The sequence below is a fragment of the Plantibacter cousiniae (nom. nud.) genome (genome assembly GCF_977070315.1).
In genome coordinates this window covers 569482-684245 of record NZ_CDRVEU010000003.1, presented here as the reverse complement: position 1 = coordinate 684245, position 114764 = coordinate 569482, and the positions used below count along the sequence as shown (strand labels likewise).

100 protein-coding genes and 1 other RNA gene (1 of these 101 running past the window's edge) are annotated in these 114764 nt (G+C 58.9%); 49 read left to right on the top strand and 52 right to left on the bottom strand.

Going from position 1 to position 114764, the window contains the following annotated elements; genetic code table 11:
- The 5 genes from ACW55A_RS09885 to ACW55A_RS09865 all read right to left on the bottom strand — a co-directional run.
- Positions 1-386, bottom strand: partial view of a hypothetical protein gene (locus ACW55A_RS09885; protein ID WP_003368723.1) — the start only. The gene continues 604 nt to the left of window position 1, outside the view; 386 of the gene's 990 nt are visible here — the first part of the coding sequence; it begins with the start codon at positions 384-386; its stop codon lies off the left edge, out of view.
- Positions 387-390: 4 nt separating this feature from the next.
- On the bottom strand, positions 391-1281 hold the full coding sequence (ypfJ, locus tag ACW55A_RS09880; RefSeq protein WP_003368722.1) for a KPN_02809 family neutral zinc metallopeptidase: 891 nt from the start codon (positions 1279-1281) through the stop codon (positions 391-393).
- A 172-nt stretch (positions 1282-1453) separates the two neighbouring features.
- Positions 1454-2740: an MFS transporter gene (locus ACW55A_RS09875; RefSeq protein ID WP_032609214.1), complete on the bottom strand. Its 1287-nt coding sequence runs from the start codon at positions 2738-2740 to the stop codon at positions 1454-1456.
- A gap of 342 nt (positions 2741-3082) precedes the next feature.
- A complete protein-coding gene (gene trmA / locus ACW55A_RS09870) occupies positions 3083-4168 on the bottom strand; it encodes a tRNA (uridine(54)-C5)-methyltransferase TrmA (RefSeq protein ID WP_455809079.1) in 1086 nt (361 codons plus the stop codon).
- Positions 4165-5460 carry an NCS2 family permease gene (locus tag ACW55A_RS09865; protein WP_003396212.1) on the bottom strand — a complete coding sequence of 432 codons (1296 nt, stop codon included), beginning with the start codon at positions 5458-5460 and terminating at the stop codon, positions 4165-4167. Before ACW55A_RS09865 ends, trmA begins: the two co-directional genes overlap by 4 nt.
- Positions 5461-5725: 265 nt before the next feature.
- Here ACW55A_RS09865 and ACW55A_RS09860 point away from each other — a divergent pair, with 265 nt between their 5' ends.
- From ACW55A_RS09860 to ACW55A_RS09835, 6 genes are all read left to right on the top strand, one after another.
- Entirely contained in the window at positions 5726-6256 is a 531-nt protein-coding gene (locus ACW55A_RS09860; protein WP_003368718.1) for a (2Fe-2S)-binding protein, read from the top strand.
- Entirely contained in the window at positions 6253-7242 is a 990-nt protein-coding gene (locus ACW55A_RS09855) for an FAD binding domain-containing protein (RefSeq protein WP_054081984.1), read from the top strand. The genes ACW55A_RS09860 and ACW55A_RS09855 overlap by 4 nt, the downstream gene beginning before the upstream one ends.
- Entirely contained in the window at positions 7239-9440 is a 2202-nt protein-coding gene (locus ACW55A_RS09850; RefSeq protein WP_054081985.1) for a xanthine dehydrogenase family protein molybdopterin-binding subunit, read from the top strand. Before ACW55A_RS09855 ends, ACW55A_RS09850 begins: the two co-directional genes overlap by 4 nt.
- Positions 9441-9862: 422 nt before the next feature.
- Positions 9863-11302, top strand: coding sequence for a cytochrome ubiquinol oxidase subunit I (locus tag ACW55A_RS09845; RefSeq protein ID WP_003431639.1), 1440 nt, complete (start codon positions 9863-9865; stop codon positions 11300-11302).
- Positions 11303-11305: 3 nt separating this feature from the next.
- Complete coding sequence (cydB, locus tag ACW55A_RS09840; protein WP_003368713.1) at positions 11306-12313, top strand: cytochrome d ubiquinol oxidase subunit II; 1008 nt, start codon at positions 11306-11308, stop codon at positions 12311-12313.
- 21 nt (positions 12314-12334) lie between these two features.
- Positions 12335-12502 carry a DUF2474 domain-containing protein gene (locus ACW55A_RS09835; protein ID WP_003368712.1) on the top strand — a complete coding sequence of 56 codons (168 nt, stop codon included), beginning with the start codon at positions 12335-12337 and terminating at the stop codon, positions 12500-12502.
- Positions 12503-12595: 93 nt separating this feature from the next.
- On the opposite strand, the gene ACW55A_RS09830 is transcribed toward ACW55A_RS09835, so the two are convergent.
- Both ACW55A_RS09830 and ACW55A_RS09825 read right to left on the bottom strand, forming a co-directional pair.
- On the bottom strand, positions 12596-13720 hold the full coding sequence (locus ACW55A_RS09830) for a methyltransferase (protein ID WP_003431638.1): 1125 nt from the start codon (positions 13718-13720) through the stop codon (positions 12596-12598).
- 130 nt (positions 13721-13850) lie between these two features.
- The gene (locus tag ACW55A_RS09825; protein ID WP_003340758.1) at positions 13851-14084 is read right to left on the bottom strand and encodes a helix-turn-helix domain-containing protein; all 234 of its coding nucleotides are present in this window, start codon (positions 14082-14084) and stop codon (positions 13851-13853) included.
- Positions 14085-14420: 336 nt separating this feature from the next.
- On the opposite strand from ACW55A_RS09825, the gene ACW55A_RS09820 reads away from it, so the two are divergent.
- Positions 14421-15197 carry a ferredoxin--NADP reductase gene (locus tag ACW55A_RS09820; RefSeq protein ID WP_003368708.1) on the top strand — a complete coding sequence of 259 codons (777 nt, stop codon included), beginning with the start codon at positions 14421-14423 and terminating at the stop codon, positions 15195-15197.
- 244 nt (positions 15198-15441) lie between these two features.
- Here ACW55A_RS09820 and mscL read toward each other — a convergent pair whose 3' ends face one another.
- Entirely contained in the window at positions 15442-15888 is a 447-nt protein-coding gene (mscL, locus tag ACW55A_RS09815; RefSeq protein ID WP_003368707.1) for a large-conductance mechanosensitive channel protein MscL, read from the bottom strand.
- A 196-nt stretch (positions 15889-16084) separates the two neighbouring features.
- Between mscL and radA the strand changes: the two genes are divergently transcribed.
- Entirely contained in the window at positions 16085-17452 is a 1368-nt protein-coding gene (radA, locus tag ACW55A_RS09810) for a DNA repair protein RadA (RefSeq protein ID WP_002555235.1), read from the top strand.
- 14 nt (positions 17453-17466) lie between these two features.
- On the opposite strand, the gene ACW55A_RS09805 is transcribed toward radA, so the two are convergent.
- Positions 17467-17913 carry a PilZ domain-containing protein gene (locus tag ACW55A_RS09805; protein ID WP_498810858.1) on the bottom strand — a complete coding sequence of 149 codons (447 nt, stop codon included), beginning with the start codon at positions 17911-17913 and terminating at the stop codon, positions 17467-17469.
- Positions 17914-18126: 213 nt separating this feature from the next.
- Between ACW55A_RS09805 and ACW55A_RS09800 the strand changes: the two genes are divergently transcribed.
- The 3 genes from ACW55A_RS09800 (at position 18127) to yjiA (ending at position 21500) form a co-directional block, all read left to right on the top strand.
- Complete coding sequence (locus tag ACW55A_RS09800) at positions 18127-20202, top strand: carbon starvation CstA family protein (RefSeq protein WP_248696177.1); 2076 nt, start codon at positions 18127-18129, stop codon at positions 20200-20202.
- Between the two features lie 27 nt (positions 20203-20229).
- Positions 20230-20427, top strand: coding sequence for a YbdD/YjiX family protein (locus ACW55A_RS09795; protein WP_003313802.1), 198 nt, complete (start codon positions 20230-20232; stop codon positions 20425-20427).
- Positions 20428-20522: 95 nt separating this feature from the next.
- Entirely contained in the window at positions 20523-21500 is a 978-nt protein-coding gene (yjiA, locus tag ACW55A_RS09790) for a GTPase (RefSeq protein ID WP_455809084.1), read from the top strand.
- A gap of 106 nt (positions 21501-21606) precedes the next feature.
- On the opposite strand, the gene glyA is transcribed toward yjiA, so the two are convergent.
- The gene (gene glyA, locus ACW55A_RS09785) at positions 21607-22860 is read right to left on the bottom strand and encodes a serine hydroxymethyltransferase (protein WP_003340745.1); all 1254 of its coding nucleotides are present in this window, start codon (positions 22858-22860) and stop codon (positions 21607-21609) included.
- A 342-nt stretch (positions 22861-23202) separates the two neighbouring features.
- Between glyA and ACW55A_RS09780 the strand changes: the two genes are divergently transcribed.
- Positions 23203-25941: a HopW family type III effector protein gene (locus tag ACW55A_RS09780; RefSeq protein ID WP_455809087.1), complete on the top strand. Its 2739-nt coding sequence runs from the start codon at positions 23203-23205 to the stop codon at positions 25939-25941.
- A gap of 84 nt (positions 25942-26025) precedes the next feature.
- On the opposite strand, the gene ACW55A_RS09775 is transcribed toward ACW55A_RS09780, so the two are convergent.
- The 4 genes from ACW55A_RS09775 to ACW55A_RS09760 all read right to left on the bottom strand — a co-directional run bounded on the left by ACW55A_RS09775 (position 26026) and on the right by ACW55A_RS09760 (position 33443).
- Positions 26026-27477 carry an amidase gene (locus ACW55A_RS09775; protein WP_455809089.1) on the bottom strand — a complete coding sequence of 484 codons (1452 nt, stop codon included), beginning with the start codon at positions 27475-27477 and terminating at the stop codon, positions 26026-26028.
- Positions 27478-27524: 47 nt separating this feature from the next.
- Positions 27525-28460: a SphA family protein gene (locus tag ACW55A_RS09770; protein WP_498810859.1), complete on the bottom strand. Its 936-nt coding sequence runs from the start codon at positions 28458-28460 to the stop codon at positions 27525-27527.
- Between the two features lie 96 nt (positions 28461-28556).
- Complete coding sequence (locus tag ACW55A_RS09765; protein WP_498810860.1) at positions 28557-29549, bottom strand: helix-turn-helix transcriptional regulator; 993 nt, start codon at positions 29547-29549, stop codon at positions 28557-28559.
- Between the two features lie 138 nt (positions 29550-29687).
- Positions 29688-33443 (bottom strand): sensor domain-containing protein, encoded by a 3756-nt coding sequence (locus ACW55A_RS09760; protein ID WP_499140267.1) that lies wholly within the window; start codon positions 33441-33443, stop codon positions 29688-29690.
- A gap of 464 nt (positions 33444-33907) precedes the next feature.
- On the opposite strand from ACW55A_RS09760, the gene ettA reads away from it, so the two are divergent.
- Complete coding sequence (ettA, locus tag ACW55A_RS09755; protein ID WP_003368689.1) at positions 33908-35572, top strand: energy-dependent translational throttle protein EttA; 1665 nt, start codon at positions 33908-33910, stop codon at positions 35570-35572.
- A gap of 60 nt (positions 35573-35632) precedes the next feature.
- Here the strand turns inward: ettA and ACW55A_RS09750 are convergent, their stop codons facing one another.
- The 4 genes from ACW55A_RS09750 to ACW55A_RS09735 form a co-directional block, all read right to left on the bottom strand.
- The gene (locus ACW55A_RS09750) at positions 35633-36130 is read right to left on the bottom strand and encodes a GreA/GreB family elongation factor (protein ID WP_003368688.1); all 498 of its coding nucleotides are present in this window, start codon (positions 36128-36130) and stop codon (positions 35633-35635) included.
- Positions 36131-36203: 73 nt separating this feature from the next.
- Positions 36204-36557 (bottom strand): lipoprotein, encoded by a 354-nt coding sequence (locus ACW55A_RS09745; RefSeq protein ID WP_003368687.1) that lies wholly within the window; start codon positions 36555-36557, stop codon positions 36204-36206.
- A gap of 133 nt (positions 36558-36690) precedes the next feature.
- Positions 36691-38544 (bottom strand): Lnb N-terminal periplasmic domain-containing protein, encoded by a 1854-nt coding sequence (locus tag ACW55A_RS09740; protein WP_058398044.1) that lies wholly within the window; start codon positions 38542-38544, stop codon positions 36691-36693.
- Between the two features lie 62 nt (positions 38545-38606).
- A complete protein-coding gene (locus ACW55A_RS09735) occupies positions 38607-39095 on the bottom strand; it encodes a DUF3015 domain-containing protein (RefSeq protein WP_002555221.1) in 489 nt (162 codons plus the stop codon).
- A gap of 276 nt (positions 39096-39371) precedes the next feature.
- Between ACW55A_RS09735 and ACW55A_RS09730 the strand changes: the two genes are divergently transcribed.
- The 5 genes from ACW55A_RS09730 (at position 39372) to bamJ (ending at position 44191) form a co-directional block, all read left to right on the top strand.
- Positions 39372-41807 carry a Lon protease family protein gene (locus tag ACW55A_RS09730; protein ID WP_003368685.1) on the top strand — a complete coding sequence of 812 codons (2436 nt, stop codon included), beginning with the start codon at positions 39372-39374 and terminating at the stop codon, positions 41805-41807.
- A gap of 167 nt (positions 41808-41974) precedes the next feature.
- On the top strand, positions 41975-42304 hold the full coding sequence (locus ACW55A_RS09725) for a PA4575 family protein (RefSeq protein ID WP_032609169.1): 330 nt from the start codon (positions 41975-41977) through the stop codon (positions 42302-42304).
- Between the two features lie 211 nt (positions 42305-42515).
- Positions 42516-43004 (top strand): TIGR00645 family protein, encoded by a 489-nt coding sequence (locus ACW55A_RS09720; protein WP_455809096.1) that lies wholly within the window; start codon positions 42516-42518, stop codon positions 43002-43004.
- Between the two features lie 108 nt (positions 43005-43112).
- Positions 43113-43421, top strand: coding sequence for a DUF6482 family protein (locus ACW55A_RS09715; RefSeq protein ID WP_003368683.1), 309 nt, complete (start codon positions 43113-43115; stop codon positions 43419-43421).
- 152 nt (positions 43422-43573) lie between these two features.
- Complete coding sequence (gene bamJ, locus ACW55A_RS09710) at positions 43574-44191, top strand: BamJ family beta-barrel-assembly machinery protein (RefSeq protein WP_003340445.1); 618 nt, start codon at positions 43574-43576, stop codon at positions 44189-44191.
- A 79-nt stretch (positions 44192-44270) separates the two neighbouring features.
- Here bamJ and ACW55A_RS09705 read toward each other — a convergent pair whose 3' ends face one another.
- Entirely contained in the window at positions 44271-44513 is a 243-nt protein-coding gene (locus ACW55A_RS09705; protein ID WP_003368682.1) for a PA4570 family protein, read from the bottom strand.
- A gap of 218 nt (positions 44514-44731) precedes the next feature.
- A complete protein-coding gene (locus ACW55A_RS09700) occupies positions 44732-46315 on the bottom strand; it encodes a peptide chain release factor 3 (protein WP_003368681.1) in 1584 nt (527 codons plus the stop codon).
- A 344-nt stretch (positions 46316-46659) separates the two neighbouring features.
- Between ACW55A_RS09700 and ACW55A_RS09695 the strand changes: the two genes are divergently transcribed.
- The 4 genes from ACW55A_RS09695 to ACW55A_RS09680 are packed head-to-tail and all read left to right on the top strand — an operon-like array spanning position 46660 to position 50102.
- Complete coding sequence (locus ACW55A_RS09695; RefSeq protein ID WP_003368680.1) at positions 46660-47373, top strand: ABC transporter permease; 714 nt, start codon at positions 46660-46662, stop codon at positions 47371-47373.
- A 14-nt stretch (positions 47374-47387) separates the two neighbouring features.
- Complete coding sequence (locus tag ACW55A_RS09690; protein WP_003431617.1) at positions 47388-48281, top strand: glycine betaine ABC transporter substrate-binding protein; 894 nt, start codon at positions 47388-47390, stop codon at positions 48279-48281.
- 13 nt (positions 48282-48294) lie between these two features.
- Entirely contained in the window at positions 48295-48948 is a 654-nt protein-coding gene (locus ACW55A_RS09685; protein ID WP_005745339.1) for an ABC transporter permease, read from the top strand.
- Complete coding sequence (locus ACW55A_RS09680) at positions 48945-50102, top strand: osmoprotectant ABC transporter ATP-binding protein OsmV (protein ID WP_003368676.1); 1158 nt, start codon at positions 48945-48947, stop codon at positions 50100-50102. Before ACW55A_RS09685 ends, ACW55A_RS09680 begins: the two co-directional genes overlap by 4 nt.
- Positions 50103-50142: 40 nt before the next feature.
- On the opposite strand, the gene ACW55A_RS09675 is transcribed toward ACW55A_RS09680, so the two are convergent.
- Positions 50143-52617, bottom strand: coding sequence for a M60 family metallopeptidase (locus tag ACW55A_RS09675; protein ID WP_498810862.1), 2475 nt, complete (start codon positions 52615-52617; stop codon positions 50143-50145).
- Between the two features lie 468 nt (positions 52618-53085).
- On the opposite strand from ACW55A_RS09675, the gene ACW55A_RS09670 reads away from it, so the two are divergent.
- The 3 genes from ACW55A_RS09670 (at position 53086) to ACW55A_RS09660 (ending at position 57180) form a co-directional block, all read left to right on the top strand.
- Positions 53086-54249, top strand: coding sequence for a type III PLP-dependent enzyme (locus ACW55A_RS09670; RefSeq protein WP_003368674.1), 1164 nt, complete (start codon positions 53086-53088; stop codon positions 54247-54249).
- Between the two features lie 108 nt (positions 54250-54357).
- Positions 54358-54621 carry a binary cytotoxin component gene (locus ACW55A_RS09665; RefSeq protein WP_455809101.1) on the top strand — a complete coding sequence of 88 codons (264 nt, stop codon included), beginning with the start codon at positions 54358-54360 and terminating at the stop codon, positions 54619-54621.
- Positions 54622-54654: 33 nt separating this feature from the next.
- Entirely contained in the window at positions 54655-57180 is a 2526-nt protein-coding gene (locus ACW55A_RS09660) for a PepSY domain-containing protein (protein ID WP_498810863.1), read from the top strand.
- A 299-nt stretch (positions 57181-57479) separates the two neighbouring features.
- On the opposite strand, the gene ACW55A_RS09655 is transcribed toward ACW55A_RS09660, so the two are convergent.
- From ACW55A_RS09655 to ACW55A_RS09610, 10 genes are all read right to left on the bottom strand, one after another.
- Positions 57480-58454, bottom strand: coding sequence for a peptide ABC transporter ATP-binding protein (locus ACW55A_RS09655; protein ID WP_003313770.1), 975 nt, complete (start codon positions 58452-58454; stop codon positions 57480-57482).
- On the bottom strand, positions 58454-59422 hold the full coding sequence (locus ACW55A_RS09650) for an ABC transporter ATP-binding protein (protein WP_003431613.1): 969 nt from the start codon (positions 59420-59422) through the stop codon (positions 58454-58456). The genes ACW55A_RS09655 and ACW55A_RS09650 overlap by 1 nt, the downstream gene beginning before the upstream one ends.
- A gap of 10 nt (positions 59423-59432) precedes the next feature.
- The gene (locus ACW55A_RS09645; RefSeq protein ID WP_003431612.1) at positions 59433-60344 is read right to left on the bottom strand and encodes an ABC transporter permease subunit; all 912 of its coding nucleotides are present in this window, start codon (positions 60342-60344) and stop codon (positions 59433-59435) included.
- A 10-nt stretch (positions 60345-60354) separates the two neighbouring features.
- Positions 60355-61365: an ABC transporter permease subunit gene (locus ACW55A_RS09640; protein WP_003313766.1), complete on the bottom strand. Its 1011-nt coding sequence runs from the start codon at positions 61363-61365 to the stop codon at positions 60355-60357.
- A 74-nt stretch (positions 61366-61439) separates the two neighbouring features.
- Positions 61440-63035 carry an ABC transporter substrate-binding protein gene (locus ACW55A_RS09635; RefSeq protein ID WP_003431611.1) on the bottom strand — a complete coding sequence of 532 codons (1596 nt, stop codon included), beginning with the start codon at positions 63033-63035 and terminating at the stop codon, positions 61440-61442.
- An 82-nt stretch (positions 63036-63117) separates the two neighbouring features.
- Positions 63118-64497 (bottom strand): OprD family porin, encoded by a 1380-nt coding sequence (locus ACW55A_RS09630; protein ID WP_003368668.1) that lies wholly within the window; start codon positions 64495-64497, stop codon positions 63118-63120.
- A gap of 156 nt (positions 64498-64653) precedes the next feature.
- Entirely contained in the window at positions 64654-66246 is a 1593-nt protein-coding gene (locus ACW55A_RS09625) for an ABC transporter substrate-binding protein (RefSeq protein ID WP_455809102.1), read from the bottom strand.
- Between the two features lie 320 nt (positions 66247-66566).
- A complete protein-coding gene (locus ACW55A_RS09620; RefSeq protein ID WP_044309441.1) occupies positions 66567-68195 on the bottom strand; it encodes an ABC transporter substrate-binding protein in 1629 nt (542 codons plus the stop codon).
- Between the two features lie 257 nt (positions 68196-68452).
- Positions 68453-70060 carry an ABC transporter substrate-binding protein gene (locus tag ACW55A_RS09615; protein WP_455809104.1) on the bottom strand — a complete coding sequence of 536 codons (1608 nt, stop codon included), beginning with the start codon at positions 70058-70060 and terminating at the stop codon, positions 68453-68455.
- Between the two features lie 137 nt (positions 70061-70197).
- Positions 70198-70911, bottom strand: a complete 714-nt coding sequence (locus ACW55A_RS09610; protein ID WP_455809106.1) for an SIMPL domain-containing protein — start codon at positions 70909-70911, stop codon at positions 70198-70200.
- A gap of 192 nt (positions 70912-71103) precedes the next feature.
- Here ACW55A_RS09610 and ACW55A_RS09605 point away from each other — a divergent pair, with 192 nt between their 5' ends.
- From ACW55A_RS09605 to ACW55A_RS09565, 9 genes are all read left to right on the top strand, one after another.
- Positions 71104-72363 (top strand): ATP-binding protein, encoded by a 1260-nt coding sequence (locus ACW55A_RS09605; RefSeq protein ID WP_003431607.1) that lies wholly within the window; start codon positions 71104-71106, stop codon positions 72361-72363.
- Positions 72360-72923 (top strand): response regulator transcription factor, encoded by a 564-nt coding sequence (locus ACW55A_RS09600; RefSeq protein WP_003395104.1) that lies wholly within the window; start codon positions 72360-72362, stop codon positions 72921-72923. Before ACW55A_RS09605 ends, ACW55A_RS09600 begins: the two co-directional genes overlap by 4 nt.
- An 88-nt stretch (positions 72924-73011) precedes the next feature.
- A complete protein-coding gene (locus ACW55A_RS09595; RefSeq protein ID WP_498810864.1) occupies positions 73012-74730 on the top strand; it encodes an ABC transporter ATP-binding protein/permease in 1719 nt (572 codons plus the stop codon).
- Positions 74731-74844: 114 nt separating this feature from the next.
- Positions 74845-75594: a FadR/GntR family transcriptional regulator gene (locus tag ACW55A_RS09590; protein ID WP_003313750.1), complete on the top strand. Its 750-nt coding sequence runs from the start codon at positions 74845-74847 to the stop codon at positions 75592-75594.
- 280 nt (positions 75595-75874) lie between these two features.
- Positions 75875-76786: a 5-dehydro-4-deoxyglucarate dehydratase gene (gene kdgD, locus ACW55A_RS09585; protein ID WP_044309446.1), complete on the top strand. Its 912-nt coding sequence runs from the start codon at positions 75875-75877 to the stop codon at positions 76784-76786.
- Between the two features lie 165 nt (positions 76787-76951).
- Positions 76952-78337 (top strand): MFS transporter, encoded by a 1386-nt coding sequence (locus ACW55A_RS09580; protein WP_003431603.1) that lies wholly within the window; start codon positions 76952-76954, stop codon positions 78335-78337.
- 10 nt (positions 78338-78347) lie between these two features.
- A complete protein-coding gene (gene garD / locus ACW55A_RS09575; RefSeq protein WP_003368648.1) occupies positions 78348-79901 on the top strand; it encodes a galactarate dehydratase in 1554 nt (517 codons plus the stop codon).
- A gap of 244 nt (positions 79902-80145) precedes the next feature.
- On the top strand, positions 80146-80385 hold the full coding sequence (locus ACW55A_RS09570) for a PLDc N-terminal domain-containing protein (RefSeq protein ID WP_003368647.1): 240 nt from the start codon (positions 80146-80148) through the stop codon (positions 80383-80385).
- A gap of 190 nt (positions 80386-80575) precedes the next feature.
- A complete protein-coding gene (locus ACW55A_RS09565) occupies positions 80576-80770 on the top strand; it encodes a hypothetical protein (RefSeq protein WP_455809109.1) in 195 nt (64 codons plus the stop codon).
- A gap of 264 nt (positions 80771-81034) precedes the next feature.
- Here ACW55A_RS09565 and ACW55A_RS09560 read toward each other — a convergent pair whose 3' ends face one another.
- The 3 genes from ACW55A_RS09560 to ACW55A_RS09550 all read right to left on the bottom strand — a co-directional run bounded on the left by ACW55A_RS09560 (position 81035) and on the right by ACW55A_RS09550 (position 84156).
- A complete protein-coding gene (locus ACW55A_RS09560) occupies positions 81035-81235 on the bottom strand; it encodes a hypothetical protein (RefSeq protein WP_003313743.1) in 201 nt (66 codons plus the stop codon).
- 219 nt (positions 81236-81454) lie between these two features.
- Complete coding sequence (locus tag ACW55A_RS09555; RefSeq protein ID WP_003368645.1) at positions 81455-82240, bottom strand: sulfite exporter TauE/SafE family protein; 786 nt, start codon at positions 82238-82240, stop codon at positions 81455-81457.
- A gap of 92 nt (positions 82241-82332) precedes the next feature.
- Positions 82333-84156, bottom strand: a complete 1824-nt coding sequence (locus ACW55A_RS09550; protein ID WP_455809111.1) for a sensor domain-containing phosphodiesterase — start codon at positions 84154-84156, stop codon at positions 82333-82335.
- Between the two features lie 362 nt (positions 84157-84518).
- Between ACW55A_RS09550 and ACW55A_RS09545 the strand changes: the two genes are divergently transcribed.
- The gene (locus ACW55A_RS09545; RefSeq protein ID WP_455809112.1) at positions 84519-84974 is read left to right on the top strand and encodes a GNAT family N-acetyltransferase; all 456 of its coding nucleotides are present in this window, start codon (positions 84519-84521) and stop codon (positions 84972-84974) included.
- A 13-nt stretch (positions 84975-84987) separates the two neighbouring features.
- Here the strand turns inward: ACW55A_RS09545 and ACW55A_RS09540 are convergent, their stop codons facing one another.
- The 4 genes from ACW55A_RS09540 to ACW55A_RS09525 form a co-directional block, all read right to left on the bottom strand.
- Positions 84988-85488 carry a GAF domain-containing protein gene (locus tag ACW55A_RS09540; protein WP_003431595.1) on the bottom strand — a complete coding sequence of 167 codons (501 nt, stop codon included), beginning with the start codon at positions 85486-85488 and terminating at the stop codon, positions 84988-84990.
- Between the two features lie 414 nt (positions 85489-85902).
- On the bottom strand, positions 85903-87528 hold the full coding sequence (locus ACW55A_RS09535; RefSeq protein WP_498810865.1) for a methyl-accepting chemotaxis protein: 1626 nt from the start codon (positions 87526-87528) through the stop codon (positions 85903-85905).
- Positions 87529-87795: 267 nt separating this feature from the next.
- Positions 87796-88719 carry a proline iminopeptidase-family hydrolase gene (locus ACW55A_RS09530; RefSeq protein WP_226439082.1) on the bottom strand — a complete coding sequence of 308 codons (924 nt, stop codon included), beginning with the start codon at positions 88717-88719 and terminating at the stop codon, positions 87796-87798.
- Positions 88720-88814: 95 nt separating this feature from the next.
- The gene (locus ACW55A_RS09525) at positions 88815-89579 is read right to left on the bottom strand and encodes a LuxR family transcriptional regulator (protein WP_003368638.1); all 765 of its coding nucleotides are present in this window, start codon (positions 89577-89579) and stop codon (positions 88815-88817) included.
- Between the two features lie 183 nt (positions 89580-89762).
- On the opposite strand from ACW55A_RS09525, the gene ACW55A_RS09520 reads away from it, so the two are divergent.
- The 8 genes from ACW55A_RS09520 to ACW55A_RS09485 all read left to right on the top strand — a co-directional run bounded on the left by ACW55A_RS09520 (position 89763) and on the right by ACW55A_RS09485 (position 98019).
- Positions 89763-89918, top strand: a complete 156-nt coding sequence (locus ACW55A_RS09520; protein WP_003368637.1) for a hypothetical protein — start codon at positions 89763-89765, stop codon at positions 89916-89918.
- Positions 89918-90865, top strand: coding sequence for an ABC transporter permease (locus tag ACW55A_RS09515; protein ID WP_455809113.1), 948 nt, complete (start codon positions 89918-89920; stop codon positions 90863-90865). The genes ACW55A_RS09520 and ACW55A_RS09515 overlap by 1 nt, the downstream gene beginning before the upstream one ends.
- Positions 90862-91725, top strand: a complete 864-nt coding sequence (locus tag ACW55A_RS09510) for an ABC transporter permease (RefSeq protein WP_044309452.1) — start codon at positions 90862-90864, stop codon at positions 91723-91725. The genes ACW55A_RS09515 and ACW55A_RS09510 overlap by 4 nt, the downstream gene beginning before the upstream one ends.
- On the top strand, positions 91722-92726 hold the full coding sequence (locus ACW55A_RS09505; protein ID WP_072366382.1) for an ABC transporter ATP-binding protein: 1005 nt from the start codon (positions 91722-91724) through the stop codon (positions 92724-92726). The genes ACW55A_RS09510 and ACW55A_RS09505 overlap by 4 nt, the downstream gene beginning before the upstream one ends.
- The gene (locus tag ACW55A_RS09500; RefSeq protein ID WP_455809114.1) at positions 92723-93703 is read left to right on the top strand and encodes an ABC transporter ATP-binding protein; all 981 of its coding nucleotides are present in this window, start codon (positions 92723-92725) and stop codon (positions 93701-93703) included. The genes ACW55A_RS09505 and ACW55A_RS09500 overlap by 4 nt, the downstream gene beginning before the upstream one ends.
- Before the next feature lie 50 nt (positions 93704-93753).
- On the top strand, positions 93754-95268 hold the full coding sequence (locus ACW55A_RS09495; protein WP_455809115.1) for an ABC transporter substrate-binding protein: 1515 nt from the start codon (positions 93754-93756) through the stop codon (positions 95266-95268).
- 163 nt (positions 95269-95431) lie between these two features.
- Positions 95432-96610, top strand: coding sequence for a Na+/H+ antiporter NhaA (gene nhaA, locus ACW55A_RS09490; protein WP_498810866.1), 1179 nt, complete (start codon positions 95432-95434; stop codon positions 96608-96610).
- A 101-nt stretch (positions 96611-96711) separates the two neighbouring features.
- Positions 96712-98019, top strand: coding sequence for a methyl-accepting chemotaxis protein (locus ACW55A_RS09485; RefSeq protein WP_003431576.1), 1308 nt, complete (start codon positions 96712-96714; stop codon positions 98017-98019).
- An 81-nt stretch (positions 98020-98100) separates the two neighbouring features.
- Here ACW55A_RS09485 and katG read toward each other — a convergent pair whose 3' ends face one another.
- Positions 98101-100371 (bottom strand): catalase/peroxidase HPI, encoded by a 2271-nt coding sequence (katG, locus tag ACW55A_RS09480; RefSeq protein WP_455809117.1) that lies wholly within the window; start codon positions 100369-100371, stop codon positions 98101-98103.
- 392 nt (positions 100372-100763) lie between these two features.
- Here katG and ACW55A_RS09475 point away from each other — a divergent pair, with 392 nt between their 5' ends.
- A complete protein-coding gene (locus ACW55A_RS09475) occupies positions 100764-101195 on the top strand; it encodes a GNAT family N-acetyltransferase (RefSeq protein ID WP_003431571.1) in 432 nt (143 codons plus the stop codon).
- A gap of 15 nt (positions 101196-101210) precedes the next feature.
- On the opposite strand, the gene ACW55A_RS09470 is transcribed toward ACW55A_RS09475, so the two are convergent.
- The 4 genes from ACW55A_RS09470 to ACW55A_RS09455 all read right to left on the bottom strand — a co-directional run bounded on the left by ACW55A_RS09470 (position 101211) and on the right by ACW55A_RS09455 (position 104948).
- Complete coding sequence (locus ACW55A_RS09470) at positions 101211-102296, bottom strand: GGDEF domain-containing protein (protein WP_455809118.1); 1086 nt, start codon at positions 102294-102296, stop codon at positions 101211-101213.
- A gap of 181 nt (positions 102297-102477) precedes the next feature.
- Positions 102478-102942: a GNAT family N-acetyltransferase gene (locus ACW55A_RS09465; RefSeq protein WP_181016980.1), complete on the bottom strand. Its 465-nt coding sequence runs from the start codon at positions 102940-102942 to the stop codon at positions 102478-102480.
- 519 nt (positions 102943-103461) lie between these two features.
- On the bottom strand, positions 103462-104151 hold the full coding sequence (locus ACW55A_RS09460; RefSeq protein WP_498810867.1) for a hypothetical protein: 690 nt from the start codon (positions 104149-104151) through the stop codon (positions 103462-103464).
- A gap of 68 nt (positions 104152-104219) precedes the next feature.
- Complete coding sequence (locus tag ACW55A_RS09455) at positions 104220-104948, bottom strand: restriction endonuclease subunit S domain-containing protein (protein WP_499140266.1); 729 nt, start codon at positions 104946-104948, stop codon at positions 104220-104222.
- Here ACW55A_RS09455 and ACW55A_RS09450 point away from each other — a divergent pair.
- On the top strand, positions 104929-105531 hold the full coding sequence (locus tag ACW55A_RS09450; RefSeq protein WP_498810868.1) for a hypothetical protein: 603 nt from the start codon (positions 104929-104931) through the stop codon (positions 105529-105531). The two genes, ACW55A_RS09455 and ACW55A_RS09450, sit on opposite strands and share 20 nt — an antisense overlap.
- An 81-nt stretch (positions 105532-105612) precedes the next feature.
- Here ACW55A_RS09450 and ACW55A_RS09445 read toward each other — a convergent pair whose 3' ends face one another.
- The 7 genes from ACW55A_RS09445 to smpB form a co-directional block, all read right to left on the bottom strand.
- Positions 105613-106038, bottom strand: coding sequence for a DUF1493 family protein (locus ACW55A_RS09445; protein ID WP_498810869.1), 426 nt, complete (start codon positions 106036-106038; stop codon positions 105613-105615).
- Between the two features lie 2 nt (positions 106039-106040).
- Entirely contained in the window at positions 106041-106472 is a 432-nt protein-coding gene (locus ACW55A_RS09440) for an STM2901 family protein (RefSeq protein WP_080053172.1), read from the bottom strand.
- Between the two features lie 11 nt (positions 106473-106483).
- Positions 106484-106987, bottom strand: a complete 504-nt coding sequence (locus tag ACW55A_RS09435; protein ID WP_498810870.1) for an Hcp family type VI secretion system effector — start codon at positions 106985-106987, stop codon at positions 106484-106486.
- Between the two features lie 178 nt (positions 106988-107165).
- Positions 107166-107738: a hypothetical protein gene (locus ACW55A_RS09430; protein WP_147476530.1), complete on the bottom strand. Its 573-nt coding sequence runs from the start codon at positions 107736-107738 to the stop codon at positions 107166-107168.
- A gap of 314 nt (positions 107739-108052) precedes the next feature.
- Positions 108053-108444, bottom strand: a transfer-messenger RNA (tmRNA) gene (gene ssrA / locus ACW55A_RS09425).
- A 110-nt stretch (positions 108445-108554) separates the two neighbouring features.
- Positions 108555-108839, bottom strand: a complete 285-nt coding sequence (locus ACW55A_RS09420; RefSeq protein ID WP_003364180.1) for a PA2433 domain-containing protein — start codon at positions 108837-108839, stop codon at positions 108555-108557.
- A gap of 310 nt (positions 108840-109149) precedes the next feature.
- Positions 109150-109632, bottom strand: coding sequence for an SsrA-binding protein SmpB (gene smpB, locus ACW55A_RS09415; RefSeq protein WP_003313649.1), 483 nt, complete (start codon positions 109630-109632; stop codon positions 109150-109152).
- 80 nt (positions 109633-109712) lie between these two features.
- On the opposite strand from smpB, the gene ACW55A_RS09410 reads away from it, so the two are divergent.
- The 3 genes from ACW55A_RS09410 to ACW55A_RS09400 are packed head-to-tail and all read left to right on the top strand — an operon-like array spanning position 109713 to position 111898.
- Positions 109713-111149 carry a sodium-dependent transporter gene (locus tag ACW55A_RS09410; protein ID WP_498810871.1) on the top strand — a complete coding sequence of 479 codons (1437 nt, stop codon included), beginning with the start codon at positions 109713-109715 and terminating at the stop codon, positions 111147-111149.
- 7 nt (positions 111150-111156) lie between these two features.
- On the top strand, positions 111157-111591 hold the full coding sequence (locus tag ACW55A_RS09405; RefSeq protein ID WP_003431552.1) for a type II toxin-antitoxin system RatA family toxin: 435 nt from the start codon (positions 111157-111159) through the stop codon (positions 111589-111591).
- Entirely contained in the window at positions 111584-111898 is a 315-nt protein-coding gene (locus ACW55A_RS09400) for an RnfH family protein (protein ID WP_498810872.1), read from the top strand. The genes ACW55A_RS09405 and ACW55A_RS09400 overlap by 8 nt, the downstream gene beginning before the upstream one ends.
- A gap of 75 nt (positions 111899-111973) precedes the next feature.
- On the opposite strand, the gene ACW55A_RS09395 is transcribed toward ACW55A_RS09400, so the two are convergent.
- Complete coding sequence (locus ACW55A_RS09395; RefSeq protein ID WP_003431549.1) at positions 111974-112495, bottom strand: outer membrane protein assembly factor BamE; 522 nt, start codon at positions 112493-112495, stop codon at positions 111974-111976.
- Between the two features lie 98 nt (positions 112496-112593).
- Between ACW55A_RS09395 and fur the strand changes: the two genes are divergently transcribed.
- Positions 112594-113001 (top strand): ferric iron uptake transcriptional regulator, encoded by a 408-nt coding sequence (fur, locus tag ACW55A_RS09390; protein WP_003313643.1) that lies wholly within the window; start codon positions 112594-112596, stop codon positions 112999-113001.
- Between the two features lie 44 nt (positions 113002-113045).
- Here fur and recN read toward each other — a convergent pair whose 3' ends face one another.
- Positions 113046-114719 (bottom strand): DNA repair protein RecN, encoded by a 1674-nt coding sequence (gene recN, locus ACW55A_RS09385; protein ID WP_003431547.1) that lies wholly within the window; start codon positions 114717-114719, stop codon positions 113046-113048.
- Between the last annotated feature and the right edge of the window lie 45 nt (positions 114720-114764).

Genomic DNA, 114764 nt, shown 5'->3' with positions numbered 1-114764 from the left:
GGATCGGTGGAGGTTGCACCTTCCATCCAGCTGTTCTGGCGCCAGCGCAGGATAGAGTCCGGCAGGTGGTGCGCGACGATATCCTTTTCATCCAGAAATTGCGGGGCGATCAGCAGGGTCTTGCTGCGCTCTCTGGACTGGTTGGCCGCACGTTCGATGCTGCGCAGGTAGGTTTGCGCATTGCGCAGGCGACCGTGCAGGACGATCACCACGCGCTCGATCTTCGGTTTGGGGTGTACCCACTCCTGGCTCAACCCCAGAGTCGCCTCAGCGCCATTGATGGCGAGGCGATCCGGGCTGATGGAATTGACCGCTTGATCCTCGGCATGCGCCCCGAGGCTCACGAAGGCAGTGCTCAACAACAGGACCAGAAGCGGTTTAATCATGTGCTCAGAGACTCTTGGCGGCGAACGTATCGCATTGATTGATTTGACCTTGGGCAAAGCCTGCCTTGAACCAGCGTACACGCTGTGCAGACGTGCCGTGAGTGAAGGAGTCCGGAGCGACTCGACCACTGCTTTGCTGTTGCAAGCGATCATCGCCGATAGCGTTGGCCGCGTTCAATGCTTCTTCAATATCACCCGGCTCGAGCCAGTTCAAACGATTTTGTGCGTTGTACGCCCAAACACCGGCAAAGCAGTCCGCCTGCAGCTCCTGGCGGACCAGTAAACCGTTGGCACCTTCCATTTTCTGCCCGGCCTGGCGAGCCTTGTCGACCTTGGCGGAAATGCCCAGCAGCGTCTGCACATGGTGCCCGACTTCGTGAGCGATCACGTAAGCCTGAGCGAAGTCGCCAGCGGCGGAAAAGCGCTGGGCCATTTCACGGAAGAAGTCCATGTCCAGATAGACCTGCTGGTCAGCCGGGCAATAGAACGGACCGGTTGCCGAGGTCGCGCGACCGCAGGCCGAGTTCACCTGGCCGCTGAACAGCACCAGCGTAGGGTCCTTGTATTCGCGACCATTCTGGGCGAACACGGCACGCCAGGTGTCCTCGGTATCGCCAAGGATGCTGCGCACGAATTCGGCCTGCTGGTCGTTGGCCGGCGGCGCTTCACGCGTCTGCGCGCTGGGTGGAGCGCTTTGCTCGGTTACTTGCCCGGTCAGTTGCCCGAGAATCTGCATCGGGTCCTGACCGGTGAGCAGGCCGATGGCGACGATGATGACGATGCCGCCCAGACCCAGGCCCTTGCCGCCGATGCGCATGCCACCGCCGCCACCACTGCTGCCGCCATCGCGCGCATCGACTACGTTGTCGCTGCGTCGGCCTTTTTTCCAGAGCATGTCGGATCCCTCTTCTTTTCGTGCAATGAGTGTCGCTGCTGATACGCGAATACGCCAGTCCGGCGTGTTCCGGCCATCGTCGTGTGCAGAATGCGAGGGTATAGAGGTGGGCCGGGGCTGATTGGTTCGCGCAAGCTGTGCCGTGGCTGTGTTTTGCTGAAATCCGCCGCTGTCAGGCCTGTTTGACGGTCTGCGCGTTGAGCACGTCCGGCGGCGAGGCGTCGGCAAAACGGTCGACCTGGCGCAACGATTTGAAGCCCGTCATCCAGGCACCGACCACGCCCAGCGTGCAGACGCCACCCATGATTGCGGCAGGGATGGCGCCGACCAGCGAGGCACTGGTGCCTGCGCGGAACTCGCCCAGCTCGTTGGAGGAGCCAATAAACAGCATGTTCACGGCATTGACCCGGCCGCGCATGTTGTCCGGCGTCGAGAACTGCACCAGCGCCGAACGAATGAACACGCTGACCATGTCCGCCGCGCCCGCGATCAGCAGGGCCAGGCATGACAGCCAGAACAGTGTCGACAGTGCAAACACCAGATTCGCTACGCCGAACAGGCCGACGGCGAGAAACATGGTCATGCCGACGTTGCGCTGCAGCGGGCGCATGCTCAGGTAAATGCCCACGCCCAGTTCTCCCAGGCTCATCGACGCCCGCAGCATGCCCAGCCCTTGCGGTCCGAGGTGCAGCACTTCATGGGCGTAGATCGGCAGCAGCGCCACCACGCCGCCGAGCAGCACGGCGAACAGGTCCAGCGAAATGGTGCCAAGGATGATTGGCCGCGAGCGAATGAAGGCAATACCTGCGGTGAACCGGCCCCAGGCGCTGGAGCCCAGTTCCACCGGTTTACCGGCAAAGGGCGTTGCCACGGGGGACAGAAACAGGATGCCGGCAATGAAGGCTGCGACGCAGACCGAATACGTCAGCTCTGCGCCGCCCAGCCAGTACAGATAGCCACCGATCAGCGGGCCACCGACGGTCGAGCAGCGCATGATCACGCTGTTGGTGGCGATGGCCGAGGGCAGCTGGTCGCGCGGGACAATCTGCGGCAACAGGCTTTGCAGCGCCGGACCGGTAAAGGCGCGGGCGCAGCCATACAGCATCAGCGCGCCGTAGATCAGCCGCAGGTCTTGTAGCTTCAGCGCCGAGAACACCAGCAGAATGACGCCACAAATCGCCTGCACCCCCCAGCTGAGCATCAGAATGATCTTGCGGTTGTAGCGGTCGATCAGATCCCCGGCAGGCATCAACAGCAGCAACATGGGAATGAACTGAGCAAGGCCCACATACGCCAGCGCCATCGGCTCGCGGGTCATGTCATACACCTGCCAGGCAACGACCACCGCCTGAATCTGCATGGCAAACACCGCCATCAGACGCGAGAGGATAAAACTGACGAAACCGGGCTGGCTGGACAACTTGACCGGGGCAGAAGGCGCGGAAGACTCGGAGCTCAAGAAAAAGGATCCCATCGAAGCAGCTGATTCAGGTTTTTGGTTTATACCCCAGCGTATCGATAGGAAGCTAATAAATATTCTGACAGTTTCGCCGTGACGGGTATGAAAGAATCTGCGCCGCGCCGCATGTACAGGATAGGACGCGGAGCGTCCGGAACGGCATGCGACGCAGAGCGCCGCACGATAGTCGAGATTATCGTTCCTCACGCTCCAGCGTGGGAATGCCGTGGGTGACGCTCTGCGTCACAGATCTATGTCGCGCCGCCTGTTCAGGATAGGACGCGGAGCGTCCAGAAAGGCATGCGACGCAGAGCGTCGCACGATAGTGGCGTCCCGGGAGCTTCAACGGCGAACCAGCAGCACGCCCGATTCCATGTGGTGGGTGTACGGAAACTGATCGAACAGCGCGCAGCGCTCGACCCGGTGGGTGTCGTGCAGTTGGGCGATGTTGGCGGCCAGGGTTTCCGGGTTGCAGGAAATGTACAGAATGCGTTCGAAGCGCCGGGTCAGTTCGCAGGTGTCCGGGTCCATGCCGGCGCGGGGCGGGTCGACGAACACGCTGCCGAAATCGTAACTCTTCAAGTCCACGCCGTGCAGACGACGGAACGGGCGCACTTCATTCAGGGCTTCGGTCAGTTCTTCAGCTGACAGGCGCACCAGCGTGACGTTGTTGACGCCGTTGTCATCGAGGTTGCTCAGCGCCGCGTTGACCGAGGTCTTGCTGATTTCGGTCGCCAGCACCTTGCGCACGCGGGTGGCCAGCGGCAGGGTGAAGTTGCCATTGCCGCAATACAGCTCCAGCAGGTCGTCCTGCCGCTCGCCCAGCGCGTCGAAGGCCCAGTTGAGCATCTTGCCGTTCACCGTGCCGTTGGGCTGAGTGAAAGCGCCTTCCGGTTGCCGGTAGCTGAACGTACGGCCAGCCACGTCGAGCTTCTCGGTCACGTAATCATGACCGATGACCAGCTTCTGACCCTTGGAGCGGCCAATCAGGCTGACGTCCAGTTCGGCAGCCAATTGCTCGGCTGCGGCCTGCCATTCGGCGTCCAGCGGGCGGTGATAACACAGGGTAATCATCGCGTCGCCTGCCAGTGTGGTCAGAAAGTCCACCTGAAACAGCTTGTGGTTCAACGTCGGGCTGGCTTCCCAGCGTTCGCGCAGCACCGGCATCAGCGCGTTGATGCGCTCGCTGGCGATCGGCAGGCCTTCGAGCAGGATCGGTGTCCTGTTGTCGCCCGGCGCGAACATCGCGTAGTAACGCTTCTGGTCTTCGCGCCACAGGCGGAACTCGGCGCGCAGCCGATAGTGTTCGCGTGGCGAGTCGAACACCTGCGGCTCGGGTGCATCGAACGGCGCCAGTAACTCGCGCAGGCGGACGGTTTTTTCTTCGAGCTGACGGTCGTAGCTCGCAGGGTCGAAGGGAACACTCATGCGTTGAACCAGCCCAGCTTGATCACGAACAGGATCGACAGGATCACCAGCGCGGAATTCAGCTCGCGCCAGCGTCCCGACAGCAGTTTGATCGCGGTCCAGGAAATGAAGCCAAAGGCGATGCCGTTGGCAATGGAGTAGGTGAATGGCATGGCCAGGGCAGTGATGACTACTGGCGCTGCGACTGTGATGTCATCCCAGTCGATTTCCGCCATGCCGGACGCCATCAACACGGCGACGAACAGCAGCGCGGGTGCGGTCGCGAAGGCCGGCACGCTGCCGGCCAGCGGGGCGAAGAACAGCGCCAGCAGGAACAGCACGGCGACCACTACGGCGGTCAGACCTGTGCGGCCACCCGCACTCACGCCTGCAGCCGACTCGATGTAGCTGGTGGTGGTCGAGGTGCCCAGCAGGGAGCCGGCCATTGCGGCAGTACTGTCGGCGATCAGCGCACGGCCCATCTTCGGCATGTGCCCGTCCTTGCCCATCAGCCCGGCGCGTTTGGCCACGCCGATGAGGGTGCCGGAGTTGTCGAAGATATCGACGAACAGGAAGGCGAAGATGATGCTGACCAGACCGACGTCCAGCGCACCCATGATGTCCAGTTGCATGAACGTGGGTGCCAGCGAAGGCGGCATCGACACCACACCGCCAAACGGCGAGAAGCCCAGGGCGATGGACACCAGGGTGACCGCGAGGATGCCGATCAGCACGGCTCCGCGCACTTTGAGGTAATCCAGGGCCACGATCAAAAAGAAGCCCAGCGTCGCCAGTACCGGGGCTGGCTGTTTGAGATCGCCCATGCCGACCATGGTCGCCGGGTTGCTGACCACGATACCGGCGTTATGCAGGGCGATCAGCGCCAGAAACAGGCCGATACCGGCTGCAATCGCCGAGCGCAGGGGCAGGGGAATGCTGTTGATGATCCATTCACGGATCCGGAAGATCGACAGGATGAAGAACATCACCGCTGAAATGAACACCGCGCCCAGCGCCACCTGCCAGCTGTGACCCATGTGCAGGACCACGGTGTAGGTAAAGAAGGCGTTCAAACCCATGCCCGGTGCCAGGGCGATCGGGTAGTTGGCGATCAGGCCCATGACCGTCGAGCCGATGGCCGCTGCCAGGCAGGTGGCGACGAACACGGCGCCCTTGTCCATGCCGGTTTCGCCGAGGATGCTCGGGTTGACGAACAGGATGTAAGCCATCGCCAGGAAAGTCGTGACGCCCGCAAGAATCTCGGTCCGCACGTTGGTGTTGTGTGCCTTGAGTTGAAACAGCCTTTCCAGCATGTCTGGCTCTCCGTGACGCGGCGCGCGTCGTGAATGATCGACTCCAGCAGCAAAGCACAGACTGCAGGGCAGCCCTTTTGATTTTTGCGGCTCGGAAAAAGCCGCGCATCATACCAGCAGCTTGGCGGGATGGCTGCCTGTGGATGACGGCCTTTCGATGACAAGTACGCTCATCAAGAAAGCCTGAACGTTGCAAACCTCGCGAAGTCCCACCCCTTAAGACGCATAAAAAGTGCGCTAAGCGACCGCCTACCGTGAGGTTTCCATGAGTGCAACGACCCCGAACCCCCAGGACTTCGCCACCCACGCGATTTCTCTGACCCTGAACGGACAGCTCCGCCAACTGGATGTGCTGCCCTGGACCACCTTGCTTGACCTGCTGCGCGATCAGCTCGATCTGGTCGGCACCAAGAAAGGCTGCGACCACGGCCAGTGCGGTGCATGTACCGTACTGCGCGACGGCACGCGCATCAATGCCTGCCTGACGCTGGCGATCATGTGTGACGGCGCCGAGCTGACCACCATTGAAGGCCTAGCCGATGGCGACCAGTTGCACCCCATGCAGCAGGCGTTCATCAAGAATGATGCGTTCCAGTGCGGCTACTGCACGCCCGGGCAGATCTGCTCGGCTGTCGGGCTGGCCAATGAAGGTCGCGCCAGCACGCGTGCTGAGATTCAGGAGCTGATGAGCGGTAACCTGTGCCGCTGCGGTGCCTACAGCAATATTCTCGCCGCCGTCGAAGAGGCGTTGCCACAGTTCCACAATGCGGCGCCGAAGCCGGAGGTGAACGCATGAATCCGTTTACCTACAGCAAGCCGACCGACATCACCGCAGCGGTCAACCTGAGCGGCCCGGCCACGCGCTTCATTGCGGGCGGCACCAACCTGCTCGACCTGATGAAAGAAAACGTCGCCACGCCCGAGCACCTGATCGACATCACCGGCCTGCCTTTAAGGGATGTCACTGAAACCGCCTCGGGCGGTCTGATGATCGGTGCGTTGGTCAGCAACGCCGACCTGGCCTATCACCCGTTGATCGAAGCGCGTTACCCGCTGCTGAGCAAAGCGGTGCTGGCCGGTGCGTCGCCGCAGTTGCGCAACATGGCCAGCACTGGCGGCAACCTGCTGCAACGCACCCGCTGCTATTACTTCTATGACACCGGCGTGCCGTGCAACAAGCGCGAACCGGGCAGCGGCTGCCCGGCGCGCACCGGCGTGAATCGCATTCACGCGATTCTCGGTGCCAGCGAAGATTGCGTCGCGACTCACCCTTCCGACATGTGCGTGGCCCTGGCTGCGCTGGAAGCGGTGGTGCATGTCCAGGGACGTGCCGGTCGTCGCACCATCGAGTTCGCGGATTTCCACCGCCTGCCGGGTGATGCGCCGCAGCGTGACAATCAGTTGGCCGACGATGAGTTGATCATTGCCGTCGAGCTGCCTGCAAACGGCTTTGTCAGCCACAACGCTTATCTGAAAATCCGCGACCGTGCGTCCTACGCGTTTGCCCTGATATCGGTGGCTGCCGCCATCGATCTGGACGGCGAGGTGATTCGCGACGTGCGTCTGGCATTGGGCGGTGTCGCGCACAAGCCATGGCGCGACAAGGCGGTCGAAGCGCTGCTGATCGGCAAGCCGGTCACCCGCGAGAACTTCGCCGCTGCCGCAGACGCCATGCTGGAAGATGCCCAGCCTCTGGAGCACAACGGTTTCAAAGTGAGACTGGCCCGCCGCGCGATCATTCGTGCCTTGAGCGATGCCGCAACAGGAGGGAGCGCCCAATGAACCAGCCATTTTCGCCAATGGGCAAGCCTGTGGACCGCGTCGACGGCCGATTGAAAGTGACCGGTGGCGCACGTTACGCCGGTGAATACCCTGAAGAAGGGTTGCTGTACGGCAGCGTGGTCTCCAGCACCATCGCCAACGGGCGCGTCGCCAGCATCGATACGAGCGAGGCAATGAAGGTGCCGGGTGTGGTCGCGGTCATCGACCACACCAATCGTCCTTCGCTGGCCAGCTACGACGAAAACTATGAGGACGCCGATTCGGCTGACGGGTCGCCGTTTCGTCCTTTCTACAACGACAACGTGATGTACAGCGGCCAACCGCTCGCGCTGGTCGTTGCCGATACGCTGGAGCTGGCGCGGCATGCGGGCTCGTTGGTGCGTATCGAATACGAGCAGCAGGAGCACCAGACCGATCTGCAGGCCATGCTCGACACCGCTTATGACGCGCCTGCCGAATTGCCGCCGCCGCGTGGCAACTTTGAGGGTGAACTGGCCAGCTCTGCGCTGAGTGTGGACGTGACATACAGCACGCCCAGCGAATACCACAACCCAATGGAGCCGCACGCGTCGACCGTCCTGTATCAGGCCGACGGCAGCTTGCAGATTCACGACAAGACGCAGGGTACGCAAAACTGTCAGGACTACCTGCACAAGGTCTTTGGCCTGGAAAAGGACAAGATCCGTGTGCTGGCCGCCTTTGTCGGTGGTGCCTTCGGCTCCGGCCTGCGCCCGCAATATCAGTTGCCGCTGGCGGTGATGGCTGCATTGCACCTCAAGCGCTCCGTGCGCCTGACGCTGACCCGGCAGCAGATGTTCACCTTCGGTTATCGCCCGCGCACCATTCAGCGTCTGCGTCTGGGGGCGGCTGCCAACGGCCGTTTGCTGGCGGTCGGTCATGAGGCCATCGGGCAGACTTCGCGCTTCGAAGATTTCAGCGAACACGTGGTGGAATGGAGCGGCATGCTCTATCACTGCGACAACGTGAAGTTGACCTATAAGCTGGTGCCGCTGGATGTGTTCACGCCGCTCGACATGCGTGCGCCAGGTGCTGCCCTGGGCATGATCGGCCTGGAATGCGCCATGGACGAGCTGGCTTACGCCTTGGCCATCGACCCGGTGCGCCTGCGTCTGACCAACTACGCCGAGCGCAACGGTAACGAAGACAAGCCGTATTCGAGCAAGGAATTGCGCGAATGCTACGCCCAGGGTGCCGAACGCTTTGGCTGGTCCAGCCGTAACCCTGAGCCACGCAGCATGCGCCAGGGCCGTCAACTGGTCGGCTGGGGCATGGCCGGCGGTGTCTGGGAGGCCATGCAGATGAAGGCCAGCGCCAAGGCGCGTCTGCAAGGTGACGGCAAGCTGGTGGTCAGTAGTGCTACCACCGACATCGGCACCGGCACTTATACCGTCATGACGCAGATCGCTGCAGAATCGTCGGGTATCGAAGTGGATAACGTCAGCTTCCTGCTGGGTGATTCTTCATTGCCGACTGCGCCGTTGCAGGGTGGCTCGTTCACGGTTTCTTCAGTCGGTACTGCGGTGCAACAGGCCTGTCAGGCTTTGCAGCGACAGGTACTGGAAGTTGCCAAGGGGCAGCATCCACAATTCGCTTCCGTGACGCCGGATCAGGTTCGCTTCGAAGCGGGCAAGCTGCACATAGGCGATCAGGCGCTATCGATGGCTGAACTGGCAGCGTCTCAGGCCCATGGTGTCATCGAGGTGCAAGTCGACGCCGAGCCGGACAAGAAGCGTGAGGCCTACGCGGCAGCGACGCACTCAGCGGTGTTCGTTGAGGTGCTGGTTGACGAGGATCTGGGCACTATCAAGGTCAATCGTGTGGTCAGTGCCGTGGCAGCGGGCAGGGTCGTGAACCCGAAAATGGCGCGCAGTCAGATTCTGGGTGGCGTTGTCTGGGGCATGGGCATGGCGCTTCAGGAAGAGGCGATGCTTGACCACAACCTGGGCCGTCCGATGAACCACAGCCTGGCCGAGTACCACATCCCGGTGAATGCTGACATCGGCGACATCGACGTGCTGTTTGTCGAAGAACACGACGATATCGTCAACGCGCTGGGCTCCAAGGGCGTCGGTGAAATCGGCATCGTGGGCGTCCCGGCAGCGATCGCCAACGCGATCTATCACGCCACCGGCAAGCGGATCCGCGAGTTTCCGATCACGCTGGATAAGCTGTTGTAACAGCGACCGCAAATCCAACGGCCTATCATGCCAATGCTCTGCATTGGCATGCAGTGCGTGACGCTTTACATCCTCCTGCGCAGGCAGTGCGGCGCAGGTGTGACGCGGAGCGTCACGAACGGCATTCCCACGCGGAGCGTGAGGAACGATAGGTGCCCGGAAGGACTCTGCATCTGCAAGCGCTGTGTAGGTGAGACAACCCGCCACGCGACAATAGACCACACGACTTTAATGGCTGAACAGGACTACTCTTTGATGGTCGATTGATCTGCATCATTGCGTTCAGGCAATGATCGGTGCATCGACCAGCGTTTTCGCCATTGGAAACGCCAGAATAAAGAAACATAAGCACTCATTACCGTGGGGGCAATCGCTGTTGGCTTGCGGCCGGCAGCAGGTTTCATCTGAGAGAGGAACATCCTATGTTCGGTTTAGAGGCTATAGATCTCGCCCGGATCCAGTTCGCATTCACGATTTCGTTTCACATCCTGTTTCCTGCCATCACTATTGGTCTGGCAAGTTACCTGGCTGTGCTCGAAGGCCTGTGGCTGAAGACCCGCGATGACGTCTACCGTGACCTGTACCACTTCTGGTCGAAGATTTTTGCTGTCAACTTCGGCATGGGCGTGGTTTCCGGGCTCGTCATGGCCTACCAGTTCGGCACCAACTGGAGCCGCTTCTCCGACTTCGCAGGTGCTGTGACCGGCCCGTTGCTGACCTACGAGGTGCTGACCGCGTTCTTCCTTGAGGCGGGCTTCCTCGGCGTCATGCTGTTCGGCTGGAATCGTGTCGGCCGCAACCTGCACTTCTTCTCCACGGTAATGGTCGCCATCGGCACGCTGATCTCCACCTTCTGGATTCTGTCGTCCAACAGCTGGATGCAGACGCCGCAAGGGTTCGAGATCATTGACGGTCGGGTCATTCCCACTGACTGGTTCGCCGTGGTCTTCAACCCGTCGTTCCCTTATCGCCTGACGCACATGGCGATTGCCGCATTCGTGGCGACGGCGTTCTTCGTCGGTTCGTCGGCTGCCTGGCACCTGTTGCGGGGCCGTGACACACCTGCGGTACGCAAGATGCTCTCGATGGCCATGTGGATGGCCCTGCTGGTGGCGCCTGTCCAGGCTGTCGTCGGTGACTTCCACGGTCTGAATACGCTCAAGCATCAGCCCGCGAAGATCGCGGCCATCGAAGGTCACTGGGAGAACGTCGGTGACGAACCGACCCCGCTGATCCTGTTCGGCATTCCCGACATGAAGGAAGAACGAACCAAGTTCGCGGTGGAAATTCCGTACCTGGGCAGCCTGATCCTGACTCACAGTCTCGACAAGCAGGTGCCGGCGCTCAAGGAGTTCAAGCCTGAGGATCGCCCTAACTCGACAATCGTGTTCTGGTCGTTCCGGGTCATGGTCGCCCTCGGCATGCTGATGATCTTCACCGGCCTGTGGAGCCTGTGGCTGCGCAAGCGCGGCACGCTGTATAACTCGCGTCCGTTCCTGTACCTGGCGTTGTGGATGGGGCCGTCTGGCCTGATCGCGATTCTCGCAGGCTGGTTCACCACCGAAATCGGTCGTCAGCCGTGGGTCGTGTACGGCCTGATGCGTACCGCGGATGCGTCGTCCGGGCACAGCGTGGCGCAGATGAGCATCACCCTGGTGTTGTTCGTGGTCGTCTACTTCGTGCTCTTCGGTACAGGTCTTGGCTACATGATGCGTCTGGTTCGCAAAGGGCCGAAAGCCTACGTCGAACATGTGCCTCACGGTGGTCCCGGCCAGCAACGCACACCGGCCCGTCCGCTCTCCGCCGCTGTTGAAGGCGAAGAAGATGGCGGCAATCTTGACCCGCTCGGCAAGGGGATTTAAGCCATGGGTATCGATCTTCCGCTGATCTGGGCCGTCATCATCGTCTTCGGCATCATGATGTACGTGGTGATGGACGGCTTCGATCTGGGTATCGGGATTCTCTTCCCGTTCATGAAGGACAGCTCCGACCGCGACGTGATGATGAACACCGTCGCGCCGGTCTGGGACGGCAACGAAACCTGGCTGGTGCTGGGCGGTGCGGCATTGTTCGGTGCTTTCCCGCTGGCCTACTCGGTGGTCCTGTCTGCGCTGTACCTGCCGCTGATGTTCATGCTCATGGGCCTGATCTTCCGTGGCGTGGCATTCGAGTTCCGCTTCAAGGCGACCGAGCTGAAGCGCCACTGGTGGGACAAGGCGTTCATTGGCGGCTCGCTGGCTGCGACCTTCTTCCAAGGCGTGGCACTGGGCGCCTACATTGAAGGCATTCCGGTGGTCGATCGCCAGTTTGCCGGAGGCTCGCTGGACTGGCTCTCGCCGTTCCCGATGTTCTGCGGGCTGGCCTTGATCGTTGCCTATGCGCTGCTGGGCTGCACCTGGCTGATCATGAAAACCGAAGGCTCGCTGCAGAAGGCGATGCATGATCTGGCACGTCCGCTGGCCCTTGCAGTGCTCGCGGTCATGGCCGTGGTCAGCCTGTGGACGCCGCTGGCTCATGCTGATATCGCGCATCGCTGGTTCAGCACGCCCAACCTGTTCTGGTTCATGCCGGTACCGATTCTGGTGCTGGTGACCATGTACGGTCTGTTCAAGGCGGTGGCCCGCAATGCTCACTACACGCCGTTTCTGCTGACCCTGTTGCTGATTTTTCTGGGCTACAGCGGTCTGGGGATCAGCCTGTGGCCGAACATCATTCCGCCTTCGGTATCGATCTGGGCAGCCGCCGCACCGCCGCAGAGCCAGGGCTTCATGCTGGTGGGCACACTGTTCATCATTCCGTTCATCCTGGGCTACACCTTCTGGAGCTACTACGTGTTCCGCGGCAAGGTGACGGCTGCAGACGGTTATCACTAGTCCGAACCGAGGAGAATGACGATGTCTGGTAAGCATTCCATGCACGATCCTGATCCGGCGCTGAGCAAGCCGCTCTGGCAACGATTGGCCTGGCTGGTTGGAATCTGGGCGGGCAGCGTATTTGCGCTGTTCATCGTGGCCAGCCTGATGCGCATGTTCATGAGCGCAGCGGGCCTGACGACACACTGATACTGAATTCCCGTTCGTGTCCTCCGGACACGTTTTGCGACCCTCTTGCCACTCGCGTGGCAAGGGGGTCTTTTTTTGTGCCGTGGGCCTGGGTTACTTGCGGGCTTTCAGAATCACGAATTTCGGCGTGGCGGCGACTTGCTCGACGCCGCGGAACAGGCGCGATAGCTTGGTGTGATAACCCAGGTGGCGATTGCCGACGATATACAGCGCCCCGCCGGTCACCAGTGCGGCCCGGGCCTGAAGAAACATCCGCCAGGCAAGAAAGTCGCCAACCACTTGCTGCTGGTGGAAGGGCGGGTTGCACAGCACCACATCCAGCGAGTCAGGCTCCTGCATCTCCAGACCGTCGCCTGCGCGAAGCTGTACGTCGCGATCCCCCAGCGTCGCTTGCCAGTTCTCGGCTGCCGATTGCACGGCCATGAACGACTCGTCGACCAGCGTGTAGTGCGCCTGCGGGTTGTCCAGCGCGCTGGCAATGGCCAGCACGCCGTTACCGCAACCCAGGTCTGCGACCCGTGCCGTGCCAAGATTTTTCGGCAGATGCGGCAGGAAGGCGCGGGTGCCGATGTCCAGCCCGTCGCGGCAGAACACATTGGCATGGTTGAGCAGTTCGATGGCCGGATCATCCAGCCGGTAGCGCGTCGGGTAGGGCGAGGTGCGCACTTCCATGGGCTGTGGCGTGGCGAACAGCAATCTGGCTTTTTTTACTGCCAGCGAGGCCTGTACCGGTCCGACATATTCCTCCAGCAAGTCGCCCGCCGAGCGCGGCAAATGCTTGACCATTGCCGCAGCGATGACCCGAGCGCCGGGGGCCAGTTGACCTTGCAGGCGTATCAGTTGCTCTTCGAGCAGCGCCAGGGTCTTGGGCACCCGGATCAGCACCCAGTCGAATGGACCCTGCAACGCTTCGCTGGCCGGTATGTGCGGTACTGCGTCGTAGCTCATGCCGTTGCGTGCCAGATTTTTTTCCAGCCCCTGCGCCGCCAGAAACGAGTCGGTGCTGCTGATCACCGTAGCATGTGGCGCGAGACTTGCCGCCAACGCGCCGAAACTGTCATTGAGCACCAGAACCCGGCTTTGCAGGCTCAGCCCTGCTTCTGCAACATGATTGAGCAGGTATTCGTCAGCGGCATCGAAGGCCTGCAGGGGCTCATCCTGTTGCTCGGGTTGGCGAATGAGATCAAGTTCAGCGAAGGGACTGATGAGCAGGGGCATTGGCGGGAGAACTCTGTGCAATCGAAGGTATGTCAGTGAGCCCGATGACAGGTGGGCTCGCTGAGACAGACGATTTTACGTATTTTTTCGTTCCGATACCTGTCTGATTGCGCGGTGATTGCCCGTTTTGTCAGAACATCCCGCTGAGCGCGGCTTGTACGGCGGCAGCCGTCTTGTTGCAAACGCCCATTTTTTGAATGGCGCTGGCAATGTGGAAGTGAATGGTGCGCTCCTTCAGGCAGAGGATCATTGCTATGTCGCCAGCTGTTTTGCCTTCAGCGGACCATTTGAGGACTTCGATTTCTCTCTGAGTCAGGTTTTTTGCTGGCGAGGGCTGTGAGAAATTTATGTCCATCGTGTTCATGTAGCCTCCTTGCAGTACGTGTACAGACCTTGCTGGGTGTTTATCCAGTTTAGGGACAAATACATGACAGTCCGTGGTGGCGCGGATCAGCCGGACGGATGGGCTGATGGCACTTGGCAGCGTGTTCTGGGGCTGTCGGCTGAAACCCCCGCGCGAGAAGGGTCGGGGTAATCGGCTCTGTGGATGTTCGACCCTGCAAGGGCTGATCCAAGAACCAAATACTCTAAGCTGCAGAGCCCGTTGCCGGGTAATCCATCACAAACAGCCGGTGTTTATCGAGCCTGCTTTGCGGGACACTGGGCGCTGCTTTCCATATTCAGGAGTTCAAAGCGCACCATGACCGTCAGTGACGACAAATTCACCCGACAGACACTGCAGCGTGTCACGCCGCTGACCGCGAACCTGTTCACCCTGCGTACCACGCGTGATCCCGGTTTTCGCTTTCGTGCCGGACAGTTTGCGCGTCTCGGGGTGACCAAGGCCGACGGCACGGTGGTATGGCGTGCCTATTCGATGGTTTCTTCTCCGCACGATGAGTTTCTGGAGTTTTTTTCCATCGTGGTGCCGGATGGCGAATTCACCAGCGAGTTGAGCCGCTTGCGTGAGGGCGACAGTCTGTTGGTGGAAAAGCAGGCGTTTGGTTATCTGACTCTGGATCGTTTCATTGACGGTCGCGATCTCTGGCTGTTATCCACAGGCACTGGGGTCGCACCGTTTCTGTCGATCCTTCAGGATTTCGAGGTCTGGGAGAAGTTCGAGCGGGTGATTCTGGTGTACAGCGTGCGTGAGTCGCGCGAGCTGGCCTATCAGCAATTGATTGCCGAATTGATGCAGCGTGAGTACCTGGCTGAATACGCGGACAAGTTTCTGTTTTTGCCTACGGTGACCCGCGAGCAGCATCCGGGTGCATTGAATGGGCGTATCACGCAGTTGATCGAAAACGGAGAGCTGGAGCGCGCTGCCGGTATTGCCCTCACGCCGGAGCATTCGCGGGTGATGTTGTGTGGCAATCCGCAGATGATCGATGACACTCGGGCGATTCTCAAGCAGCGCGAGATGCGCTTGAGCCTGTCACGCAAGCCGGGGCAAGTGGCGGTGGAAACGTATTGGTGATGGCTGGCAGCTGGCTATGGCTATCGTGCCGAGCATTGGCACGATAGTCACATAACTATCGTTCCTCACGCTCCGCGTGGGAATGCAGTTCATGACGCTCCGCGTCACACAGCGGCTTTTCTTTGTCAGGCGGATCAGCGCCAGGACGCAGCCGTCACTTACGTCGCAATTTGCGTCATTAGTGACATCGCGGTTGAAAGGCGCTGCGTGGGGGCGATGGCCTGCAGGTGCAGGCCTTACTCAATCAAGGCGTACGCGCAGGATCCACGGTAATGGGCGCTGCCGGTTTGCTCTGCTCCTTGAGCAGGTCGCGGATTTCGCTCAGCAGGATTTCCTGCTTGGTGGGCGTTGGCGGCAGGGTAGGCGCTTTGGCTTCTTCGCGTTTCAGGCGGTTGATGGCCTTGACGCCCATGAAGATCGCGAACGCGACGATGATGAAGTCGATAACGGTCTGGATGAACTTGCCGTAAGCCAGCAGTACCGCAGGTGCGGTCCCTTGCGCGGGGCGCAGGGTGACCGCCAGGTCACTGAAGTCGACGCCGCCAATCAACAGGCCCAGCGGCGGCATGATGACATCGCCGACGAACGAAGAAACGATCTTGCCGAATGCCGCGCCGATGATAATACCGACGGCCATATCAACTACGTTGCCTTTGACCGCGAATGCCTTGAATTCCTTAAGCACGCTCATGGGGTAATTCCTTGTAGCAGATAAATTTGATCCGGATGAGTGTAGCCCAGACGTACTGCTGCCGCCCGTGCCACTTTCAATCGACCGGAGTCGTCCGCGTAAGTTTTATCCGGTTTTCAAAAGCAGTCGTCGCCCTGCGACTGGCAGGTGTTGCAACCTGCGTTATCATGGGCGTTTTCTAACGACTGGGGTTGTCATGGCCAAGGCCAAACGCTTGTACGGCTGCACCGAGTGCGGCGCGACATTTCCCAAGTGGGCGGGCCAGTGCAGCGAATGCGGTGCCTGGAACACACTGGTCGAAACCATGATTGAAAGCGGTGCCGCCGCGCCGCCTACCGGGCGTACCGGCTGGACCGGTTCCCAGGCGCAGATCAGGACCCTGGCGGAGGTCAGTGTCGAAGAGATTCCGCGCTTCTCCACCAACTCCACCGAGCTGGACAGGGTGCTCGGCGGCGGTCTGGTTGATGGTTCGGTGGTGCTGATCGGCGGTGACCCCGGCATCGGCAAGTCCACGATCCTCTTGCAGACGCTGTGCAACATTGCCCAGCGCATGCCCGCGTTGTACGTCACCGGTGAGGAATCCCAGCAGCAGGTCGCCATGCGTGCCCGTCGTCTGGGACTGCCGCAGGACAAGCTGCGGGTCATGACCGAAACCTGCATCGAGACCATCATTGCCACCGCCAAGGTCGAGAAGCCCAAGGTGATGGTGATCGATTCGATCCAGACGATTTTCACCGAACAGTTGCAGTCGGCCCCCGGCGGCGTGTCGCAGGTTCGCGAAAGCGCTGCCTTGCTGGTGCGTTACGCCAAGCAGAGCGGCACGGCGATCTTCCTGGTCGGTCACGTCACCAAGGAAGGCGCCTTGGCCGGTCCGCGCGTGCTTGAGCACATGGTCGACACCGTGTTGTATTTCGAGGGCGAGTCGGACGGGCGCCTGCGCCTGCTGCGGGCGGTGAAGAACCGCTTTGGCGCGGTCAACGAGCTGGGCGTGTTCGGCATGACCGACAAGGGCCTGAAAGAAGTCTCCAATCCGTCTGCGATCTTTCTTACCCGCGCGCAGGAAGAAGTGCCGGGCAGTGTGGTCATGGCGACCTGGGAAGGCACGCGGCCGATGCTGGTGGAGGTGCAGGCGCTGGTGGACGACAGTCACATGTCCAACCCGCGCCGCGTGACGCTGGGTCTGGATCAGAATCGTCTGGCCATGCTGCTGGCTGTTCTGCACCGCCACGGCGGCATTCCCACTCACGACCAGGACGTGTTTCTCAACGTGGTAGGTGGGGTGAAGGTGCTGGAAACCGCATCCGACCTGGCCTTGATGGCAGCCGTAATGTCCAGCCTGCGCAATCGTCCGCTGCCGCATGACTTGCTGGTGTTCGGTGAGGTGGGGCTGTCGGGTGAAGTCAGGCCGGTGCCCAGTGGGCAGGAGCGCCTCAAGGAGGCCGCCAAGCACGGCTTCAAACGCGCCATCGTGCCCAAGGGCAACGCGCCAAAGGAGGCGCCGCCCGGTTTGCAGATCATTGCCGTTACGCGACTGGAACAGGCCCTGGATGCGCTGTTCGAGTAACCTCGCCCTGAGGATTATTCCTGCAGTTCGATCAAGGCTGCCAGTTCCCGATCCAGTTCCTCGGGATCTCCGAGGTTCAATTCGACCAGCCGCCTCAGGTGGCTGATCGAGTCCAGCCCTATGTGCCGGCAAACGCATCCCAGTTGCCGTTTGTTGTCATGAGTGATTTCGACATCCATTTTCACATGGGCATCGTTGCTTAGAATGATGTCGACTTCAAAGGGCTGCGTCTGATCACCGTTCCACGGATCAGGCCGTTCGATCAGCAGCCCTTTGAGGGATAGGTCGACCAGTTGCACTTTCCAGCTTTTGTCGCCTTGCTTCAGATCGGTCTTGGCATCAAAGGCAATGCGTTTGAAACGACGGCGATCTGCAGGTGAGTCGGTCATCGAATGAACTCTCTTGTTGACCGCCGCCGGAGTCAGCGTGCAGGTCGTTATCTGATCGATTCTGTTGTCCATGCACGATAGACCGTAAAGCAATTGCAGAACAGTTCCGCATCACGGTTTTGTGATCGGGACGCCATCTGTCGAGGCCATTCCAGCCCTCTATGCCGGGTATCTGCCGCAATTGATCAAATTTCGACCTAGACCTTGGTTGGGGGTGGTCTTTCGCTGATCCGGCGCTAAACTCGCATGGCTTGCCTTCTAGTCAACTCTGCTGGAATAAAAAAAATGAAAAATAATAATAGTCTGATGCGCCATGTTCCCTGGCTCATCATCGCCATTGTCGGGGCATGTGCCCTTGGGGTCGTGGCCTTGCGTCGCGGAGAGGCGATCAACGCCTTGTGGATAGTGGTCGCTGCGGTAGCTATCTACCTGGTTGCCTATCGTTACTACAGTCTTTTCATCGCCACTCACGTCATGCAGCTCGATCCGCTGCGTGCGACACCGGCAGTGGTCAACAACGACGGTCTGGACTATGTGCCGACCAACAAACACATCCTCTTCGGTCACCACTTTGCAGCCATCGCCGGCGCAGGCCCGCTGGTCGGCCCGGTACTGGCAGCGCAAATGGGCTATCTACCCGGTACGCTCTGGCTGATTGCCGGCGTGGTGCTGGCCGGTGCGGTGCAGGACTTCATGATCCTGTTCCTTTCCACACGCCGTAACGGTCGCTCGCTGGGCGACATGGTGCGCGAGGAAATGGGCCGTATTCCCGGCACCATCGCGCTGTTCGGCTGTTTCCTGATCATGATCATCATCCTTGCGGTGCTGGCGCTGATCGTGGTCAAGGCCCTGGCCGAGAGCCCTTGGGGCATGTTCACGGTCATGGCGACGATCCCGATCGCGATGTTCATGGGCATTTATATGCGCTACATCCGTCCGGGACGCATTGGTGAGATCTCCATCGTCGGCGTCATTCTGTTGCTCGGTTCGATCTGGGTCGGCGGCATGGTCGCGGCGGATCCGACCTGGGGTCCGATGTTCACGTTCACCGGTGTGCAGATCACCTGGATGCTGGTCGGCTACGGTTTTGTCGCGGCCATGCTGCCGGTCTGGCTGCTGCTTGCGCCACGTGACTACCTGTCGACCTTCCTGAAAATCGGCACCATTCTGGCGCTGGCAATCGGCATCCTGATTCTGGCGCCCGAGCTGAAAATGCCGGCCCTGACCCAGTTCACCAACGGCACAGGCCCGGTCTGGAAGGGCGCATTGTTCCCGTTCCTGTTCATCACCATTGCCTGCGGTGCGGTATCGGGTTTCCACGCACTGATCTCGTCGGGCACGACGCCCAAGCTGCTGGATAACGAAAAGAACGCCCGCTACATCGGTTACGGCGGCATGCTGATGGAATCCTTCGTGGCCATCATGGCAATGGTTGCCGCTTCGGTGATCGAGCCGGGTGTGTACTTCGCCATGAACAGCCCTGCTGCGGTGGTCGGCAGTGACGTGGTAACAGTGGCGCAGACCGTGTCCAGCTGGGGCTTTGCCATCACGCCGGAGCAACTGACCGCTGTTGCGAAAGACATCGGTGAAAACACCGTGCTGGCCCGTGCCGGCGGTGCTCCGACGCTGGCCGTCGGTATCGCGCAGATCCTCCATCAGGTGCTGCCGGGTGAAAACACCATGGCGTTCTGGTACCACTTTGCGATTCTGTTCGAGGCGCTGTTCATTCTGACCGCCGTCGACGCCGGTACACGTGCCGGACGCTTCATGCTGCAGGACCTACTGGGCAGCTTCGTCCCGGCCTTGAAGCGCACCGAGTCGTGGACGGCCAACGCCATCGGCACCGGCGGTTGCGTGGCGCTGTGGGGCTATCTGCTGTATCAGGGTGTAATCGATCCGCTGGGTGGCATCAATACCTTGTGGCCACTGTTCGGTATCTCCAACCAGATGCTCGCCGGTATCGCCCTGATGCTCGCCAGCGTGGTGCTGATCAAGATGAAGCGCCAGCGCTATGTCTGGGTGACCATTCTGCCTGCCACCTGGCTGCTGATCTGCACCGTGACGGCTGGCTTGATCAAGCTGTTCGATGCCAACCCTGCGGTAGGTTTCCTGGCCCTGGCCAAGAAATACAGCGCGGCGGCCGATGCCGGTCAGATTCTGGCCCCGGCCAAGACCATGGATCAGATGCAGCATGTGATCTTCAACGCTTACACCAACGCCGGGCTGACCGTGCTGTTCCTGTTCGTGGTGTTCAGCATCCTGTTCTACGCCATTAAAGTCGGCCGAGCGGCCTGGAGCACCAAGGAGCGCACCGACAAGGAAGCTCCGTTCCAGGCCATGCCGCCAGCGTCGCAGGTGTGACCACGCTTACCCATAGAGGATTTGCCCATGTTCAATGACCTGAGTCGCCTCGGCAAATACCTCGGTCAGGCCGCGCGCCTGATGGTGGGCATGCCGGACTACGACACATACGTAGAGCACATGCAGAACACCCACCCGGACAAGCCGGTGATGACCTATGAGCAGTTCTTTCGGGAGCGGCAAGAGGCCCGTTACGGCGGCAAGGCCGGTCCGAAATGCTGTTGATCCGCTGATCTGCGTTATTGTTTGATCCGACGCGCCGCAGGCCATCACCTGTGGCGCGTTTTCATTTCAGCTGAATGCCTCACGCCAGGAGCCTTATGACTGAGTTGCAACCCATCCCCGTGACCGTGCTGACCGGCTTTCTGGGCGCCGGCAAGACCACCTTGCTGCGCCACCTGCTCAAGGCCGAACACGGCCTGAAAATCGCTGTGATCGAAAACGAATTCAGCGATGCAGGCATCGACAGCCAGTTGCTCGGCACGGACCCTGTGCAGATCATGACCCTGTCCAACGGTTGCGTGTGCTGCACCATCCACACTGACCTGACCAAGGCGCTCTACCTGCTGCTGGAGCGTCTGGACAGCGGCGAGATCGTGTTCGACCGGCTGGTGATCGAATGCACCGGGCTGGCCGATCCCGCGCCGGTCGCGCAGACCTTTTTCATCGATGAAGAGCTGCGCGAGCGTTACATCCTCGACGGCATCATCACCTTGGTCGACGCCGCGCACGCCGATACTCACCTGGCGCAAACCATCGCCCAGGCGCAGATCGGCTTTGCGGACCGGTTGCTGGTCAGCAAGCGTGACCTGGTCGACGATGCAGCCTTCGATGCCCTGAGCGCGCGCCTGACCCGCATCAACCGCCGCGCGCCGATCCGTATCGTCGAGCACGGCAGGATCGACCTCGCCGAACTGCTCGACGTACGCGGCTTCAACCTCAACGCCGACCTCGGCGGCGGCATGATCCTGCGCCCACTGGCCCCGACCGGTAATTCCGCTGACCGCATCAGCAGCCTGGTCCTGCGCAGTGAAAAACCGCTGAACCTGGACCGCCTCAGCGAGTTCATGAACGAACTGCTCGACGACCATGGCAAGCAACTGCTGCGTTACAAGGGCGTGCTCAACATCGAAGACGAACCGCGCAAGATGGTGTTTCAGGGCGTGCTCAAGCTGTACGGCTTTGACTGGGACACCGAGTGGGCCGAGGGCGAAAAACGCGAGAGCGTGATCGTGTTCATTGCCGATGAATTGCCGGAGGAGAAGATCCGGGCGGGGTTCGAGAGGGTATGCGGCTGAGAGGTTGGGCTGCGAGTGAGCTTCTGCCCATAGAGTGATCTGCCCAACAAAAAGCCCCGGCTCTCACGAGCCGGGGCTTTTTGGTACTGCGTTTAAACCAGGCTTATCAAGCGCCGTAAACCGGCAGCTTCGCGCAGATGGCCTTGACCTTCTCGCGAACGGCGTCGATCACGGCTTCGTTGTTCAGGTCAGCCAGGATGTCGCAGATCCAGCCCGCCAGTTCCTTGCACTCAGCTTCCTTGAAGCCGCGAGTGGTCACTGCCGGGGTGCCGAAGCGCAGGCCGGAGGTGACGAACGGCGAGCGTGGGTCGTTTGGAACGGAGTTCTTGTTGACGGTGATGAAGGCGCGACCCAGAGCGGCGTCGGCGTCTTTACCGGAGATGTCCTGTTTGATCAGCGATAGCAGGAACAGGTGGTTTTCAGTACCGCCGGAAACCACGTCGAAGCCACGCTCGATGAACACACCGGCCATCGCCTTGGCGTTCTTGACCACTTGCTGCTGGTAGGTCTTGAACTCAGGCTGCAGCGCTTCCTTGAAGCACACGGCCTTGGCTGCGATGACGTGCTCCAGCGGGCCGCCCTGGGAGCCAGGGAATACCGCGGAGTTCAGCTTCTTCTCGATTTCGGCGTTGGCGCGCGCCAGGATCAGGCCGCCACGTGGACCGCGCAGGGTCTTGTGCGTGGTGGTGGTCACGACGTCAGCGAATGGCACCGGGTTCGGGTAGACGCCTGCGGCGACCAGACCGGCTACGTGAGCCATGTCGACGAACAGGTAGGCACCGACCTTGTCAGCGATTGCACGGAAGCGCGGGAAGTCGAGGATCTGCGAGTAGGCAGAGAAACCGGCGACGATCATTTTTGGCTTGTGCTCGACAGCCAGGCGCTCGACTTCGTCGTAGTCGATCATGCCGTTGGCATCGATACCGTACTGAACGGCGTTGTACAGCTTGCCCGAGGACGAAACGCTGGCGCCGTGGGTCAGGTGACCACCGTGAGCCAGGCTCATGCCCAGAATGGTGTCGCCGCCTTGCAGCAGGGCCAGGTAGACCGCCGAGTTGGCTTGCGAACCCGCGTGTGGCTGGACGTTGGCATAATCAGCGCCGAACAGCTCCTTGGCGCGGTCGATGGCCAGTTGTTCGATAACGTCGACGTACTCGCAACCACCGTAGTAGCGCTTGCCTGGATAGCCTTCGGCGTACTTGTTGGTCAGGGCCGAGCCCTGAGCTTCCATGACGGCCGGACTGGTGTAGTTTTCCGAGGCAATCAGCTCGATGTGTTCTTCCTGACGCAGAGCTTCTTGCTCCATGGCGGCAAACAGATCGGCGTCGTACTTGGCGATAGTCAAATCACGGCTGAACATGGCAGTCCTCAAGGGGGCATGGCGGAAAAGGCGGCTATTCTACCCCATCGGGTTTTATCTGGCATATGAAAGGCAGTCATCTTGACCAGTGACGCCGTTCACGCGGGTTTCGACAAGGCCTGAAATCATGGACGTGCCGCAGGCGCAAGGCTCGTTCTGTAGGGGACTCGCCCACATGAGAGGGTCGAGATCGATTTAGTCATCGGCGGCGTGAACCGGGCACATCCACTCGAATTTTCAGCGATCACGCATCTATTTACCTTCAACTGCCGGAACCGTTCCGGGCCGGACGACACTCAGTCGGTCTGTTGCCCATACCCACCGACAGTAGGTAAAAACGCCATGATGCCCTCTCAGATCACGCGCTCCTCTCATTCCTCATTGCCGGAGGTTGCTCCTGCGTCCGGCGATGCAACCGGCGTTAGTGAGCAAACTCCGCAGCAGGCTCGTACCGTAGCGTTTTTTACCTCCGGCGAGCTGGCCGTGGCATTTGGTCGCACCTCGGCTGCGCCAGCGCAGGACTCTGTGCGTCTGTTGTCTGCTCTTCAGCGTGAGCTGGATAAACAGCATCCGTCCTGGCACACCGTTGCTCAACTCTGTCAGAGCCTCGCCGAGGTCGGCACGACCGAGCAGGGCTGGCATCAACTGGCAAGCGAGGATCAGGTGCCGGCGCTGAGAGAACTGCTTGACCGTTGTACTCACCGGCTGGCCGATATGCCGGCTTCTCACGCATCTCACGACTCGCTGTCGCAGGCCTGTGAAGGGCTCAGGACGGCGCGGCTGCACCAATCCGTCGCTCGTTTGGCTGCCCGACCGTCCGCCCTGGCCCGGGCGATTCCGGATCTGCTGACGTTGACTCATCTGGATCCCGAGACGCTGGGCGCAGAGCCCCCCGTTGTTTCGTCTTACACGCTCTTCAGTCATTTCGTTCGCACGGCCAAGCAGCGTACGGCGGATTTGAATGACAGCCTCCAGCGTCAACCCGACGCGGTCGTCAGTCTGCTGCGCTCACATGCCGACACGCTCAATGATCTGGAGATGCTGCCGGGCGCATTGCAGGCATTGACCGAAAATTGCCAGGACGCGCCAGCCTGCAATGAATTGCGCGAGCTGGCGGAAGTGGCGGGGGCGCTGCTGCAGCTATTGCGCGAACACGATCTTTTGCCGAGGCTGGAAGAAATCTCCATCGAGCCAGGCGAAGCACCTGCACCTGGCCACGAGCCTGCCGAGCCCAGGCTGACCACACGCCAGGCATTGCTCAAGGCCGGCGGCAATCTGGTGCGCAAGTTTGATGCCTATGGGGCGCTCGCGCCGATGGACGACAAGGCGTTGCTGGCTTTGATGCGCACCCCGGCGCCACACCTGTCGCCCGATCAGATGCATGCCTTCCTGAACAAGCATGTGCTGCATCTCACGCAAGAACAACGCGATATCGTCAGCAATACCCCGCTGCCCTTCGCCCCTGAAGAAGACATCGAGGCCAGGTGCGGCATGGGTTTCGATGAAAAACTGCGGTTGGCGCTGGCCAACGGTTCGCTGGTGTTGAGCGAGGAGCAACTGGCCCGTCTTGGTGATTTGCCAAGTGCCGCTACCACGACGTCCGACGGTGTGAAGACGCTGCTGGAAAAGCCATCGTCTGCGCTGAGCGAAGCCGAGCGTGACATGTTGGGCGCAATCGTTCAGGCCAATGCTCAGGGACAACTAGACGCCTGGCGCGCTCACAACGAACAGTTGCCAGCAGTGTTGAGCCGCTCGGGGCTGCCCTCTGATGTGAAAGACGAGTTGCTCAGCCTCAACAAAAGCATGAATGCCGAACTGGGCACGCTCAAGAACGGCGCCTCGCTCAAGAGTCGCGTCCTTGCAAGCCCGGCGATGCTGCTCGCGCTGGCACCCTTGCCACTGGCCGTGGCGTTCGTCAGCAAGGACAACTCCTACAGCTCATCGCTGGTTGCCCACTTCACCAAGAACGCGGTGTTCATGGCTGGCCTGATGATGAACGAGCTGACCAACGCGCGGACCAATGTCGATCATGGCCTGAACCGCTACTTCGTCACCGTGCTGGCCAACGCCATCGTGGCGCAGCCCACCTTTGCCAGGAACGAACACCTGCTGGAGCAGGTCGGCTTCGGTATCGCAACGGCCGTGGCATCGGGCGCAGCCACGCTGGGCGTATTCAACCGTGAATCGATCGTCGCTGCCTTCAAGCTCGCCAAGAGCAAGCTTTCCAGGCAAGACACCGGGAACGCCCGCATCCCGGAGGAAGACCATCTGGCCGTGGTCAAGCATTTCGACGTCAGCGAGCATTTTGCCCAGCAGATGAAAGTGGCGACCGAATTGTACAAGCAAGACAAAAGCATCACCGACATCATGAACTCGAGCCTGACATACCTGGGCACCAAAAGCAGCGAGTTCCAGGCCAGGTTCGAAGTCGCCGATGCCCTGCGCGCAGGGCTGCAACTGGCCGAGGGGGAGCGCAAGGCGGACCCTGACTTCTACACCAAGCTGGGCCTGGTGGCCTTGACGGCGAGTATCGGTGCGGCGCTGGTGATGTTGATGAAAAGCATGGTCGGCAAAGCCGATTACGCGGCGGATGGCGTCTGGTGCGTATCGGAGATGCTCAAACTGGCCATGAACCCTGAAGTCGATATGCAAAAGGCGGTTCAGGTCTTCAAGGAAATCGTCGGTCTGAATCTGGTGATGACGGGGTTTCTGGGCGTCAACAAAGTCTGGAATTTTCTCGACAAGGGGATCAAAGGCTACGCCTCCGGTGCTGCGGTCCTGACCGCAGCCAACCTCACACTTCCCGGTATGGTTGGAGAAGTGGCTGGCGCAGCAGCCGGCAAGGGGTTGAGCTACCTGACTGACAAAGGCAAGGCGGCGCATCAGGCCGGCAGGGCGGCAGCGTCCTGGGCCGGAGATTACGTCAGCACCTCGCGTTTGGGGAGCGCGGTCGGCACCCTGCAAACGGCAATTCCGGGCAGGGTTGCAGGCGGGCAGGTAGTGGCGGGTCTCTACGACCGCTTCCGGTACCTGACCTGGTCGCACCCGGCGCCTGTACCGCAAGCGGCTGGCGAGCCATAAGCCTGTAGCCGGTAGACCGCCGCCAGCAGCGCAGGCGGTGGTCTTGCCTGGCTTACCACCATCACCGCCAATAATCCCTTCGCATCAACCCGCGCAAGCGTTTAACGGCGGCCTGCGTGCTGCCCACGGCTGGGCGCGCTCCAGTTGCCCGGCAAGGCTCAGCAAGGTCAGTTCGTCGCCAAACCGCGCGGCAAAGTGAGAACCCAGCGGCAGCGAATCGGCTGTCCAATAGAGGGGCACGGACATGGCTGGCTGGCCAGTCGCGTTGAAGATCGCCGTGTAGGGCGAGTAGCTGTGCGAAAGCGCGATGAAGTCCTGCAGGGACCGGCTGTCGTCATCGAAGACCAGTTCTCCCAGGCGGGGTGGCGCGCGGTTGAGCGTCGGGGTGAGAACAATATCGTACTCTTCGAAGAAACCGGCCATCGCCCGGCCCAGTGCATGCATCGACTCGACCGCGGAAATGTAGCGTGTCGCAGGCAGTTGCCCGCGTTCGCGCAGAATGACACGGGTACGCGGCTCCAGTTCGTCCATGGCGACCGGGAAGCCGCGCATTTTGCCCAGCAGATCGAGGTAGCCCTGGGTGTGTGAACCGATGATGTCGAACGTCGCGTCGAGGAATTCAGGCAGCCGGACCGGCAACGTCGCCGGGACCACGTAATGCCCGAGCGCCTCCAGCAAGGCCGCAGTGTGTTGCAGTGCAGCCAGGGCCTCCGGTTCTGCCGGCCAAGGTGATATTGCCGAGATCAGGGCGATTTTCAGACGCTTGGGATCGCGTCCTGCGGCGTGTGCAAAGGGCGTCGCTGGCATGGGCGCGGCGTAGGGAGCCCCCAGGTCACTCCCGGCAGTGGCGTCGAGCAGGGCGGCGCTGTCGCCTACCGACAGGGTAATCGCGTGAGCGGTGCTCAGGCCTGCCCAGCCCTCGCCGACCATCGGGCCTGAAGGCAGCAGGCCGCGTGATGGCTTGAAGCCGAATACGCCACAGCAGGAGGCCGGTACGCGAAGCGAGCCGCCGCCATCGTTGCCATGCGCGAAAGGGATGGCGCGTGCCGCAACCAGAGCGGCTGCGCCCCCACTGGAACCGCCCGCGCTGTGTTGCGGATTCCAGGGGTTGCGGGTCGCGCCGAAGCGTTGCGATTCGGTGCTGTAGGACACGCCGAATTCTGGAGCGGTGGTCGTGCCGATCAGTTGGCAGCCTGCATGACGCAGCCGACTGACGATTTCGCAGTCGATGTCTGAGCGAAACTCGCCCAGCGCATGCGAGCCACTGGTCATCCGTGCCCCGGTCATCGGGGTGAACATGTCTTTCACCAGGGTCGGTACGCCTGCCATGACGCCCTGTCTGACGCTACTCCCGCTCGCCTGGCTGCGCGCCTGATCGTAAAGCCTTTCGCTGACGGCGTTCAGGCCGGGCTCGACCTGCTCGACCCGTGCGATGGCGGTTTCCAGCAGCTCGCCGGGGCTCACCTCGCCATTGCGTACCAGTGTTGCCAGGCCACGGCCGTCCAGCGTATTGAATAATTCGTGCAGGTCTTTCATCGATGGTCTCCAGGATTGAAAGCGTGTCGTCGCGTTACGCGCGCCACTTAAAAGCTGATGCCGGTACGCAGCGCCACGGTGTAGCCCTCGGCACGGTTGTGGGCGTCGAACTCCTTGTAGGCGTGCAACCAGATGGGGGGCAGCCCGGCGCCGGGTTTGAAGTAACTTACTGCAGGGCCTGCGGCGATTACCCGGGCGCGATTGCCGCGGGTCAGCCCCGGCGCGTCGTCGTCCGACAGCTGCCGGTAGTAGTAGCCGCCCACGCCGACGGTCCAGTCGCCGACATGCTGGCCCACTGCAAACTCATGTCGGTACTCAACGCCACTGCGGTAATCGGTGTCGGGGTTACGCGCATTTATATCGATCCGGAAACTCGAGGAAACCTCGAAGCCGCCGGGTGAAATGTAGGTTGCATTCAACAGCGGAGAAACCGTCCAGTGATGGGTGCCAGGGCTGACCAGACGGTTTTTGTCGTAGTCCCCCGTGGGCGCCTGAATCATCAGTTGGGTATTGATGCCCAGCCCCGGCCCGAGCTTCCAGTCCAGGATGATCGGCACCACTTGCAGGTCCGCCTGACGAAACAGCGATGCACTGTCGCTGAATACCCGCTGCCCCCCGACGTTCACGCCCAGGTCGGCATCCATCTTGAAAAAGACCGGCACCACCGCGAAACCATAGCGGGCACCCAAAAACTCCTGCTCGGTCATTCGCAAGTAGGCGAGGCCGATCGCCAGGACGTTGATCTGGAAGTCGTTGGGGCTGTCATTGCCGTGGCTGTCCTTGATGACATCCGCGTGGTAGTTGCTGATGCGCAGGCCGACGGTGCCATTGGGGGTGGTGGGCGGCATGAAGCCTGCGCCAAAGTCGAAAACGCCAGCAGCTGTCGTGGGCGCAGCATTTTCGGTGGCGCAGGCCGTGGACGATAACCACAGGATCGCCATGGCGAGCCCTGAAGCGCTAAGGAAGTGGTTTTTTAATGACATCGGTAAGTGCCTTGTTATTTTTATGGGCGAGCACAGCCCTCCCTTGCGGGGTGGCAGTTATTGGAAAAACCGGAAATGGGGTAGAGCGCGTTGGCGTCAGCCGTCAGTCAAATGCAGTAACTGGGCGATCTGCGCTTTACGGGTGACACCGAGCTTGTTGTAGATCTTTCTCAAGTGGTGCCGGACGGTGCAGGGGGATACACCGATGTTGCGCGCGACTTCCTTGTACGTCTGTCCGACCGCAAAGCCTCGGGCAACCTGAAGCTCGCGCGTGCTCAACAGTTCCAGACTGCTGCGTCGCCGCGCCGTCAATAGAACGAGGTCGCCCACCGGCTGCGACGTGATGTGCAGGTTATGACTTGAATAGCCCTCTTGAGGGTTGCACTGTCGGGGTAGACGATTGGACGGTCTGTCGGGCCATTCCGAGCCCAGCATCGACGAGAACGCAGGCTCCATGGAAAGCAGCACGCCGTAACGATCGCTCACCGCCATGGCGGTCTCATCGTAGGCGCCCTGAGTTTCCCGCAGAGTCGTGAGCGCACGCAGATAACTGGCCTGTTCAGCGGCGATCAGATGCGGCATCAGCCACTCGATCAGGCGTTTGTCCAGGGGCGAGAAGGGCGTGTGACCAGCCGAGCGAAACAGTGTCAGATGCACGCCCTGCTGGGTGTGAGGGTCGGTCAGGACAATGCCCAGCGCGAAGCAAAGATCGTATTGGCGACCGAGGTCGGCAAGCGCAGGAGGTGCATCCGCTGCCGTGCAGTGAATGACCTGACAGACGCCCTGGGTCTGATGCATTCTGCCGACGCTGGCGTCCGAGGTCTTGAGTTGCTCCCACTCGGCGGCGTAACCGTTGGGCAGGCCCAGCAAAAAGGAACTGTGCTCGACGGGCCAGTTGTCACGCCAGGTAGATCTTCCCCACCAGGCCTTGTCGAACTGCACCAGTGCGCGCACCCGTTCAAGCGCCTGTTGATGGAATGTAGAGATCGACGCGCTGCTGACCTCGGTCTGAAGCTCGAGAATCACCTTGTTCAAGGCTTCGACGACCTGACAGGAAACACTGTCCAGGGACGTTGTATCGCTGATCATGCTACCCCCTTGTGTTCTTTGTTATGGGTAGAGCGCTCGCTGTCATTGACGCTGTGCGAGGCAGTGGCTCAAGTCTACTCATATTCAAGGGTTCGGCTATCGTTCAAATGGACGATGGCCGGGTCGCAAGGCTCGTCCTCAATCCAGCATGAACAGCGCATCATTGCTGAATTGCGCTTCGAACTGGGCGGGGGGCATCGGGCGGCCGAACAGGTAGCCCTGGACTTCGTCGCAGTCGTGTTCGCGAAGAAACTCCAGTTGCTCATGGGTCTCCACGCCTTCGGCGATCACCGAGAGGTTCAGGCTGTGCGCCATGGCGATGATGGCGCGGGCGATCTGGGCGTCCTGCTCGCCGGATGGCAGGCCATCGACAAAGGTGCGGTCGATCTTCAGCACGTCGATCGGGAACTGTTTGAGGTAGTTCAGCGACGAGTAGCCGGTGCCGAAGTCATCGACAGCGATGCTCAGGCCGAGGTTCTTGAGGCCGTCGAGTATCTGCATGGCCTCGTTGACCTCACGCATCAGGATGCTTTCGGTCAGTTCCAGCTCCAGGCAGGCGGGTGACAGGCCGGTCTGTTCGAGTATGTGGGCGATGCGCTTGCCGAGCTGGCCGTCCGAGAACTGCCGCGCCGAGATGTTGACCGACACCTTGGGCACGCGAACCCTTGCCTGATGCCAGTGTTTGAGTTGGCGGCAGGCCTCGGCCAGGACCCAATCGCCGACCTCTACGACCAGCCCGAGCTCTTCGAGCACCGGGATGAAGTCGTTGGGCGGCACCAGCCCGCGGCGTGGATGGCGCCAGCGCAGCAGGGCTTCCGCGCCTGTCAGGCGTTTGCCGTCGCCGCTGAACTGCGGTTGGTAGAAGAGGGTGAACTCCTTCTGCTCCAGGGCGTGGCGCAAGTCGCTTTCCAGCTCCAGACGCTCCAGCGCGGTGGCGTTCATGTCCGCCTGATAGAACTGGAAGTTGTTCTTGCCACGCTCTTTGGCGTGATACATCGCCGTGTCGGCGTTCTTCATCAACTGGCTCAGTTCCTTGCCGTCCTGCGGGCTGAGGGCGATGCCGATACTGGCGGTCACAAAGAACTCGCGGCCTTCCAGCACGAACGGTGTGATCAGGCTGGTCAGAATGCGTTCGGCAACGTGAATGGCGCGGCTCAGCGCGGCTTCACGGGTTTCATCCGGTTCCAGCAGCAGGGTGAATTCATCCCCGCCCATGCGGGCCACGGTGTCATCCACCGACACACAGGCAAGCAGCCGCGTGGCCATTTCCTGCAGCATCCGGTCGCCAGCGGCATGGCCCAGGGAATCGTTGATCGGTTTGAAACGGTCGAGGTCGAGGAACATCAGCACGACCCAGGCCTGCTGGCGCTCGGCGTGCTGCAGCGCCGAGTGCAGACGATCCTGGAACAGGGTGCGGTTGGGCAGATGAGTCAGCGCGTCGTAGTAGGCCAGACGGTGGATACGGTCCTCGCTGGCCTTGCGCTCGCTGATATCGCTGAAGAAGCACACGTAGCTGGCCAGATCGCCTTCATCGTCGAGGACCGCGGTAATGCCGACCCAGGCCGGATAGTGTTCGCCGTTACGCCGCTTGAGCCGGATTTCACCTTCCCACGTGCCTTGTCCGTTCAGTTGCCTGAGGATATGGCGCAGACGGGTTTCCTGTTCGGCTTCCACGGTGAGCATGCCCGGCAACTGATCGAGCACCTGAGCTACTTCATAGCCACTGACGCGGGTAAAGGCCTCGTTGGCCTGCACGATATAGCCGGCGGGGTCGGTAATCAGGATGGCGGATGTGGAATGCTCGAATACCGTGGCAGCCATGCGCAGGTCTTTCTCGGCCCGACGCTGCTGACTGATGTCGCGGCCTACCCCGAAGATGCCTTCAAAGTTGCCGTTTTCGCCCCACACCAGGACCACGCGCAGCTCCACCGGAATCTTGCGACCGTCGGCACGCAGGCAGTCGAACAGAAACATTCTGGTGGTGACTTCTTCGCGCAGCCTGGCGAGTTCCTGAGGTTTGTCGAGGACCTTGTCGATGCGGCCCATGAGTGCATCAAAACCGACTGTTTGCTGGGGGTTGGCAATGGCGGCGGACCAGCCGTTCTGCAGGATCCACTCGGCGCTGTAGCCCAACGCACGTTCTACCGAAGGGCTGACGTAGTTGACTGCCAACCGGCCGTCGGTGGAGAAAATCACATCACTGATGCTTTCGGCCAGCATGCGGTAACGCTGTTCGCTGTCACGCAGCGACTGGCTGGACGCGACCTGTTCGGTAATGTCCTTGGCAATGCCGATGATACGCGTGACCCGGTCTTCTTCGTCCCAGGCCAGTGCCTGCTCGCGAATGTCGAAGGACCGCCAGTTGCTCTCGCGGTCCCGAAAGCGCAACACGCGTTGCAGTAATTCATTGTGCCCGTGGTGACGCTGGCGCAGGCGCATGTCCTGATAATTTCGGGCGTCGTCGGGGTGCAGCAGGACTTCCCAGAAGAACTCGCCCATGGCGTGCAGTTCTGACTTGCTGTAACCCAGCGTATAGCCAAAGTGGTGGTTGCTGTAGATCACCCGCTGGCTGAGCACATCCTGAACGTACAAATGGTCCGGTACGGTTCGTACCACGTCGGACCAGAAGCTCTCGCGGTCCAGCAACGACAGCTCGACCTGTTTGCGGCTGGTGATATCGCCAATACTGAGAATCACCGCATCGAAGTCACTGCGTGTCTCGGGCAGGCGCATGACCAGCCACAGGTGCTGGTCATGACCACCCGCACGGGTCAGGCAGATTTCCAGTTCCAGTCGTGGCTGTCCGGAAAGCACCGCCTGGATGATCGGAATGCCGACGCCCGGACGCGAGCGCGACTCGCCCTCGATCAACGGTTGCCATGCCTGTTCGCGGTGCTCGATGTCCAGCAGGCTCAGGGCGACTTCATTGAGTTCGCTGATGCGCAATTGCTGCAAAAGGCGTTTCAGAGCGGCTGGCTGGCTTTTGAGCAGGCGCTCGAAGTCCTCGCCGGTGCTGACCTCGAGTGCTTCAAGTTGCTCCTGAAGGCCGGACATGTCCATGACACAGATGGCGACGCCCGCGCCCTCGAAGATATCCCGATAGCGGCGTCGGCTCTGCAGCATCTGGCGCTGGCGCCTGCGCAGGCTCATCAGCGCGATCAGCGGCAGGATCGACAGCAGCAGGCCGATCAGGCACTTGCCGATCAGTGGCGCGAGCAGTTCGCTGCGCGCCTTGTAGGTGTCGAACAGCCCCCGCAGTTGCCAGTCACTATTGCTCAGTGGTTGAAGCAGAATGGTATCGGACAGGCCACTCTCCGCTTCGTTGGCGGGCACCGGTTCATGGAGAATGACCCGCTGCGTCTTGCGCTGTTCAAGACGCCACAGGTGCTGAAAGTCCTGAGCCGGCTGGCTGGCAAGTTCCTTCAAGGCTTCAGGGGCCACGCGCAATGCCCAGTAATCGCCGCTCACGCCGTTGCCCAGGCGAATCAGTATATAAATCTGGTTGCCGTCTTCCGAGCCGGTATAGAAGTAGGGGCGACCTCGCGCCTGTTTCATGGCTTGTTCAAGAAACTCACTGTCGCGCGAGGCCTCGGCGCTGTCATTGACAATTTCACCCTCCCGGTTCAGGCGAGCGACGCTGCGCAGCGCGGGCAGGGCAGTGCGCAGGTTCACCAGCGTGGTCGACTGCTCCAGTCGCTCTCCGGCGGATAGCGCCTCGTCCAGCAGGTTCATGGCGATCTGCGCCTTGAGCGCCATGTTCAGACTCATCCGGTCGGACAGTTGGACGCTGTACTCCAGACTGCGCTGACGCTGACGTTCCTGCGTCTGGTGGAACTGCTCGATCAGTTGCCAGAGCAACAGGGCAAGCACCACCAGAACCAGGCCCGCCAGCATGCCTTTCACTGACCCACGCAAAGGCCTGGTCGCACTGTCTGGAGCGACACTGGATGACGACAGAGGCGTTAAAGTGGGCAAATCGCTGTTCCTGACTGCTGGACTGAAGCAGTGGTGCTTTATGTAAAATAGGCGGGTCGCTCAAAGAGGGCGGCTAGCATGCCTTTAGTTGTGGCAAAGTGCCAGCCCCATTGGGCCGTATCGTTTGCCCTGCACGACGCATTCGGGTAGCTTTGCGCAACGCGTGGTATCCACCGACTCCTGCATGAGTGACTCCACTTTTTGCAATATCGATCAGGCTTTATATTTGCCAGCACTGCCCCGACAGGTTTACCACTGAGTTTATTCAAGGCTCGGAACGGTCTCGCGGCAAGTCTCAAGGACAAATAAAAGCTTTTTTCCGGCCGGAGCTTTAAGCTCGTTACCCAAATCGGTCCTCATTACAGACGCTAGGTTTTCATTTCATGGCTCAATACGTCTACACCATGCATCGGCTGAGCAAAGTTGTGCCGCCGAAGCGTGAAATCCTGAAAAACATCTCTCTGTCATTCTTTCCCGGTGCCAAGATCGGTGTGCTGGGCCTCAACGGTTCGGGTAAATCCACGCTGTTGAAAATCATGGCGGGTGTCGACACCGAGTTTGATGGCGAAGCGCGTCCGATGCCGGAGCTCAATGTGGGTTATCTGCCGCAGGAGCCACAACTTGACCCGAACAAGACGGTCCGTGAGGTCGTGGAAGAGGCGGTCAGCGTGATCAAGGACGCACAGGCGCGTCTCGATCAGGTCTACGCCGAGTACGCCGAGCCGGACGCTGATTTCGACAAGCTGGCGGCCGAGCAGGCCAAGCTCGAAGCCATCCTGCAGGCCAGCGATGGCCATAACCTGGAGCGCCAGCTGGAAGTCGCCGCCGATGCGCTGCGTCTGCCGGCCTGGGATGCGAAGGTTTCGGTCCTTTCCGGTGGTGAGAAGCGCCGTGTCGCGCTGTGCCGCCTGCTGCTCTCCGCCCCGGACATGCTGCTCCTCGACGAACCGACCAACCACCTGGATGCCGACTCTGTCGCCTGGCTGGAGCACTTCCTCCACGACTTCCCGGGAACTGTGGTTGCGATCACGCACGACCGTTACTTCCTGGACAACGTGGCTGGCTGGATTCTGGAACTCGACCGCGGCGCGGGCATTCCTTACGAAGGCAACTATTCCGGCTGGCTTGAAGCCAAGTCCGACCGTCTGGCTCAGGAATCCAAGCAGCAGACCGCTCACGAAAAGGCCATGAAAGACGAGCTGGAGTGGGTTCGCAAGGGTGCCAAGGCGCGTCAGTCCAAATCCAAGGCGCGTCTGCAACGCTTCGAAGAGATGCAGTCGCAGGAATTCCAGAAGCGCAGCGAGACCAACGAGATCTACATCCCGGCCGGTCCGCGCCTGGGCGACAAGGTTATCGAGTTCAAGAACGTCACCAAGGGCTATGGCGACCGCGTGCTGATCGACAACCTGTCGTTCTCCATGCCCAAAGGCGCCATCGTTGGCGTGATCGGCGGTAACGGTGCCGGTAAGTCGACCCTGTTCCGCATGCTGATGGGCAAGGAGCAGCCGGATTCGGGCAGCATCGAAGTCGGTGAAACCGTACAACTGGCCTGCGTGGACCAGAGCCGTGATGACCTGGACGGCAGCAAGTCGGTATTCCAGGCGGTATCCGACGGTTCCGATGTGATCCGTATCGGTAACTATGAGATTCCGTCGCGCACCTACGTCGGTCGCTTCAACTTCAAGGGCGGCGATCAGCAGAAGTTCGTCAAGGACCTGTCCGGTGGTGAGCGTGGTCGTCTGCACCTGGCGCTGACCCTGAAAGAGGGCGGCAACGTGCTGCTGCTCGACGAACCGTCCAACGACCTCGACGTGGAAACCCTGCGTTCACTGGAAGAAGCGCTGCTGGACTTCCCGGGCGCTGCCATTGTGATCTCTCACGATCGGTGGTTCCTTGACCGTGTAGCCACGCACATCCTGGCGTACGAAGACGATTCGCAAGCGATCTTCTTCGAAGGTAACTACACCGAGTATGAAGCGGATCGCAAGAAGCGTCTGGGCGAAGCAGCTGCTCAGCCGCACCGTGTGCGTCACAAAAAGCTGGCCTGATCAGCGTTCAGGCACGCGCCGCTCCTTGCAAGGAGCGGCGCTGCCGTTGGCTGGCCTGGCTCACGCGTCAGGTTCGATCAGCAGCACTTCAATCGATTGATCGCCCGCCGGGCGCTGCCACAACACTTCATCGCCTTTCTGCGCGCCGATCAGGGCGCGGCCCAGTGGCGATCCCCAATTGATCAGCCCGTTGGCTGCATCGGCCTGATCCTCTCCGACCAGATGCACGCGCTGCTGGTTATCCTGTTCATCCGCGAACGTCACCCAGCTACCGATCTGCACCTTCTCGGTCGACACAGCCGGGGCGACGACCTGCGCGCTTTGCAGGCGCTGATTGAAGTAACGCAGGTCGCGTTCCAGGTCGGCCAGTCGCTGCTTGTCCGCCGCTTCGCCCAACGCGGTTTGCGCGCTGTGCTGCGCCTGCAGGCTATTGACGTGTTTCTTCAACAAGGTCAGGCCTTCGGCCGTGACGTAGTTGATCTGTGTACTGACCAGCCGCTCGACCGGTTGCTCGGCCTCGGCGGCAGCGTTGTCTTCGTTTACGAATGCGCGGCTCATGAAGAGTCCTCCCTAATAGGCTTTAGGCCGCAGCAGGACATCATTGGTTTCGTCGGATTGCACCGATGCCTGATCAGTTGGGACGATAGGCCTTGGCCGCGCTGCGGGTTTTTTCCTGCTCCCAGGCACGGTCACGCTCATTGAAGACCTGGCCGGGGTCGAGCCGGTCGCGATTGTCCTGCGAGGTCTCGCACTGACGAAAGCCATCGGTCCAGCCCTGGGCGTAGAGCTTGTCCTTCAGATAGCGGGGCACGTTCTTGCGAAATTGGCCGGTAGTGGCGCCTGCTGCGTCCCTGCCGCTGCTGCAACCGTCCTGATAGCCGTCTGCAAAACCCGGCGGATAACCCTCGGCCAGCATCTGGTCACGGGTGGACTGACAACCCGCCAGCACGATGGCCAGCGACAACAACAGCCAATACCGCTTCATGGTGATTCCCTCTGCTTATGAGAGGAGTCTAGAAGGTAATTTGTGAGTTATTCGTAAAAGCGATGTAGGGAACGTGTAATAGCAGTGTGCCGGTTTTTTCCAGGCACACTGCTGGCCATTGACACTGCTCCGGTCAGTAGTGATACCACTTCACCTCAAGCATCACCTCGTTCTGCGGCGAGCTCATCTGGCTGAATTCGCGCTGGGCGCTCAGGCGCAGACCAAGGTTGCGCGACAGCTCCCATTGCTGGTTGAGGCTGACGCTGCGGCGCACTTCGCCATTGGTGAAATAGTCGCCCTTGGCTTCCAGGCTCAGGTTGCCCAGCGGGTTGCGCCACAGCACGCCGGTGTTGAAGCCTGCGGCGGGAGAGATGAATTCGGCGAAATCGTTATTGTGCTCGACTCGCACGGTGCCCAGTGCAAAGCCGAGCATATCGTCGGCCAGCTGCCAGGTGCCGCCGCCACCACCGTTGACGTGGCTGACGAGGTTTTCGTCGCCGTGCTTGCCGAGAACCCGCTCCAGCCCCCCGGTGACTTGCCATGACCAGGGTTTCAGCAGTTCGGTGCGCGGGGTCAGTGAGCGAATGGTGGCCAGGTCCAGTTGTTGCACCTGCCAGTCATTGCCTTCGTATTGACGCACTTTGAGCTGAAGAATCTCGATCTGCGCACCCAGCGGGAAACCGTAGGCATTGTCGTTCAGGTCGTGATAGGCCATACGCAGACCATATTCAGCGAACGCCTTGTCACCGCGTGTGCCCGCCCCCAACTGCCAGGTACGTGATTCATGGCCTTCTTCCGGCAGGCCGGGGCGCGGGATGTCCAGCTGTGGCGGCGGGTTCTGATTGATCGCCTGCAACAGCTCGAAGCTGCGTTGTGAGCGTTGTGTATCGCGCTCAAGACCGTTGGCGCGATAGCGCTCCAGACGATAGGCAGCGTCCTGAATCAACGCGCGGCGTTCTTTGGGCTGCGCGAGGTACTCGCTGTTGTGCAGTTGTTTCTGATCGGCGCTGACCTTCAATACCCACTGTTGCTCGTCTGCATCGAGCGGTTCGGCGCGGCTCAGCAACTCGCGTTCGCGTGACGGGCGATAGTCGATCTTCTCCACCAGCCCGGCGGCCTTGATCGCCTTGACCGTATCGGTCGGGATCGCGGTCAGGCCAAACTGATCGGTAAGCTTCAGGCCCGGTCGGGCGACCTGCAGCAATTCCAGCAGCCGGTAGGAGCAGTTTTCGTCGAAGAAGAAATAACTGAAACGGATCTGTTTCAGCTCCCAGACATGCTCGACCATGCGCCCGGTTTCTTCCGCAGTCAGGTTCAGGCGGTATTCCCACAGGTCACGGTTTTCCAGGCTGCGGTATTCCGACAGTTTTTCCTGATACGGCACCAGCGCAAACAACCCCGGGTAGCCGCCTGCCAGACCTTTCCACGCGTACAGAATGCTGTTGTCCATGCCTTCGATATAGGCACCGAAGTTGATCGCGTAGCTCAGCAAGGTGGTGTTATTGGTTTTCGCGCTGGCCGGATCGATGCGCAGCAGCGTATGGCCAAACATCGACGAGGGGCTGTTGAGGTAAGCGGCCGGGAAAATCAGCACCGTGCTGTCCGGGGCCACATCCTTGTACCAGGCCTTGAATTCCTTACAGTCCGGCGTCGGCAGGTCAGTCAGGTGCAACTGGTCACGCAGCCAGCGGGTGCGTGCCGGGTATACGCACTGGGCGTGAGTCTGCTCGTTGCTGACCGGTGCGTAAATAGCGTCGAGTGTCGCGCTCAGCTCTGCCTGCGGGTCGTGTGCACCGTTGGCGGCGAGAAAGAATTTCGGGTCTGTGACATAGCTGCGCCAGCCACCGAGCTTGCCGGCTTCGTAGTGACCCAGGGAAATCCAGAACGGCTCATTGGCCAATTGCTGCAAACGGTCAGCGCTGGCATGAGGTGCCGCAGACAAGGGGGCACAGACAAACAGCGCCAGCGATACAAGACGTTTGAGCATAGAGGGCAACTAGTCAGAAAAGGGGATCCCGCCCTTTGCGAAGAAAGGGCGGGCGAACGACTTTAAGCCTGGGTAGCGTACTTGGCCAGAGTCGGATCGTTTTTCAGAACATTGACGGTGTTGGTGTGAACGTCTTCGGCAGTGGCGTCGGCCTTGCTGAAGATTTGCGAGAAGTGCTCGTGAGTGACGGCGGCAAAGTGCTCGCGGTCTTCTGGTGCAACGCCCAGTACCACAGCGTAGGTAGTCAGTGCTTCGCCCTGACCCATGGCCATGTCTTTGGAGAGTTCATCCATCATGCCGTTCATGGCAAGCCAGGATTTACCGCCATAAGTCAGCGCGCCGTTGGTCGAGCAGCCGTTGGTGCCGGAGGTCATGCCGAAGGTGGCGTTACCCGATGTACCGTTGGTGGTCGAAGCGAGGAAGTGAGCTGGAGTACCGCGTTGGCCTTCAAACAGCATGTTGCCCCAACCGCAGTCAGGACCGCCTGGTGCTTGAGCCATAGCGTTGATCGATACAGCGGCGAAGAGCGTTCCAAGAAGAATCCGTTTCATAGCTTTTTCTCTTTTTAGTTCAGCCAAGGGTCGAGTTTCTTGAGTTGTCACATCAAGACAGATGGTTAGCCAGCCGCCACCTGTGCAGTTTGGAGTTTAGGCAGGTTCCAAGGGTTCCGTGAGGGATTACAGATTATTACTTGAAAACGGCTTTTTTCAGAACGCGGCGGGTGACGCTACACACGCAAATGCTTTTCGGCTCTTTCCTGCCTTGCAAGTCGTGCACAGCGAGCGCCAGAATGCCGACATCTGCCCCGCCTGATGTAAGGATTACTGATGCCCGATTCTGTCGCAGCCAACCTACGCCTGGCGCCCAACGCGCTGACCCGTCCGTTTTCCGCTGAGCAGTTCAGCTTTGCGACCACCCACGAGCTCGAACCCTTTCGCGGTGTCCTTGGCCAGGAGAGAGCCGTAGAGGCCCTGCAGTTCGGCGTTGCGATGCCGCGCCCCGGTTACAACGTGTTTGTCATGGGCGAGCCCGGCACCGGGCGCTTTTCGTTCGTCAAACGCTATCTCAAGGCCGAAGGCAAACGGATGCAGACGCCGTCGGACTGGGTCTACGTCAACAACTTCGACGAGCCCCGCGAGCCAAAGGCGCTGGAGCTGCCACCTGGCACTGCCCATGAGTTCACCGCCGACATCGGTGGCCTGATCGACAACCTGCTGGTGACCTTCCCGGCGGTTTTCGAGCACCCGTCGTATCAGCAGAAGAAAAGCTCGATCGACCGTGCGTTCAATCAGCGCTATGACCGCGCCCTGGACGTCATCGAGCGCCTGTCGCTGGAAAAGGACATCGCGCTGTATCGCGACAGCTCCAACATCGCGTTCACGCCGATGGCCGATGGCAAGGCGCTGGATGAGGCCGAGTTTTCCCAGCTGCCCGAAGCGGATCGCGAGCGCTTCCACGAAGATATCTCCGCGCTCGAGGAGCGTCTCAACGAAGAACTGGCCAGCCTGCCGCAGTGGAAGCGCGAGTCCAACAATCAACTGCGTCAGTTGAATGAAGAGACCATCACCCTGACCCTGCAGCCCTTGCTGGCACCGCTTTCTGAAAAGTACGCCGAGAACGCTGCGGTCTGCGCCTACCTGCAGGCCATGCAGGTTTACCTGCTCAAGACTCTGGTCGAGCAGTTGGTCGATGACGCCAAGACCGACGCTCAGGCGCGCAAGCTGCTGGAAGAGCAATACAGCCCGAGTCTGGTGGTCGGGCATACTCGTGATGGTGGTGCGCCGGTGGTTTTCGAACAGCACCCCACCTACGACAACCTGTTCGGACGCATCGAATACAGCACCGATCAGGGCGCGCTTTACACCACGTACCGGCAACTGCGCCCCGGCGCGCTGCATCGTGCAAACGGCGGTTTCCTGATTCTGGAAGCCGAGAAGATGCTGGGCGAGCCGTTCGTCTGGGATGCGCTCAAGCGTACCCTGCAATCGCGCAAGCTGAAGATGGAGTCGCCGCTGGGCGAGCTCGGCCGCGTTGCAACCGTGAGCCTGACGCCGCAGGTGATCCCGTGGAACGTCAAAATCATCATCATCGGTTCCCGCTCGCTGTATTACACCCTGCAAGACCTCGATCCTGACTTCCAGGAGATGTTCCGGGTGCTGGTCGACTTTGACGAAGAGATTCCGATGGTTGACGAGACGCTCGAGCAATTCGCTCAGCTACTCAAGACCCGGACCTCGGAAGAGGGCATGGCGCCGCTGACCGCCGATGCGGTGGCACGACTGGCGACTTACAGCGCCCGTTTGGCCGAGCACCAAGGGCGTTTGTCGGCGCGTATCGGTGACCTGTTCCAATTGGTCAGCGAGGCCGATTTCATCCGCCAGCTGGCCAACGACGACAAGACCGACGCCGGGCATATCGAACGTGCGCTCAAGGCCAAGGCCACCCGTACCGGGCGGGTCTCGGCGCGGATTCTCGATGACATGATGGCTGGTGTGATTCTGATCGACACTGACGGCGCGGCCGTCGGCAAATGCAACGGCCTGACGGTGCTGGAGGTCGGCGACTCGGCCTTCGGCGTGCCCGCGCGCATTTCCGCCACGGTGTACCCGGGCGGCAGCGGGATTGTCGACATCGAGCGCGAGGTCAATCTTGGCCAGCCGATCCACTCCAAGGGCGTGATGATCCTCACCGGCTACCTTGGCAGCCGTTACGCCCAGGAATTTCCGCTGGCGATTTCCGCAAGTATCGCGCTCGAGCAGTCCTACGGTTACGTGGATGGCGACAGTGCGTCGCTTGGCGAGGTCTGCACGCTGATCTCGGCGCTGTCACGCACGCCACTCAAGCAGTGCTTCGCGATTACCGGTTCCATCAACCAGTTTGGTGAAGTTCAGGCGGTGGGCGGGGTCAATGAAAAGATCGAGGGCTTCTTCCGTCTCTGCGAAGCACGTGGGCTGACTGGCGAGCAGGGCGCAATCATCCCGCACGCCAACGTCACCACGCTGATGCTTGACGAGCGCGTGGTGCAGGCTGTTCGTGCCGGGCAATTCCACATCTATGCCGTACGTCAGGCCGATGAGGCGCTGAGCCTGCTGGTGGGCGAACCTGCCGGTGCGCCTGACGAGCATGGCGAATTCCCTGAGGGCAGCGTCAATGCACGCGTCGTGGAGCGTCTGCGCGATATCGCAGAGATGCTCAGTGATGAAGACCTCAAGGAAGAGCTGGAAAAGGAGCCTGCGCAGTTGCAGCCTGAACTCAAGGTCTGACAGCGCAGGAACCGGGCGGTGAGGGCCGCCCGGTGCTCCGTTCATCAGGGATAGTTTCTCGCAGAGCGGTTTTCTTCTAGTCTTGAGGTGATCGCAGTGGCCAAAGAGATTGGCGTAAATCCTGTTTCACGATAAGGATGAATAGTGTTGCTGATCAGGAGCGCATCATGCAGCGTAGCCTTTGCCTTACCCGAGAATGCATGGGGCTGATGACACGTATCGAGTGCGTCATCCGGCCCCTCCCTCATGACAGCGGACAATGGATGGTGCTCTTCGCGGCCGGAATGGCCGAGGAACAGCCTTCCGCAATCAAGACCCAAGGGCCTTTCAAGGGCCTGCCCGCAGCGCAATCGGTGCTGACCAGCATTCTCGAAAGCCTGTCGTTGCATGGTTATCAATGTGCCGATGACGTACCTATCTGGATGCTGCACATTCAGGCCGAACTGCGCCGTATCGATAGCGGCAGGACGGTCTGTCAAAGCTCATCGCTGTTCTAGGCTCTGTACGAAAAGTGGCTGCGCTCGGTGATGCTTCGTTAAAAACAGGCTCGCCTGACCTCCGCTCGCTGACTTTTCGTACAGAGCCTAGCCTTCAATCCGGGTCCTCAAGTGCGCTAACTGCCGCTGTGCGATATTTTGTCGCACGGCCAGAGCGGTGCATTACCGCTGATATACTCGCCCGCTCCTTCAAAACACCTTGCGAGTATCAATGGAACGTTTTTTTGAAAATGCCATGTACGCATCGCGCTGGCTGCTGGCGCCGATCTATTTCGGCCTCTCCCTTGGCCTGTTGGCGTTGTGTCTGAAGTTTTTCCAGGAAATCTTTCATGTCATTCCCAACATCTTCTCGCTGGCCGAAGCTGACCTGATTCTGGTGCTGCTGTCGTTGATCGACATGGCGCTGGTCGGTGGCTTGCTAGTGATGGTGATGATCTCCGGCTACGAGAATTTCGTGTCGCAGCTGAACATCGACGAGGACAAGGAAAAGCTCAACTGGCTGGGCACTATGGATTCCTCTTCGTTGAAGATGAAAGTTGCAGCATCCATTGTCGCGATTTCCTCCATCCACCTGTTGCGGGTGTTCATGGATGCCACCAACATCAAGCCCGAATACCTGATGTGGTACGTGATTATCCACATGACGTTTGTGATATCGGCGTTTGCGATGGGCTATCTGGACAAGGTCACCAAGCACTAAGGCGACGCGCGATGAAAGGGGCGGGTGTTATCGTTTCTGGCATGTCGGCGCTGTGTGTTGTAAAACGTCCGTTCCGATGCATCAGGCATTTGCGCAGGAGGTTCGATCATGAATTATCAGGAATTTATAGACCACGCCCAGGCCGGGCGGGTCGATGAGCTGAACCTGATCTCCATCGAAGGCGGCATCTATCTGCTGGATGTGCGCATGAATGGCACTTCGGTGATGCTCAAGGACCCAGCGGGCAAGACCCTGCACCTTCGCTCGGTGGAGCATGCGCGGGATTTGCTCAAGGACATACCGGTGGTGCCTTTCTACCTGGTCCATTGTGTGGTCCATGACGAGCTGTGCGGCATGCCGGTCAATGACCGCTCTGAAATGCGCCTGCCGATCTCGTTTCATTCCTCCTGGTCCTGATCGCCAGCCGCGTATTGCTGCTGCGGTAGGGGCTGTAGCGGCAATTGTGCTAGGCTGCTCGGCCTTTTGGTTCGGGGCGCATCAGCGTATAGCGTGATTGCCGTTCAGGTTTTGCGCGATACCGACTGCGTGCCCCTCTACGGAGCAGTGTCATGTCCGAAGTCAATCTGTCCACCGACGAAACCCGCGTCAGCTACGGCATTGGCCGTCAGTTGGGCGATCAGTTGCGCGACAACCCGCCACCGGGTGTCGACCTGGAAGCCATCGTGGCAGGCCTGCGCGATGCGTTCGGCGGTCAGCCAAGCCGTGTTGGTCAGGAAGAAATGTCCGCCAGCTTCAAGGTCATCCGCGAAATCATGCAGGCTGAAGCAGCCGCCAAAGCCGAGCAGGCTGCGGGCGCCGGCAAGGCCTACCTGGCTGAAAACGCCAAGCGCGAAGGCGTGACCACCCTGGCTTCGGGTCTGCAATTCGAAGTCGTGACCGCTGGCACTGGCCCTAAGCCAACCCGTGAAGATCAGGTACGCGTTCACTACCACGGCACGTTGATCGACGGTAACGTCTTCGACAGCTCCTACGATCGTGGCGAGCCGGCCGAATTTCCCGTCAGCGGCGTGATTGCCGGCTGGACCGAGGCGCTGCAACTGATGAACGCCGGCAGCAAATGGCGTCTGCACGTGCCGAGCGAGCTGGCTTACGGCGCTCAGGGCGTAGGCAGCATCGCACCGCACAGCGTGCTGGTGTTTGATGTGGAACTGCTGGACGTTCTGTAAGCGACCCGGTCGATGCAGACAGTCGCTGAACGAATCGCGCCGATTCGTTCAGCGACGCAGTTGTGCTGATGCTTCATGCTCAGTGCAACTCACTCATGGGGCGCAACGCCCGCGCGTAGCAGAACAGAAACAGGTTTCTCACCAGTTCCTTGAGCACCAATGGCTCGCTGGAACTCAAACTGCACACATCCAGATCGCCCTGATCGCGTAACTCCTCCAGCGCTTCCTCTTCCAGTACGGCACACACTTCCCCCGTCTCGCGGTGGAGAATTCTCAGGTAAGGGTGGGGTCTGTCCAGCCATGCATCGATCAAATAGGTCATGTCTCATCTCCTGTGCAAGTTAGATGAGAATAATTCTTATCGGGATAATAGCAAGGCTCTATTGAGATTAATTCTCATTTTGCGCTGAATGGTTGATCCAGATCAGCGAATGCCGACGCGGAGCGTCGGGACGATAGTTACAGAGCTATCGTTCCTCACGCTCCGCGTGGGAATGCCGTTCGTGACGCTCTGCGTCACACAGCGACGCCGTCGGCCTGTCAGTGATGCTCGCGGGTAGCGCGGAATTTCACGTCGGGCCAGCGTTCTTCCATCAGCGCCAGGTTCACGCGGGTAGGGGCGAGGTAGGTCAGGTGACCGCCGCCGTCCATTGCCAGGTTTTCCACCGCCTTGTTCTCAAACTCTTCGAGCTTCTTCTTGTCGTCGCAGTCGATCCAGCGGGCAGACCACACAGTGATCGGCTCGTAAGCGCATTCAACCTTGTATTCTTCCTTCAGACGGCTGGCGACCACATCGAACTGCAGCACACCGACGGCGCCGAGGATGATGTCGTTGCTGCGCTGCGGGAAGAACACCTGCGTGGCGCCTTCTTCGGCCAGCTGTTGCAGACCCTGACGCAATTGCTTGGACTTGAGCGGGTCCTTCAGGCGTACGCGACGGAACAGCTCCGGTGCGAAGTGCGGAATACCGGTGAAGCCCAGCGCTTCGCCTTCGGTGAAGGTGTCGCCGATCTGGATGGTGCCGTGGTTGTGCAAACCGATGATGTCACCGGCATAGGCTTCTTCCAGTTGTTCGCGCTCCGACGAGAAGAACGTCAGCGCGTCGCCGATCCGTACGTCCTTGCCCAGACGCACATGGCGCATTTTCATGCCCTTGTCGTAACGGCCCGAGCAGATCCGCATGAAGGCGATGCGGTCGCGGTGCTTGGGATCCATGTTTGCCTGGATCTTGAACACGAAACCGCTGAATTTCTCTTCCGCCGGCTCGACGGTGCGCTCGTTGGCCACACGTGCCAGCGGCTTGGGCGCCCAGTTCACCACGGCATCGAGTACATGATCGACGCCGAAGTTGCCCAGCGCGGTGCCGAAGAACACCGGGGTCAGCTGACCATCGATGAATTCCTGCTGGTTGAATTCGTGGCAGGCACCCTGCACCAGCTCCAGTTGCTCGACGAAGCGCTCGTATTCATCGCCCAGGTGAGCGCGGGCTTCGTCCGAATCGAGTTTCTCGATGATTTTGGTTTCGGTGCGCTCGTGGCCGTGACCTGCGGTGTAGACAATGATGTAGTCGTCGGCCAGGTGGTAGACACCCTTGAAGTCCCGGTAGCAACCGATCGGCCAGGTGATCGGTGCCGCCTTGATCTTGAGGACCGCTTCGATTTCATCGAGCAGCTCGATCGGGTCGCGGATATCGCGGTCGAGCTTGTTGATGAAGCTGACGATAGGCGTGTCGCGCAGACGGCAGACATCCATCAGCGCGATGGTGCGTGGCTCGACGCCTTTACCGCCGTCGAGGACCATCAAGGCCGAGTCGACTGCCGTCAGGGTGCGATAGGTGTCTTCGGAGAAGTCTTCGTGGCCCGGGGTGTCGAGCAGGTTGATCATGTGGTCGCGATACGGAAACTGCATCACGGACGTGGTAATGGAGATACCACGCTGTTTCTCCATTTCCATCCAGTCGGAGGTGGCGTGACGGTCGGATTTACGCGACTTGACCGTACCGGCGACGGAAATGGCCTTGCCCATCAGCAGGAGTTTTTCCGTGATGGTGGTTTTACCCGCATCCGGGTGGGAAATAATGGCGAAAGTGCGGCGTTTCGCGACTTCGGCGGCCTGTTGGGTCATGGGAAATCGCCTGGGATGGGATTGAAAAAGGGCGCAGATTATAGCTCAACTCGCGGCAATAACCGAACCGTTCAGACAATAAACGATGGCCAGATAATGTCTCGTGTGGGAACCTTTCAGGTCGTGGAGACGTCCACTCCCCCGTCAAGGCTCGCAACGAAGCCAACGCAAGGGGCTGATTCATCAGCATGTTGGTTTGACGAAGCTGCGCTTATGGCTTGTGTTTTCGCCGAGGTTAAACCCTTACCGGCGACCCACCCGCTGCTCTTCGCGAACGTTATTGCCGGCGTCCTTTCCGGACGTCCAGGTCAACGCGTTCGCCGACTGAAATAAGGAGTCCGCCTGTGGCAAATCGCTATGGCAAGGGGCTATTGGGAGGTGCGGTTGCGATCGCACTCCTGGCCCTGCTGATCCACTGGATCGGCATCAGTACTATCAAGCAATACCAGGATGACCTGCTGTTCTACCTTCAGGCTCACCTGATTCTGGTTCTGGTTTCAATGTTGGCGGCCCTGGTGGTCGGCATCCCTGCAGGCATTGCTCTCAGCCGACCGAGCATGGTTGGCCGCGCTGAACGCTTCATGCAGATCTTCAACATTGGCAACACCGTTCCTCCTCTCGCCGTTCTGGCCATTGCCCTCGGAATTCTCGGGATCGGCAGCGGGCCGGCGATCTTCGCGCTGTTCCTCGCCTCTCTGTTGCCTATCGTGCGTAATACTTACGAAGGCCTGAAAAACGTCCAGGGTTCACTCAAGGAAGCTGCCGTCGGTATTGGCATGACTCCGCGTCAGGTGCTGTGGCGTGTCGAGCTGCCCAACGCCGTGCCGATCATTGTCGGCGGTGTGCGTGTCGCGCTGGCGATCAATGTCGGGACCGCGCCACTGGCGTTTCTCATCGGCGCCAACAGCCTTGGCAGCCTGATTTTTCCGGGCATTGCGTTGAACAACCAGCCGCAACTGGTGCTGGGTGCAGCGTGTACCGCTCTGCTGGCGCTACTGCTCGATGGTCTGGTGACACTGGCCAGTCGTCTTTGGCTGGAACGCGGACTGGCTCGCTGAGCGAAGGAATTCTCATGAAAAGAATATGCTTGTTTTTAGGCTTTGCCTTGCTGTTTCCGGCACTTGCCCAGGCTGCGGAAAAGCCGCTGCTACGTATCGGCGCACGGGTGTTCACCGAACAGACCATGCTTGCCGAACTGACCGCGCAATACCTGCGGACCAAGAACTACGACGTCCAGATTACCGGCGGCCTTGGCAGCAACCTGGCGCGCAGCGCTCAGGAGAGCGGTCAGCTGGATCTGCTGTGGGAATACACCGGTGTATCGCTGGTGGCCTACAACCACATCGACGAAAAACTCGACAGCGCCCAGACCTATGCTCGGGTCAAGGAAGTGGATGCGAAGAAAGGCCTGGTCTGGCTTTCACCGTCGAAGTTCAACAACACCTACGCGCTGGCACTGCCGCAGAAAGTGGCTGACAAGTACCCGCAGATCAACACCATGACCGACCTGACCAAAGTGCTCAAGGACGAAGCCAAAGAGGGTCATGTCGTAGCGCTGGACACCGAGTTTGCCAACCGTTCCGACGGCCTGATCGGCATGGTCAAGCACTACGACATGAACCTCGGTCGTGAAAACACCCGGCAGATGGACGCCGGGCTGGTCTACACCGCGTTGCGCAACGGTCAGGTTTTCGCCGGTCTGGTGTACACAACCGACGGTCGTCTGAATGCGTTCAAGCTGAAAGTGCTGGAAGACGACAAGCACTACTTCCCTGACTACACCGCAGCGCCGGTGATCCGTCAGGAATATCTGGACAAGCATCCGGACATCGCCACGCTGCTCAAGCCGCTGGCTGACCTGCTGGACAACCAGACCATGATCGACCTCAACGCGCGCGTCGACGTCGGCCATGAAAGCCCCTCCACGGTTGCTGCAGACTTTCTGCGCCAGCACCCATTGAATTAAGGAAGGAGACGATATGAGTTTCTTGAGCGCCTTCTCCCATCTGGACTGGGCACAGGTTCTGCAACTGACCTGGCAGCACATTACGCTGGTGGGCATCGCCGTGACCCTGGCGATTCTCGTCGGCGTGCCACTGGGCGTGCTGATGACGCGTTTTCCAGCACTGGCGGGCCCGTTGCAGGCCAGCGCCACGGTATTGCTGACCGTGCCGTCGATTGCCCTGTTCGGCCTGTTGCTGCCGTTCTACTCCAAATTCGGCCAGGGCCTTGGCCCGATGCCGGCTATTACCGCAGTGTTTCTCTATTCGCTGCTGCCGATCATGCGTAACACCTACCTGGCGCTGACTGGCGTAGAACCGGGTATCCGCGAGGCCGCCAAAGGCATCGGCATGACCTTCGGCCAGCGTCTGCGCATGGTCGAGCTGCCGATCGCCGTGCCTGTGATCCTCGCCGGTGTGCGCACCGCCGTGGTGATGAATATCGGTGTCATGACCATTGCCGCGACCATCGGTGCCGGTGGTCTGGGTGTACTCATTCTTGCTTCTATCAGCCGCAGCGATATGTCGATGCTGATCGTCGGCGCGGTACTGGTCAGCATTCTGGCCATCATCGCCGACCTTCTCCTGCAATGGCTGCAACGCACGCTGACTCCAAAAGGATTACTGAAATGATCGAACTCCAGAACCTCTCCAAGACTTTCCAGAGCAACGGCAAAGAAGTGAAGGCTGTCGATTCGGTCAGCCTCACGGTCAACGAAGGCGAAATCTGCGTCTTCCTCGGCCCCTCGGGCTGCGGCAAAAGCACCACGCTGAAAATGATCAACCGCCTGATCATGCCGACCTCCGGCAAAGTGCTGATCAATGGCGAAGACACCACTGATCTGGACGAAGTGACCCTGCGTCGCAACATCGGCTACGTGATTCAGCAGATCGGTCTGTTCCCGAACATGACCATCGAAGAAAACATCGTGGTCGTGCCCAAGCTGCTCGGCTGGGACAAGCAGCGTTGCCATGACCGTGCTCGTGAATTGATGAGCATGATCAAGCTGGAGCCCAAGCAGTACCTGCATCGCTACCCGCGTGAACTGTCCGGTGGTCAGCAACAGCGTATCGGCGTGATCCGTGCCCTGGCAGCCGACGCCCCCTTGCTGTTGATGGACGAACCGTTCGGTGCGGTCGACCCGATCAACCGCGAGATGATTCAGAACGAGTTCTTCGAGATGCAGCGCGCGCTGAACAAGACCGTGATCATGGTCAGCCACGACATTGATGAAGCCATCAAGCTGGGCGACAAGATCGCGATCTTCCGTGGTGGCAAACTGCTGCAGATCGATCACCCGGACACCTTGCTCGCGCATCCGGCCGACGACTTCGTCAGCAGCTTCGTCGGCCAGGACAGCACCCTCAAGCGTCTGCTGTTGGTCAAGGCCGAAGACGCCGCCGACAACGCGCCATCGGTCAGCCCGGAAACCCCTGTGGCCGATGCGCTGGAAGTGATGGACGAAAACGACCGTCGCTATATCGTGGTCACCGACAGCGAGAACAAGGCGATGGGCTATGTACGTCGTCGTGACCTGCACCGTCAGCAGGGCACGTGCGCGCAGTTCCTGCGTGAATTCAACGCCACCGCCGCTTACGACGAGCACTTGCGCATCCTGCTGTCGCGCATGTACGAGTTCAACCGCGCCTGGCTGCCGGTGCTGGACGCCGAGAACGTGTTCCTGGGTGAAGTGACGCAAGAGTCCATTGCGGCTTATCTGAGCTCCGGCCGCTCGCGTGGCATGAAGACCAGTATTGTCTCGCCAGCCGAGCAAGTGGCTTCCTGACCGGATGTATTGCCGCCAGCATCATGGCTGGCGGCAATGTTCACACTTGGAAATTCTCCATGCCACATTGAGTGACGTTGTTTTCCTGCAATGCAGACGCAGTCATTGCGTCTGCAGCGTCGCTCTCATACAACGTTGTCACGACCCCCTGATACTCGACGTTCACTTTACAGTGGTCATTACCCTCGAACTTCTCGCTGCTGGTCCAGACCCGGTTGGACACACTTGAATAGTAGGCTTTGCCTTGGGTGATCTCGGAGGCATAGAGGTCGTTGACCAAAAGCTTGTAGTTAAGCTTTTTAAACGTGTCTCCCTCGAAATAGACCTCCAGCAGGTCATCTGTTCTGACGACCTTCGCGACTGTCAGTCGCAACAACATACTCTGGGCAATGGCCAGATAAGAACGGTAAGACGCCCGGTTTGTCACGCTGATGAGAGGGTTGCCATTGACGGTCATGTACAGGGCATCAACGCTTGCCTGATCGACACCTGCTACCAGTTGGGTCATCGTTGAGTCGGTGAAGAGCTGGCGGATGGGCAGGGCGATTTTTGCCTGTTCGACGTTGCCGGAGAACAGGGTATAGGGTTTCCCTATGCCTGCAATTGCCGTGATGGTCACCTCTTGATGGCCTACGCCGCCGAGGCGTATCCAGGTGTTGTCAATAAGTCCTGAGCCGTTGGGGGAGCCCTTCTCAAGCGTTGCATAAGGAGGGGCTCCGAAGACGATCGTGTAATCATAATTCTTGAAAGCCTCACCCTCGAACGTCACTTGGACAAGTCCTGCGCTGACGATCACGCTTCTTATGGTTTTTTGCAGGAGCAACCGTTGTGCACGGTTCAATAGTCGGCCGTGCAGTTCATCGGTCTTTTCTTTCTCCAGATTGAAGAAAAGAACGTCAAGCCTTGGCTGGGTAATGCCGGGCCTCAGTTCAGCGCAACGGTCATCGGTAAACATGGCCTTGATATTGAACAGCAGGATGGGTCGTGATGCGGTGCTGGCCACAGTGTATGGCTTGCCTCCAGCAAACACCTTGACTGACGCCTCATCCCCTTCGGAGAGGGGAGTGCTGGCTTCAACGTAGGCGATGCCTTCCTCGATACGGGCTTCACAACCCACGTGTTCGCCGTTGTCTGCCCACGCCAGTAATGTGCCGTTTAGCGTTATTTCGTAACGGTATGGCGTGTACCATTGCTTGGCAACGGTAAACTTTATCCGGTCTTGAAAGGTACCGTGCACGCTGGACAGGATATGGGCAAGCGGCGGGGTGTAAGTGAGCAACGGCAGATCGATCGGGATCGTCGTCTCAGCGTCATTTTCCCAAATGGCCCGCGTCAATGCGGGCAGGTCGGCGATCTGGTTGAGGGTTTCAGGGGTTGGGTACAATCCCCAGCGATCAAAGAATTCCGCCAGGTTGAGGTGGCTCAGCAGCGAGGTTTCGACGATGAAGCGCTGCGCTTTATCGTCGCTGACGGTGGGCGGGTTGTGCATGAGCCGATAGCGCTGGTGCAATTGCGGGTAGAACGAAGTACCGAAGCTAAGACGCAATTGCCAGAGCATGACAAGCTTGTGTCCGGCCTCCTTGATGTTGTCGTACGCTCGCAGGCTACTGGCCAGGTACTCTTTCACGGGGGGGTAACTGGAGTCGGCGCCTGTAGCACGGCCAAGGAAAAACTCTTGGGCGGCCATCGAGTAGAGATTGACCGTGACCTCTGTCATTCCGGTGCCGGTGCCCCATGTCATAGGGCTGAGTTGTCGTTGATGGCCGCTTTCGTGCCAAGGGCCCCAACCATCTTCAGGGGCGGTCGACAATAAACGCGCCAGCGCAGCCGATCCGTTAAACCCCATATGACCGTTTGTGGCAAACATGTAAAGCCGGTCCGCTTCCACGTAGAAATGTTTACTGGGATCAAGCGCCCATTCCATCGTGCCGTAGTCGATCAAGCCTGAAATACCATCCTGTGCGCTAATGGCACCATCGAAATTGCCCATCAGCTTTACGGGATCGGTCAGGTAGAGCTGTGCGCTCTGATAGCGCACCACGACAATAGCCCTCGGGCTGGTAAGCAGCACGACAGGCGCTTCGCTGTAGTGCGCCATTTGCTGTTCCCATTCCAGATTGGTCATATCCATTCTGAAAAACGGCACATGGTTGTACTGTCCTGTTATGTCCAGAACTACGTGGCCAAGGGGGTCCAGGTTGGTGAAGCCCAGCAGGCCTGTGTTGGTAGCGACAAGAACGTTCATGCCACGGTTCAGCGGGTACGAGGTGGGGGTATCCAGTTCTGGCACCCCGATCACTGCAGACACCAGATTCATGTACAGACTGGTTGCTGTGATTTCCAGCCGATCGCCTTTCGTTACATAAATATTAGTCGGCTGAAAGTCGGTGTGTGTCCTGGTACGGGCGTGACGTTGGCGATGACTTTCGGCAGATCCGAAGCCGAAGGCTTGCCACCGGGCTTGAACTGCACTGGGCGCAACGGAGCTGGCGGCGTGAAGGTGTCGGTCATCCATGATCGTTACCTGAAAAGGCGGTCTGAGCTGTTTATTGAGCGCGCAACCCCTGCATCCGTCTACTGACAGAACTGACAGGCTGATTTGCTTTGCGTGCCGGTGAATAAGGTGATGCCCAGCGTGCTGCGAAAAGGCATTGGCGACGGAGGTGGGGAACATCTGCCTGTCATGCAGGTCGGTTAAACAGGTCCTTGGGAAGGCAACTCAAGAGCCCTGTGCAAAAACGCGACATTTTTTGTTGATATCCGGCCCCTCAGGTCCTAAAGTTCGCGCCGAACGTCCATGCTGGAAACGATCCATCCGGCTCAAGTACTGACGACGAGACAGCAAGGCCAGGAAGGCAGCCCTTCAGGGCCTTTTTGCTTTCGGCGACATGCCTTGGGAAGTAGGCGAACCAAAGTGGGGATACGGAGGGCGTTCATTTGTACCCATTGACCAATACCGTTTGCCAATAGGAGTTCCAGCAGCATGCCGATCAATGTCGAAGACTACTACTCAGCCGAAACCTTCAAGAAAATGAAGGCGTTCGCTGACAAGCAAGAAACCCCGTTCGTGGTCATTGATACTGACATCATCAGCAAGGCATATGACGACCTGCGTGCGGGCTTCGAATTCGCCAAGGTTTATTATGCGGTCAAGGCCAACCCTGCCGTTGAAGTCATCAATCTGCTCAAGGAAAAGGGTTCGAGCTTCGACATTGCGTCGATCTACGAGCTGGACAAGGTCCTGAGCTGTGGTGTCGGTCCGGAGCGCATGAGCTACGGCAACACCATCAAGAAATCCAAGGACATTCGCTACTTCTACGAGAAGGGCGTGCGTTTGTTTGCGACCGACTCCGAAGCCGACCTGCGCAACATTGCCAAGGCTGCACCGGGCGCGAAAGTCTATGTGCGCATTCTGACCGAAGGTTCGACCACTGCCGACTGGCCTCTGTCGCGCAAATTCGGCTGCCAGACCGACATGGCCATGGACCTGCTGATTCTTGCCCGCGACCTGGGTCTGGTGCCTTACGGCATCTCCTTCCACGTCGGCTCGCAGCAGCGCGACATCAGCGTCTGGGATGCTGCCATTGCCAAGGTCAAAGTGATCTTCGAGCGTCTGAAAGAAGAAGACGGCATCGTTCTCAAGCTGATCAACATGGGTGGCGGCTTCCCGGCTAACTACATCACCCGCACCAACAGCCTCGAAACCTACGCTGAAGAGATCATCCGCTTCCTGAAGGAAGACTTCGGTGATGACCTGCCGGAAATCATTCTGGAGCCAGGCCGTTCGCTGATCTCCAACGCCGGTATTCTGGTCAGCGAAGTGGTATTGGTCGCCCGTAAGTCGCGTACTGCGGTCGAGCGTTGGGTATACACCGACGTGGGCAAGTTCTCCGGTCTGATCGAAACCATGGACGAAGCCATCAAGTTTCCGATCTGGACCGAGAAAAAAGGCGAAATGGAAGAAGTGGTCATCGCCGGCCCTACCTGCGACAGCGCCGACATCATGTACGAAAACTACAAGTACGGTCTGCCACTCAACCTGGCCATCGGTGACCGTATGTACTGGTTGTCCACCGGTGCCTACACCACCAGCTACAGCGCAGTGGAATTCAATGGCTTCCCGCCATTGAAGTCGTTCTACCTGTAAATTACCTGCGTCAGAAAAAGCCCATGAAAGTGGGCTTTTTTTTGCCCGTAAAAAAATAGTTATACAAGCCTTGAGGCGCTGATCCGTACGATAAGTGCAGCGTTTTTTTTGCCGAAACCCGATACGTTCCAGGATCAGTTGGTAGGCTTGAGGGAAAAGCAGCGAACGCAGTCGACCGAACTGCAGGCAGCGGTTGACGAAAAGCGTGCAGCGCTGGAAGTCGAAGTGGGCAAGCGTGACCAGCTCTCGGCCCTTGCCTCGGTCGAGGTTTGCAAGACCGATTACGTTCGCGAGATGAGCAAATTGCTCGAAGCGTTGAAACATGCAAAAGACACGTTACAGATAGACAGGCCATGGCCGTCAGTGCATTAATTGCGCCGCGAAATATGAGTGAGAGTGGCGAGCGTGCTGAAGAAAGTCCTGTTTCAGTTGCACTGGTTCTTCGGGATCACGGCAGGTCTGGTGTTGACCCTAATGGGGATGACCGGTGCGCTGTATTCGTTCGAGGACGAAATTCTCGACGCGCTGAACCCGAATGTGCTGTTGGTCGAGTCGCGTGGTGCCACGCTGCCACCCGTTGAGCTGGTGCGCAGGCTGGAGGCCACTACCGGCCTGACGGTCGCTATTCTGCGTGTCGAAACCACTGGCAACCGTGTCGCTCAGGTGTTTTTCACGCCCAAAGCAGGTGAGCGTCGAGGCCCCAAACGCAATTTCGACCCCTACACCGGCGAGCTTAAGGGCAATGCAGTAGGGGAGGGTTTTTTCGACTTTGTCCTGAAGCTGCACCGTTATCTGGCCATGGGCGAGGCGGGCAAGCAGGTTACGGCGGCGTGTACGCTGATTCTGGTGTTCTTTTGCCTGTCCGGGCTGTACCTGCGCTGGCCTCGCGCAGTGCGGAACTGGCGGGTCTGGCTGACGATTGACTGGGCAAAGAAAGGCCGAAGTTTCAATTGGGACCTGCATTCGGTCTTCGGCACCTGGTGCCTGTTGTTCTACCTGTTGTTCGCCCTCACGGGACTCACCTGGTCGTATGACTGGGTGAGCAACGGTCTGAATAAACTGATCGGCGATTCGCCGCTCAACGAAGACGTCGCTGCGCCAGCCAAGGCTGCTGGAAGATCGCCCTTGGTGGTCGATTACGTGGCGGTCTGGGACAGTATCCAGAAGGCCGCCGGGCCGGACTTGCGCGCTTACAACCTGCGCCTGCCTGCTGCGGGCGGTCAGCCTGCCACGGTGTTTTACCTGCTCAAGGATTCACCGCACCCGCGCGCGCTGAACACCATCACCCTTGATCCGGCCAATGGTCAGGTCAGCTCGGTTGTACGCTATGCAGAGCGCAGTTTCGGTGCGCAATTGCTGGCCAGCAATTATGCGCTGCACGTCGGCAGCTACTTCGGGCTCGTCGGTCGAATCATCATGACCGGCGCATCGTTGCTGATGCCGCTGTTCTTCATTACTGGCTGGTTGCTGTACCTGGATCGACGTCGCAAGAAGCGTGATATCGAGCGTGCACGCGGCGAGGTTCAGGGTGATGACCACGACGATGACGCATCCTGGCTCGTCTGTTTCGCCAGTCAAAGCGGTTTCTCCGAGCAATTGGCCTGGCAGACCGCTGGCCAGTTGCAGGCTTCAGGATTGTCGGTGCGCGTGAAGCAACTGGGCAATCTGAGCGAAGAAGAGCTATGCCGAAGCCGCAATGCCTTGTTCGTTGTCAGTACCTTTGGTGACGGAGAGGCACCGGACAGTGCCCGACGTTTTGAGCGCAATCTGCTGGGTAGCCCGCTTTCACTGAACCAGCTCGATTACGCCGTTCTGGCGCTCGGCGACCGGCAGTATCCGCATTTTTGCGGCTTTGCCCATCGTTTGCATGACTGGTTGACCGAGCAGGGCGGGCGCAGCGTGTTTCCGCCTGTTGAAGTGGACAGCGCCGATCCTGTGGCCCTGCAACACTGGCAGCAGCAATTGGGGCAGTTGACTGGCTCCGTGCCGGCAGCGCACTGGCAGACACCGGTTTTCGAGAACTGGACGCTGGCCCGGCGCGTGCTTTTAAACGCTGGCAGCAGTGGTTCGGAGGTCTATCTGCTGGACCTGACGCCGCCAGCCCTTGCGCATTGGCAGGCGGGGGATCTGGTCGAGGTGATGCCGCGCCACACACTGCAGGTCATCGAGCCGTTTCTCGCCGGGCTGGGTGTCGATCCGGGCGCATCGGTCAGCGTGGATGGCTTGCAGGAGCCGCTCGCGCAGGCGCTGGAAAGCCGCCAGTTACCGCAGAACCGTTCACATCTGGTGGGGCTGCATGCGCAAGCGTTGATCGATGCGCTGGTGCCGGTCTCCGTACGTGAATACTCGATTGCCTCGATTGCGCAGGATGGCATTCTGCAACTCATCGTGCGTCAGGAAGTGCATGCCGACGGTAGCCTGGGGCTGGGTTCGGGGTGGCTTACCGAACATTGTGCTGTGGGCGGTGCCGTCAGCCTGCGTTTGCGCCGTAACAGCAGCTTTCATCTGCCTGTCGAACCTGTCCCGCTGATCCTGTTGGGCAATGGTACGGGGCTGGCCGGTTTACGCAGCCTGCTCAAGGCGCGTATCGCTCAAGGGCAGGTGCGCAACTGGTTGTTGTTCGGCGAACGTAACCGGGCGCATGACTTTCATTGCGGCGCTGAACTGCAGGGCTGGCTGGAGACTGGTCTCCTGACGCGCCTGGACCTGGCTTTTTCCCGCGATCAGGCAGAGAAAATCTACGTGCAGGATCGCGTGCGCGAGGCGGCCGAGGAACTGCGTCTATGGCTCGACGAAGGGGCTGCGATTTACATCTGTGGCAGCTTGCGGGGGATGGCGGCGGGCGTGGATCAGGTGTTGAACGAGGTGCTGGGCGAGCAGGCGATCAGCGAATTGATCGAGGAAGGGCGTTATCGGCGGGATGTGTATTAAGCATCGCACGATAGCTGAGAGTATCGTTCCTCACGCTCCAGCGTGGGAATGCCTTGGTTGACGCTCTGCGTCACAAATCTGCGCCGCACCACATACTCAAAACTTGACGCGGGGCGTCCAAGAGCCCTGTGGGAGTGAGCTTGCTCACGAATACGATGGCCCAGATGCCCCATTTTCAGGGGATTTACTGGCCTCTTCGCGAGCAAGCTCGCTCCCACGGCCGCTGGCCAGAATCAAAAGCGTACTTGTGTATAACGCTGAGCGCTGGAGCGTGGGCACGATAGTCTTTTGGCTTTTAGCTACGCCGCTACAAATTGCTCGGCGTAGTGGCAAGCCACCTGGCGGTTATCCACCAGGCGCAGCTCTGGCACTTCGGCTGCACAACGCTCGGTCGCATAGGGGCAGCGCTTATGAAAGGCGCAGCCGCTTGGCGGGTTGAGCGGGTTGGGCAGCTCGCCGACGATCTTGATCTTCGGCTTGAGCGGGTCCGGATGGATGGTCGGAGTCGCCGACAGCAGCGCCTGGGTGTACGGGTGCAGCGGACGGTTGTAGATCTCTTCCTTGGGACCCATTTCCGCAGGCCGGCCCAGGTACATCACCAATACCGTATCGGCGACATGACGCACCACCGACAGGTTGTGGGAGATGAACACGTAGGCGGTGTTGAATTCCTGCTGCAGGTCCATGAACAGGTTCAGTACCTGCGCCTGAATCGACACGTCCAGCGCTGAAGTCGGCTCGTCCGCTACCAGCACTTTGGGCTGCAGCATCATCGCCCGAGCCAGCGCGATACGCTGACGCTGACCGCCGGAGAACATGTGCGGGTAGCGCTGATAGTGCTCAGGGCGCAAACCGACCTGGGCCATCATCGCCTGGACTTTCTCGCGGCGTTCGGCGGCTGACAGGCTGGTGTTGATCAGCAGCGGCTCGCCGAGCTGATCCCCGACTTTCTGCCTCGGGTTGAGCGAGGCATAAGGACTCTGGAAGACCATCTGCACGTCCTTGCGCAACTGCTTGCGCTCGGCCTTGCTGGCCCCGGCAACTTCCTGACCGGCGATTTTCAGCGAGCCGGATGAAGGCTCTTCGATCAGCGTCAGCGCGCGCGCCAGTGTCGATTTGCCACAGCCGGACTCGCCGACCACAGCCAGGGTCTTGCCGGCTTCCAGTTCGAAGGACACGCCGTTAAGCGCACGCACCAGCGCTGTGCCCTTGAACAGGCCGCGGGAGACTTCGTAGTGACGGGTAAGGTCGCGGGCGGTAAGTACGACGCTCATTACGCCACCTCCTGATTCAAGGGATAGAAGCAGCGCGCCAGACTGTGCGCCTTGGGATCAAGGGCAGGGCGTTCGGTTCGGCAGTTGTCGCGCACGTACGGGCAGCGCGGTGACAGCAGGCAACCCTGTGGACGGTCATAGCGGCCCGGGACCATGCCCGGCAGCGTGGCGAGGCGCTCGGCGCCCATGCTGTGCTCGGGAATGGCGGCCAGCAAGGCTTCGCTGTACGGGTGGGCAGGGACATCGAACAGCCCCGGCACCTGCCCGACTTCGACGGCCTGACCGGCGTACATCACGCAGACACGCTGGGCGGTTTCGGCCACGACAGCCAGGTCGTGAGTAATCAGCACCAGTGCCATGTCCTGCTCTTTCTGCAGGCTCAGCAGCAGCTCCATGATCTGCGCCTGAATGGTCACGTCCAGCGCGGTGGTCGGTTCGTCGGCGATCAGCAGTTTCGGTTCGCCGGCAATCGCCATGGCAATCGCCACACGCTGGCTCATGCCGCCGGACAATTGATGCGGGTAGGCATTCAGGCGCGCGGCGGCGCCAGGGATCTCGACCTTTTCCAGCAGTTCCAGTGCACGCTGGCGTGCAGCCTTGCCCGACATGTTCAGGTGCTGGCGCAGCACTTCCTCGATCTGGAAGCCCACGGTGTAACTGGGGTTCAGAGCGGTCATCGGGTCCTGAAAGACCATCGCCAGGTCTTTGCCGATAATGCGTCGACGCTGCCTTGCGTTGAGCTTGAGCAGGTCGTTGCCGTCGAAATTGAGCGCGTCGGCAGTGATGATGCCGGGGGAGTCGATCAGCCCCATCAGCGCCATCATGGTCACCGATTTACCGGAGCCCGATTCGCCGACGATGGCCAGTACTTCACCCTTTTCGACGCTCAGGGACAGGCCGTCCACAACAGGTACGGCCTTGGCGTCGCCGAAGCGGACGTTGAGATTCTTGATTTCAAGAAGTGACATGCGAATCTCCTCAGGCGGCGTTCTTGAGTTTCGGGTCCAGCGCATCGCGCAGACCGTCGCCCATCAGGTTGATTGCCAGCACGCTGAGCAAAATGGTCAGACCGGGCAGGCTCACGACCCACCAGGCACGTTCGATGTAGTCGCGCGCCGAGGCGAGCATGGTGCCCCACTCAGGCGTCGGTGGCTGTACGCCCAGACCCAGGAAGCCCAGCGCTGCGGCATCGAGAATCGCCGACGAGAAGCTCAGGGTGGCCTGAACGATCAGCGGTGCCATGCAGTTGGGCAGCACGGTGATGAACATCAGGCGCGGCAGGGTGGCGCCGGCCAGACGGGCGGCCGTCACGTAGTCGCGGTTCAGTTCGCCCATCACCGCAGCGCGGGTGAGACGAACATAGGAAGGCAGCGACACGATGGCGATGGCGATCACGGTGTTGATCAGGCCAGGGCCGAGGATCGCCACGATGGCCACAGCCAGCAGCAGCGAGGGCAGGGCCAGCATGATGTCCATCAGGCGCATCACCGAAGGGCCCAGAATGCGCGGGAAAAAGCCCGCCAGCAGGCCCAGCAGAATGCCTGGGATCAGCGACATGACCACCGATGCCAGACCGATCAGCAGCGACAGGCGCGAACCCTGGATCAGGCGTGACAGCAGGTCGCGGCCCAGTTCGTCGGTGCCGAGGATGAATTGCCATTGACCGCCTTCAAGCCACACCGGCGGCGTGAGCAGAAAGTCGCGGTATTGCTCGCTCGGGTCATGGGGGGCAACCCAGGGCGCGAACAGGGCGCAGAACACGATCAGGGTCATGAACAGCAGGCCGGCAACCGCGCCTTTGTTTTTCGAGAAGGCTTGCCAGAATTCTTTGTACGGGGATGGGTAAAGCAGGCTTTGATCGACTGCTACCGCAGGAGTAGGGGTGCTCATATCGATGATCTCAGCGCTGGTGACGAATGCGTGGGTTGGCAAAGCCGTAGAGGATATCCACCACGAAATTGACCAGGATCACCAGACAGGCGATCAGCAGAATGCCGTTTTGCACGACCGGGTAGTCCCGGGCGCCAATGGCTTCGATCAACCACTTGCCGATACCCGGCCAGGAGAAGATCGTTTCGGTGAGTACCGCACCGGCCAACAACGTACCGATTTGCAGGCCGAACACGGTCAGTACCGGAATCAGCGCGTTGCGCAGGCCGTGAACGAAGACCACACGGGCAGGCGACAGGCCTTTGGCGCGGGCGGTTCGCACGTAGTCTTCCCGCAATACTTCGAGCATCGACGAGCGGGTCATCCGGGCGATCACCGCCAGCGGGATGGTACCCAGCACGATGGCCGGCAGAATCATGTGGTGCAGGGCATCGAGAAACGCACCCTGTTCGTCACTCAGCAGCGTGTCGATCAGCATGAAGCCGGTGACCGGTGGGATGTCGTACAGCAGGTCGATCCGCCCGGAAACAGGGGTCCATCCCAGTGTTACCGAGAAGAACATGATGAGGATCAGGCCCCACCAGAAGATCGGCATGGAATAGCCGGCGAGGGAAATCCCCATGACCCCATGGTCGAACAGGGACCCTCGCTTGAGTGCGGCGATCACCCCGGCCAGCAGGCCGAGAATACCCGCGAAAATCAGAGCCGCCAGCGACAACTCCAGGGTTGCCGGGAACAGCGAAGTGAATTCGGACCATACACTGGTGCGTGTACGCAACGATTCACCGAGGTCGCCCTGGGCGAGCTTGCCGATGTAATCGATGTACTGGGCGTAGAGGGGTTTGTTCAGACCCAGACGTTCCATGGCCTGAGCGTGCATTTCCGGATCGACACGGCGCTCACCCATCATGACTTCGACCGGGTCGCCCGGAATCAGACGAATCAGGGCGAAGGTCAATAAGGTGATGCCGAAGAAAGTGGGTATCAGCAACCCCACTCGGCGGGCGATAAAACTAAACATCTTGGTGTGTACCTCATCAGCCGGTTAGGCATGCTCCGGCGAGTCTCGGGTTATGAGCTCGCCGGATTGTTTTTCTACTTCACCTGGGTAGTGGCGAAGTTGTTGGTTGTGAGCGGGCTGATTTGGTAGCCCTCCACATTTTTACGCATGGCGGTGAACATTCTGGTGTGAGCCATGCTGATCCATGGCTGATCCTTGTTGAATATGGCCTGGGCCTGTTCATAGAGCCCAGCGCGCTCCTCGGGGTTCACTGTTTCACGCGCCTTATCGATCAGCTTCTGGAAATCGGCGTTGCACCAGCGGGCGTAGTTCTCGCCGTTTTTCGCCGCTTCACAGCTCAGCATCGGAGTCAGGAAGTTATCAGGGTCGCCATTGTCGCCTGCCCAGCCAGCAGACACCATGTCATGTTCGCCATTCTTGGCACGTTTGAGCATTTCACCCCATTCCATGACGCGGATGTCGATCTTGATGCCGATCTTCGCCAGGTCGGATTGCATCATTTGCGCGCCGAGCATCGGGTTGGGGTTGGTTGGTCCGCCGCCGTTGCGGGTGAACAGGGTAAACGTGGTGCCTTCTGGAACGCCAGCTTCCTTCAGCAAGGCGCGTGCCTTGTCGAGGTCAATCGGTGGATTTTTCAGGTCTTTGTTATAACCCAGCAGGGTCGGCGGATACGGGTTGACCGCTACCAGCGCGTTGCCCTTGCCGAACACCGCGTTGACATAAGCGTTCTTGTCGAACGTCATGTCAATGGCTTTGCGGACGCGCACGTCGCTCAGGTACTTGTGCGTGGTGTTGATAGCGATGTAGCCGGTGGTCATTGCCTCCAGCTCATCGATTTTCAGATTCGGGTCTTTCTTGATGCTCGGTACGTCGTCCGGCTTCGGATACAGCGCGATCTGACATTCGTTGGCCTTGAGCTTCTGCAGGCGCACGTTGTTGTCGGTGGCGATTGCCAGAATCAAGGCATCGGCAGGCGGCTTGCCGCGGAAGTAGTCCGGGTTTGCCTTGAAGCGTACCTGCGCATCCTTGGCATAGCGCTGGAAGATGAACGGGCCGGTACCGATCGGCTTGCTGTTGAGGTCGCCGGTCTTGTTGGCTTTCAACAGTTGGTCAGCGTATTCAGCCGGGTAGATCGACGCGAAGGCCATCGCGAGGTCGGCCAGGAATGGTGCTTCGCGGCGGGTCAGGGTGAACTTGACGGTGTAGTCGTCAGTTTTCTCGACGCTTTTCAGCAGCTCTTTGAAGCCCATGCTTTCAAAGTAGGGGAAGCCGACGCTCGACTTGTCATGCCACGGGTGCTTCGGGTCCAGCTGACGCTGAAAACTCCAGAGCACATCGTCGGCGTTCATGTCGCGGGTCGGTTTGAAGTAATCGGTGGTGTGGAACTTGACGCCTTTACGCAGGTGGAAGGTGTACGTCAGGCCGTCGTCGCTGATCTCCCAGGAGTCAGCCAGCGCAGGAATCACTTCCGTGGTACCGGGTTTGAAATCCGCGAGGCGGTTGAACACGGTTTCAGCCACGGCATCGGCCGTCACTGCTGTTGTGTATTGCACCATGTCGAAGCCTTCGGGGCTGGCTTCGGTGCAGACCACCAGGGGTTTTGCCGAAACACTGACGGCGACGCTGAGCAGGGCCAGGGCGATCGAGTTGCGTAGCGATAACAGTTTCATTGTGAACCCTCCATAGAGTTGACGCCGATGGTGATGATGGGGCGCAAGGCCATTGCCTTGCGCCCCAACGGTTTTCAGCGAATCAAAGAATGTTGAACGGAACGGTGGTCACCAGACGGAATTCGTTGATGTTGCCATCAGCCTGATTCTCGCTGGCGCGGTGCGTGGTGTAGGTGGCGCGGATGGCAGTGGCCTTGAGCGGACCGGACTGCACGGAGTACGACGAACCAATGCCGTATTCGTAGTGAGTCTCGCCGTCCATTGCCAGTACGTCGGTGTAGCCGGTGCCCTTGTAGTGCGTACCGTCGATGTCCCAGCCACGTGCCTGGTAGATGTTGAATTTCAGGCCCGGCACGCCATATTCGGCCATGTTCAGTACGTAAGCGACCTGCAGGGACTTCTCGTTCGGGCCGTTGAAGTCCGAGAGCAGGGAGTTGGCCAGGAAAATCGCGTTGGTGTCGTGGGCGTAGTCGAAATACTCGTTACCGTTAACTTCCTGGTACGCAACGCTGATGCTGTGCGCGTTATGTGTACCGGTGAAGGACAGGCTGTAGGTATCGTTGTCGATCGCGCCCAGCTTGCTCTGACCTGCATCCTTAGTCTTGTAGTAGTTCAGGTTAGTGCTGAGGGCGAACACCTTGCTGTCACCCAGTTCGTGGGTGAAGCCGAAGTAGTACTGGTGCCAGAAGTCTTCGAGGTTGGACGCATAGAAGCTGGCGGTCAGGCTGTCGGTCGGCTTGTAGTCACCACCAAACATGTCCAGACGGTCGGCCGTCTTGCTGCGATCACCGTACTCGGAGCGGAACTTGTCCAGGCTCTGTTCCATACGTGGCGATACGCGGTCGAAGCTGCCGCCCTGCAGGGACAGGTTGTTGAATTCGTCGCTCTGGACTGCAAAACCCTGGAAACTGGACGGCAGTGCGCGGTTGCCGATGAAGGCGATGACCGGGGTGTTCACCGATTGGCGACCCATGGTCAGGACGGTGTTGGAAACCCGCGCCTTCACGTTGCCCAGGCCCATCTTGCTCCACTGACCCACTGCATCACCGTCACTGTGTGCCAGGGTACGGTTGGAGTTGCCGGCAAAGTCGTCGGTGTCACGGTCCAGCGCAATGGCGTTGTACAGCGCCAGTTCGGTGGAGAAACCTACAACGCCCTGCGTATAGCCGGAGGTGTAGTTGACGATCGTGCCCTGCTGCCAGTTGATGCGACGCGAGGTCTGCTCGGCAACGCCGTTGTCGTTGTAGCGGAACACTTCGCCGCGACGCTTGAGTTCATTGGCGTACCAGTTACGGGTCGTGCCGGTCAGGTGTTGGTCTTCGATAAAGCCGTTGGCGTCGGCCTGTGCATTCTTTGAACTCAGCTCGGTCGGTACGAACGTCTGGCTTGCCGGTTCAGCCTGAACCAGTGCGCCAAACGACGAGAGAGACAATGCCAATAATGCAGTGCTAGTTGTTTTCACGATGTGCAGCTCCCTTTATCACTTTTTTATATGCCAGTTCTTTAAGCCTGGCTTTTGGTGGTGCAAGACTTTGGGTCCTGCGTTGTTATAGGTATCGACGCGCAAGTGCCCGCTCTCGCCGTGACACAAGACGGCGAGGGCGTGCGGAGTTTTCGATCAATCGACGATGCTGACGCCTGAAAAATTGTTGCGACCGAACGGGCTGACGTGGAAGTCCCTGACCTCGGCGCGCAATGGCTGATTAACGGTCGAGTGGGCAACCGGTGTGATCGGCACCTGCTCCTTGAGGTAGCGCTGCGCCTGTTGGTACAGGTCGGTACGCTTCGCGCGGTCAGTGGTCGCAACGGCGGCCTTGACCAGTTGGTCGTATTTTTCGTCGCACCACATCGAGTAGTTGTTGCCGCCAATCGCGGCGCAGCTGTAAAGCGTGCCCAGCCAGTTGTCCGGGTCACCGTTGTCGCCGGTCCAGCCGATCAGCGAGATATCGTGCTCGCCGTTTTTGGTGCGTTTGAGGTATTCACCCCATTCGTAACTGACGATCTTGACCTTGATGCCGACCTTGGCCCAGTCGGCCTGCAGCATTTCGGCCATCAGCTTGGCATTGGGGTTGTAAGGACGCTGAACCGGCATGGCCCACAGGGTCAGTTCGGTGCCTTCCTTGATGCCCGCGGCACGCAACAGGGTCCTGGCTTTTTCCGGGTCGTAGGGGGCGTCCTTGATAGTGTCGTCATAGGACCACTGGGTCGGTGGCATGGCGTTGACTGCCAGTTGCCCTGCGCCTTGGTAAACCGCGTTGATGATCGCCTTCTTGTTGACGGCCATGTCCAGCGCCTGACGCACTTCCAGCTTGCCCAACGGTTCGTGGCGCACGTTGTAGGAGATGTAGCCGAGATTGAAGCCTGGTTTCTCGATGATCTGCAGGCTTTTGTCTGCCTTGAGGCTGGCGAGGTCCGCCGGGCGCGGGTTGACCGAGACCTGGCATTCATTGGCCTTGAGCTTTTGCATGCGCGCAGAGGCGTCGGTCACGATGGCGAAGATCAACTGATCGATTTTCACCCGGCTCGGGTCCCAGAACTCCTTGTTGCCCTTGTAGCGAATCTGCGAATCCTTCTGATAACGCTGAAACACGAACGGGCCTGTGCCGATAGGCTGCTGGTTGATGTCGCGTACGTCACCCTTGGCCATCAGCTGTTCGGCGTACTCGGCGGAGAGGATGCCGGCGAAGTTCATCGCGATGTTCTGAATGAAGGCCGCGTCGACCGTATTGAGGGTGAACACGACGGTCAGCGGGTCGGTCTTCTCGACGGACTTGATCTTCTTGTTCAGGCCCATGCTGGTGAAGTAGGGGAACTCGGTCGGGTAAGCGACACGGAACGGATGATCGGGCTTGAGCATGCGATTGAAGGTGAACAGCACGTCGTCGGCGTTGAAGTCACGGCTGGGTTTGAAGTTCTTGTTGCTGTGGAACTTCACGCCCTCGCGCAGATGAAACGTGTAGACCAGGCCGTCTTCCGAGATGTCCCAGGAAGTCGCCAGCGCTGGAACCACGGTGGTGTCGCCTTGCTTGAATTCGGTGAGTCGATTGTAGATCGGCTCGGATGCATCGTTATCGGTGGAGGAGGTGTATTGCGCACCGTCGAAGCCAGCCGGACTCGCTTCGGAGCAAAACACCAGATTGCTTGCCGCCTGGGCAAACGGGGCCAGTGCCAACAGTCCCAGGCACGACGTCATCGCAAGAGTTTTACGCATGATGATCCCTATCCTCGAAGGATGAGCCGAGGCTCGAATGTCTAACTGGCCCAAAGGCGTCGCCCCACGCAACTTCGCACGACATGCCCGGCGCACCTGGACACGAAGCGACGGGCTTCCTGCCATTGCCGCTGCCCTTCGACGGTAAGTCGTCAGAGGCCCGCGGTATATAGGCTCGAAGGCTGCAAAGCTCGTAGGAAATATCTTAGTGATAGTAGAAGAATGCCGTTATCGGCACTTTTTCAACCCATCGCTCGGGGCTTGCTATTCAAGTAGAGCGGTTTGCTGCGCCGGATGAGCGGCGCAGCAAGCTGTCACTTTTACTTGCCGCTCACGCTCACACCGTAAAAGGAGTTCAAGCCAAACGGGCTGATCTTGAAGTCCTGCACGCTGGTGCGCATGGGTTGATAGACCGTCGAGTGCGCAATAGGCGTCATTGGCACTGCGTCTTTCAGGAGGTGTTGCGCCTGTTTGTACAGCTCGGTGCGCTTGGCCTGATCGGACGTTTCCTTGGCCTGATGGATCAGCGTGTCGAACGGCTTGTCACACCATTTGGCAAAGTTGTTGCCATTCAGTGCGTCGCAGCCGAACAGGGTGCCGAGCCAGTTGTCCGGGTCACCATTGTCACCGCTCCAGCCAATCAGCATGGCGCCGTTCTCGCCATTCTTGGCGCGCTTGATGTACTCGCCCCATTCATAGCTGACGATCTTGGCGTTGATACCGATCTTCTTCCAGTCGGACTGGAGCATCTCGGCCATCAGTTTGGCGTTGGGGTTGTAAGGACGCTGAACCGGCATCGCCCACAGGGTGATTTCGGTGCCTTCCTTGATACCGGCTTCCTTGAGCAGCTCGCGAGCTTTCTCGGGATCGTACTTGGCGTCCTTGATGGTGGTGTCATAGGACCACTGGGTCGGCGGCATGGCGTTGACCGCCAATTGACCTGCACCCTGGTAAACCGAGTCGATGATCTGCTGCTTGTTGACCGCCATGTCCAGCGCCTGACGCACTTTCAACTGAGCCAAGGGATTTGGATGGTCTTCGCCCTTGATCTCAGGCATCACGTTGTAGGCGATGTACCCCAGGTTGAAGCCTGCCTGATCGGGCATCTTCAGGTTCTTGTCGGCCTTGAGCGGTTCGAGGTCGGCAGGACGCGGGTAGGCAGTGATCTGGCATTCGTTTTTCTTGAGCTTCTGCATGCGCACCGAAGCATCGGTGGTGATGGCGAAGATCAGGTTGTCGACCTTGACGTCCTCAGGCTTCCAGTAATCCTTGTTGCCGGTGTAACGGATGTTGGAGTCTTTCTGGTAGCTCTTGAACACGAACGGACCAGTGCCGATCGGCTGTTGGTTGATCAGCTCCGGCTTGCCTTCCTTCAGCAACTGGGCGGCATATTCTGCGGACTGGATGGACGCGAAGCTCATCGCCATGTTCTGGATGAACGCGGCGTCGACCTTGCCCAGAACGAACTTGACGGTGTGGTCGTCGATCTTCTCGATTTTGGTGATGTTGGTGTCCATCGCCATATCGGTGAAGTACGGGAACTCGGTCGGATACGCTTTGCGGTAAGGCATGTCCTTGTCGATCATGCGATTGAACGTGAACAGCACGTCATCGGCATTGAATTCACGGGTCGGCTTGAAGTAGGACGTGGTGTGGAACTTGACGCCTTCACGAAGGTGGAAGGTGTACGTCAGGCCATCGTCGGAGATGTCCCATTTGGTTGCCAGACCTGGCACCACGGCGGTGCCGCCGCGTTCAAACTGGCTCAAGCGATTGAAAATGGTCTCGGCTGAGGCGTCGAAGTCAGTACCTGTGGTGTATTGACCTGGATCGAAGCCCGCAGGGCTGCCCTCGGAACAGAACACCAGATTCGATGCAGCGTGAGCGAAAGGTGCGCTGGCGAGCAAGCTGGCGCCGACCAGAAACGGAATGACCGCGTGTTTGAGCATGGTTGCCTCAGTTGTTGTCATTTTTGATTAGAGGGAACGACCTCGTGAGCCGATCCGTCCGATACTTATGCAGGGGCCATACCCAAAGCAAGACAGTGAGGCGAAAGAAGCGACAAAGAGTGGCACGATCGTACAGGAATGTCGCGAAAGTGTAACTTTCTTGGTAGTTGATCGTTTGCGCGACGCTTTTTCAATTGTTTCGTGCACCAATAAAGCGCAACCGGGTGAGAAAAATGCACCCGGTTGGCGCTGTGTTGTTACTTCACTGTTCCCAGGCTGACACCATAAAAGGGTGTCAGGCCGAAGGGGCTGATCTTGAAGTCCTGCACTTCCTGGCGCATTGGCTGAAACACCTTGGAGTTGGCAATCGGGGTGATCGGCACCTGCTGCTTGAGAATGTGCTGAGCCTGCTGATAGAGCTTGATGCGCTCATCGCGGTTGCTGGTCAGCTTGGCCTTCTGCACCAGCTTGTCGTAAGCCGGATCGCACCACTTGGCGTAGTTGCTGCCTTTGACGGCTGCGCAGCTGTAAAGCACGCCGAGCCAGTTGTCAGGGTCGCCGTTGTCACCGGTCCAGCCATAGATCATTGCGTCATGTTCGCCGGCCTTGGCGCGCTTGATGTATTCGCCCCATTCATAGCTGACGATGTTGGCCTTGATACCGATCTTCTCCCAGTCGGACTGAATCATCTGAGCCGACATGCGTGCATTGGGGTTCGACGCGCGCTGGACGGTCATGGCCCACAGATCGATTTTGGTACCCGGTGCCACACCTGCTTCCTTGAGCAGTTGTTTGGCTTTGGTCAGGTCGTGCGGGGCGTCCTTGATGGTCGGATCGAAGCTCCACTGACCCGGCGGCAGGGCATTTTCAGCCAGTTGGCCTGCACTCTGATAAACCGCCTTGATGATTGCTGGCTTGTCGATGGCCATGTCCAGCGCCTGACGCACCTTGAGCTGATCCAGTGGCGGATGCGTAACGTTGTAGGCCAGGAAGCCCAGGTTGAAGCCCGGCTGACTGAGGACCTTGAGTTTCGGGTCCTTTTTCATCTCCTCGATGTCCTGCGGGCGCGGATAGCCGCTGACCTGGCATTCGTTGGCCTTGAGCTTCTGCAGGCGCACGGCGGCATCGCTGCTGATCGAGAAGATCAGGTTGTCGATCTTCACATCCTCCGGCTTCCAGTACTCGGTATTGCCGACGTAACGGATCTGTGAATCCTTCTGATAGCGCTTGAAGACGAACGGACCAGTGCCGATGGGCTTCTGGTTCAAGTCCTCGGCCTTGCCTTCCTTGAGCAGTTTGTCTGCGTACTCGGCAGACTGGATCGAGGCGAAGCTCATCGCCAGGTTCTGCACAAAGGCGGCATCGATGTTGTTCAGGGTGAACTTGACGGTCAGCGGGTCGACTTTCTCGACGCTCTTGATCGTCGTATTCAGCCCCATATCGGTGAAATAGGGCGACTCGGACGGATACGCCTTGCGGAACGGGTGGTTGGCATCAAGCAGGCGATTGAACGTGAACAGCACGTCATCGGCGTTGAACGTACGAGTCGGGGTGAAATAATCCGTGGTATGGAATTTCACGCCTTCGCGCAGGTGAAACGTGTAGGTCAGACCATCCGGCGAAACGTCCCAGCGCGTGGCCAGACCCGGCTCCACTTCCGTACCGCCACGCTTGAACTGGGTCAGACGGTTGAAAACGGTTTCGGCCGAGGCATCGAAGTCGGTGCCGCTGGTGTACTGGCTGGGGTCGAAACCGGCCGGGCTTGCTTCCGAGCAATACACCAGCGTGCTTGCCGCTTGGGCCAAAGGTGCGCAGGCCAGCAGCGCGGTGGTCAACAGCAGCGGTTTGAAAAGTGTGTGTCCCATGGATCCCTCGCGTGGTACTGCGTTCTCAAGATCGGACGCAGAGCGTCCGGAACTGCGTTCCCACGCCGAGCATGGGAACGATGGTTGTGCTGATTGGAGCTCGCTTTTCCGGGCTCGGGCTCAATGATCAACCCTGCTCAGGGTATCGCGACTTCGATCACGCCATCCGCGGCGACGCTGACCTGGCTGGTGCCAGCCTCGACATCGGGCGTCGGAGCTGCGTCTTCGCGCGAGGACTTGGCCATCATCATGACCGGCGCGCGCAGATACGGCTGCGGGTAGCCCGAGGTATTCAGATTCAGGTTGACCAGCTTGTAGCCTGTACCGCCCAGCGCCTCGGTGACCAGTTGCGCGCGAGCCTTGAACGCAGTCACGGCGTCCTTGAGCAGGGCGTCTTCGCTGGTCTTGCGCGTCGATGGCGAGATCGAGAAGTCCATGCCGCCCATTTTCAGGTCGGTCAGCAGCTCGCCGGTCAGCTTGGACAGCACAGCAAAGTCTGCGCTTTCCAGGCGCAGTTCGGCGCGTTCACGCCAGCCGGTAATCTTCTGGCCTTTATCGTCGTAGACCGGGTAGCTGTTGCGGCTGCCCTGGCGAATCTTCACGTCCTTGACCTGGCGCGCCTGCCCCAGCGCCTTGTTCAGCGTCTCGGTGATCTGCGCGGCCAGTTTGGCCGGATCGCTGTCCTGCGCTTCGGTGTACAGCGTGACGAGCATCAGGTCGCGCTGCACCTCCTGATTGACCTCGGCGCGCAATGAAATCTGGTTGTAACGGGCTTCTTCAGCCATGGCGGGCAGGCTGGAAAAAGCCGCAGCCAGCGCGACGAGGGTGGCGGCAGGGCGAAGGTTGAACATGAGAGCTCCTTGTTATCAAACGGCCTCCGACGATGGTCGGGCGGCGCAAAGTGTTCTGACTGTAGCGCTTTGGTCCGGTTCCTGCGATGACCGAGTGCTCTGGCGTGCGGTGCGTTGACGCACTTTTTCAGTTTTGTCTCCCGCTTGGTTATACTCGCTGCGATCCGCCTGGAGCACTCATCAGGAGAGCTCATGCTCGCCCCCGTTCAAATGCTTTCAGCCACACGGCAAAACCTGTGGCGCCTGACATTCATCCGTATTCTGGTGCTGGCCGCGCAGGCCGGCTCGGTCGGTATGGCCTGGCTGTTCGACTTTCTGCCGTTGCCGTGGCTGCAACTGTCGATCACCCTGGGCTGTTCGCTGGTGCTCTGCGGGCTGACAGTCATTCGTCTGCGCACCTCGCTGCCGCTCACCGAGCTTGAATATGCGCTGCAACTGGCGCTGGACCTGCTGATTCACAGCGCGCTGCTGTATTACTCGGGCGGCTCGGCCAACCCGTTCGTTTCCTATTATCTGGTGCCGCTGACCATTGCCGCCGCCACGCTGCCATGGCGTTATTCGCTGATTCTGTCCGGCTTTGCGCTGAGCATGTACACCTTGCTGATGGTGCGCTCCTACCCGCTGGAAACCGACTCCATTGCCCGGGAAAACATGCAGATCTACGGCATGTGGCTGAGTTTTGCGTTGGCCGCTGCGGTGATTACCTTCTTTGCTGCGAAGATGGCCGAAGAGCTGCGCCGCCAGGAGCAACTGCGTGCCGAGCGTCGCGAAGAAGGCCTGCGTGATCAGCAATTGCTCGCCGTCGCGACCCAGGCTGCAGGGGCCGCCCATGAATTGGGAACGCCGCTGGCAACCATGAGCGTGCTGCTCAAGGAAATGCGCCAGGATCACAGCGATCCAGCGTTGCAGGATGATCTGTCCGTGCTGCAGGAGCAGGTCAAACAGTGCAAGCAGACCCTGCAGCAACTGGTGCGTGCCGCCGAAGCCAATCGGCGCATGGCCGTCGAATATCAGACCGCCACCCGCTGGCTGGACGAGTCCCTCAACCGCTGGCATCTGATGCGCCCGGAGGTGAGTTACCGTTTCTATCAGTTGGGCAAGGGCGAAGCGCCGATGCTGGCGCCGCCGCCGGACCTGACCCAGGCGCTGCTCAACCTGCTCAACAACGCTGCCGATGCCTGCCCCGATGGCCTTGAAGTCAATCTGGACTGGGACAGTGCGGAAGTCTGCATCAGCATTCGCGACCATGGCGCGGGTGTGCCGCTGGCGATTGCCGAACAGATCGGCAAGCCGTTCTTTACTACCAAGGGCAAAGGTTTCGGCCTGGGGCTGTTCCTGAGCAAGGCCAGCGTCACCCGTGCGGGTGGCTCAGTGAAGCTCTACAGTCATGAAGAAGGCGGTACGCTCACCGAGCTGCGCCTGCCCCGAGATACGCGAGGAGAAGAAGCATGAGTGACGATGACATCCAGGTCGAAGGCGAAGAGCTGCCGCACCTGTTGCTGGTCGATGACGACGCGACGTTCACCCGTGTGATGGCGAGGGCCATGAGCCGTCGTGGTTTTCGCGTGAGCACCGCCGGCTCGGCCGAAGAAGGTCTGGCCCTGGCGCAACAGGACATTCCCGAATATGCCGCGCTGGACCTGAAGATGGACGGCGATTCCGGTCTGGTGCTGCTGCCCAAGCTGCTGGAAATGGACCCGGACATGCGCGTGGTGATTCTCACCGGTTATTCGAGCATCGCCACGGCGGTCGAAGCGATCAAGCGCGGCGCGTGCAACTACCTGTGCAAACCGGCTGACGCGGATGACGTACTGGCGGCCCTGCTGTCCGAGCACGCCAACCTCGACACGCTGGTTCCCGAGAATCCGATGTCGGTGGATCGCTTGCAGTGGGAGCATATCCAGCGCGTGCTGACCGAGCACGAGGGCAATATTTCCGCAACTGCGCGGGCGCTGGGCATGCACCGCCGCACCTTGCAGCGCAAGTTGCAGAAGCGTCCCGTGCGGCGTTGATGAAGGTTTTTTCATAGTGATCGTTTAGGCGTTTTTTGCTTCATTGTGCTCAGGCATCGTACTTTCGAATAGAGCGAGCCTGAACCACATGAATCGCAATGCTGAATATTCTGCCGTCAACGATACTGTGCAAGGAGCCTTTCTACCCCGCGTCTGGAAGCTGATAACGCCGTACTGGCGCAGTGAGGAAAAGGCCACTGCCTGGCTGCTGCTGGTCTCGGTGATCGCGCTGTCGCTGTTCAGCGTGCAGGTCTCGGTGTTCTTCAACAGCTGGTACCGAGACTTCTACAACGCTCTGCAGAACAAGGATCTTGCCGCGTTCACCCACCTGATCCTGTACTTCAGCGGCATCGCCGCGATCGCCATTCTGGCGGCGGTCTATCGCTTGTACCTGACCCAGTTGCTGACCATCCGCTGGCGCCGCTGGCTGACGGAGAGACACTTCGCGCGCTGGCTCGCGGACAAGAACTACTACCACCTGGAGCAGGGCGGTTACACCGATAACCCTGACCAGCGTCTGTCCGAAGACCTCAACGAGTTCACCACCAGCACGCTCAGCCTGGGCCTGGGTTTGATGAGCGCGGTGGTCAGTCTGGTGTCGTTTTCAGTGATCCTCTGGGGCGTGTCGGGCAGTATCGAGGTGTTCGGCGTCACCATTCCTGGTTACATGTTCTGGGCGGCCATGCTCTATGCGCTGGTGGGCAGCCTGCTGACCCACTGGATCGGCAAGCGGCTGATCCCGTTGAACAACCAGCAGGAGCGATTCGAGGCAGACCTGCGTTTTGCGCTGGTGCGTGTGCGCGAAAACGCTGAAAGCATTGCCTTGTCCGAGGGCGAACGCAATGAAAACCAGCGCCTGAGCGCGCGCTTCATGATGATCTGGAATAACTTCCGGGCGTCGATGAAGGTCCAGAAGCGGCTGACGTTCTTCACCTCGGGCTATTCGCAGATTGCGCTGATCTTTCCGTTCATTGTGGCCGCGCCACGGTATTTCGCCGGCAAGATCGAGCTGGGTGATCTGATGCAGATCAACTCGGCATTCGGCAATGTGCAGGAGAACTTCAGTTGGTTCATCAGCGCCTATGGCACGCTGGCGTCATGGCGCGCCACCAGCGACCGTCTGCTGAGCTTCTGTCAGGCGATGAGTGACAATGAAGATCGGCAGCCGGCCATCGAAAGAATTCACGCCAACGACACGCTTGACCTGCGCAATCTTGGCTTGAGCATCGCCGGTGGGCGGCAATTGCTGAGCGACGCGAGTCTGCAGGTCGGCGCGGGAGAGCGGGTGATGCTCAGCGGTCGTTCGGGCAGTGGTAAAAGCTCGTTGCTGAGGGCGTTGGGCGGTCTCTGGCCTGAGGGGGCGGGGCAGATTCGCTTGCCCACCGGTACGGCGCTGTTCCTGCCGCAGAGGCCTTACCTGCCTATTGGCACACTGCGTGAGGCGATGAGTTATCCACAACCCGCGGAACATTACCCGGCTCAGCGATTTGCCGAGGTACTGGAGCAGTGCCGTCTGGAGCACCTGATACCGCGTCTGGACGAAAGTAATCACTGGCAGCGTTTTCTCTCACCGGGCGAGCAGCAGCGGGTGGCGTTCGCTCGTGCCCTGCTGGTCGCGCCGAACTGGCTGTATGTGGATGAAGCCACCTCGGCCATGGACGAAGATGACGAGACGGCCATGCACCGCGCAGTCATCGACGGGCTGCCGGGCCTGACGCTGATCAGCGTCGGGCACCGCAGCAGCCTCAAACGCTTTCATGACCGGCATGTGCGTGTCGAGGGCGGCAAATTGATCGAGCAACCGTGATTCGCAACGTTTTGAGGTCGATGCTATAGGGGACACGGCGCTTTTGAGGGTGTGATCATACAACCGCTGAGCTATGATTAGCCCCATGTTTAGCAGTCCAGAGATCGATGTTGGATGGAAAATCAAAGCGCTCTGCCCCGCGCCCGCAGAAAACACCGCAGCCTCGCGCAGGAGCTGGTGACAGAGCTGTCCGAGCGTATTCGCAGCGGTCAGCTCAAGCGCGGCGACAAACTGCCCACCGAATCCGCAATCATGGAAGAGCAGGGCGTCAGCAGGACTGTCGTGCGTGAGGCGATTTCGCGTCTGCAGGCCTCCGGTCTGGTCGAGACCCGTCACGGCATCGGCACCTTCGTGCTCGACACGCCGAGCCCCAGTGGCTTCCGGATTGACCCTGCGACCATCGTCACCCTGCGTGATGTACTGGCGATTCTCGAGTTGCGCATCAGTCTGGAAGTCGAGTCGGCAGGCCTTGCAGCCCAGCGGCGCAGTGATGAACAACTGGCAGCCATGCGTTCGGCGCTGGACGCGCTCAATGAAAGTGCGGCACACGCCACCGATGCCGTGGCGTCGGACTTCCAGTTCCATCTGCAGATTGCCTTGTCGACCGGCAATCGCTACTTCACGGACATCATGACCCACTTGGGCACCAGCATCATCCCGCGTACCCGGCTCAATTCCGCGCGTCTGGCGCATGATGACCAGCAGCACTACATGGATCGGCTGAGCCGTGAGCACGAAGAAATCTTCGACGCCATCGCCCGCCAGGATTCCGATGCGGCCCGCGCGGCCATGCGCCTGCACCTCACCAACAGCCGCGAACGCCTGCGCCATGCGCATGAAGAGGCTGAATCGCAGCGGGCTTGAGGATTAAAAGAGGACACGGAGCGTCCGGAACGGCATACCCACGCTGGAGCTTGGGTACGATAGATGGCTGGGGGAACACCTATCGTTCCTCACGCGCCAGACGCTCTGCGTCACACATCTATGCGGCAGCGCAAAAGTCAAAACCGGGCTCTGTCCGTTCCCTCTGAAAAAACCCGAAAATCCCTGTTGAGTGATTTTATTATCAGTTGTACGATGACTTACGACATCGGCACTGACCCGGTGATCCTCTAACAATTAAGTCCTCCAGGGTGTTCGAATAATGAATCCACAAGAACTGAAGTCCATCCTCTCGTCCGGTCTGCTGTCTTTCCCGGTAACCGATTTCAATGCCCAGGGCGACTTCCACCGCGCCGGCTACATTAAACGTCTCGAGTGGCTGGCCCCGTACGGCGCAAGCGCTCTGTTCGCTGCGGGCGGCACAGGTGAGTTTTTCTCCCTGGCTGCCAGCGAATATTCCGAAATCATCAAGACTGCCGTCGACACCTGCGCCACCAGTGTGCCAATCCTCGCCGGTGTAGGCGGGCCGACTCGTCAGGCCATCGAGTACGCGCAGGAAGCCGAGCGTCTGGGCGCCAAGGGTCTGCTGCTACTGCCGCACTACCTGACCGAAGCCAGCCAGGACGGCGTTGCCGCGCACGTCGAAGCCGTGTGCAAATCGGTGAAGATCGGTGTGGTGGTCTACAACCGTAATGTCTGCCGCCTGACGCCGACCCTGCTCGAGCAACTGGCCGAGCGTTGCCCGAACCTGATCGGTTACAAGGATGGCCTGGGTGATATCGAGCTGATGGTTTCGATCCGCCGCCGTCTTGGTGACCGCTTCTCGTACCTGGGCGGGCTGCCGACCGCTGAAGTCTATGCCGCTGCCTACAAGGCGCTGGGCGTGCCGGTCTACTCGTCTGCCGTGTTCAACTTCGTACCGAAACTGGCGATGGACTTCTACCACGCCATCGCCCGCGACGATCATCAGGCGGTCGGTAAATACATCGACGATTTCTTCCTGCCTTACCTGGAAATCCGCAACCGCAAGGCTGGCTATGCCGTGAGTATCGTCAAGGCCGGCGCGAAGATCGCAGGTTATGACGCAGGTCCGGTGCGCGCGCCGTTGACCGATCTGACGCCAGACGAGTGCGACATGCTCGCCGCTCTGATGGACAAGCAAGGCAAGCAATAACACCTGCCACGACAAAGCCGCTGAGCGATCAGCGGTTTTTTCATTGCACTGCATGACCCTTACAGGTGGCAGATGTCGTCGCCGTGATACTGCCAAGGGGCCTGTAACGCTACACCCAAAAAACAGATTTACCCGCGTAAAAAAATAATCAGTGGGAGCTCTACCATGCAAAAGTCCAAGCCGACGCACGTCCGCTATTTGATCCTGTTGATGCTGTTTCTGGTCACTACGATCAACTACGCCGACCGCGCCACCATCGCTATCGCTGGTTCCAGCATTCAGAAAGACCTGGGCATCAGTGCCGTCACTCTGGGCTATATTTTCTCCGCATTCGGCTGGGCCTACGTGGCCGGTCAGATTCCCGGTGGCTGGCTGCTTGACCGTTTCGGGTCGAAGAAAGTCTATGCCATGAGCATTTTCACCTGGTCGCTGTTCACCCTGCTGCAAGGCTATGTGGGCGAGTTCGGCGTCTCCACGGCAATCGTTGCGCTGTTCATGCTGCGCTTTCTGGTCGGTCTGGCCGAAGCGCCGTCCTTCCCGGGCAACGCGCGCATCGTCGCCGCCTGGTTCCCGACTGCCGAGCGCGGCACCGCCTCGGCGATCTTCAACTCGGCGCAGTACTTCGCCACCGTGCTGTTCGCTCCGCTGATGGGCTGGATCGTTTACACCTACGGCTGGCAGCACGTGTTCGTCGTGATGGGCGCGTTCGGTATCGTGTTCTCCATGATCTGGATGAAGGTCATCTACGGCCCGCGCAACCACCCGATGATCAACGAGGCCGAACTGGAGCACATTTCCAGCAATGGCGCGCTGGTCGATCTGGATCAGGACAAGGGTAAAGGCGCGCAAAAAACAGCCAGCAGCGGCCCAAAGTGGGATTACATCCGCCAGTTGCTGACCAACCGCATGATGCTGGGTATCTACCTCAGCCAATACTGCATCAACGGCATCACCTACTTCTTCCTGACCTGGTTCCCGGTGTACCTGGTTCAGGAGCGCGGCATGACCATCCTCAAGGCTGGCATCATCGCCTCTCTGCCGGCTATCTGCGGCTTCATCGGCGGGGTATTGGGCGGGATCATTTCCGACTACCTGCTGCGCAAGGGCCATTCGCTGACCTTCGCCCGCAAGGCGCCGATCATCGGAGGCCTGCTGCTGTCGACCTCGATCGTGACCTGCAACTACGTCGACATCGAATGGGTGGTCGTGGGCTTCATGGCCCTGGCATTCTTCGGCAAGGGCGTGGGTGCGCTGGGCTGGGCTGTGATGTCCGACGTGTCGCCCAAGCAGATCGCCGGTTTGAGCGGCGGCCTGTTCAACACCTTCGGTAACATTGCATCGATCACCACTCCGATCGTGATTGGCTACATCATCAGCAGCACCGGCTCGTTCAAATGGGCGCTGGTGTTCGTGGGCGCCAACGCGCTGCTGGCGGTGATCAGTTACATTTTCATCGTGGGTGAAATCAAGCGTGTGGAATTGAAAGAGCCGCCTGCCAAGGGGCCATTGCTGAACGACTCGGTCAGCGACCTTTCCGAAGCAAAATCCTGAGGAAACCGTGATGAACCTGATTCAACATGCCGATTCGCCACGCTATATCCGGCTGCATCCGCTGGATAACGTCGTGGTCGTGGTCAACGACCAGGGTGTGCCGGCCGGAACCGAATTCGACAACGGCCTGGTCACTGTCGATAACGTACCGCAGAGCCACAAGGTCAGCACCGTTGACCTGGCCGTGGGCGAAGCCGTGATTCGTTACGGCCACACCATTGGCTATGCATTGCAACCAATACCGCGCGGCAGTTGGGTCAGGGAAGACCAGTTGCGCATGCCTTCCGCGCCTGCGCTCGACAGCCTGCCGATGTCCGATGCCGTGCCGGAAAAGCAGGCGCCGCTCGAGGGTTACACCTTCGAAGGCTATCGCAACGCCGACGGCACAGTGGGCACTCGCAACATTCTCGGCATCACCACTACCGTGCAGTGCGTGACCGGTGTGCTCGACCACGCGGTCAAGCGCATCCGTGACGAGTTGTTGCCCAAGTACCCGAACGTCGATGACGTCGTGGCGCTGACCCATAGCTATGGTTGCGGCGTGGCAATCACGGCCACCGATGCCTACATCCCGATTCGTACAGTACGCAACCTGGCGCGTAACCCGAACCTGGGCGGCGAAGCGCTGGTGATCAGCCTGGGCTGCGAGAAGTTGCAGGCCGGGCAGGTCATGCATGAGGGCGACAGCTCGGTGGACCTCAGCGAGCCCTGGCTGTATCGCTTGCAGGACTCCAGTCATGGCTTCAATGAAATGATCGAACAAATCATGGAGCTGGCCGAAACACGTTTGAAAAAGCTGGATCTGCGGCGTCGCGAAACGGTTCCGGCGTCGGAGTTGATTCTGGGCATGCAGTGCGGCGGCAGTGATGCGTTTTCCGGCATTACCGCCAACCCGGCGCTGGGTTACGCATCGGATCTGCTGTTGCGCGCTGGGGCGACAGTGATGTTTTCCGAAGTGACCGAAGTGCGGGATGCCATCTATTTGCTGACTTCCCGCGCACAGGATCAGGACGTCGCACAGGCGCTGGTGCGGGAAATGGACTGGTACGACCGCTATCTGGCCAAAGGCGAGGCTGATCGCAGCGCCAACACCACGCCGGGCAACAAGAAGGGCGGGTTGTCGAACATCGTCGAGAAGTCTCTAGGGTCGATCGTCAAGTCAGGCAGCAGCGCCATCAACGGCGTACTCGGCCCGGGCGAGCGGGTCAGCGGCAAGGGCTTGATCTTCTGCGCGACACCGGCCAGTGACTTTGTCTGCGGCACCTTGCAACTGGCTGCCGGCATGAACCTGCACGTGTTCACCACCGGCCGCGGTACTCCGTACGGCCTGGCGATGGCGCCGGTGGTGAAGGTCTCGACCCGCACCGAACTGGCCCAGCGCTGGCCTGACCTGATCGACATAGACGCCGGACGCATCGCGACCGGACGCGCGAGCATCGAGGACCTGGGTTGGGAGCTTTTCCACTTCTACCTGGACGTGGCCAGCGGCAAGAAGAAGACCTGGACCGAGCATTACCGGCTGCACAACGACATCACGCTCTTCAACCCGGCACCGATTACCTGACGGAAGTGTGGCGCGCAGCTTCACGAACGGCATTCCCACGCTGGAGTGTGAGGAGCGATGTGCAGAGGAATACGCCTATCGTGCCCATGCTCTGCTTGGGCGTGCCGTTCTGGACGCTCTTGCCGCTGCGCTGAGCACCCGGTCACAATCCGAAATATTCTCTGAACTTTAAGGCTCTTTTTGACCTCTTCTACAGTAGGGCAGCCGATCTGGTTGCCTTCGTTGATGGTGCAGGAGATTTCAAATGGGTTGGATATCGGAAAATCATTTGTGGTTGTTCGCAGCGCTGACCGCCCTGATCGTGATTTCGGACATCTGGGCAGTACTGCGTATTCGCAAGAGCAAGACACAATCCAGCAACAAGCTGATGTGGATCATTGTCGTTGTTGCCGTGCCAATCGTTGGCGTGCTGGCTCTGCTGATTGCGGGTCCGAGTCATGTGGACACACCGGCCAGACCTGAGCAGCAAAGCACCAAGTACTGACCCCGCTTTTCAAAAATACCCCGCCTGCGGGCGTGGGTATTTCCTCATGTAGATCGCTCCCTCCTGTTTTTCGACACCTTTGCTCACAAAGGTGGAATGTCGGCTGGCAAAAATAAAAATCTCTGCAATTCTTCTGCAATGGTGAGGTGTTTACATGCTTGCCATCCAGACCTGAACAAGGAGAAAGCGTATGTCGATCATGACCAAGTGGGCGTTACAGGCAGCTGCGTTGTTTGTGCTGGGTTGGATGGCAGTTTCGGTGGCGAGCTGGAGCAATTACGTTGCCAATGGCACCGGCAGTGATCGGCTGGCAGAGCTGAATGCTGGCGTATTGGGCAGCCAAGTGCTGGCTGTATCATCGTCGCCCGCAGCGCAAAACGAGTAATCCCGCCGCATCAGCGCGGGAGCACCGGCACTTTTCTGCAGGCAAAAAAATGGCCCACAACGGGGTGGGCCAAATGGGATTCATCAAAGGAGTAGGGCCAATTTACGCAGCCGGACGTGAAGGGGATGTGAAACGGATGTCATGGAAACGAGAAGTGGTTCGATAATTCAAGCGGCGTTATGACAGGGCGAAGATGACAGGGTGAAGCAGCGTCGCCCATTGTCTGGCAACGCTGTAGGGATTAATTCGCGGGGAGGGGGCGGTCTAGCGGGCGGCCGCCTGAACGCTTATCTCGGCGGCTGCGCGGCGTGCCATATGCGGCAGCGAATGAGGCGCGTCGATTCTGGATTTCATGCGGTCGGCAAATTCTCTGGCTTCCTGCCAGCTCCGGCATTTGACCGGGTAGTCGTCCAGTATTACAACCCAAGCGTCGCCATATACACCTTCTTCAATTCGGATGAGCATTGTTGGCATCTCCTTTCAGTGAGGGTAAGTCTGTGCCGGGTCATCGGCGCTGAAGCTGACGCACGAAATCCTGCGCCGAAAATCGGTGTCTCGCTACAAAAAATTACAATTCCCGATGAGTGCGCACAGCCTGCAAGCAAACCGGCTCTGCGGCTTTCGAGGCTATGTTCGTGGGCAAGCCTGACTCAGAAATGTGACAGGCTGATGGATAGGCGCCGATCAGAACGCCAGCTTGAAGCCGATCGTGCCCAGCATGATGGCCAGGAAGGGCCGTAGCAGGTCATCGGAGACGCGGCCGGCCATGTGGCTGCCCAGGTAGATGCCGGGCAGTGAGCCCATCAGCAGCCAGCCCAGCAACTCCCAGTTCATGTTGCCCATGCTCGCATGACCCAGGCCTGCGACCAGCGTGAGCGGGACCGCATGGGCGATCTCCGTACCCACCAGACGTCGGGTCGGCAGCAATGGATAGAGGATGAACAGGGCCACCGTGCCCAGCGCGCCTGCACCGATGGAGGTGAGTGCAACCATGGTGCCGAGGATCAGACCGGTGATGACGGTCAGTACCGTCAGGCTGGTGCCGCTGAAAAACGAGTACCCGTCTCCGCGCCGATGAGCGAAGGCCAGCAGTTTTTTCTTGAACAGAACGGCGAGTGCGGTAAGCAGCAGCACATAGCCCAAGGCCTGCTTGATGATAGCGTTAAGTGCTTCGGGGGCGGTGTGCAGGGTGCTCAGAAACCACAGCGTCATGAGCACCGCCGGGACGCTGCCCAGGGTCAGCAGCCCGGTAACTTTCCAGTCGATGTTGTCGTTCCTGCGATGAACCAGAACCCCGCCGGATTTGGTAATCGCCGCGTACAGCAAGTCCGTGCCGACCGCCGTGGCCGGATTGATCCCGAACCACAGCAGTATCGGGGTCATCAGCGAGCCGCCGCCGACTCCGGTCATGCCCACGATGAAACCGACTACCAGCCCTGCAACTACGAAACCCAGACCACCCGCTTCCATATCCAACCTTTTTCAAGCAAACGCATCAGGCAAAAAGTGGCGGGCAGCATAACGGCTTGCGTTGTAATCGGTTATGAAGATGTGTTCTAAGGTTATAACCGTTTGTCGCGGATGACGGCGGCTTCTGCGGCTTCGGAGGCACTCTGCAGGCGCTGGTTGGGGCCCAGCCAGTTCAGCAACGCCTCGGCTTCCATGGGTTTGGCGATCAGATAACCCTGACCTTCATCGCAGCCCCACTGCTTGACCAGGCGACGAATCTCGTCGGTTTCGATGCCCTCGGCCACGACGCAGTAGCCAAGTTTCTTGGCCAGACCGATCAATGCCTTGACCAGACGCTGATCGGTTTTGTCGGACGCCAGATTGCGGATCAGCGACTGGTCGAGCTTGACCGTCGTCGCAGGCAGCTGCCGCAGGTAATTCCAGTTGCTGTAGCCCGTACCGAAGTCATCGATCGCCACATCCATGCCCTCCTGGCGCATGCGCTCCAGCTGGTGGCGCACTTCTGCCGGGTTGTGCATCAACGCGCCTTCGGTGAACTCCAGCTCAAAGCGGGTGGGGTCAATCTTGTGCTTGCCCAGCAGGCGTATCATCCGGTCGGTGAACGCCGGGCCGGTGAGGTCTTCGGGCGTCACGTTGATCGCAATACGGAAATCGAAACCCTGCTGCTGCCAACGAGCGGCCTGTTCGATTGCACTGGTCAGCACCCAGAGGCTCAGCGGGCGCATCAGAGCGGTCTTCTCGGCCAGCGGCACGAACTCGGCAGGCCCGATGGCGCCGAGCGTCGGGTGATTCCAGCGCAGCAAGGCCTCTACCGAGGTGCACAGGCCAGAGTGGAGGTCGATGCGCGGTTGGTAGACCAGACGCAGTTGATCGTCAGCATGCACCGCCCCGGTCAACGAACTGAGCAATTTGAAAGCACGCTGCTGGGCGGCGTCAAAGTGCGGTTCATACATCGCCCAGCCGAGGTCGCGGTCGCGGGCATCGTCGGCAGCGCTGATCACCATGCGCATCCAGTCCTGTTCTTCGACCGGATTACGGTTAAGGGTCACGACGCCCAGGCCGACCTGCATCTGCACCGGAATTCCCCGGCACTCAACGGGCGTCTCGAAATCCTTGAGGATGGTGCGGAACAGGTGTTCGGGCGTACGGTCGCCTGCCAACAGAAAGCCGAAGCGCGTAGGACTGACCTTGTATAAAGAACAGGTCGGCGGCAACAGGCGCTCCAAGCGGCTCTTGATACCTGTTACCAGGTCCTGGGAGAAGCTGTAACCCAGGGCCTTGACGATATCGTTGAGGAACGCGGAGGTAATCATGTCCACCACGACCAACTGATAATCGACACTGGATGCCACGGCCTGATGAATATCTTCCTGCAGGCGCGAGCGGTTGTATAAGCCGGTGGGCTGGTCGATAAAGCAACTGAGCCTGAGGCCGACAATGCGTTTCATGACCAGCGACGCAAAGCGCTTGAGCATCTGCGTCTGGTACTCGCTCATCGGCTCGCGCGGCTTGGTATCAATCACACACAGGCTGCCCAGGGCAATGCCGTCATCGGTGATCAGTGGCGCGCCTGCGTAGTAGCGAATGTCAGGGTGTCCGGTCACCAGGCTGTTGTTGACGAAGCGCTCGTCGAGCGTGGCGTCGGGAATCTCGAACAGTGTGTCGGAAAGGATGGTGTAGGCGCAGAAGGACACGTTGCGCGGCGTTTCGCGGGCATTCAGGCCTACCCTTGCGCGGAACCACTGACGGTGCTCATCGACGATCGAGATCAAGGCAATCGGCGTCTCGAAAAAGGCAGCGGTCATCGCGACGATTTCATCGAATACGTCATCGGACGTATCTTCAAGCACGCACAGCTCCCGTATGCGCAACAGACGTTGCGTTTCATTCAAGGGAATAGGGGCACTGGCGTTCATGACAATTCTCAATGGGTGCTCGATGATGACTATATGACATCACGAAACTCACTTTAACAGACGAAAATATTCCGACCACAGCGGCGAGATACCGATTAATCGGCCGCAGATCGGATTTTTTGAACGCTATCGTTGTTCAAGCCGCGCACGGCGAGGGGTTGGCCATTTGTTTACGGTATCTTGTGAGCACTACCATTCGTCGACTGGCCGAAAATAAGTTGATCGAACGTCGTTATTCGGGCTGTTCGCCTACATTTTTTGTATGATGAGTGCGCAAATCCTTCGCCGTATGAGCGGTGTCTTGCTTGCCATTGCGCGTTCGAAATGAATTCACCTACTGCAGGGTAACCAGGAACCACGCCATGAGCATCAAGGTACGACCCGCCCGCATAGCCGAAGCGGATGCCATCAGTCGAGTAATATTGGCGGCCTTGCGAACCAGCAATTCCAGGGATTATCCCGTCAGCGTGATCGAGCGCGTGCAATCGGGTTTCGGCCCGGGTGCGATCGAGCGGTTCATGCTGCAGCGTCAGGTGTTCGTGGCGTCAGAGGGCAATGTGGTGGTGGGCACTGCGAGTCTGGAGGGGGAGGTCGTGCGCTCGGTATTCGTCGACCCTGACAGGCATAGGCAGGGGATCGGGCGTTTATTGATGGCCGAGCTGGAGGCTGTCGCACGCAATGCGGGCGCGGTGCGAATGGTTGTACCGTCATCCTTGACTGCGCAGGCGTTCTACTTGGCGCTGGGTTTCAACGTGGTGCGGGAGCATCTGGAGGGAGAGGAGCGCACATTAATCATGGAGCGGCAACTGCGCGTCTGAGGCATTCCATGCCTTAAGCGGTGACTTCCTGCATTTCCTGCAATTGATAGTGCGCATACAGCGTGCTGGCGATCAGCGTGCAAAACACTTTCAGGGTATCGAGGGTATTGGCGTCATCGAGTGGCGCAGGCTTGGTATCCAGGCCACACAGGGTGCCGAAGAACTCTCCGTTGGGAAAAATGATCGGCAACGAGAAGTAGCTCTGGAAACCGTACATTTTAGTAATGGGATGCTCTGCGTAGACGGGGTCGGTCGCGACTTCGTTGATCACGATAGGCTGGCGGTGCTGACGCAACTCATTGCAGAACGTGGTCTCCAGCTTGAGCTGATGACCGGGTTCCAGCCCGAACTGGATTTCATCGTATACAGCACATGCGGTCCAGCTGGCCTCGGTTACTTTGGCAATTGCCGCAAATCTCAGCCCGGTCAGCCGGGTCACCAGTCGTAAAAGACTGGAAGTGGCCTCGATTTCACTGATGACTGCCAGCTCTGCTGAAGTCAGTTTGTTGTTCAAAATGTGTCACCCTGGTCATAAAAGCACTGATGCGGCCTTGGCGGTACGCCGGGCGCTGCCGATCCCGTGCAGGAAGTGATCGTGTCATACCTGATCGTGGCTTACATAAATATTGTGTTGTTCGACGCCAACTATTGAATGAGTTCAATGCCCCTGTCAACGTTGCGGGCTTTTTCAAATAGCCTGTGCTTGTAAATAGGTCTTTATGGATCCTATTTCAACTAATGAAGACTATGTGTCTGAAAGGCTGTCAGCAGAGAGACGCGGCTCACAGTTTTTGAGAGGAGGGGACCGCCGGCTGGAGGAACCATTGCGGGTTTTTTGCCGAAAACGGTACTGACGCTATAAAAGAAGGGCAGCAGACGAATCTGCTGCCCTTCTGTCATGCCCGGCATGTGTGGGTGTTGTTCTGGATTACGTCTTGAAGCGCAGCACCAGATCATTCAGGTTGACCGCCAACTGCGAAAGTTCGGTACTGGCGATCAGGGTCTGACGGGTGCCTTCGCTGCTCTGCACGGCCAGGTCGCGAATGCTGACCAGGCTTCTGTCGACATCACGCGCTACATGCGCCTGCTGCTCGGAGGCCGCTGCGATCTGCAGGTTACGGTTATTGATCTCGAGTACCGAGTTGGTGATCTGACGCAGCGACTCTCCGGCGTCCTCTGCCGTCTTGCGGGTGCTGTGAACTTCCTCAGTGCTCTTCTGCATTGACTCGACCGTGGCGGAAGAACCGGCCTGAATCGCAGAAATCATCTGTTCGACTTCCTGGGTGGACGTCTGTGTGCGATGCGCCAAAGCCCGCACTTCATCGGCTACCACAGCAAAGCCGCGACCCTGTTCACCGGCACGCGCCGCTTCGATGGCTGCGTTGAGTGCCAGCAGGTTGGTCTGTTCGGCAATACCGCGAATCACGCCCAGCACTTTGCTGATGTCCTGAGCCTGGCCAGCCAGCGCAGTGACTTGCGCTGAAGAGCCCTCGACCAGGCCTATCAGGTTCTGCATGGCCGTCAGGGTTTCGTTAACGCGCTGGTTACCCAGGTCGGCGGAAAGGCTCGACTGTTGGGCGGCCTGCGAGGTCGACGTAGCATTACGAGCGACCTCTTCTACGGCAGCACTCATTTCGTTTACCGCAGTAGCAGCCTGCTCGATTTCGCTGTTCTGCTGCTGCAGCGTGCGGTCGGCACTTTCGGTGATCGACGTCATCTCGACGGCGGCAGTGCTCAGTTGTGCGGAGGCGCCGGAAATTTCGTGAATGGTGGTGCGCAGGTTCCCCGACATGGTATTCAGGGCCGTCATCAAGCGTGATGCTTCATCACTGCCGGCAACGCTAAGTTGTCGGGTCAGGTCACCGGCGGCGATGTCTTCTGCGAGTTTAAGCGAGACGCTGATCGGGTCGACGATGCTGCGTGTCAGGGCAATCGCGAGGACCACGGTAAGCAGGAACGCTGCGATCAGCACAATCATCAGGACGTTGACGCTGTGATTGTAGACCTCGGTTGCATCTTTCCCGGAGCTCACGGCTTCCGTGGCATTTTGCTCGCGCAGTCTGGTAAGTTTTTCCTGGTACGCAGTGGCCTTTTGGGCCTGCTCTCCGTTGGCAAGGGAGACCGCTCTTTCATGATCAGAGGTGTCCAGCGCGACCACCTGTTTCAAGCCATCAATGTATACGCTCATCTTGTTGTTGGCTTCTTCGAATTGCGCGCGGTCGGCTTCACCTGAAAGCAGGTGTTTTTGATAAAAGTCGCTGTTGGCACGCAGCGCCTCGATCGCTTCCCGGACCTTGGCTTCCGCGGTGGCGTGTACAGCGGGATCGGTGCTCGCAAGCATCCTGATGCTTTCCAGGCGAGCGTGAAGCAGGGCGATCTGAATGTCGTCGACTACCTGGATGCTGGGCAGTGAGTTTTCTTCGATGTTCTGCTCAGCCTTGCGCAGATGGTCGATCTGCACGTAAGAGAAAGCACCCAGACCGATCAACAGTAAGGTAATGACGCCAAAGCACAGGGAGGCCCTGCGTGAAATACTTAACGATCTGAGGTTCATGGTTGCCTCCAGCGGCAAAACAGGCGGAAGGCCAATACTTTCCTTCCAGTAACTGTTTTTCTGCTGAAAACGAGAGAGCTTTAACAAAATAGCGATGAAAGTTATTTCATAATGGCCTTTTGCAACTATCTGCTGTAAGGCAGCTGTATGTTGGCAAAAAGTTCCAGTAACACTGTGAGCAAAGTTAACCGTTAGTCGGGTGAATGCTACTAAAGTATTTATTCTAATAATGCAACTCTCAGGGCGTGGATCCATCAGGCCTGAACATCAAGCTGCGGACTCTTCAACCGATTCGACCAACGTGTCCAGAAAACCTGCGATGCATCCCATGCAGGCCATTCGCTCTTCTACATGGGGCATGTGACTGGACTCTTCGAAAACAGACCAACTGATGGTGGGGACGTTATCCACATAGGGCTTCACGACGAGCGGTGTGGCTTCGTCATACTTACCGGAAATCAGCAAGGTCGGAACGCTGATGAGTTTCAGGCGATCGACGATGGTCCAGTCCTTCATCGTGCCGATAACGTGAAACTCGGTAGGGCCATTCATGGCGTGGTACACGGTCGGATCGGCGTCAATCGCGTCGAAGGTACGTTTTACCTCCTCCGGCCACGGTGTGATGCGGCACACGTGACGGTCATAGAATGCTCGCGAGGCTTTCAGGTATTCCGGGTCTTTCAAGGTTTCCGCTTTTTCATGCTTGAGCAACGCGGCCTGTACGTCAGATGGCAGATCCTCGCGCAGCCGGTTGGCCTCACTTACCCAGGTGCGCATGTCTGCGGGGGAGTTGGCGATGATCAGCGCTTTCAGCCCTTCGGGCTGACGCACGGCATGCTCTGAAGCCAGCATGCCGCCCCACGACTGGCCCAGCAATGCGTAGTTGTTTTCGATGCCCAGGTGCTCAAGCAGGTTATCCAGCTCACTCAGGAACAGTTTGACCGTCCAGAAGTCGCGACCCTTGTCGGGCAAATGGGTCGACTTTCCGTTACCCAACTGGTCGTAGTGGATAACGGCCCGGCCGGTGCTGGCGATGTCCTTGAACGAATCGACGTAGTCGTGCGTACAACCGGGGCCGCCGTGCAGAATGACCAATGGTGTGCCGGGACCGTGCAGGTCGCCTGTGATGCGATACCACGTCTGATAGTCGCCAAAAGGCGCAAAACCTTCCTTGATCGTCATATCTGCCATGTCGCCGGTCCCTGCTGGATAGTTTGGGGGCACCATAGCGCGGCGTCTTGCGCCTCATAACTATAGAAAATGATAGGTTTTGGCCGATAAACCGGTCAGTGGTCGAGTAAACGGTAATGAACGGCACGCACTACCGCTTGTACACGGTTTTTGGCCCCCAGCTTCTGCATGGCCGAATTCAGGTGCAAGGTCACCGTGGCGACAGAGCGGTTGAGCTGATCGGCAATCTCTCTGGCCGTCAGGCCCTCGGCAGACCAGCTCAGGCATTCGCGCTCGCGCGGGGTCAGCCTGATCGCATTGCACGAGCGAATTTTCTGATCGAACAGCGGGTAGGCGACCTCCTGAAAGGCGTGAGCCAGCAGGCCGAACTCCGCCAGGCTCTGGCGGGCGTCCTCAAGGGCGACGTCGCTGCCGTCCGCACACAGACCGGTCAATGTGGCGAAACCGCCTTTGGGCATGTGGATCGGCACCGTCACGCCACAGGTCATATGTGAGTCATGCAGATAGCGCACCACCGGCTTGTGCATATCCGTGATGAAGGTTTTCAGGACCGTCTCGGCCCTGGGCTGGTATGACCATACAAAAGGCGAGACGCTGGCGACGGCCAGGTGTTGCACCGGATCGATCTGGTAATAGCCCTGACTGCACCAAAGCGCGTACCAGTCCGCAGGTGTATTGCGCAATGACAGCAGCGACGGGGTGATCAGTGCTCCATCATGGGACACCGGCACCGGGCTGTAGTCATAAATTACGGCATCGAATCCGAGATCCGATGCCAGCAGCAGCGCGCAATCCATTTGCTGATCCAGCGTGGATGCAGACTGCAGCCGCGAATTGAAATCCGACAACCTGATATGCATGGCATGACCTCCTTTGTCATTGAGCCGATGTAGGGCCCTAATATAGCAATTAGCAAGGACGGTGCCACGCGTGCGCCCAATCGGCTGCCAATCCTGTAAAACCTATAAGAATTGCTAGCTGTCTGCGCTCGCCTTGCAGGATAGGGTTGATGCCATGAGCGTCGTCCGCAAAGGTGCAATGCAATGGGCTATGAACACAGGCCGGATGAGCTGAAAACAATCAAAGTCGACGGATGGTCAATGTTCGACTACAACTTTGCTCTGCCCTTTTACGTAGAGGGGGCGGCGGCGTACTTTCCGGTCCTGCTGAATTTTCTGTCACAGCATCGGGGCGTCTGATGAATCTGGGTCGTTATCGCTTCATTCTCCAGCGTCCGTTGCAGCTGCTGCCGGTGCTGTTCGGCATCAGCCTGGTCACCTTCATTCTGGTGCGTTCGATCCCCGGCGATCCGGCGCGCATCCTGCTGGGTTCGCGTTCCACACCGCAGGCCTTGGCCAACATCCGCGCCCAGTATGGTCTGGATGATCCTCTGTGGACACAGTACGTGTATTTCATGAAAAACCTGGTGCAGGGCGATATGGGTAAATCGCTGCTGTACAAGATAGACGTACTCAAGCTGATCAGCACACGGATCGAGCCCACCGTATTTCTGGTGTTGGGCAGCGTTCTGCTGGCGTTGCTGATTGCCGTGCCCCTCGCCACGCTCGCGGCGCGCAACAAAGGCAGTTGGAGCGACAACCTCATCCGCGTCTTCACCACCACCGGGCTGGGCATGCCGGCGTTCTGGCTGGGGATCATGCTGATCCTGATGTTCAGTGTGCAGCTTGGCTGGTTTCCGGTGTCGGGCTACGGCAGCGACTGGCTGGACAAGGTTCATCACCTGGTGCTGCCTTGTCTGACCATCGCTCTGGCCCTGTCTGCGGTGCTGATTCGCAACCTGCGTGCGAGCATGCTCGTGGAGCTGCAAGCCGATCATGTGACGGCGGCCCGGGCGCGTGGCCTCAGTGAAAGTGCGCTGTTTCGGCGCCACGTGTTGCCCAATTCGCTGGTGCCTTCGATCAACCTGCTGGCGGTGAACATCGGCTGGCTGATCAGCGGCACCGTGGTGATCGAAAGTCTGTTTGCGATTCCCGGCATCGGTCAGTTGCTGGTGCGCGGCATCTTCAGCCGCGATTACATGGTGGTGCAGGGTGTGGCGATGGTGCTGGCATGCGCCACGGTGATCGTGAACTTCCTTGCCGATGTGGCCACGGTGGCCATCGACCCGCGGGTGAATATCAAATGACCGTGGCCCATGCGCATCTTCGTCCGCACTGGCGTTCCCGGCTGCGCCTGCGTTTGCGCAATGGCCGGCTGGCGATGCTGCTGGGCGGCTGCTTACTGGGCGGGTGGCTGATACTGGCGCTGTTTGCGCCATGGCTGGCACCTTACGACCCGATCTACCAGAACACCGAGCTGCGCATGCTCGCGCCGCACCTCGCGCATCCGTTCGGCACCGACAATTTTGGTCGCGACATTCTGTCCAGAGTGATCTGGGCGGCACGCGTCGACCTGCAGATCTGCGTGCTCGGGGTGATCTTCCCGTTCATGATCGGGACCTTCATCGGCGCCTTGTCGGGCTACATTGGCGGGCGCTTCGACAACCTGTGCATGCGCGTGATCGACATCGTGCTGGCGTTCCCGTTTCTGGTGTTGATGCTGGCGATCATCGCGATTCTCGGGCCGGGCCTGGGCAGCTTCTACATCGCCATGGCACTGGTGGGCTGGGTGTCTTATGCGCGGCTGATCCGCTCACAGATCCTGGTGCTCAAGGAAAGCGATTTTGCCTTGGCGGCCAAAAGCCTGGGTTTTGGTCACTTGCGTATCCTGTTCCGCCATCTGCTGCCCAACGCGATGTTCGGCTCGATTGTGTTTTCCATGTCTGACGCGGTTCTGGTGCTGCTCAGCGGCGCATCGGTCAGCTATCTGGGCCTGGGTGTGCAACCACCGATGGCGGAGTGGGGGACCATGGTCGCCGAAGGGCAGGCGTTCCTCACCTCGGCGTGGTGGATCTGCACCTTTCCGGGCCTGGCCATCGTGACGTTGGCTATGGGCTTCAGCCTGTTGGCGGACGGCGTCGCCGAAACCCTGGGAGAACGGCAATGAGTACGCCCGTGCTGCAGGTCAGCGAGATGAGCGTGGTGGCGAGCCATGCAGCGAACCATCGAAATCGCGAAGTGACCTTGGTTGACCGGTTGTCGTTCGACCTGCACCAGGGCGAGATTCTAGGGCTGGTCGGTGAAAGTGGCTCTGGCAAGACCATGGCCTGCCGGGCGTTGATGCAATTGATGCCGTCGCCGGATCTGCACGTGCGCGGCGGCTCGGTACGCCTCAATGATGTCGATCTGTTGACGCTGGATGCCGCTGCAATGCGTGCCATGCGCGGACGGCGGATCGGCATGATTTTCCAGAATCCCAGCAGCCACCTGGACCCGCTGATGCGCATCGGCGAGCAGATCGCCGAAGGTGTGCGTCTGCATCAGGGCGCGTCGAAGCGTGAAGCCCGGGCGCAGGCCATCGATCTTTTGCGCCAGGTCGGCATTCCCGATCCGGCGTCGCGTGTGGATAACTTCCCCCACGAATTTTCCGGTGGCATGCGCCAGCGCGCGATGATTGCCGTAGCGCTGGGCTGTGGGCCGCAGGTCCTGATCGCCGATGAGCCGACCACCGCACTGGATGTGACGGTGCAGGCGCAAATCCTGCGTCTGTTGCTGGACTTGCGCGACCGGCACGGGCTGTCGTTGATCATGATCACCCACGACCTCGGCGTGGTGGCGCAAACCTGCGACTCCATCGCGGTGATGTATGCCGGTCGCCTGTGTGAGCACGGCAGCAAGCGCGACGTGCTCGCTCGCGCACGCCATCCTTATACCCACGGCCTGATCGAATGCCAGCCCGCCAGCAGCGCGGGCAGCGAACTGCTACGGACCATTCCCGGTCAGCCGCCCTTGCTCGACGCACTGCCAAGCGGTTGTCGTTTTCATGCCCGCTGCAGTCATGCGGGGGCAGACTGCCCTGACAAGCTGCCGCTGATGCGGCCGATGGGCGTTGCCCATGCTGCGGCCTGTCACCACCCGTTGGTGCAATCCCGGGAGGCCGTTTCATGAGCGGCACCACACTGCTGAACGTCAATGATCTGGTGGTGCGCTTCCCGGCCCCCGGCTCGGGTTTCCTCGGTCTCAAAAAGCGTTGGGTGCACGCCGTCAACGGGGTGTCGCTGAGCATTTGTGCGGGTGAAACGCTGGGTCTGGTCGGCGAGTCCGGCAGCGGCAAGAGCACGCTGGGGCGGGCTATTCTGCGCCTGAATGACATCACCTCCGGGCAGATCGTCTTCGATGACGTCGACATGGCCCAGGGCAGCGGTATCAATCTGCAACGCCTGCGCAGCGAAACCGCGATGGTCTTTCAGGACCCGTCCTCTTCGCTCAACCCGCGCATGACCATCGGTGCGACGCTGGCCGAGGTGCTCGCCGTGCAGCGCAAGGTCGCCACTTCCGACATTCCGGCGCGGGTTATCGAACTGCTCGACATGGTCGGTCTGCGGCCCGAATTTGCCGAACGCAAGCCGGGTGCCTTGAGCGGCGGACAATGTCAGCGTGTCGGTATCGCCCGCGCGCTGGCCATCGAGCCACGGCTGATCATTGCCGACGAGTGTGTGGCGGCACTGGACGTCTCGATTCAAGGGCAGATCATCAACCTGCTGCTGGAGCTGCGCCAGCGCATGAACCTGGCGATTCTGTTCATTGCCCATGACCTGGCCATCGTGCGTCGCCTGTGCGATCGGGTGGCGGTCATGTACCTGGGCAAAATTGTTGAAGAAGGCCCGGTAGAGGAAGTCTTTCTCTCGCCGCGTCACCCCTATACCGCTGCGCTGATTCAGGCGATTCCGGAAATCGATCCGGATCGCTCGTTGCCCGGCGAGCCGTTGCAGGGTGAGCCGCCAAGCCCCCTGCAGCTACCCGACGGCTGCGCGTTTCATCCGCGTTGCCGGTTTGCCAGGCCGACCTGTTCCAGCGTCGCGCCACCGACGCGGCATGTCGGCCAGCAGCGCTACGACTGTGTGCTGGAAGCCCCGATTTTTTGATCCTGATCTGTAACGACATCTGTCCCGACATCGACAAGGAGTTCATGCGTATGAAAGCTCGACCAATGAAAATGCTGACCGTCGCCATGCTGGCGGCCTGTTCACTGGCGGCGGGTGTTGCCGAAGCCGCGGGCGTGCTGACCATCGGCCGTCGTGAGGACGGCACCACGTTCGACCCGATCAAAAGTGCGCAGAACATCGACAACTGGGTGTTTTCCAACGTCTACGATGTGCTGATCCGCGTAGATGACAAAGGCACTAGGCTGGTGCCGGGGCTGGCGGAAAGCTGGTCGATCTCGCCTGACGGGCTGACCTATACGCTCAAGATGCGCCCGGCCAAATTCTCCGATGGCTCGGACCTGACGGCCAGTGACGCAGTGTTCAGCCTGCTGCGAATTCGCGATGACAAGGGTTCGCTGTGGAGCGATTCCTACAAGATTATCGACAAGGCCGTTGCGACAGATCCGCATACGCTGGTCATCACGCTGAAGAATCCTTCGGCCTCGTTCCTCTCGCAACTGGCCCTGCCCAACGTGTCGATTCTCTCCGAGAAAGCCATGAAGAGCATGGGCGAAGAGGCGTATGCCGAGCAGCCTGTCAGCTCCGGCGCATTTACCGTGAAGGAATGGCGGCGCGGTGACCGGGTAATTCTGGCGAAGAACCCCAACTTCTGGGAAGCGCCGAGCGTGAGCCTGGACGGTGTCGAGTGGATCTCGGTGCCGGACGACAACACCCGCACGCTCATGGTCCAGAAGGGCGAGCTCGATGCTGCGATATGGATACCGTTCTCGCGCATCGCAAATCTGCAGAAGGACCCCGATCTGGTGGTCCACCTCGACCCCTCCACTCGCGAGGATCACCTGCTGATCAACCACGAACACGGCGCATTGGCCAAGCCTGAAGTACGTCAGGCGCTGGACATGGCCATCGACAAGAAATCGCTGGTCGAAGCCGCTACCTTCGGGCTGGGCACCGTGGCCAATTCCTACATTCCCAAAGGCGCGCTGTACCACTACGCCGACAACCTGCAACGCCCTTATGACCCGGTGAAGGCCAAACAGATGCTGGCGGGCGCCGGCGCGTCGGACCTGAAACTCAATTACGTGGTCAACGCGGGAAACGAGGTCGACGAGCAAATCGCGGTCATGCTGCAACAGCAACTGGCCAAGGTCGGCGTGACCACAACACTGCAGAAAGTCGACCCGAGCCAGAGCTGGGACATGCTGATTGCCGGTGACTACGACATCTCCGTGATGTACTGGACCAACGACATCCTCGACCCGGACCAGAAGACCACCTTCGTGCTCGGCCACGACACCAACAATAACTACATGACCCATTACAAGAACGACAAGGTCAAGGAGCTGGTCGCTGCCGCACGGGTCGAAATGGACCCGAAAAAGCGCGAGCAGATGTACATCGACCTGCAGAAAATGGCCAAGGCCGACGTCAACTGGATCGACCTCTACTACAGTCCCTACATCAGTGTGTCGCGCAAGAACATCGAGCACTTCGGTCAGAACCCGCTGGGCCGCTTTACGCTCGAGGAAACGGTCAAGAAGTGACATGAACAATGCCTGCCTGATCGGCAGGCATTGTTCAGCGACGTTTCCCGGCCCGGTTTCGGCCGGGAAGCGTTAATTTGTATCCTCAGGTTTACCAAGCCTTCAACAGGCTCTGCGGATGGTAAGGTTGCGGCCTTTTTGCGCTGTACCCCGCGGAGCCGTCATGCATAAACCCACCCCCCGTACCGAATCCCCGAACGCGCTGGCGTTCATCACGCGTTTCTTCGCTGCTGAATCCGCTGGCGGGCTGGTGTTGATGGCGGCTGCGCTGGCGGCCTTGATCGTCGCCAACTCACCGCTGGCCGACAGCTACTTCGCCGCGCTGCACGCAGTGTTCGCCGGGTTGTCGGTTTCGCACTGGATCAATGACGGCCTGATGGCGATCTTCTTCATGCTCGTCGGCCTGGAGATCAAGCGCGAAGTGCTCGCCGGTCAGCTCGCGTCGTGGAACCAGAGAGCCTTGCCAGGCTTTGCGGCACTGTGCGGCATGGTGGTTCCGGCGCTGATCTACGTGGCGTTCAACTGGGGACGGCCAGACACCATCGGCGGCTGGGCCATTCCGGCAGCGACCGATATCGCATTCGCCCTGGGCGTACTGTCCCTGCTGGGCAAGCGCGTACCGCTGTCGCTGAAGATATTCCTGTCTGCACTGGCGATTCTCGATGATCTCGGCGCTGTATTGATCATCGCGCTGTTCTACACCAGCGATCTCTCCATGCCCATGTTGCTGGCAGCGCTGGGTTCCATCGCCGTGCTCGTCGCGCTGAATCGTCTGGGTGTTAAAAAACTGCTGCCTTACCTCATCGTTGGCGCGCTGCTGTGGTTCTTTATGCTCCAGTCCGGCATCCACGCCACCCTCGCTGGCGTTGCGCTTGCGCTGTGCATCCCGTTGGGCAAACCCGATGAAGAGGCTCGCTCGCCACTGCTGCATCTGGAAGAAAAGCTGCACCCGTGGGTGGCGTTTGCCGTCGTGCCGATCTTTGGTTTTGCCAACGCTGGCGTGTCACTGTCGGGCATTACCGCCGACAAGCTCGTGGACCCGGTCCCGCTCGGCGTTGCGCTAGGGCTGCTGGTTGGCAAGCAGGTCGGCATATTCGCCATGGCCGCGCTGGCGATTCGCGCAGGCCTGGCCCGTTTGCCGGACGGCAGCAACTGGGGTCAGCTTTACGGCGTTGCGGCCTTGTGTGGTATCGGCTTCACCATGAGCCTGTTCATCGGCGCACTGGCCTTTCCGGGCGCGCCGGAACTGGTCGACGAGGTCAAAGTGGGTGTGCTGATCGGTTCGGTGTTGTCGGCTGTGTTGGGTGTGGTTGTGTTGCGCAGGTTTGCGCAGCGGGGCTGAATCTGATCGCAATCTGGCATTACAGAAACCGGGCGGCAGGACGATAAAGACGGGACGCGCCAGGGACTCGGCCAACTTCTCCTACTTTGAGAGCCCACAGCATGCTTCACCTGTTCAGTCCCCGTCGTGACAAAAAGGCCCTTCAGCAACTGATCTCCTCGCTCAAGGGCGGCACTGAGCCCGCGCTAGGGGGATGTGCTGAAAAAGCTGCGGTACTTGAATGCTGGAGCTCACTGAGCACCCAGCGTCGCCTTGACGAGCAACGTATTGCCGATCTTGAGCAAGAACTGGAAACTGCCCGCCATCTACTGGGTGAAGCCTCTGCCTCGGCTGCCGCTTATGAAACCCGCTTTGATCTGGTCAACCGTGCATCGAGCGAGGGCCTCTGGGATATGGAGGTGGTCGCGGGCGATCCGGTCAATCCGAACAACCGATTCTGGTGGTCTCAGCAACTACGCACGCTTCTCGGTTTCAACGACGAGCGCGACTTCCCCAACGTACTGGCGAGCTGGGCAGACCGGCTTCATCCTCAGGATAAACAAGCCACGCTCGACGCATTTGCCAAGCATCTGAATGACCGTTCCGGCAACACGCCGTACCGAGTCAAGAATCGTCTGGCGATGAAGAACGGCACGTATCGCTGGTTCTATGCCCAGGGCGAAACGTTAAGAGACGCACGCGGAACGCCGCTGCGGGTCGCCGGCTCTCTTCGGGATATCCACGACGAGCTTGAACGTGATCTTGAACACGATGTAATCATTACCCGATTCGAACTGGCCCGGGAGATGCTCTCCGACGGGCTCTGGGACATGGAGGTCATTGCTGGCGACCCGGTCAATGCGCGCAATCCTTTTTGGTGGTCTCCACAATTCAGGCGTCTGCTGGGTTTTGAAACGGTGGAAGAGTTTCCCGACGTACTGGATAGCTGGGCGTCACGGCTGCACCCTGAAGACAAGGAGCGCAGTCTGACGGCTTTTGGTGAGCACCTGAATGACCGGACTGGCAAGACGCCGTTCGATATCGAGTACCGCCTGAAGATGAAAACCGGCGAGTACCGCTGGTTCCGTGCGCGCGGCCAGACTCGCCGTGACCCCGAAGGTGTTCCACTCAGGGTGGTGGGTGCGTTGGTGGATGTGCATTTGAAGCATGAACAGGACGCTCTTCGCGACACCGAAGCACAGCATCAGAAAAACCTGGAAGAGAACATCGCTCAACTGACCCAGATAGTTGGCACTATCCAGAGCATTGCCAGCCAGACCAACCTCCTGGCGCTCAATGCGGCAATCGAAGCTGCGCGCGCCGGTGAGGCAGGGCGGGGCTTTGCGGTTGTGGCAGATGAAGTCCGCAAGCTGGCGACCCGAACGACCGAAGCGACGGAGCAGGCGGCAAGCATGATGAGCCGCTCATGAAACCAGCCTTCGCTTTTTGATCGCAGCAAAAAAAACGCCTCCGCAAGGGAGGCGTTCTTTCAACTCAGCACATCAGACACATCAAGCCAGGTCGAAGCGGTCCAGGTTCATCACCTTGGTCCAGGCTGCCACGAAGTCTTTGACGAACTTCTCGTGAGCATCCGAGCTGCCATACACCTCGGAAATCGCACGCAGTTGAGCATGCGAGCCGAAGACCAGGTCGACACGGGTGCCGGTCCATTTCACTGCGCCAGTCTTGCGGTCACGGGCCTCGAAGGTATCAGTGCCACCTGCGGTCGCTTTCCACTCCACGCCCATGTCCAGCAGGTTCTTGAAAAAGTCGTTGGTCAGGGTGCCCGGCTGATCAGTGAAGACGCCATGCTTGCTCTGTCCGACGTTGATGTTCAAGACCCGCAGGCCGCCCAGCAGTACAGTCATTTCCGGTGCAGTCAGGGTCAGCAATTGCGCCTTGTCGACCAGCAACGATTCTGCCGAGACCTTGTAATGCCCCTTCTGATAGTTGCGGAAACCATCAGCGATTGGCTCAAGGAAGCCGAACGACTCAACATCGGTCTGCTCTTGAGACGCATCGGCGCGGCCCGGTGCGAATGGAACGGTGACGTGCTGGCCTGCATTTTTCGAAGCCTGCTCGACACCTGCGTTACCCGCCAGGACGATCAGGTCGGCGATTGAAACCTTCTTGCCACTCGACTGACCCGCGTTGAATTCGCTCTGAATGCCCTCGAGGGTCTTCAGCACGCCCGCCAGTTGGTCGGGCTGGTTGACCGCCCAATCCTTCTGCGGAGCCAGACGCAGACGGCCGCCATTGGCACCACCGCGCTTGTCCGAGCCACGGAAGGTAGAAGCTGCCGCCCAAGCCGTCGATACCAGCTGCGAGACCGAAAGGCCCGAAGCGAGAATCCTGGCCTTGAGTGCGGCCACATCCTGATCATCGACCAACGCATGATCAACGTTTGGAATCGGGTCCTGCCACAGCAGCTCTTCGGTCGGTGTTTCCGGGCCGAGGTAGCGGGCCAGCGGGCCCATGTCACGGTGAGTCAGCTTGAACCAGGCGCGGGCGAACGCGTCGGCCAGTTGCTCAGGGTTGTTCAGGAAGCGGCGGGAGATCTGCTCGTAAGCCGGATCGAAGCGCAGCGCCAGGTCAGAGGTCAGCATGCTCGGTGCATGACGCTTGGAGGGATCGTGGGCATCCGGAATCTTGCCCGCGCCAGCGCCGTTCTTCGGCGTCCACTGATGCGCGCCTGCCGGGCTTTTGGTCAGTTCCCATTCGAAGCCAAAGAGGTTTTCGAGGTACTCGTTGCTCCATTTGGTCGGCGTCGAAGTCCAGGTCACTTCCAGGCCACTGGTGATGGTGTCACCACCCTTGCCGCTGCCGAATTTGTTTCTCCAGCCAAAACCCTGCTCTTCAAGGCCGGCTGCTTCAGGCTCCGGACCAACGTTGTCGGCAGGGCCGGCACCGTGGGTCTTGCCGAAGGCGTGACCACCGGCGATCAGCGCCACGGTCTCTTCGTCATTCATCGCCATACGACCGAAGGTTTCACGGATATCCCTTGCCGAAGCAACCGGGTCCGGCACACCCTCAGGGCCTTCAGGGTTCACATAGATCAAGCCCATCTGCACGGCGGCGAGCGGGTTTTCCAGATTGCGTTCGCCGCTGGCAGTACGGCTTTCTTCGTTGGCATGGTTCTCCGGCTCGGCCACCAGCGTGCCGTCGCCCGGTTGCTGCATTTTCTTCTGCGCGCCGTAGCGCTCTTCACCACCCAGCCAGGTGGTCTCGGAACCCCAGTACACGTCTTCTTCCGGTTCCCAGACATCCGCGCGACCACCGGAGAAACCGAAGGTCTTGAAGCCCATGGACTCCAGCGCGACGTTACCGGTCAGCACGATCAGGTCAGCCCAGGAAATCTTGCGGCCATACTTCTGCTTGACCGGCCAGATCAGGCGGCGCGCCTTATCCAGGCTGACGTTGTCAGGCCAGCTGTTGAGCGGCGCAAAACGTTGCTGACCGGCACCGGCACCGCCACGACCATCGCCTGTGCGGTAGGTACCGGCGCTGTGCCAGGCCATACGAATGAACAGCGGGCCATAGTGGCCGAAGTCTGCCGGCCACCAGTCCTGGGACTGAGTCATGACGTTGCGCAGGTCCTGTTTGACCGCTTCGATGTCAAGGCTCTTGAATTCCTTGGCATAGTCGAAGCTCTCGCCCATCGGGTCGGATAGCGAGGAATGCTGATGCAGGATCTTCAGATTCAGCTGCTTGGGCCACCAATCACGGTTGGTAGTGCCGCCGCCAGCAGCGTGGTTGAAGGGGCATTTCGATTCAGTTGACATGCTTGATACACCTTTTTTGTCATTTGCATCCGGCCATCCAGTCCACTCTCGGGACCTCAGACAGTGATGACGGAACTCAACAGCACTGGGTTCATGCCGGCCGTTCGGTCAACGATCGGGCCAGCTCTACAGATACGCAGCACAGCGATCATCAGATTGCTGCGAGGCAAGCCCGCAACGTGCGTCGCAAACTTGAGCTCATTCTTATCTCCTTATCAGGGTGGAACCGCGCGGCTCTCACCGACGCTTATCCAGATTAGCCTTCTTCGCGAAGATTTCTAATAGAAAGAACATTGCGGGTTGATAGGCAGACTCTGGCGGCGCTGTCATCAAGGCATCAAGCGGCTCTGCTAATCTGTCCAGCCCATGAGACTGCAGGCCAGGCTTAGCCCATGATCACGATTCGCCGCATGACCCTGGACGACTACGACGCGGTCATCGAACTGATGCGCAGCACGCCGGGTATTTCCCTGCGCGACGCCGATTCACGCGAAGCGACCGCACGTTACCTTGAACGCAACCCCGGCATGAGCTTCGTCGCCGAGGCAGGCGGCGCTCTGTGCGGCTGTGTGATGTGCGGGCACGACGGACGCCGCGGTTATCTGCAGCATCTGATCGTGCTGCCCGAGTATCGCCGGCGCGGTATTGCCCATGAGTTGGTTGAACGCTGCCTCGAGTGTCTGGACGCGCTGGGTATTTACAAGTGTCACCTGGACGTCATGAAGAGTAATGAAGCGGCCGGGCGTTATTGGCACGGGCAGGGGTGGACGTTGCGGGAGGATATCGATCGGTATTCGAAGGTGCGGCGGGGCGGGAATGTTTGAAGGGGGAGACGGGCGCTACGCATGCGTAGGGGCGTCAACTAATTGCATCGCTTGATTCTGCTTTGTCGTGCTGGCAGCGCTCGGTGAAACTATCCTGCCTTCAAAGGCGATACATTTTCTGCCACTGCGCTTGGCGTGATAGAGGTTCTCATCAGCCTCTTTCAACAGGTCATTGAACGTTTCAACCCGCGACAAACTTGCAACACCGCCACTGAATGAATAGGGCACTTGAGCCGTTTCATCCCTTTGCGTGAGCATCAATAACTCTTCCAGTGCGTGTACGGCGTCTGTGGCGTTCGCCGCCGATAAGATCACACCAAACTCTTCCCCACCCAAGCGCCCAAAAGCGATTCGCCCCTTTGTGTCTTTGAGGCGTGTCGCAAAACTTATAAGGACATTGTCGCCCACCTCATGCCCATGGGTGTCGTTGATACTTTTAAAGTGATCCAGATCAAGCATGGCAAACCACAACGACGATTTTTCAGCGGACGCCAGCGCAGTATTCAGACTGTCAACCAGCGCACGGCGATTGGGGGCGTGCGTGAGGGTGTCGGTTTCGGACAGTTCCTGATAGCGGTCCCTGGCTGCCATGGTCTGCATGATCAGGCTCAGGAAGGTCGCATTCAGGCAGCCGCCCAGCAAGGTCGAACTGATCAGGAACACATAAAACAGCGGCTTATGGCCCACGCCGATGGCCGTCAGGTCCGTGTGCCACATGATCAACCAGATCAGCGCTGTGGCGGCGATGTAATCAATAAACTTGACGAAGAATACGCTCATTCCCGTGATGAGCAGGGAGGTGACAACCAGCCCCCACATCGACGCTTCCACGCCCATGCGTTCGATCTGTTCATTGAACAGAAAGGTCAGTGACGCCATGTAAATAATGCCGAACAGACGCCACGCCAGCATGCTCCTGCTATTGGACGTGACAATGATCGACAGCGTCGCCCCCGTCAGCGCGCAACAGATGAATACATCCAGTGATCGATCAATGGACGGATTCAGGCACCAACTGATAACCCAACTGAAAAGACCGATCAGTTGAGACAGCTTCAAGGGTATGAAAATAGAGTTTTTCAGGTTTCTTCTTTGCGGCATGTGCAGTTTTCCATACTTACGCCAGCCGAACCATTATCGACGGCACACGCCTTGGTCGAGAGGGGTGATGATATATGGCCACTATACGTGATTGTCAGATGGGGGGCATGGCCGCTGGTCTTGCTGTGGGCGGCGCGCGCAGGCCTTGTTGAATGAGGGGCAGGGCAGCGGCCAGTCTGATCTACAGTTGCTTGCGCATAGGTACGCATGCCAAACGTAGCCCTGAGGGGGAGATGTAGACAGCATGGGCGCTTCCTGTGAAGCCACAGCGTTGATAGAACCTCTCCGCATTCAATGTGGCTTCGAGATGGATTTCGGTGAGTCCTGCCTCTCGTGCCAAATGCTCAAGATGAGCGACCATCTTTTTACCTATTCCCTGGCCCATGAATGAGGGCAATACGAAGATCGCCTCCAGCTCCCCGCTCTCAAGATTGATCACTCCTGTTGCCACAGGAACTCCATTGACGCAGGCCAGGTAATAATCTTTTTCGACCCAGGATCTGTATTTATCCGTGAGCGGAACGCAGGTCCACGCCACCACTTGGTCGTGCGTATAAACGGAGTTGCATTGATTCTGAATTGCCTGAAAGCGAATATTGAACGCTGCCTCGGCATCGCATCGTTTAGCTCGACGGACCTGTAGCATTTTTATGCTCCTGAAACGGGGGCCATCGTGAACGGAGAATAAAAAAGCCCCATCCATTCCTGGCGGGGCTCTAGTCAATGCACTTGGTAGTTACGCGCGCATCACTCTATGGCCCGCACGAGGCGGTCATTGAGGTTTGCATGATGTTTGGTCGGTTAGGATTGGTCATTGATTTATAGTCTGGGGGATTGGGTTGGGTGTCAATGGGGGGCTATAAACCTGAGAGTGCCGTCGAGTAGGCTTGGAGTACCGCGTGATGCTGGCAAGGCATAGATGAGCTTGGGGGGCAGCTGATCTGCTTGGGGCGAGTACTCACTGAATTTTAGGTCAAAAAAGACGCATTTGGGCGTCTTGGATGTGCCGGGGTAATTTGAATTGGATTGTTAGGTATTTGATTTAATTGCTTAATGTGAGTTTGTAAATTTCTTTGGAATACCGATTGGAATACCGAGAGAAGCTGGAATGAGCAATATGCTTCGTTTCCGTATCTTGCAAAGGACGGCCAAAAGGATCATCTGTTTACTCGAAGCCGGGCAAGCTGAGCATGCCGCCTTTGGTGCGCTTGCCAAAGCCGGTGGGCATTAGGATTTTGTGTTTTTTCATCTCTGCGAGTACCGACAACCATTCGGTTTTGCCAAAGCGTAGCTTGGTGTCGTTCCAGCTATGCATGACTTCGTCCACGATGGCGTCATCGGAAACCGGGCGGCCCTCCAGGATGAAGTCGTTCCAAGCGGCGTAAAGTGTTACGGTCATTTCGCAACGATCGGTATCCCAGCCTCGCATCAGCTCGATAACCTGATCAATAGAGGCACGTTCTGCGGCTAACCAGGCGTTCTCATATGCCTGCTGATGTTGCCCTGCCTGGCACAGCGGGTGGTAGGCATAGCCAACAGTCTCGCGTTCGATGCGCTCGTACCATTTACGGTTTTGCAACTCACCTTCGATCTGATTCATCAATTGGCGATCGTGGGGGCCCGCGGCGTCGCGCAGATAGTCACCCTGGATAGCGGCGAGCCTGGCCACGTGCTCTGCCAGATAAATCACTTTCTGCAGCTTGCGTTGGCCGAAGGTACGTTGGCTATGCAGTTGATGAGTAATTTCTGCGGCGAGCAGGGTGCGAGCTGTTTGCCGATCCGTGGCAATTGGAACCTGCAGACCATCTTCGGTCAGGGCACGTTCGATCAGAGTGCTGGCTAATTGTTCGTTCAACTGGCGTGCATGGGTTAGGCGAGGTTTTAGTTGGTCGCAGAGCGCCATCAATTGATCGAGTTTGGCGACTATGCGGTGTTGTTCTGCGAGAGGGGGAGGGGGAATAAGATGCACCCCATTTTTTCAGGGGATGTGTGCTTCACTTTCATTCCAGTCGAGCTATCGGCAATGCACGCCCTCAGAAATGGTCCGTTGAAGTAGTGGAAGACATACTCAGGCGAAAGAAGCTTGCGATTAAAAACTAGTTTCCCCAACCGCTGATTATGCAAATAGGTTTTGCCATCTGTTGGGACAAAGGCGGCACTTCCCAAAAGTCCTGCAGCCTGTTCGGTCATCGCAACGATCAGATCACCTGGATCAAGAATGAATTCTTGCGATACTGGGCCGCGATAGTATTTGGTTCGGCTGCCACGTTCTCTGAAGCCACCCGTCTCTAAGAAGTTTCCTGGCGTGGTTAAAATTAGCGAGGAGGCAGATTCACTGAAATATGAACTTGAAAAAGCATAGCCGTGTTTGATAGAAACTAAATCATTGATCCGGCACCATTCCCACCCCCTCGATAACGCAAATGGCTTTTCCTCTTCCCCAATTTTCGCCAGTGGCTTCTGCTTCTTGAGCTTCCCCTCATATACCAATCGCGCTTTTTCCTCCGCAATGTGCTTGAGCAGTTCACTGGCCGGTTCATCGCTGGGATCTTGCGGAACCAGCTTGCCCATCACGGCCAGGTGCAGCAGGGTTTGTTTGAGGGCGACAATGCTGGGTTCGGTGGTGAACAAGGTGTGGAAGTGTTCAGCCATCCGCCCGTTCGGTTGCCTCAATGCCAACCCGCTGTTGGCGGGCACCGGCGGTTCTCTGCCTGCCGGCGTGAATGCTGTGGCCGGGTCGGTGCTGGCGGACGGATACAAGGCCGTAGGCTCTGGCCTGGCCGGTATCACCACGCGCTGGTTCAAGGAGCCTGCCGCCTATGGCGAGGCGCAGTGCATCGAGCTGCGTGGCAACATGGCGGCGGCGGGCGGCTACATCTACATGCAACCCACGGCCAACGTGGTGCAGACCAACCTGGCGGCCGGCGACGTTATCGAAATGGTGTCGGCAGTGGAAATCACTGGTTCGTCGCGCGGCATTCTGGCTTGGGAGGCTGAGTTGACCATCACCAAGACGGTCAGCGGTGCATCGTCCACGTTTTACTATCGGTCGATGGACAAGTACCAAGAGCCGTTCACCATGCCGGCCAGCTTTTCCGGGGCGTTGGAAACGCAGCGCGGCACGATTGACCTGAGTGAAACCGTGATCACCTCGCGCATGGGCCTGTACCTGGCTGCAGGCGTGCCGCAGGACTCGACGGTCAAGGCCGCGCAGTTCGGGATACGCAAGGTTTAAATATTTTTGCCGAGGATGAGGTGCGCTTTTGAACGAGCTCAGTCGCTTGGGTTTCTGCTAAGCTATCCTCTAATATAAATATTACCTGCTGTTTATGCTAAAACCCTCGATAGGGATTTCTTCGGTTCGATTGTAAATTGGCAAAGTGCTAAAGTCAGTCTTTTCAAGAGCTTCGCAGTTCCATGCCTTGGTTTGGGCTGCGTTATACAACATGCCCAACGTCATTGGCGTCTTTGCGCGCCGATCTTTAGATCTGAAGAATACTAAAATGTCAGTCCCTTCTGGCTTGAAGTAACGGTAGTGGTCGTAGTCGCCGGATTCAACACCAAAGTGTTCGAAAAAATCCTTCATAAAGTCACTGGCGTCGTCACCATCAAGCCCTAGCTCCCAACTGACTTTAGTAGCGAGGCTGAGAGTCTCGAATGCCTTTCGACCAAATCCAACATAAAAGTAGATTCTCTCTACAAGATAATCAACTACTTCATAGTTTAGATCGCTTCTATCCATTTTTAAAAAACCTGATCTTGTTCATCTACGATAGAATTGTAGGTATTCACCGTTACGTAACCTATTTTGCCAAGCTCGTATGCAGTATAGGACCATCCTATAACGGGTGTTGCTCGTGCGATGAAGCCACCAATGCTTCGTGTCCATCGGAGGTGCGGCGGAAACCATCCTGTAAGAGAAGGTGCTCTAAAGTCTCCAGGAAACTTGCGGTTGTTTAGAGTGCGCCGCATTACTATAGACATCACGGAAGTGTTATTAATCGCTCCGCCAGGCTTTGTTCTAGTTGGTATTATGTTGGCGCCTAAAACGATGCCTAATGCAGCCCCTACATCGTCCAGTCCAAATTCATCCATTGCCACCTCTGTAGCAATAACATAAAGTAATTCATTTGCAGTTAGCCCGCAGTCACCGTCATAACAATATATTCTCGCCATTTAAAATATCCTTATGCGTAAGTGCTATTTCGTATTTGATCCCAGCCACCGGAGATCTGTCCAATTATCAAGCCGGTGGTTCGGCTTTGCTGTGAATACTGCATGGTGACTTTGGCGTAACTAAATCTTATCACCTCCTCGGGAAAGCTTGAGGGCGATCGGTCAAATAGATTGCCGGAGGCAACGCCGCTTATGATGACTTCGTCAAACACATATTCCAGATATCTTTGCTTTTCGCCACCAGCACGACGTACGTACAGCTTCATTTGCCTAATATGTTGGCCTGCGCAACATGCCTCGAAAATCTTAGGGGTCGCAGTGTCAACAGCTTTTACAATGCTGAAGTCGCTTAGGTAAACTCGACCGACTGTAGCCCCACCAGCCGAGCTTGCGGTTCTTGACACCGACTGAGCAGCTGATAAGCAAAAAGTGTTAATCTCGATCCAGTTCTTGCAGTCAGAGTCTGTAGACTCTCCACTAATGCCGTCAATCCAAAGGTATGCATCTATACTCATTCCGGCTCCTTGGAACATCTCTTCATGTAGTTCATTGCCGTAGGAAGATAGCACAAAGTCTGCCTTTACGACTCGTGAATGCCCTTTTCGTCGGCGCGGATTTGCGTCCTCCGACACAGCATTCCAAACCTAAGCCAGCAAATTTTTGGACTGAAGCTATCACCTATCACCTGAGCGACTAGCTCAGTAAAAACAACGGTAATATCGGGGCTAGCGCTGGTGCAATGAGTTGGTAACTAGATGCAAGATCATTCGCTCTTCCTAACAAGTCGAAGAAGCGGCTGATCTTCGTATCTCCGGAGGCATGTTCCGATACTAGATTCTGGTGGCGAAAAAGAGAGCCTAAAGCTTGCTCGACGGCTGCTTCCAGTCCTTCAGGGCCTGTGATTTTGTAGGTCATCAAGGCGGTTCGTATTGAGTGCAATTGCCGGACCAATACAGCTTTAAGCTTGTCATTCATTGTGGCTGCAAGGCATTCTTCCAATAGCTCATCCACGCTCTGAAGTAAAAGTTCTATCTGCGCTTCCTGATCTGACGGAGTGGCACGGAAGTATGCATCCAATTGATGCTCCACAAACGTCAGAGACACAATCATGGCGTCATTTGGAAAGCCGGGCACAGAGGTCATTGGTGTCTGCATTTGCATATGTGAGCACAGCTGCTCAATCTGCCGAAAAGGAGCTAGATAAAAATCAGGGCAGTTTTCTATATACCGTTCGGTCGCAGCACGCGCATCGTCGTTCAGCTTCATAACACTGAGCATCCCTTCCATTATCTTCCGGGGCTCGCTCGGCTCGCAGCTGAGTACTTTGCACCACACTCTAGAGATAGTGGCCCCCTGATTGTGATAGCCCGTGAACTGCCCCATGGTATCTTTGAGTCGGCCAACCGGATTATTTTTCACTGATGCACCCTGTGCTTGGAACACTAGCCCCACGTGGAGCTATGTGGCGTTGAGGTTGTGGAAGCTGTCATAACGCTGGCATTACTGAGCCAAAACAGCCCAAAAAGGCACAAAAAAAGCACTTGCGAAAAACGCTAAGTGCTTGATTTGTAACGCTTGTATGGTGGAGCCGGGGGGATTTGAACCCCCGTCCGCCAGTACTCCGCTGTCGGTACTACATGCTTAGCCGTGTCTATTAAGTTAACCCTCAGCGACCCGACGGGCAGGGTGCTTTGGGCGAGTTGTGTAAGTTTTAGTCGCTTCGTCCACAACGTACTAGGCGACGATCCTGTTCTATATGACAATCATTTCGGGTTTACAGGCATCCCCTGATGATTGCTGGAGCCGAAGCTACCAGAAGGAAGGCTAGCACCGCTTACGCGGCGAGAGCGTATTCCCCGTAGGTTTCGTCATTGGCAACTATAGAAAGTTGCAACAGTGGATTTACGAGTTCTGTTACCAACTCGGCATGCACCTAAAGTTTCATCACCGGCGTCGAATCCAAATCGGCCCCGAGACTGCTTTCGCAATCGCTGGGGCGCAGTGTACGCCAATTGGCGTGGCACGTCGACCCGTCTGCTGCAATCGTTCAGGCCAGCCTGAGTGGCTGGCCTGCTCGAAGGTTTACTTGGTGCCTTCGCTGCCCGAACCGGTATTTTTCAGGGAAGTGATGGTCTTGGTGGTGATCTCAACGCATTTTTTCTCGTCATTCTGCGCTTGGGCCGCTTTGGCGTTCTTCACAGTGGTCTCGAGCATAGTCTTGTTTTCTGGACTCAAGTTGGTGCTGGACGAGGTGTTGGCGTTTTCGATGGTCTTGATGTTTGCAGCGCACAAATCATCGGCGGCAAAAACCGGCGAAGCCAACAGGGCGGCGCTGAGGAACAATCCAGTGAGGGCGGTACGCTTCATGTGTGTCTCCTTATAACCTGTGGACTCGGTATGGCCGGTATTTGAGGCCGTCGCCCGAGGGTTTGAAAGCCCGTTTAACAGTTGGGCCTAAAGGATTGACTGTGGTGTGACGCAGGCGTTCTATTTTATTTTCGGAATACTGCGAAATAGCCACATTGCGCATTCAAGCACCAAAATGAGGCGATCTTCGCTTTGGGGTATCGAACGGGTTGAAGCGGGGAAGTGGAGAGGGGTGTGGGGATAAAGGGGTGGATACGAAGTGCCAAATGTCCGGGTCAGGACATTTGGCACACGCCAGCGCCAGGGGCTGCTAGTCTTCCTTGCCTTTGGAGCGCACGGCACGCTGCAGCTCACGGTCCGAATCGCGTTCACGTTCGGTGTGACGCTTGTCGTATTCCTTCTTGCCTTTACCCAGTGCAATTTCGCACTTGACCAGATGCTCCTTCCAGTAAACGGAAAGGGCTACGCAGGCATAGCCTTTCTGCTGAACCGAGCTGGTGAGCTTTTCGAGCTCGCGCTTGTTCAGCAGCAGTTTACGGGTGCGTGTCGGGTCAGCGATGACGTGCGTGCTGGCAGTCTTGAGAGGCGTGATGTGGCAACCCATCAGCCAGGCCTCGCCATCCTTGAGCAGCACATAACTGTCGACCAGCTGTACCTTGGTGGCACGCAGGCTTTTTACTTCCCAGCCAGACAGGACCAGACCGGCCTCGAACTTGTGTTCGATGAAGTAATCGTGACGCGCTTTCTTATTTTGCGCGATGGTCCCTGTAGGGTGTTTCTTGAGCTTAGCCATAGGGGGCGCATTATAGGCAGTTGCATCAATGTCGGCTACGGGAAAGCGCGTGCTTGAGCACAAAGGTTGAATCCCGGACAATGCGCGATCTTTTTTGGCTGGGCGTTTCGATAATGTCGACGGACAAGGTTTCGGTCCACGGTAGCTGGGCAAGTCGCTGGGTGTTCATCCTGGCTGCTACCGGCTCTGCTGTGGGGCTGGGCAGTATCTGGAAATTTCCGTACATGGTCGGTGCCTATGGCGGCGGTGCATTTGTACTGGTTTTTCTGGCGTGCATCGCGCTGATCGGTATTCCGGTCATGATCGCCGAGACACTGATTGGCCGTCGTTCCCGGCTCAGTCCTGCGAATGCGCTCAAGACGCTGGCGCAGGAAGCCGGGCATTCGCCGCGCTGGTCCTGGGGTGCGTTTGCCGGAATGATCACGGCGCTGCTGATTCTCTCCTTTTATAGTGTGGTGGGCGGCTGGTCGCTGGATTACATCATCGACATGGGGCGCGGCGACTTTCAAGGCGTGTCGCCGGATAAGGTCGGTGCGTATTTCGGTGCGGTGATTGCCGACCCATGGCGTCTGATTCTGTGGCACACCATTTTCATGCTGCTGTCGGCGGTGGTGATCGGCAAGGGTGTCGAGGCCGGCCTGGAGAAAAGCCTGCGCATCATGATGCCGATGCTGTTCCTGCTGATGCTCGCGCTGTTGGGCTATAGCCTGACCACAGGGCATTTCATGGAAGGCGTGCATTTCATGTTCGACTTCAACCCGGAGAAGGTGCTGGATGGCTTGCTGCCCGCGATGGGCCATGCGTTCTTTTCCCTGAGCGTCGGTGTCGGCTCGATCATGGTTTACGGCGCGTACATGACCAAAGGCGCGTCGATCAGCAGTACGGTCGTCGGTATCGCGTTGCTCGATACCTTCGTTTCGCTGTTGGCTGGCCTTGCGCTGTTCCCGATCGTGTTTGCTGCGGGCCTTAACCCCAGCGAGGGGCCGGGCCTTATGTTCGTTACGCTGCCTTACGCGTTCGGCAACGTCGCATTCGGCCAATTGATGGGCATCGTGTTCTTCGTGCTGGTGGCCGTCGCAGCCTGGAGTTCGGCGATTTCGTTGCTAGAGCCAATGGTCGCCTACCTGGTCGAGCGCACCCGTATTCGCCGCGCCTGGGTGACGTTCTGGCTGGCCTTTACCTGCTGGTTTGTGGGCCTCGGCACGGTGTTCTCGTTCAATATCTGGCAAAAAGCCAAGTTTTTCGTGAACGATGGAGGCGCATTCCACCTCTATCAATGGGGCGCATCGACTGGCCTGGACTTCTTCGGAGTCATTGATTTCTTCACTTCGCGGATCATGTTGCCGCTGGGTGGGTTGTGTTTTGTAGTATTCGCTGGTTGGGTGATGGGCCGTGAGACGGTGCGCGACGAATTGTCGATTCGCAGTCCGCTGCTCTTCAACCTGACGTACTTTTTGATGCGCTACGTGGCGCCGCTCGGCATTCTTGTGGTGTTTGCCGCTCAGCTCTGGAAATGACGCTCACATGACTACGCATATACAACGCTCTGCTTTACTGCCTTACCCGGCCGGGTTCCTTTATGACCTGGTCAATGATGTGGCTCGTTATCCCGAGTTCCTGCCGTGGTGTTCGTCCGCTACCGTGGTTGAAGCCAGTGAGGCGCAGATGCGCGCCAGCCTGGAGATCGCCAAGGGCGGTCTGAGCCAGAAGTTCATGACGCGCAACACGCTGGTTCCCGGTGAGTCGATCGTGATGGACCTGGTCGAAGGGCCGTTCGAACAGTTTCACGGCGTCTGGACGTTCAAGCCGCTGGGCGAGAAAGCCTGCAAGATCAGTCTGGATCTGTCCTTCGATTATGCCGGCACCCTCGTTCGCGCCACACTAGGGCCACTGTTCAATCAGGCAGCCAACACGCTGGTGGATGCGTTCTGCCAGCGAGCGAAAGAGCTGCATGGCTGACGCATCGATTCAGATAGAGGTGGTCTACGCCTCTGTACAACGCCAGGCATTGAAGACGATCGATGTCCCGGCCGGGTCTTCGGTACGTCAGGCGCTGGCACTCAGCGGTATGGACAAGGAGTTTCCCGAGCTGGATCTTGGTCAGTGTGCCGTGGGTATCTTCGGCAAAGTGGTGGCTGATCCTGCTGCGCGGGTGCTCGAGGCGGGTGAGCGGATAGAGATTTATCGCCCGTTGGTGGCCGACCCCATGGAGATCAGACGTCTGCGTGCCGCCAAGGCGCGTGAGAAAAGAACGCATCCCGGCTGAGCTCGGGCTGAACGCTGGCTGAATGAAAGGCACAAAAAAGCCCGGCATGCCGGGCTTTTTGTTGGGCGCTTTAGACTACCGGGTGTTGGTGTCCAGCGGCTCCTGGGTCGGGACCGGTACGGTCTCGACGCTGTCCACGTCCTTCTGGATTGTATCCAGCAACGAACCTGGCTTGGCCGGTTCTTCAGGCTGCTGCACTGGCTGGTTCTCTGCCGGGACAGTGGTGTCGCTGCCCTTGCCGAGAATGGCTTCATCGCGGCTGACGCCGGGCATGAAGTCGCCAGACAGGCTCACGAGCTGGTCATTGCCGTTGAATATAAGGCTGACACGCTCCTGCTGGCGTTCACCGCCACCTGGTTGCAGGCTGTACAGGTAATCCCACCGATCGGAGTGGAAAGTGTCGGTCAACAGGGGGTTGCCCATGATAAACCGTACTTGCCGCCGGGTCATTCCGGGGCGTAACTGGTCTATCATGTCCTGCGTGACGACATTACCCTGCTGGATGTCGATTTTGTAAACCCCGGGGAATGAACAACCGGCGAGTGCGAGCAGTCCCACGAAGGTGAAACTGGTTAGCAAGAGCTTGGTGTTTTGCATCGGTGGGCGACTTCCACTATCTTGGCTGGGACAACGTAAACTCCGATCATACCTGCATTAAGAGAAGCTGCGAAGCAGCGTCTGCGAGAAAGCTGACCATGGTTGAAAATAACGAACTACGTAAAGTAGGACTCAAGGTAACCTTACCGCGGGTCAAAATACTGCAAATGCTCGACTCTGCAGAGCAACGCCACATGAGTGCCGAGGATGTTTACAAGGCTCTGATGGAGGCCAGCGAGGACGTCGGTCTGGCCACGGTTTACCGTGTTCTGACTCAGTTCGAGTCCGCTGGACTGGTGGTGCGCCACAATTTCGATGGCGGTCATGCGGTATTCGAGCTGGCTGATGGCGGCCACCACGACCACATGGTCAACGTGGAGTCGGGTGAGGTGATCGAATTCTTCGACGAAGAAATCGAGAAGCTTCAGAAAGCCATCGTCGAAAGACACGGCTTTGACCTGGTGGACCACAATCTGGTGCTCTACGTCCGCAACAAGAAGGCGTAATCAGCAACAGGGGCGACCGCGGTCGCCTTTGTGCTTTCTATGGCTCAGCTTTTAGCCGTAACGACCATCTTTTTGGCGTGCGCCAGAGATTCCTTGGTCAGGTCGATGCCGCCCAGCATTCGCGCGACTTCCTCTATACGTTCAGTCTTGCTGAGCTTGGACACGGCGGTGCGCGTTGCGTCGTTGTCCCGCACCTTGTGCACGAACAGGTGCTGATGGCCCTGCGCCGCGACCTGCGGCAGGTGAGTGACGGTCATGACCTGGCCGCGCTCGCCCAGGCGACGCAGCAGTTGCCCCACGATCTCGGCGGTCGGGCCGCCAATCCCCACATCCACTTCATCGAATACCAGCGTCGGCACCCGCGAAGTTTGTGCGGTGATGACCTGAATTGCCAGGCTGATGCGCGACAGTTCGCCACCCGACGCGACTTTCGCCAGCGCTTTCAATGGCTGGCCGGGGTTGGCGCTGACCAGTAGCTCTACCTGCTCCAGGCCGTGAGGCGAGGGTTCTACGCTGGCGTTGGCTTTGAGGTCGATCTGGAAACGGCCGCCGGGCATGCCCAGACGATGAATTTCCTGTTCTACAGCGCTGGCCAGTTTCGTCGCCGAATTGTGGCGCAGGTCGCTCAGCTCGCGGGCTTTATCCTGATAGTGCCTGGCAAATGCCTGCACTTCATGCTCCAGCCGTTCGATGGATTCGTCGTTGGCATTCAGTGTTTCTATTTCATCCAGCAGCTTTTGTTGCAGTGTCGCGACTTCGCCCGGCTGGATGCGGTGTTTGCGCGCCAGTGTGTAAATGGCATCGAGACGTTCTTCAAGCTGTTGCAGTCTGGCCGGATCGGCATCGAAGTGATCCAGAAAACGATTCAGTTCGCCTACCGCTTCTTCTACCTGTATCTGCGCGCTGGACAGCAGCCCTGTGGCCTCGCTGAGGGCGGAGGGTGAATGGTCGACGCTGCCAAGACGATGCAGGCTGGCGGTCAGGGCATTGAGTACGTTGCCGGAATCGCTTTCGCTGCACTGCTCGACCACTTGTCGGCAAATGCTCAGCAGGCTTTCGGCGTTGGTCAGGTCCTTGTGTTCCTGTTCGAGCTGTTCAAGCTCGTTTTCACCCAGGCTCAGGCTTTCCAGCTCTTCGAGCTGATAGCTCAGCAACTGATGCCGTGCGCGTTGCTCGTCACCCGAGTTGGAGAGGCGTTCGAGCTCCTGCCGCGTCTGCCGCCAGCGCTGTGCAGCGAGATGGACCTGACGGGCCAGATCGGTCGCACCCGCGTATTCGTCGAGCAGGCGTCGATGGGTATCGGTCTTGAGCAGCGACTGGTGCTCATGCTGGCTGTGAATATCGATGAGCAGTTCGCCCAGCGCTTTAAGGTCGCCCTGAGGGCAGGGCGAGCCATTGATATAAGCGCGTGACCGGCCTTCGGCCGTGATGACCCGTCGCAGGATGCAGGGGCCGTCGTTGTCCAGGTCGCGCTCTTTGAGCCAGGTCTGTGCCTCGGGAATGTCGCCCAGGTCGAACGTGGCCAGGATGTCGGCCTTGTCGGCGCCTGGCCGGACCACGCCGCTGTCGGCACGGTCGCCCAGGGTCAGGCCGAGGGCGTCGAGCATGATCGACTTGCCCGCGCCGGTTTCGCCGGTGATGACGCTCATGCCTCGATCCAGTTCAAGGTCAAGGTGTTCGACGATGGCGTAGTTGTGTACGGAAAGGTGCACCAGCATTGAGCGGCTCCCGGGCTGTTTGTCTGGTTATTTATACAGTGTTTT

What these genes read in the sequence shown, in the direction of transcription:
- trmA (WP_455809079.1), bottom strand. Translation starts at nt 4,168, where the DNA reads ATGAGTGTTCCCTTCGACCCTGCGAGCTACGACCGTCAGCTCGAAGAA.
- mscL (WP_003368707.1), bottom strand. Translation starts at nt 15,888, where the DNA reads ATGAGCGTGCTTAAGGAATTCAAGGCATTCGCGGTCAAAGGCAACGTA.
- radA (WP_002555235.1), top strand. Translation starts at nt 16,085, where the DNA reads ATGGCCAAGGCCAAACGCTTGTACGGCTGCACCGAGTGCGGCGCGACA.
- ACW55A_RS09775 (WP_455809089.1), bottom strand. Translation starts at nt 27,477, where the DNA reads ATGAAAGACCTGCACGAATTATTCAATACGCTGGACGGCCGTGGCCTG.
- ACW55A_RS09405 (WP_003431552.1), top strand. Translation starts at nt 111,157, where the DNA reads ATGACTACGCATATACAACGCTCTGCTTTACTGCCTTACCCGGCCGGG.
- ACW55A_RS09720 (WP_455809096.1), top strand. Translation starts at nt 42,516, where the DNA reads ATGGAACGTTTTTTTGAAAATGCCATGTACGCATCGCGCTGGCTGCTG.
- ypfJ (WP_003368722.1), bottom strand. Translation starts at nt 1,281, where the DNA reads ATGCTCTGGAAAAAAGGCCGACGCAGCGACAACGTAGTCGATGCGCGC.
- ACW55A_RS09445 (WP_498810869.1), bottom strand. Translation starts at nt 106,038, where the DNA reads ATGGATAGAAGCGATCTAAACTATGAAGTAGTTGATTATCTTGTAGAG.
- ACW55A_RS09685 (WP_005745339.1), top strand. Translation starts at nt 48,295, where the DNA reads ATGAGTTTCTTGAGCGCCTTCTCCCATCTGGACTGGGCACAGGTTCTG.
- ACW55A_RS09440 (WP_080053172.1), bottom strand. Translation starts at nt 106,472, where the DNA reads ATGGCGAGAATATATTGTTATGACGGTGACTGCGGGCTAACTGCAAAT.
- ACW55A_RS09435 (WP_498810870.1), bottom strand. Translation starts at nt 106,987, where the DNA reads ATGAGTATAGATGCATACCTTTGGATTGACGGCATTAGTGGAGAGTCT.
- ACW55A_RS09485 (WP_003431576.1), top strand. Translation starts at nt 96,712, where the DNA reads ATGCTTCACCTGTTCAGTCCCCGTCGTGACAAAAAGGCCCTTCAGCAA.
- ACW55A_RS09530 (WP_226439082.1), bottom strand. Translation starts at nt 88,719, where the DNA reads ATGGCAGATATGACGATCAAGGAAGGTTTTGCGCCTTTTGGCGACTAT.
- ACW55A_RS09650 (WP_003431613.1), bottom strand. Translation starts at nt 59,422, where the DNA reads ATGTCACTTCTTGAAATCAAGAATCTCAACGTCCGCTTCGGCGACGCC.
- ACW55A_RS09855 (WP_054081984.1), top strand. Translation starts at nt 6,253, where the DNA reads ATGAATCCGTTTACCTACAGCAAGCCGACCGACATCACCGCAGCGGTC.
- ACW55A_RS09580 (WP_003431603.1), top strand. Translation starts at nt 76,952, where the DNA reads ATGCAAAAGTCCAAGCCGACGCACGTCCGCTATTTGATCCTGTTGATG.
- ACW55A_RS09635 (WP_003431611.1), bottom strand. Translation starts at nt 63,035, where the DNA reads ATGAAACTGTTATCGCTACGCAACTCGATCGCCCTGGCCCTGCTCAGC.
- ACW55A_RS09745 (WP_003368687.1), bottom strand. Translation starts at nt 36,557, where the DNA reads ATGAAGCGGTATTGGCTGTTGTTGTCGCTGGCCATCGTGCTGGCGGGT.
- ACW55A_RS09525 (WP_003368638.1), bottom strand. Translation starts at nt 89,579, where the DNA reads ATGCATATCAGGTTGTCGGATTTCAATTCGCGGCTGCAGTCTGCATCC.
- ACW55A_RS09600 (WP_003395104.1), top strand. Translation starts at nt 72,360, where the DNA reads ATGAGTGACGATGACATCCAGGTCGAAGGCGAAGAGCTGCCGCACCTG.
- ACW55A_RS09645 (WP_003431612.1), bottom strand. Translation starts at nt 60,344, where the DNA reads ATGAGCACCCCTACTCCTGCGGTAGCAGTCGATCAAAGCCTGCTTTAC.
- ACW55A_RS09420 (WP_003364180.1), bottom strand. Translation starts at nt 108,839, where the DNA reads ATGAAGCGTACCGCCCTCACTGGATTGTTCCTCAGCGCCGCCCTGTTG.
- ACW55A_RS09500 (WP_455809114.1), top strand. Translation starts at nt 92,723, where the DNA reads ATGAGCGGCACCACACTGCTGAACGTCAATGATCTGGTGGTGCGCTTC.
- ACW55A_RS09715 (WP_003368683.1), top strand. Translation starts at nt 43,113, where the DNA reads ATGAATTATCAGGAATTTATAGACCACGCCCAGGCCGGGCGGGTCGAT.
- ACW55A_RS09825 (WP_003340758.1), bottom strand. Translation starts at nt 14,084, where the DNA reads ATGAACACGATGGACATAAATTTCTCACAGCCCTCGCCAGCAAAAAAC.
- ACW55A_RS09555 (WP_003368645.1), bottom strand. Translation starts at nt 82,240, where the DNA reads ATGGAAGCGGGTGGTCTGGGTTTCGTAGTTGCAGGGCTGGTAGTCGGT.
- ACW55A_RS09545 (WP_455809112.1), top strand. Translation starts at nt 84,519, where the DNA reads ATGAGCATCAAGGTACGACCCGCCCGCATAGCCGAAGCGGATGCCATC.
- ACW55A_RS09805 (WP_498810858.1), bottom strand. Translation starts at nt 17,913, where the DNA reads ATGGACAACAGAATCGATCAGATAACGACCTGCACGCTGACTCCGGCG.
- ACW55A_RS09465 (WP_181016980.1), bottom strand. Translation starts at nt 102,942, where the DNA reads ATGCTACAGGTCCGTCGAGCTAAACGATGCGATGCCGAGGCAGCGTTC.
- nhaA (WP_498810866.1), top strand. Translation starts at nt 95,432, where the DNA reads ATGCATAAACCCACCCCCCGTACCGAATCCCCGAACGCGCTGGCGTTC.
- ACW55A_RS09400 (WP_498810872.1), top strand. Translation starts at nt 111,584, where the DNA reads ATGGCTGACGCATCGATTCAGATAGAGGTGGTCTACGCCTCTGTACAA.
- ACW55A_RS09395 (WP_003431549.1), bottom strand. Translation starts at nt 112,495, where the DNA reads ATGCAAAACACCAAGCTCTTGCTAACCAGTTTCACCTTCGTGGGACTG.
- ACW55A_RS09410 (WP_498810871.1), top strand. Translation starts at nt 109,713, where the DNA reads ATGCGCGATCTTTTTTGGCTGGGCGTTTCGATAATGTCGACGGACAAG.
- ACW55A_RS09680 (WP_003368676.1), top strand. Translation starts at nt 48,945, where the DNA reads ATGATCGAACTCCAGAACCTCTCCAAGACTTTCCAGAGCAACGGCAAA.
- ACW55A_RS09560 (WP_003313743.1), bottom strand. Translation starts at nt 81,235, where the DNA reads ATGCTCATCCGAATTGAAGAAGGTGTATATGGCGACGCTTGGGTTGTA.
- ACW55A_RS09845 (WP_003431639.1), top strand. Translation starts at nt 9,863, where the DNA reads ATGTTCGGTTTAGAGGCTATAGATCTCGCCCGGATCCAGTTCGCATTC.
- ACW55A_RS09615 (WP_455809104.1), bottom strand. Translation starts at nt 70,060, where the DNA reads ATGGGACACACACTTTTCAAACCGCTGCTGTTGACCACCGCGCTGCTG.
- ACW55A_RS09515 (WP_455809113.1), top strand. Translation starts at nt 89,918, where the DNA reads ATGAATCTGGGTCGTTATCGCTTCATTCTCCAGCGTCCGTTGCAGCTG.
- ACW55A_RS09565 (WP_455809109.1), top strand. Translation starts at nt 80,576, where the DNA reads ATGTCGATCATGACCAAGTGGGCGTTACAGGCAGCTGCGTTGTTTGTG.
- ACW55A_RS09795 (WP_003313802.1), top strand. Translation starts at nt 20,230, where the DNA reads ATGTTCAATGACCTGAGTCGCCTCGGCAAATACCTCGGTCAGGCCGCG.
- katG (WP_455809117.1), bottom strand. Translation starts at nt 100,371, where the DNA reads ATGTCAACTGAATCGAAATGCCCCTTCAACCACGCTGCTGGCGGCGGC.
- ACW55A_RS09430 (WP_147476530.1), bottom strand. Translation starts at nt 107,738, where the DNA reads ATGAAGCTGAACGACGATGCGCGTGCTGCGACCGAACGGTATATAGAA.
- ACW55A_RS09620 (WP_044309441.1), bottom strand. Translation starts at nt 68,195, where the DNA reads ATGCTCAAACACGCGGTCATTCCGTTTCTGGTCGGCGCCAGCTTGCTC.
- ACW55A_RS09625 (WP_455809102.1), bottom strand. Translation starts at nt 66,246, where the DNA reads ATGCGTAAAACTCTTGCGATGACGTCGTGCCTGGGACTGTTGGCACTG.
- ACW55A_RS09675 (WP_498810862.1), bottom strand. Translation starts at nt 52,617, where the DNA reads ATGGATGACCGACACCTTCACGCCGCCAGCTCCGTTGCGCCCAGTGCA.
- glyA (WP_003340745.1), bottom strand. Translation starts at nt 22,860, where the DNA reads ATGTTCAGCCGTGATTTGACTATCGCCAAGTACGACGCCGATCTGTTT.
- ACW55A_RS09705 (WP_003368682.1), bottom strand. Translation starts at nt 44,513, where the DNA reads ATGACCTATTTGATCGATGCATGGCTGGACAGACCCCACCCTTACCTG.
- garD (WP_003368648.1), top strand. Translation starts at nt 78,348, where the DNA reads ATGAACCTGATTCAACATGCCGATTCGCCACGCTATATCCGGCTGCAT.
- ACW55A_RS09535 (WP_498810865.1), bottom strand. Translation starts at nt 87,528, where the DNA reads ATGAACCTCAGATCGTTAAGTATTTCACGCAGGGCCTCCCTGTGCTTT.
- ACW55A_RS09455 (WP_499140266.1), bottom strand. Translation starts at nt 104,948, where the DNA reads ATGGCTGAACACTTCCACACCTTGTTCACCACCGAACCCAGCATTGTC.
- ACW55A_RS09505 (WP_072366382.1), top strand. Translation starts at nt 91,722, where the DNA reads ATGAGTACGCCCGTGCTGCAGGTCAGCGAGATGAGCGTGGTGGCGAGC.
- ACW55A_RS09670 (WP_003368674.1), top strand. Translation starts at nt 53,086, where the DNA reads ATGCCGATCAATGTCGAAGACTACTACTCAGCCGAAACCTTCAAGAAA.
- ACW55A_RS09605 (WP_003431607.1), top strand. Translation starts at nt 71,104, where the DNA reads ATGCTCGCCCCCGTTCAAATGCTTTCAGCCACACGGCAAAACCTGTGG.
- fur (WP_003313643.1), top strand. Translation starts at nt 112,594, where the DNA reads ATGGTTGAAAATAACGAACTACGTAAAGTAGGACTCAAGGTAACCTTA.
- ACW55A_RS09770 (WP_498810859.1), bottom strand. Translation starts at nt 28,460, where the DNA reads ATGTCATTAAAAAACCACTTCCTTAGCGCTTCAGGGCTCGCCATGGCG.
- ACW55A_RS09520 (WP_003368637.1), top strand. Translation starts at nt 89,763, where the DNA reads ATGGGCTATGAACACAGGCCGGATGAGCTGAAAACAATCAAAGTCGAC.
- ACW55A_RS09735 (WP_002555221.1), bottom strand. Translation starts at nt 39,095, where the DNA reads ATGAAACGGATTCTTCTTGGAACGCTCTTCGCCGCTGTATCGATCAAC.
- ACW55A_RS09780 (WP_455809087.1), top strand. Translation starts at nt 23,203, where the DNA reads ATGATGCCCTCTCAGATCACGCGCTCCTCTCATTCCTCATTGCCGGAG.
- ACW55A_RS09835 (WP_003368712.1), top strand. Translation starts at nt 12,335, where the DNA reads ATGTCTGGTAAGCATTCCATGCACGATCCTGATCCGGCGCTGAGCAAG.
- ACW55A_RS09760 (WP_499140267.1), bottom strand. Translation starts at nt 33,443, where the DNA reads ATGCTGGCGGGCCTGGTTCTGGTGGTGCTTGCCCTGTTGCTCTGGCAA.
- ACW55A_RS09750 (WP_003368688.1), bottom strand. Translation starts at nt 36,130, where the DNA reads ATGAGCCGCGCATTCGTAAACGAAGACAACGCTGCCGCCGAGGCCGAG.
- ACW55A_RS09570 (WP_003368647.1), top strand. Translation starts at nt 80,146, where the DNA reads ATGGGTTGGATATCGGAAAATCATTTGTGGTTGTTCGCAGCGCTGACC.
- ACW55A_RS09610 (WP_455809106.1), bottom strand. Translation starts at nt 70,911, where the DNA reads ATGTTCAACCTTCGCCCTGCCGCCACCCTCGTCGCGCTGGCTGCGGCT.
- ACW55A_RS09765 (WP_498810860.1), bottom strand. Translation starts at nt 29,549, where the DNA reads ATGATCAGCGATACAACGTCCCTGGACAGTGTTTCCTGTCAGGTCGTC.
- ACW55A_RS09590 (WP_003313750.1), top strand. Translation starts at nt 74,845, where the DNA reads ATGGAAAATCAAAGCGCTCTGCCCCGCGCCCGCAGAAAACACCGCAGC.
- ACW55A_RS09725 (WP_032609169.1), top strand. Translation starts at nt 41,975, where the DNA reads ATGCAGCGTAGCCTTTGCCTTACCCGAGAATGCATGGGGCTGATGACA.
- ACW55A_RS09470 (WP_455809118.1), bottom strand. Translation starts at nt 102,296, where the DNA reads ATGCCGCAAAGAAGAAACCTGAAAAACTCTATTTTCATACCCTTGAAG.
- ACW55A_RS09690 (WP_003431617.1), top strand. Translation starts at nt 47,388, where the DNA reads ATGAAAAGAATATGCTTGTTTTTAGGCTTTGCCTTGCTGTTTCCGGCA.
- ACW55A_RS09860 (WP_003368718.1), top strand. Translation starts at nt 5,726, where the DNA reads ATGAGTGCAACGACCCCGAACCCCCAGGACTTCGCCACCCACGCGATT.
- ACW55A_RS09475 (WP_003431571.1), top strand. Translation starts at nt 100,764, where the DNA reads ATGATCACGATTCGCCGCATGACCCTGGACGACTACGACGCGGTCATC.
- bamJ (WP_003340445.1), top strand. Translation starts at nt 43,574, where the DNA reads ATGTCCGAAGTCAATCTGTCCACCGACGAAACCCGCGTCAGCTACGGC.
- ACW55A_RS09550 (WP_455809111.1), bottom strand. Translation starts at nt 84,156, where the DNA reads ATGAACGCCAGTGCCCCTATTCCCTTGAATGAAACGCAACGTCTGTTG.
- ACW55A_RS09700 (WP_003368681.1), bottom strand. Translation starts at nt 46,315, where the DNA reads ATGACCCAACAGGCCGCCGAAGTCGCGAAACGCCGCACTTTCGCCATT.
- ACW55A_RS09800 (WP_248696177.1), top strand. Translation starts at nt 18,127, where the DNA reads ATGAAAAATAATAATAGTCTGATGCGCCATGTTCCCTGGCTCATCATC.
- kdgD (WP_044309446.1), top strand. Translation starts at nt 75,875, where the DNA reads ATGAATCCACAAGAACTGAAGTCCATCCTCTCGTCCGGTCTGCTGTCT.
- ACW55A_RS09510 (WP_044309452.1), top strand. Translation starts at nt 90,862, where the DNA reads ATGACCGTGGCCCATGCGCATCTTCGTCCGCACTGGCGTTCCCGGCTG.
- ACW55A_RS09740 (WP_058398044.1), bottom strand. Translation starts at nt 38,544, where the DNA reads ATGCTCAAACGTCTTGTATCGCTGGCGCTGTTTGTCTGTGCCCCCTTG.
- ACW55A_RS09655 (WP_003313770.1), bottom strand. Translation starts at nt 58,454, where the DNA reads ATGAGCGTCGTACTTACCGCCCGCGACCTTACCCGTCACTACGAAGTC.
- ettA (WP_003368689.1), top strand. Translation starts at nt 33,908, where the DNA reads ATGGCTCAATACGTCTACACCATGCATCGGCTGAGCAAAGTTGTGCCG.
- ACW55A_RS09830 (WP_003431638.1), bottom strand. Translation starts at nt 13,720, where the DNA reads ATGCCCCTGCTCATCAGTCCCTTCGCTGAACTTGATCTCATTCGCCAA.
- smpB (WP_003313649.1), bottom strand. Translation starts at nt 109,632, where the DNA reads ATGGCTAAGCTCAAGAAACACCCTACAGGGACCATCGCGCAAAATAAG.
- ACW55A_RS09640 (WP_003313766.1), bottom strand. Translation starts at nt 61,365, where the DNA reads ATGTTTAGTTTTATCGCCCGCCGAGTGGGGTTGCTGATACCCACTTTC.
- ACW55A_RS09730 (WP_003368685.1), top strand. Translation starts at nt 39,372, where the DNA reads ATGCCCGATTCTGTCGCAGCCAACCTACGCCTGGCGCCCAACGCGCTG.
- ACW55A_RS09820 (WP_003368708.1), top strand. Translation starts at nt 14,421, where the DNA reads ATGACCGTCAGTGACGACAAATTCACCCGACAGACACTGCAGCGTGTC.
- recN (WP_003431547.1), bottom strand. Translation starts at nt 114,719, where the DNA reads ATGCTGGTGCACCTTTCCGTACACAACTACGCCATCGTCGAACACCTT.
- ACW55A_RS09595 (WP_498810864.1), top strand. Translation starts at nt 73,012, where the DNA reads ATGAATCGCAATGCTGAATATTCTGCCGTCAACGATACTGTGCAAGGA.
- ACW55A_RS09495 (WP_455809115.1), top strand. Translation starts at nt 93,754, where the DNA reads ATGAAAGCTCGACCAATGAAAATGCTGACCGTCGCCATGCTGGCGGCC.
- yjiA (WP_455809084.1), top strand. Translation starts at nt 20,523, where the DNA reads ATGACTGAGTTGCAACCCATCCCCGTGACCGTGCTGACCGGCTTTCTG.
- cydB (WP_003368713.1), top strand. Translation starts at nt 11,306, where the DNA reads ATGGGTATCGATCTTCCGCTGATCTGGGCCGTCATCATCGTCTTCGGC.
- ACW55A_RS09865 (WP_003396212.1), bottom strand. Translation starts at nt 5,460, where the DNA reads ATGCTGGAAAGGCTGTTTCAACTCAAGGCACACAACACCAACGTGCGG.
- ACW55A_RS09850 (WP_054081985.1), top strand. Translation starts at nt 7,239, where the DNA reads ATGAACCAGCCATTTTCGCCAATGGGCAAGCCTGTGGACCGCGTCGAC.